This is a genomic window from Thiocapsa marina 5811, assembly GCF_000223985.1.
Taxonomy (GTDB): Bacteria; Pseudomonadota; Gammaproteobacteria; order Chromatiales; family Chromatiaceae; genus Thiocapsa; species Thiocapsa marina.
Window position 1 is genome coordinate 72,501 of record NZ_AFWV01000002.1, and the last position, 115,343, is coordinate 187,843.

The 115,343-nt window shown below is 64.4% G+C and carries 91 protein-coding genes, 1 tRNA gene, 2 rRNA genes and 1 pseudogene (2 of these 95 cut by a window edge); 41 read left to right on the forward strand and 54 right to left on the reverse strand.

Going from position 1 to position 115,343, the window contains the following annotated elements:
• Together THIMADRAFT_RS02785 and rrf are read left to right on the forward strand one after the other, a co-directional pair.
• A 23S ribosomal RNA gene (locus THIMADRAFT_RS02785) occupies positions 1–2,861 on the forward strand; it begins 27 nt to the left of the window's first position.
• Between the two features lie 98 nt (positions 2,862–2,959).
• Positions 2,960–3,075: ribosomal RNA gene (rrf, locus tag THIMADRAFT_RS02790) — 5S ribosomal RNA — on the forward strand.
• 316 nt (positions 3,076–3,391) lie between these two features.
• Here rrf and THIMADRAFT_RS27710 read toward each other — a convergent pair.
• The 10 genes from THIMADRAFT_RS27710 to THIMADRAFT_RS02835 all read right to left on the reverse strand — a co-directional run bounded on the left by THIMADRAFT_RS27710 (position 3,392) and on the right by THIMADRAFT_RS02835 (position 14,944).
• The gene (locus THIMADRAFT_RS27710) at positions 3,392–3,784 is read right to left on the reverse strand and encodes an FtsW/RodA/SpoVE family cell cycle protein (protein WP_407635140.1); all 393 of its coding nucleotides are present in this window, start codon (positions 3,782–3,784) and stop codon (positions 3,392–3,394) included.
• Positions 3,675–4,784 (reverse strand): FtsW/RodA/SpoVE family cell cycle protein, encoded by a 1,110-nt coding sequence (locus tag THIMADRAFT_RS27715; RefSeq protein WP_007191440.1) that lies wholly within the window; start codon positions 4,782–4,784, stop codon positions 3,675–3,677. Before THIMADRAFT_RS27715 ends, THIMADRAFT_RS27710 begins: the two co-directional genes overlap by 110 nt.
• Positions 4,781–6,361, reverse strand: coding sequence for a peptidoglycan D,D-transpeptidase FtsI family protein (locus THIMADRAFT_RS02800; RefSeq protein ID WP_007191441.1), 1,581 nt, complete (start codon positions 6,359–6,361; stop codon positions 4,781–4,783). Before THIMADRAFT_RS02800 ends, THIMADRAFT_RS27715 begins: the two co-directional genes overlap by 4 nt.
• 30 nt (positions 6,362–6,391) lie before the next feature.
• Complete coding sequence (menC, locus tag THIMADRAFT_RS02805) at positions 6,392–7,459, reverse strand: o-succinylbenzoate synthase (protein WP_007191442.1); 1,068 nt, start codon at positions 7,457–7,459, stop codon at positions 6,392–6,394.
• Entirely contained in the window at positions 7,459–8,349 is an 891-nt protein-coding gene (locus THIMADRAFT_RS02810) for a 1,4-dihydroxy-2-naphthoate polyprenyltransferase (protein WP_040729449.1), read from the reverse strand. Before THIMADRAFT_RS02810 ends, menC begins: the two co-directional genes overlap by 1 nt.
• A gap of 1 nt (position 8,350) precedes the next feature.
• On the reverse strand, positions 8,351–9,187 hold the full coding sequence (gene menB / locus THIMADRAFT_RS02815) for a 1,4-dihydroxy-2-naphthoyl-CoA synthase (protein ID WP_040729624.1): 837 nt from the start codon (positions 9,185–9,187) through the stop codon (positions 8,351–8,353).
• A 48-nt stretch (positions 9,188–9,235) separates the two neighbouring features.
• On the reverse strand, positions 9,236–11,038 hold the full coding sequence (gene menD / locus THIMADRAFT_RS02820; RefSeq protein ID WP_007191445.1) for a 2-succinyl-5-enolpyruvyl-6-hydroxy-3-cyclohexene-1-carboxylic-acid synthase: 1,803 nt from the start codon (positions 11,036–11,038) through the stop codon (positions 9,236–9,238).
• On the reverse strand, positions 11,035–12,423 hold the full coding sequence (locus THIMADRAFT_RS02825; protein ID WP_007191446.1) for an isochorismate synthase: 1,389 nt from the start codon (positions 12,421–12,423) through the stop codon (positions 11,035–11,037). Before THIMADRAFT_RS02825 ends, menD begins: the two co-directional genes overlap by 4 nt.
• Positions 12,424–12,514: 91 nt before the next feature.
• Entirely contained in the window at positions 12,515–13,447 is a 933-nt protein-coding gene (locus tag THIMADRAFT_RS02830; RefSeq protein WP_007191447.1) for an alpha/beta fold hydrolase, read from the reverse strand.
• A 15-nt stretch (positions 13,448–13,462) separates the two neighbouring features.
• Positions 13,463–14,944 carry an SDR family oxidoreductase gene (locus THIMADRAFT_RS02835; RefSeq protein WP_007191448.1) on the reverse strand — a complete coding sequence of 494 codons (1,482 nt, stop codon included), beginning with the start codon at positions 14,942–14,944 and terminating at the stop codon, positions 13,463–13,465.
• Between the two features lie 417 nt (positions 14,945–15,361).
• On the opposite strand from THIMADRAFT_RS02835, the gene THIMADRAFT_RS02840 reads away from it, so the two are divergent.
• Positions 15,362–16,216 carry an alpha/beta hydrolase gene (locus THIMADRAFT_RS02840; RefSeq protein ID WP_007191449.1) on the forward strand — a complete coding sequence of 285 codons (855 nt, stop codon included), beginning with the start codon at positions 15,362–15,364 and terminating at the stop codon, positions 16,214–16,216.
• A gap of 12 nt (positions 16,217–16,228) precedes the next feature.
• Here the strand turns inward: THIMADRAFT_RS02840 and THIMADRAFT_RS02845 are convergent, their stop codons facing one another.
• From THIMADRAFT_RS02845 to THIMADRAFT_RS02860, 4 genes are all read right to left on the reverse strand, one after another.
• Positions 16,229–16,660: a hypothetical protein gene (locus tag THIMADRAFT_RS02845; RefSeq protein WP_139052667.1), complete on the reverse strand. Its 432-nt coding sequence runs from the start codon at positions 16,658–16,660 to the stop codon at positions 16,229–16,231.
• A 67-nt stretch (positions 16,661–16,727) separates the two neighbouring features.
• Complete coding sequence (gene treZ, locus THIMADRAFT_RS02850) at positions 16,728–18,620, reverse strand: malto-oligosyltrehalose trehalohydrolase (RefSeq protein WP_007191451.1); 1,893 nt, start codon at positions 18,618–18,620, stop codon at positions 16,728–16,730.
• Between the two features lie 171 nt (positions 18,621–18,791).
• Positions 18,792–20,387, reverse strand: coding sequence for an ABC-F family ATPase (locus tag THIMADRAFT_RS02855; RefSeq protein ID WP_007191452.1), 1,596 nt, complete (start codon positions 20,385–20,387; stop codon positions 18,792–18,794).
• 126 nt (positions 20,388–20,513) lie between these two features.
• Entirely contained in the window at positions 20,514–20,717 is a 204-nt protein-coding gene (locus tag THIMADRAFT_RS02860; RefSeq protein ID WP_007191453.1) for a cold-shock protein, read from the reverse strand.
• Between the two features lie 260 nt (positions 20,718–20,977).
• On the opposite strand from THIMADRAFT_RS02860, the gene gloA reads away from it, so the two are divergent.
• Positions 20,978–21,361, forward strand: coding sequence for a lactoylglutathione lyase (gene gloA, locus THIMADRAFT_RS02865; protein WP_007191454.1), 384 nt, complete (start codon positions 20,978–20,980; stop codon positions 21,359–21,361).
• Between the two features lie 204 nt (positions 21,362–21,565).
• Here gloA and THIMADRAFT_RS02870 read toward each other — a convergent pair whose 3' ends face one another.
• Positions 21,566–21,967, reverse strand: coding sequence for an HIT family protein (locus THIMADRAFT_RS02870; RefSeq protein ID WP_040729633.1), 402 nt, complete (start codon positions 21,965–21,967; stop codon positions 21,566–21,568).
• A 61-nt stretch (positions 21,968–22,028) separates the two neighbouring features.
• Here THIMADRAFT_RS02870 and THIMADRAFT_RS02875 point away from each other — a divergent pair, with 61 nt between their 5' ends.
• From THIMADRAFT_RS02875 to THIMADRAFT_RS02885, 3 genes are all read left to right on the forward strand, one after another.
• On the forward strand, positions 22,029–22,739 hold the full coding sequence (locus THIMADRAFT_RS02875; RefSeq protein WP_007191456.1) for a class I SAM-dependent methyltransferase: 711 nt from the start codon (positions 22,029–22,031) through the stop codon (positions 22,737–22,739).
• A 65-nt stretch (positions 22,740–22,804) separates the two neighbouring features.
• Positions 22,805–23,512 (forward strand): ParA family protein, encoded by a 708-nt coding sequence (locus THIMADRAFT_RS02880; RefSeq protein ID WP_007191457.1) that lies wholly within the window; start codon positions 22,805–22,807, stop codon positions 23,510–23,512.
• Between the two features lie 196 nt (positions 23,513–23,708).
• A complete protein-coding gene (locus THIMADRAFT_RS02885) occupies positions 23,709–26,096 on the forward strand; it encodes a right-handed parallel beta-helix repeat-containing protein (protein WP_158308352.1) in 2,388 nt (795 codons plus the stop codon).
• A gap of 556 nt (positions 26,097–26,652) precedes the next feature.
• On the opposite strand, the gene THIMADRAFT_RS02890 is transcribed toward THIMADRAFT_RS02885, so the two are convergent.
• Positions 26,653–27,939 carry a Coenzyme F420 hydrogenase/dehydrogenase, beta subunit C-terminal domain gene (locus tag THIMADRAFT_RS02890; RefSeq protein ID WP_007191459.1) on the reverse strand — a complete coding sequence of 429 codons (1,287 nt, stop codon included), beginning with the start codon at positions 27,937–27,939 and terminating at the stop codon, positions 26,653–26,655.
• A gap of 87 nt (positions 27,940–28,026) precedes the next feature.
• Here THIMADRAFT_RS02890 and THIMADRAFT_RS02895 point away from each other — a divergent pair, with 87 nt between their 5' ends.
• The 6 genes from THIMADRAFT_RS02895 to THIMADRAFT_RS02920 all read left to right on the forward strand — a co-directional run bounded on the left by THIMADRAFT_RS02895 (position 28,027) and on the right by THIMADRAFT_RS02920 (position 35,914).
• Positions 28,027–29,037: an alpha/beta fold hydrolase gene (locus tag THIMADRAFT_RS02895; RefSeq protein ID WP_007191460.1), complete on the forward strand. Its 1,011-nt coding sequence runs from the start codon at positions 28,027–28,029 to the stop codon at positions 29,035–29,037.
• Positions 29,038–29,229: 192 nt separating this feature from the next.
• On the forward strand, positions 29,230–30,255 hold the full coding sequence (bchI, locus tag THIMADRAFT_RS02900; RefSeq protein ID WP_007191461.1) for a magnesium chelatase ATPase subunit I: 1,026 nt from the start codon (positions 29,230–29,232) through the stop codon (positions 30,253–30,255).
• The gene (locus THIMADRAFT_RS02905) at positions 30,252–32,051 is read left to right on the forward strand and encodes a magnesium chelatase subunit D (protein WP_007191462.1); all 1,800 of its coding nucleotides are present in this window, start codon (positions 30,252–30,254) and stop codon (positions 32,049–32,051) included. Before bchI ends, THIMADRAFT_RS02905 begins: the two co-directional genes overlap by 4 nt.
• A 144-nt stretch (positions 32,052–32,195) precedes the next feature.
• Entirely contained in the window at positions 32,196–33,098 is a 903-nt protein-coding gene (bchO, locus tag THIMADRAFT_RS02910; protein ID WP_007191463.1) for an alpha/beta fold hydrolase BchO, read from the forward strand.
• Between the two features lie 238 nt (positions 33,099–33,336).
• Positions 33,337–34,866, forward strand: a complete 1,530-nt coding sequence (locus tag THIMADRAFT_RS02915; RefSeq protein WP_007191464.1) for a phytoene desaturase — start codon at positions 33,337–33,339, stop codon at positions 34,864–34,866.
• A complete protein-coding gene (locus THIMADRAFT_RS02920; RefSeq protein WP_007191465.1) occupies positions 34,847–35,914 on the forward strand; it encodes a phytoene/squalene synthase family protein in 1,068 nt (355 codons plus the stop codon). The genes THIMADRAFT_RS02915 and THIMADRAFT_RS02920 overlap by 20 nt, the downstream gene beginning before the upstream one ends.
• A 219-nt stretch (positions 35,915–36,133) precedes the next feature.
• Here THIMADRAFT_RS02920 and THIMADRAFT_RS02925 read toward each other — a convergent pair whose 3' ends face one another.
• The 6 genes from THIMADRAFT_RS02925 to THIMADRAFT_RS02950 all read right to left on the reverse strand — a co-directional run bounded on the left by THIMADRAFT_RS02925 (position 36,134) and on the right by THIMADRAFT_RS02950 (position 43,057).
• Positions 36,134–36,934: a DUF4412 domain-containing protein gene (locus tag THIMADRAFT_RS02925; RefSeq protein ID WP_007191466.1), complete on the reverse strand. Its 801-nt coding sequence runs from the start codon at positions 36,932–36,934 to the stop codon at positions 36,134–36,136.
• A 106-nt stretch (positions 36,935–37,040) separates the two neighbouring features.
• The gene (locus THIMADRAFT_RS02930; protein WP_007191467.1) at positions 37,041–38,384 is read right to left on the reverse strand and encodes a phenylacetate--CoA ligase family protein; all 1,344 of its coding nucleotides are present in this window, start codon (positions 38,382–38,384) and stop codon (positions 37,041–37,043) included.
• A 291-nt stretch (positions 38,385–38,675) separates the two neighbouring features.
• Positions 38,676–39,116 (reverse strand): ACT domain-containing protein, encoded by a 441-nt coding sequence (locus THIMADRAFT_RS02935; RefSeq protein ID WP_007191468.1) that lies wholly within the window; start codon positions 39,114–39,116, stop codon positions 38,676–38,678.
• A gap of 243 nt (positions 39,117–39,359) precedes the next feature.
• Positions 39,360–40,700 carry a phenylacetate--CoA ligase family protein gene (locus tag THIMADRAFT_RS02940; RefSeq protein WP_007191469.1) on the reverse strand — a complete coding sequence of 447 codons (1,341 nt, stop codon included), beginning with the start codon at positions 40,698–40,700 and terminating at the stop codon, positions 39,360–39,362.
• Positions 40,701–40,903: 203 nt separating this feature from the next.
• Complete coding sequence (locus THIMADRAFT_RS02945; protein WP_007191470.1) at positions 40,904–41,404, reverse strand: indolepyruvate oxidoreductase subunit beta; 501 nt, start codon at positions 41,402–41,404, stop codon at positions 40,904–40,906.
• 21 nt (positions 41,405–41,425) lie between these two features.
• Entirely contained in the window at positions 41,426–43,057 is a 1,632-nt protein-coding gene (locus THIMADRAFT_RS02950; protein WP_007191471.1) for a thiamine pyrophosphate-dependent enzyme, read from the reverse strand.
• A gap of 292 nt (positions 43,058–43,349) precedes the next feature.
• On the opposite strand from THIMADRAFT_RS02950, the gene THIMADRAFT_RS02955 reads away from it, so the two are divergent.
• Positions 43,350–43,922, forward strand: coding sequence for a Tll0287-like domain-containing protein (locus THIMADRAFT_RS02955; RefSeq protein WP_007191472.1), 573 nt, complete (start codon positions 43,350–43,352; stop codon positions 43,920–43,922).
• 140 nt (positions 43,923–44,062) lie between these two features.
• Here the strand turns inward: THIMADRAFT_RS02955 and THIMADRAFT_RS24365 are convergent, their stop codons facing one another.
• The gene (locus THIMADRAFT_RS24365; RefSeq protein WP_007191473.1) at positions 44,063–45,361 is read right to left on the reverse strand and encodes an META domain-containing protein; all 1,299 of its coding nucleotides are present in this window, start codon (positions 45,359–45,361) and stop codon (positions 44,063–44,065) included.
• A 259-nt stretch (positions 45,362–45,620) separates the two neighbouring features.
• Between THIMADRAFT_RS24365 and THIMADRAFT_RS02965 the strand changes: the two genes are divergently transcribed.
• Positions 45,621–46,181 (forward strand): HugZ family pyridoxamine 5'-phosphate oxidase, encoded by a 561-nt coding sequence (locus THIMADRAFT_RS02965; protein ID WP_007191474.1) that lies wholly within the window; start codon positions 45,621–45,623, stop codon positions 46,179–46,181.
• Between the two features lie 143 nt (positions 46,182–46,324).
• Here THIMADRAFT_RS02965 and folP read toward each other — a convergent pair whose 3' ends face one another.
• A complete protein-coding gene (folP, locus tag THIMADRAFT_RS02970) occupies positions 46,325–47,161 on the reverse strand; it encodes a dihydropteroate synthase (protein ID WP_007191475.1) in 837 nt (278 codons plus the stop codon).
• A gap of 237 nt (positions 47,162–47,398) precedes the next feature.
• Between folP and THIMADRAFT_RS02975 the strand changes: the two genes are divergently transcribed.
• On the forward strand, positions 47,399–47,749 hold the full coding sequence (locus THIMADRAFT_RS02975) for a hypothetical protein (protein ID WP_007191476.1): 351 nt from the start codon (positions 47,399–47,401) through the stop codon (positions 47,747–47,749).
• Between the two features lie 519 nt (positions 47,750–48,268).
• Here THIMADRAFT_RS02975 and THIMADRAFT_RS27345 read toward each other — a convergent pair.
• On the reverse strand, positions 48,269–48,934 hold the full coding sequence (locus THIMADRAFT_RS27345; RefSeq protein ID WP_199484202.1) for a pilin: 666 nt from the start codon (positions 48,932–48,934) through the stop codon (positions 48,269–48,271).
• A gap of 792 nt (positions 48,935–49,726) precedes the next feature.
• The gene (locus tag THIMADRAFT_RS26975) at positions 49,727–49,900 is read right to left on the reverse strand and encodes a hypothetical protein (RefSeq protein WP_007191478.1); all 174 of its coding nucleotides are present in this window, start codon (positions 49,898–49,900) and stop codon (positions 49,727–49,729) included.
• Positions 49,901–50,062: 162 nt separating this feature from the next.
• Between THIMADRAFT_RS26975 and THIMADRAFT_RS02985 the strand changes: the two genes are divergently transcribed.
• Complete coding sequence (locus tag THIMADRAFT_RS02985; protein WP_007191479.1) at positions 50,063–53,812, forward strand: efflux RND transporter permease subunit; 3,750 nt, start codon at positions 50,063–50,065, stop codon at positions 53,810–53,812.
• Positions 53,813–53,872: 60 nt separating this feature from the next.
• On the forward strand, positions 53,873–54,310 hold the full coding sequence (locus tag THIMADRAFT_RS02990) for a DUF29 domain-containing protein (protein ID WP_233490181.1): 438 nt from the start codon (positions 53,873–53,875) through the stop codon (positions 54,308–54,310).
• Between the two features lie 262 nt (positions 54,311–54,572).
• Here THIMADRAFT_RS02990 and ruvB read toward each other — a convergent pair whose 3' ends face one another.
• Together ruvB and THIMADRAFT_RS03000 are read right to left on the reverse strand one after the other, a co-directional pair.
• Positions 54,573–55,628 carry a Holliday junction branch migration DNA helicase RuvB gene (gene ruvB / locus THIMADRAFT_RS02995; RefSeq protein WP_007191481.1) on the reverse strand — a complete coding sequence of 352 codons (1,056 nt, stop codon included), beginning with the start codon at positions 55,626–55,628 and terminating at the stop codon, positions 54,573–54,575.
• A complete protein-coding gene (locus THIMADRAFT_RS03000) occupies positions 55,628–57,115 on the reverse strand; it encodes an FAD-linked oxidase C-terminal domain-containing protein (protein ID WP_040729662.1) in 1,488 nt (495 codons plus the stop codon). The genes ruvB and THIMADRAFT_RS03000 overlap by 1 nt, the downstream gene beginning before the upstream one ends.
• A 254-nt stretch (positions 57,116–57,369) precedes the next feature.
• Between THIMADRAFT_RS03000 and THIMADRAFT_RS03005 the strand changes: the two genes are divergently transcribed.
• A tRNA-Thr gene (locus THIMADRAFT_RS03005) sits at positions 57,370–57,445 on the forward strand.
• 264 nt (positions 57,446–57,709) lie between these two features.
• Here THIMADRAFT_RS03005 and THIMADRAFT_RS03010 read toward each other — a convergent pair.
• The 3 genes from THIMADRAFT_RS03010 to THIMADRAFT_RS03020 form a co-directional block, all read right to left on the reverse strand.
• Positions 57,710–58,426: a hypothetical protein gene (locus THIMADRAFT_RS03010; RefSeq protein ID WP_139052669.1), complete on the reverse strand. Its 717-nt coding sequence runs from the start codon at positions 58,424–58,426 to the stop codon at positions 57,710–57,712.
• The gene (locus THIMADRAFT_RS03015) at positions 58,423–58,758 is read right to left on the reverse strand and encodes a hypothetical protein (RefSeq protein ID WP_139052670.1); all 336 of its coding nucleotides are present in this window, start codon (positions 58,756–58,758) and stop codon (positions 58,423–58,425) included. The genes THIMADRAFT_RS03010 and THIMADRAFT_RS03015 overlap by 4 nt, the downstream gene beginning before the upstream one ends.
• 526 nt (positions 58,759–59,284) lie before the next feature.
• The gene (locus tag THIMADRAFT_RS03020) at positions 59,285–60,247 is read right to left on the reverse strand and encodes a hypothetical protein (protein ID WP_007191485.1); all 963 of its coding nucleotides are present in this window, start codon (positions 60,245–60,247) and stop codon (positions 59,285–59,287) included.
• Positions 60,248–60,651: 404 nt separating this feature from the next.
• Between THIMADRAFT_RS03020 and THIMADRAFT_RS03025 the strand changes: the two genes are divergently transcribed.
• Positions 60,652–61,224 carry a hypothetical protein gene (locus tag THIMADRAFT_RS03025; RefSeq protein WP_007191486.1) on the forward strand — a complete coding sequence of 191 codons (573 nt, stop codon included), beginning with the start codon at positions 60,652–60,654 and terminating at the stop codon, positions 61,222–61,224.
• Positions 61,225–61,277: 53 nt separating this feature from the next.
• Positions 61,278–61,568, forward strand: a complete 291-nt coding sequence (locus THIMADRAFT_RS03030; RefSeq protein WP_007191487.1) for a glutaredoxin domain-containing protein — start codon at positions 61,278–61,280, stop codon at positions 61,566–61,568.
• A 590-nt stretch (positions 61,569–62,158) separates the two neighbouring features.
• Here THIMADRAFT_RS03030 and THIMADRAFT_RS03035 read toward each other — a convergent pair.
• From THIMADRAFT_RS03035 to THIMADRAFT_RS03045, 3 genes are all read right to left on the reverse strand, one after another.
• Positions 62,159–62,653: a DUF308 domain-containing protein gene (locus THIMADRAFT_RS03035; protein WP_007191489.1), complete on the reverse strand. Its 495-nt coding sequence runs from the start codon at positions 62,651–62,653 to the stop codon at positions 62,159–62,161.
• Positions 62,650–63,084 carry a cupin domain-containing protein gene (locus THIMADRAFT_RS03040; protein WP_007191490.1) on the reverse strand — a complete coding sequence of 145 codons (435 nt, stop codon included), beginning with the start codon at positions 63,082–63,084 and terminating at the stop codon, positions 62,650–62,652. The genes THIMADRAFT_RS03035 and THIMADRAFT_RS03040 overlap by 4 nt, the downstream gene beginning before the upstream one ends.
• A 196-nt stretch (positions 63,085–63,280) precedes the next feature.
• Positions 63,281–64,396 (reverse strand): L,D-transpeptidase family protein, encoded by a 1,116-nt coding sequence (locus THIMADRAFT_RS03045; protein ID WP_007191491.1) that lies wholly within the window; start codon positions 64,394–64,396, stop codon positions 63,281–63,283.
• Positions 64,397–64,680: 284 nt separating this feature from the next.
• Here THIMADRAFT_RS03045 and glpK point away from each other — a divergent pair, with 284 nt between their 5' ends.
• The 4 genes from glpK (at position 64,681) to THIMADRAFT_RS03065 (ending at position 70,678) form a co-directional block, all read left to right on the forward strand.
• Positions 64,681–66,192, forward strand: a complete 1,512-nt coding sequence (gene glpK, locus THIMADRAFT_RS03050; protein WP_007191492.1) for a glycerol kinase GlpK — start codon at positions 64,681–64,683, stop codon at positions 66,190–66,192.
• A gap of 137 nt (positions 66,193–66,329) precedes the next feature.
• Positions 66,330–67,991 carry a glycerol-3-phosphate dehydrogenase/oxidase gene (locus THIMADRAFT_RS03055; protein WP_007191493.1) on the forward strand — a complete coding sequence of 554 codons (1,662 nt, stop codon included), beginning with the start codon at positions 66,330–66,332 and terminating at the stop codon, positions 67,989–67,991.
• Between the two features lie 85 nt (positions 67,992–68,076).
• Positions 68,077–68,811, forward strand: coding sequence for an MIP/aquaporin family protein (locus THIMADRAFT_RS03060; protein WP_007191494.1), 735 nt, complete (start codon positions 68,077–68,079; stop codon positions 68,809–68,811).
• A gap of 40 nt (positions 68,812–68,851) precedes the next feature.
• The gene (locus THIMADRAFT_RS03065) at positions 68,852–70,678 is read left to right on the forward strand and encodes an ABC transporter substrate-binding protein (protein ID WP_007191495.1); all 1,827 of its coding nucleotides are present in this window, start codon (positions 68,852–68,854) and stop codon (positions 70,676–70,678) included.
• A 229-nt stretch (positions 70,679–70,907) separates the two neighbouring features.
• On the opposite strand, the gene THIMADRAFT_RS03070 is transcribed toward THIMADRAFT_RS03065, so the two are convergent.
• On the reverse strand, positions 70,908–71,762 hold the full coding sequence (locus THIMADRAFT_RS03070; protein WP_007191496.1) for a DMT family transporter: 855 nt from the start codon (positions 71,760–71,762) through the stop codon (positions 70,908–70,910).
• Positions 71,763–72,037: 275 nt separating this feature from the next.
• On the opposite strand from THIMADRAFT_RS03070, the gene THIMADRAFT_RS03075 reads away from it, so the two are divergent.
• From THIMADRAFT_RS03075 to THIMADRAFT_RS03090, 4 genes are all read left to right on the forward strand, one after another.
• Positions 72,038–72,934, forward strand: coding sequence for a hypothetical protein (locus THIMADRAFT_RS03075; protein ID WP_139052673.1), 897 nt, complete (start codon positions 72,038–72,040; stop codon positions 72,932–72,934).
• A 131-nt stretch (positions 72,935–73,065) separates the two neighbouring features.
• The gene (locus THIMADRAFT_RS03080) at positions 73,066–74,802 is read left to right on the forward strand and encodes an OPT family oligopeptide transporter (protein ID WP_007191498.1); all 1,737 of its coding nucleotides are present in this window, start codon (positions 73,066–73,068) and stop codon (positions 74,800–74,802) included.
• 51 nt (positions 74,803–74,853) lie between these two features.
• Positions 74,854–76,731, forward strand: coding sequence for a glycerophosphodiester phosphodiesterase (locus tag THIMADRAFT_RS03085; protein ID WP_007191499.1), 1,878 nt, complete (start codon positions 74,854–74,856; stop codon positions 76,729–76,731).
• Positions 76,718–77,338 (forward strand): hypothetical protein, encoded by a 621-nt coding sequence (locus tag THIMADRAFT_RS03090; RefSeq protein WP_007191500.1) that lies wholly within the window; start codon positions 76,718–76,720, stop codon positions 77,336–77,338. The genes THIMADRAFT_RS03085 and THIMADRAFT_RS03090 overlap by 14 nt, the downstream gene beginning before the upstream one ends.
• A 42-nt stretch (positions 77,339–77,380) precedes the next feature.
• On the opposite strand, the gene THIMADRAFT_RS28190 is transcribed toward THIMADRAFT_RS03090, so the two are convergent.
• The 5 genes from THIMADRAFT_RS28190 to THIMADRAFT_RS03115 all read right to left on the reverse strand — a co-directional run bounded on the left by THIMADRAFT_RS28190 (position 77,381) and on the right by THIMADRAFT_RS03115 (position 81,629).
• A complete protein-coding gene (locus THIMADRAFT_RS28190) occupies positions 77,381–77,515 on the reverse strand; it encodes a hypothetical protein (protein ID WP_267878394.1) in 135 nt (44 codons plus the stop codon).
• Positions 77,516–77,862: 347 nt separating this feature from the next.
• Entirely contained in the window at positions 77,863–78,276 is a 414-nt protein-coding gene (locus tag THIMADRAFT_RS03100) for a DUF1850 domain-containing protein (RefSeq protein WP_007191502.1), read from the reverse strand.
• Positions 78,277–78,283: 7 nt separating this feature from the next.
• Entirely contained in the window at positions 78,284–80,311 is a 2,028-nt protein-coding gene (locus THIMADRAFT_RS03105; RefSeq protein ID WP_007191503.1) for a TRAP transporter permease, read from the reverse strand.
• A gap of 125 nt (positions 80,312–80,436) precedes the next feature.
• Entirely contained in the window at positions 80,437–81,396 is a 960-nt protein-coding gene (locus THIMADRAFT_RS03110) for a TAXI family TRAP transporter solute-binding subunit (RefSeq protein ID WP_007191504.1), read from the reverse strand.
• Positions 81,393–81,629 carry a hypothetical protein gene (locus THIMADRAFT_RS03115; protein ID WP_007191505.1) on the reverse strand — a complete coding sequence of 79 codons (237 nt, stop codon included), beginning with the start codon at positions 81,627–81,629 and terminating at the stop codon, positions 81,393–81,395. Before THIMADRAFT_RS03115 ends, THIMADRAFT_RS03110 begins: the two co-directional genes overlap by 4 nt.
• A 243-nt stretch (positions 81,630–81,872) precedes the next feature.
• On the opposite strand from THIMADRAFT_RS03115, the gene THIMADRAFT_RS03120 reads away from it, so the two are divergent.
• Positions 81,873–85,118, forward strand: a complete 3,246-nt coding sequence (locus THIMADRAFT_RS03120; protein WP_040729465.1) for an AsmA family protein — start codon at positions 81,873–81,875, stop codon at positions 85,116–85,118.
• A 235-nt stretch (positions 85,119–85,353) separates the two neighbouring features.
• Entirely contained in the window at positions 85,354–85,809 is a 456-nt protein-coding gene (locus THIMADRAFT_RS03125) for a transposase (protein WP_007191507.1), read from the forward strand.
• Here the strand turns inward: THIMADRAFT_RS03125 and THIMADRAFT_RS03130 are convergent.
• Complete coding sequence (locus THIMADRAFT_RS03130) at positions 85,764–87,233, reverse strand: proline dehydrogenase family protein (RefSeq protein ID WP_007191508.1); 1,470 nt, start codon at positions 87,231–87,233, stop codon at positions 85,764–85,766. The two genes, THIMADRAFT_RS03125 and THIMADRAFT_RS03130, sit on opposite strands and share 46 nt — an antisense overlap.
• Positions 87,230–87,577 carry a HigA family addiction module antitoxin gene (locus THIMADRAFT_RS03135; RefSeq protein WP_007191509.1) on the reverse strand — a complete coding sequence of 116 codons (348 nt, stop codon included), beginning with the start codon at positions 87,575–87,577 and terminating at the stop codon, positions 87,230–87,232. The genes THIMADRAFT_RS03130 and THIMADRAFT_RS03135 overlap by 4 nt, the downstream gene beginning before the upstream one ends.
• A 407-nt stretch (positions 87,578–87,984) precedes the next feature.
• On the opposite strand from THIMADRAFT_RS03135, the gene THIMADRAFT_RS27725 reads away from it, so the two are divergent.
• Positions 87,985–88,152, forward strand: a complete 168-nt coding sequence (locus THIMADRAFT_RS27725) for a hypothetical protein (protein WP_233490166.1) — start codon at positions 87,985–87,987, stop codon at positions 88,150–88,152.
• Positions 88,153–88,201: 49 nt separating this feature from the next.
• Positions 88,202–88,795 (forward strand): ISAs1 family transposase, encoded by a 594-nt coding sequence (locus THIMADRAFT_RS03140; protein ID WP_233490182.1) that lies wholly within the window; start codon positions 88,202–88,204, stop codon positions 88,793–88,795.
• A 1,977-nt stretch (positions 88,796–90,772) separates the two neighbouring features.
• Here the strand turns inward: THIMADRAFT_RS03140 and THIMADRAFT_RS03145 are convergent.
• The 4 genes from THIMADRAFT_RS03145 to THIMADRAFT_RS03165 form a co-directional block, all read right to left on the reverse strand.
• The gene (locus tag THIMADRAFT_RS03145; RefSeq protein ID WP_007191511.1) at positions 90,773–91,945 is read right to left on the reverse strand and encodes an ABC transporter permease; all 1,173 of its coding nucleotides are present in this window, start codon (positions 91,943–91,945) and stop codon (positions 90,773–90,775) included.
• Positions 91,946–91,969: 24 nt separating this feature from the next.
• A complete protein-coding gene (locus THIMADRAFT_RS03150) occupies positions 91,970–92,680 on the reverse strand; it encodes an ABC transporter ATP-binding protein (protein WP_007191512.1) in 711 nt (236 codons plus the stop codon).
• A complete protein-coding gene (locus THIMADRAFT_RS24370) occupies positions 92,677–94,437 on the reverse strand; it encodes a PAS domain-containing protein (protein ID WP_007191513.1) in 1,761 nt (586 codons plus the stop codon). The genes THIMADRAFT_RS03150 and THIMADRAFT_RS24370 overlap by 4 nt, the downstream gene beginning before the upstream one ends.
• Positions 94,438–94,534: 97 nt before the next feature.
• Positions 94,535–95,911 carry a TolC family protein gene (locus tag THIMADRAFT_RS03165; protein ID WP_040729473.1) on the reverse strand — a complete coding sequence of 459 codons (1,377 nt, stop codon included), beginning with the start codon at positions 95,909–95,911 and terminating at the stop codon, positions 94,535–94,537.
• Between the two features lie 868 nt (positions 95,912–96,779).
• Here THIMADRAFT_RS03165 and THIMADRAFT_RS24375 point away from each other — a divergent pair.
• Entirely contained in the window at positions 96,780–103,496 is a 6,717-nt protein-coding gene (locus THIMADRAFT_RS24375) for a PAS domain S-box protein (RefSeq protein ID WP_007191517.1), read from the forward strand.
• Here THIMADRAFT_RS24375 and THIMADRAFT_RS03175 read toward each other — a convergent pair.
• Genes THIMADRAFT_RS03175 through THIMADRAFT_RS03190 form a run of 4 tightly spaced genes read right to left on the reverse strand, consistent with a single transcriptional unit; the run spans position 103,485 to position 106,839 of the window.
• Positions 103,485–104,312, reverse strand: a complete 828-nt coding sequence (locus THIMADRAFT_RS03175; protein WP_007191518.1) for an SDR family NAD(P)-dependent oxidoreductase — start codon at positions 104,310–104,312, stop codon at positions 103,485–103,487. The two genes, THIMADRAFT_RS24375 and THIMADRAFT_RS03175, sit on opposite strands and share 12 nt — an antisense overlap.
• 57 nt (positions 104,313–104,369) lie before the next feature.
• Entirely contained in the window at positions 104,370–105,341 is a 972-nt protein-coding gene (locus tag THIMADRAFT_RS03180; protein WP_007191519.1) for an LLM class oxidoreductase, read from the reverse strand.
• Between the two features lie 44 nt (positions 105,342–105,385).
• Positions 105,386–105,856, reverse strand: a complete 471-nt coding sequence (locus THIMADRAFT_RS03185) for a DUF4437 domain-containing protein (protein WP_324603124.1) — start codon at positions 105,854–105,856, stop codon at positions 105,386–105,388.
• Positions 105,853–106,839 carry a zinc-dependent alcohol dehydrogenase family protein gene (locus tag THIMADRAFT_RS03190; protein ID WP_007191521.1) on the reverse strand — a complete coding sequence of 329 codons (987 nt, stop codon included), beginning with the start codon at positions 106,837–106,839 and terminating at the stop codon, positions 105,853–105,855. Before THIMADRAFT_RS03190 ends, THIMADRAFT_RS03185 begins: the two co-directional genes overlap by 4 nt.
• A 111-nt stretch (positions 106,840–106,950) precedes the next feature.
• Here THIMADRAFT_RS03190 and THIMADRAFT_RS03195 point away from each other — a divergent pair, with 111 nt between their 5' ends.
• Both THIMADRAFT_RS03195 and THIMADRAFT_RS03200 read left to right on the forward strand, forming a co-directional pair.
• Positions 106,951–107,859, forward strand: a complete 909-nt coding sequence (locus THIMADRAFT_RS03195; RefSeq protein ID WP_007191522.1) for a LysR family transcriptional regulator — start codon at positions 106,951–106,953, stop codon at positions 107,857–107,859.
• Between the two features lie 198 nt (positions 107,860–108,057).
• The gene (locus tag THIMADRAFT_RS03200; RefSeq protein WP_007191523.1) at positions 108,058–108,357 is read left to right on the forward strand and encodes an addiction module antidote protein; all 300 of its coding nucleotides are present in this window, start codon (positions 108,058–108,060) and stop codon (positions 108,355–108,357) included.
• Between the two features lie 234 nt (positions 108,358–108,591).
• Here the strand turns inward: THIMADRAFT_RS03200 and THIMADRAFT_RS27730 are convergent.
• Positions 108,592–108,876: pseudogene (locus THIMADRAFT_RS27730) on the reverse strand (transposase); the annotation flags it as partial.
• A 142-nt stretch (positions 108,877–109,018) separates the two neighbouring features.
• Here THIMADRAFT_RS27730 and THIMADRAFT_RS03210 point away from each other — a divergent pair.
• Positions 109,019–109,966: a hypothetical protein gene (locus THIMADRAFT_RS03210; protein ID WP_007191525.1), complete on the forward strand. Its 948-nt coding sequence runs from the start codon at positions 109,019–109,021 to the stop codon at positions 109,964–109,966.
• Positions 109,967–110,011: 45 nt separating this feature from the next.
• Here THIMADRAFT_RS03210 and THIMADRAFT_RS26425 read toward each other — a convergent pair whose 3' ends face one another.
• Positions 110,012–110,956, reverse strand: coding sequence for a LysR family transcriptional regulator (locus THIMADRAFT_RS26425; RefSeq protein WP_007191526.1), 945 nt, complete (start codon positions 110,954–110,956; stop codon positions 110,012–110,014).
• A 105-nt stretch (positions 110,957–111,061) separates the two neighbouring features.
• Here THIMADRAFT_RS26425 and THIMADRAFT_RS03220 point away from each other — a divergent pair, with 105 nt between their 5' ends.
• The 4 genes from THIMADRAFT_RS03220 (at position 111,062) to THIMADRAFT_RS03235 (ending at position 113,995) form a co-directional block, all read left to right on the forward strand.
• Positions 111,062–111,655, forward strand: coding sequence for a ferric reductase-like transmembrane domain-containing protein (locus THIMADRAFT_RS03220; protein WP_007191527.1), 594 nt, complete (start codon positions 111,062–111,064; stop codon positions 111,653–111,655).
• Entirely contained in the window at positions 111,652–112,545 is an 894-nt protein-coding gene (locus THIMADRAFT_RS03225; RefSeq protein WP_007191528.1) for an NAD(P)H-binding protein, read from the forward strand. The genes THIMADRAFT_RS03220 and THIMADRAFT_RS03225 overlap by 4 nt, the downstream gene beginning before the upstream one ends.
• Positions 112,542–112,967: an OsmC family protein gene (locus THIMADRAFT_RS03230; protein WP_007191529.1), complete on the forward strand. Its 426-nt coding sequence runs from the start codon at positions 112,542–112,544 to the stop codon at positions 112,965–112,967. Before THIMADRAFT_RS03225 ends, THIMADRAFT_RS03230 begins: the two co-directional genes overlap by 4 nt.
• A gap of 149 nt (positions 112,968–113,116) precedes the next feature.
• Complete coding sequence (locus THIMADRAFT_RS03235) at positions 113,117–113,995, forward strand: OsmC family protein (protein WP_139052677.1); 879 nt, start codon at positions 113,117–113,119, stop codon at positions 113,993–113,995.
• Positions 113,996–114,153: 158 nt separating this feature from the next.
• Here THIMADRAFT_RS03235 and THIMADRAFT_RS03240 read toward each other — a convergent pair whose 3' ends face one another.
• On the reverse strand, positions 114,154–114,609 hold the full coding sequence (locus THIMADRAFT_RS03240; RefSeq protein WP_007191531.1) for a SulP family inorganic anion transporter: 456 nt from the start codon (positions 114,607–114,609) through the stop codon (positions 114,154–114,156).
• Positions 114,610–114,778: 169 nt separating this feature from the next.
• A protein-coding gene (locus THIMADRAFT_RS03245; RefSeq protein ID WP_007191532.1) for a transporter substrate-binding domain-containing protein crosses the window boundary here: on the reverse strand, positions 114,779–115,343 show its 3' portion. 536 nt of this gene lie beyond the right edge of the window; only the last 565 of its 1,101 coding nucleotides appear in the window; the start codon falls outside the window, past its right edge; it ends in the stop codon at positions 114,779–114,781.

The window sequence follows — 115,343 nt, forward strand, 5'->3', positions numbered from 1 at the left end:
ATGCCTAGGCGGTAGGAGGCGATGAAGGACGTGGTAGCCTGCGAAAAGCCTCGGGGAGTCGGCAAACAGACTTTGATCCGGGGATGTCCGAATGGGGAAACCCACCTGCCTTAAGGCAGGTATCGTGCACTGAATCCATAGGTGTACGAGGCGAACCCGGGGAACTGAAACATCTCAGTACCCGGAGGAACAGAAATCAACCGAGATTCCCTCAGTAGCGGCGAGCGAACGGGGATTAGCCCTTAAGCGCGGTCAAGCGTAGCGGAACGGTCTGGAAAGACCGGCGATACAGGGTGATAGCCCCGTACGCGAAACGCTTTTCCGGGTGAAATCGAGTAGGGCGGGACACGAGATATCCTGTCTGAACATGGGGGGACCATCCTCCAAGGCTAAATACTCCCTACCGACCGATAGTGAACCAGTACCGTGAGGGAAAGGCGAAAAGAACCCCGTTGAGGGGAGTGAAATAGAACCTGAAACCGTCTGCGTACAAGCAGTGGGAGCCCCTTCGGGGGTGACTGCGTACCTTTTGTATAATGGGTCAGCGACTTACTTCTCAGTGGCAAGCTTAACCGAAGAGGGGAGGCGTAGCGAAAGCGAGTCTGAACAGGGCGAATCAGTCGCTGGGAGTAGACCCGAAACCGGGCGATCTACCCATGGCCAGGGTGAAGGTGCGGTAACACGCGCTGGAGGCCCGAACCGGGATCTGTTGAAAAAGATTCGGATGAGCTGTGGGTCGGAGTGAAAGGCTAATCAAGCCCGGAGATAGCTGGTTCTCCCCGAAAGCTATTTAGGTAGCGCCTCGTGTATCACTGCCGGGGGTAGAGCACTGTTTCGGCTAGGGGGCCATCCCGGCTTACCAAACCGATGCAAACTCCGAATACCGGCAAGTGCAATCACGGGAGACAGACGGCGGGTGCTAACGTCCGTCGTCAAAAGGGAAACAACCCAGACCGCCAGCTAAGGTCCCTAAATCATGGCTCAGTGGGAAACGATGTGGGAAGGCCCAGACAGCCAGGAGGTTGGCTTAGAAGCAGCCATCCTTTAAAGAAAGCGTAATAGCTCACTGGTCGAGTCGGCCTGCGCGGAAGATGTAACGGGGCTTAAGCCATGTACCGAAGCTGCGGATGCGCGTTTACGCGCATGGTAGGGGAGCGTTCCGTAGGCCGTTGAAGGTGTGCTGTAAGGCATGCTGGAGGTATCGGAAGTGCGAATGCTGACATGAGTAACGACCAAGGGGGTGAAAATCCCCCTCGCCGAAAGCCCAAGGTTTCCTGCGCAACGTTCATCGGCGCAGGGTGAGTCGGTCCCTAAGGCGAGGCCGAGAGGCGTAGTCGATGGGAAGCAGGTTAATATTCCTGCACCAGACCGAACTGCGATGGGGGGACGGAGAAGGCTAGGCCAGCCGGCAGTTGGTGTCCGGTTTAAGCGTGTAGGCAGGGCCCTTAGGCAAATCCGGGGGTTCAATGTCGAGACGTGACGACGAGTTCCTACGGGGACGAAGTGGTTGATGCCATGCTTCCAGGAAAAGCCTCTAAGCTTCAGGTTCGGTGTGACCGTACCCCAAACCGACACAGGTGGGCAGGGTGAGAATCCCAAGGCGCTTGAGAGAACTCTGGTGAAGGAACTAGGCAAAATAGTACCGTAACTTCGGGAGAAGGTACGCCCCTGGTAGGTGAAGGTCCTCGCGACCGGAGCCCAGAGGGGTTGCAGTGACCAGGCCGCTGCGACTGTTTATTAAAAACACAGCACTCTGCAAACGCGTAAGCGGACGTATAGGGTGTGACGCCTGCCCGGTGCCGGAAGGTTAAGTGATGGGGTCATCTTCGGAGAAGCTCTTGATCGAAGCCCCGGTAAACGGCGGCCGTAACTATAACGGTCCTAAGGTAGCGAAATTCCTTGTCGGGTAAGTTCCGACCTGCACGAATGGCGTAACGATGGCGGCGCTGTCTCCACCAGAGACTCAGTGAAATTGAAATCTCGGTTAAGATGCCGAGTACCCGCGGCTAGACGGAAAGACCCCGTGAACCTTTACTACAGCTTTGCACTGGACGTTGAACCGACTTGTGTAGGATAGGTGGGAGGCTTTGAAGCGGTGACGCCAGTTGCCGTGGAGCCGACCTTGAAATACCACCCTGGTCTGTTTGACGTTCTAACCTCGACCCGTGATCCGGGTCAGGGACAGTGCATGGTGGGTAGTTTGACTGGGGCGGTCTCCTCCCAAAGCGTAACGGAGGAGCACGAAGGTACCCTAATCCCGGTCGGAAATCGGGAGTTTAGTGCAAAGGCATAAGGGTGCTTGACTGCGAGACTCACACGTCGAGCAGGTACGAAAGTAGGTCTTAGTGATCCGGTGGTTCTGTATGGAAGGGCCATCGCTCAACGGATAAAAGGTACTCCGGGGATAACAGGCTGATACCGCCCAAGAGTTCATATCGACGGCGGTGTTTGGCACCTCGATGTCGGCTCATCACATCCTGGGGCTGAAGTCGGTCCCAAGGGTATGGCTGTTCGCCATTTAAAGTGGTACGCGAGCTGGGTTTAGAACGTCGTGAGACAGTTCGGTCCCTATCTGCCGTGGGCGTTGGAGACTTGAGGGAAGCTGCTCCTAGTACGAGAGGACCGGAGTGGACGAACCCCTGGTGTTCCGGTTGTCACGCCAGTGGCACTGCCGGGTAGCTATGTTCGGACGGGATAACCGCTGAAAGCATCTAAGCGGGAAGCCCCTCCCGAGATGAGGTCTCCCTAGGCACTCGATGCCTCTGAAGGTCCGTCGAAGACTACGACGTTGATAGGCGGGATGTGGACGCGCGGCAACGCGTGAAGCTAACCCGTACTAATTGACCGTGCGGCTTGACCATATAACACCCAAGCGCGTTGCGCCGGGTGTCGACAGCTCCCGCAACTGCGATCTCGCCGAACAGGACGCGTCCCCGTGCGGGGCGCGACCGCCCGTTTTCCTGGCGGCCATAGAACACTGGAACCACCTGATCCCATCCCGAACTCAGACGTGAAACGGTGTCTCGCCGATGATAGTGTGGGGCCTCCCCATGCGAACGTAGGTCACCGCCAGGGCCTTACACCCAAACCCCCGCCTCAGCAGGCGGGGGTTTTTTTATGACCGGGAAAAAGACGACAACTGCGGTAAGAGTCGGGTCGACGACCGGATTTCCCTAAACCGCGCCCGGCGCGGTACGCGAGGTTCTTGGATGGGATCGGCTCCGGCACACGTAACGAGCGCCGGAGCCGGCGCGGTTTAAGGTTTTGACCTAGATCCGGCATTCAGAACCGCAAAGGCGCAATTGCACCGGGATGTCGAGCAAGGCATCTCCGGGGGCAAATCGGGAGATTTCCCTCAACTCATGCCGAAACTCCATGCGCATCGATAGCATCAATCGGTCGAAGTCCTTCGGTTTCTCTGCGCACCCTTCCTCGAAACCCCTTTGGCGGGCTTCGCGATCCGATTCCTCGGCGGTGCTGCGGGTTGACCGTCGGAGACAGCGAGGAGTATGCCGATACCGATAAATCCCGTGATCAGACTGCTCCCGCCGTGACTGATGAAGGGCAGGGGTAGGCCGGTGAGCGGTACGAACTTGGTGACGCCTCCGATATTGAGGAAGGTCTGGGTTGCCAGGACGGTGACCAGCCCGACCCCGACCAACCGGCCATCGTTGTCAGGTGCCCGGGAGGCCACCAGCAGGCTCCGGCCGAACAGGATCAGGAAGAAGAGGATCACGATCGCGCACCCCGCGAACCCCAATTCCTCTCCGATGACCGAATAGATGAAGTCCGATTGAGCGATTGGCGTGTATTCGGGGTTGCCGCGCCCGAATCCTTCTCCCCAGAGCCCCCCCGGAGAACATCCCGGACAACCCCTGCAGGATCTGCCAGCTCCCTCCCGTGGGATCCAGGAAAGGGTCGAGCCAAGCCGCCACGCGACGCGCCCCGTGTGGCAGAACCGACGAGACGACTGCGACCATTACGAACGCACCGATTCCGCCGAGGAGCAGATAGCCCGAGCGCCCGGTTCCGACAAAGAGCATCGTCAGCAAGGCGATGCTCAGAATAATGAAGAGCCCAAGGTCTCGTTGAACGACCAGAAGGCTTGCCAGAACCAGCCAGAAACCGGCAAGCGGCAGTAGCGCTCGCCATGGTGGCAGCGGCAATCCGTGCCCCCAAAAGCTGAGCGATTTTGCGTTGCGCGCGACAAAGCCCGCCACGAACAGAACGATCGTCACCTTCAGGATCTCGCTCGGGGTGGACAGGCCCGCGGCATAGACGCCGCCTCGAAAACGCTGTCCGAACATCAGCAACATCGCCAAGAGCCCGAGCGAGAGCATGGCCCAGACCCAAATCCAATGACCTTGCGTGACGGCTTGGTAACGTCCACGCATGAGGACGATGGCGGTTGCTCCCGTCAGGATGAGCCCGATCGGAAAGAGAATCAGATTGAGCGAGATCGTTCCGGTGGTTTCAAACGATCCCATGCGGTATTGGGCAAGCATCCCGAATCCCGAGAGAAAGGCGACGGCGACCAGGATGAGCTGATCGCCCCCGAATCGAGCCGTCACCAGCATCAGATGCAGCGTCAGCAGCGAAAGGGCATAGAGTACGAGCGGCAAGAGGTCGAGCCTGCCGATCGCCTCGCCGCCGACATGGGTCGAGCCCCACAGCATGAAAAATCCGAGCGCGATAGTGACAACACTCCAGGCCAAGAGCGCACGCTCCGGCGCGCGCAGATCCCAGGTGCCCGCGATATCGAGCGGTCCGTTCGCCCGACTCATTCGATCAACCCCAGATCGATCGCTCGCAACAAGAGATCCCTCGCCATGGGCGCTGCGGTTGCCGAGCCATAGCCGCCGTGCTCGACCAATACGGCCACCGCAAGCTGAGGCCGATCGGCCGGTGCAAACCCCACGAACCAGCTGTGCGCCGAGCCATGTGGGTTCTCGGCGGTTCCGGTCTTTCCCGCGATCGCGAGTCGAGGAGTCTCGATCCCGCGGCCGGTGCCGCCGAGGACGACTTGCCGCAGCATGGCCGAAAGGCGTTCAGCGACCGATGAGCTCATGAAATAGGCCAGGGGTGCAGGCTCGTCCGTCTCGATCAGCCGTGGTCTGACGGCGAGTCCCCGATTGGCCACGGCGCCGGCGATCAGGGCCATGTGTGCAGGCGTCACGAGTGCGGCACCCTGACCGATCGACATCTGAGCAAGCCCATAGCGGTCCGATGGGTCGAGCCGCGGGATCTCGCCCGTGCGCATCGACCATGCGCCGTAGGGTGTTTCATGCAGGATGATCCTGCGATTGAACTGCATCCGATCCGTCATGGCGTAAAAGACATCATGTCCGAACCGCACGCCGAGCTGTGCGAAGAAGACATTGGAGGATCGCGCGAAGGCCGTCGCGAGATCGAGCCTCCCCTGTCCACGCCAGACCGAGCCGCTCTTGCGGGCCGTGTAGTATTCGTGGTCCCGGATCTTCCGATAGCGCGGCGAGGTCGTGAATCCATCGGCGGGACACTCGAGGGTCCCGGAGAAACCCTGCTCCAGCGCCGAGGCGGCAAGCAGGATCTTGAAGGTCGAGCCCGGAGGATAGAGACCCTGAGTGGCGCGGTTCAGCAAGGCCGCGCCCGGGGCGGAATCTTGGAAGAGCGCCGGGGTGATCCTGTTCGGATCGTAAGAGGGTGCGCTCACGAGCGTGCGGATCGCCCCGTCGACGGGCCGCAGGATCACGATCGCTCCCTGCCGACCTTCCAGGAGACCGAAGGCCATCCGTTGAAGCTCGGCATCGAGCGTGAGTCTCAGGTCTTGTCCGCGCGGACGCTTGTCCTGCGTCACGATCTGGCGACCGAGCGTCCCCCAGTCGCCGAGTCCGTCCGGTGCGCCGCCGTTCAGGCGCACTGTCGCCACCGACTCCATCCCGGAAGCCCCGAACCAGGGGTGGCTATAACCGACCACATGCGTGAACGCGGGGCCATCGGGATAGAGCCGATAGACCTCCCCGAGGATCTCCTCGCTGTAGGCGAGCACCTCGCCGCGATGATCCAGGATCCGACCGCGCTGGATCCGATGGGCCGGGTTCAGCTCGCGTCTGTCGTGCAGCTGCATGAAGGCGATGAATTGCGGCCGAGAGGCGCCGATCAACTGCCAAGTGGCTTGATAGACCAGGATCCCGGTGAACAGAAGGGTCAAGAGGATGATCGGAACCCGCACGGACCATTTGGCGCGGGGTAGATGCCGCAGCTCCGTAGCGTGCAGGGCGTTGAAGATCGACCGGAGCAGATAGGCAGCAGCGAAGAAGAACCCGACATGTAGCGCCACGCGAATCAGCGACCAGGTCTCCGGATTCAGGTGAGTCGTCATGCGGCCATCTCGCTCGAAAGGTACGCGGTCTCACTCCGAAGCCGGATACGGCTTGAATCCCGAGCCGGGTCGATCGGGAAGCGACAGGAGTCCCCTGTGCGATCGTGGCGGAACCCCTAGATCCTCGGTCAACCAGTCCGCGGTCGCGAGTCCATGAGGGAGCATACTGCCGGTGGCGGCCGCGAGCTGAGCGGTCGGCCAGAGTCCGGCGGCGCTCTCGACGACGCTTGTCACGAGCGCTTCGATACCCGCTTTGGCGGCGCGTTGCGAGAGATCGAGCGCAGACCGAAGTCCGCCGGCGACAGCCGGCTTGATGACAATGCGCCTCACGCCTAGGTCGCCGAGATCCGCATCGGACGTCAGACCCGCCAGGCTTTCATCCCGCGCGAGCGGAAAGCCTGCACGCTCCTGAAGCGCTTGCAGCCGGTTCGGGTCCGGAATCCGCAGCGGCTCCTCGAGGGATTCGATCGGTAGTCCCGAGAGGCGATCGAGGATCCGGCATGCCTCGTCGTACCCCCAAGCGCCGTTGGCGTCGAGCCGAAGCTGCGTGTCGGCGGGCAAGACGGGCACGAGCGCCATGAGGCGGGCAACCTCAGATGCCGGCTCCTCGACGCCCACCTTAAGCTTCACCACTCTGAACCCCGCCTCCGCGGCCTGTTGGAGATCGGCCGCCGTCAGCGTCGCGAGTGCGCCGAGTATCCCGTTGACCGGAACAGCATCGGGTGCATCGCGTGTCAGTAGCCTTCGCAAGGGCACGCCGTCCGTTTGGCTCAGGAGGTCGAGCAGGGCACACTCGAGCGCGAAGCGCGCGGCCGGGGTCGAGGTGAATCGATCGTCCAGCATCCGAAGGAACGTGCCTACCGATCTGCCGGGCGCGTCGTCGCGAGCAAGCGACAATGCGGCTGCAGCCGCTCCGGAAGTCTCCGTTCCCGCAGCAGGCATCGGCGCACAATCGCCGAAACCGACCGCACCACCCGACTCGGCACAGACCAGCCAGCCGCGTCGTCGCTCAAATCCCCCCCGTGCACTGCGCCAGTCGCGACGCAGCGGAAGGTCGTATGGGCGTATCCGGAATCGATCGATCCGGAGTTGCTCCATCAGATATGGCTCAAAGCGAATCCGGCGAGCAGCAGCACCGTCACGGTCGCCTGGAAGAGACCCGTTTGGGCCAAGAGTGGATTGAGCTCCTTGCCTGTTGCGCCGCGAACGAGCTTGAGAGTCAGAAGACCGCCGAGCGGGACGGCCGCCAGCAGAGGCCATGCGACCGCTGGCCCGAAGGTCAGCAAGAGGGTCGCGATCGACGCGAGCAGCAGCATGCCGTAGAGAAGACGCGCTCGCGGCCGGCCCAGGTGATGGCACAGGGTGCGCCGTCCAGCGATGCGATCGGTGTCCAGATCCCGGTAGTTGTTCAGCAGCAAGACGGCGGCAGCCGGCAGACCCAGTGCAATGCCGACCGCAAGGGCCGGCCAATCGAACGTCAACGTCTGGAGATAAAAGGTTCCGCCCACGGCAGCGAGCCCGAAGAACAGCAGCACATAGAGCTCGCCGAAGGGGCCATAGGCGATGGGACGCGGGCCGCCCGTGTAGGCATAGCCTGCGACCAGCGAGGCGATCCCGATCGCGAGGATCGGCCAACCGCCGCGCACCACCAGGGCCAGCCCGATGACGAAGGCGAGCCCGAAGGCCAGGTGAGCCGCCCGTTTGACCTGCTCGGGACTGAACCAGCCCTCGGCCGTCGCCCTCGGCGGACCGAGACGATCGGCAGTGTCCGTTCCGCGCTCGTAATCCGAGGCATCGTTGTGCAGGTTGGTGCCGATCTGGATCGCCGTTGCCGCGATCAGGGTGAGCAGGGCCGTCACGGCGGCAAGCTGGCCGGTTTGAAAGACGGCCAGCCCGATGCCCGCCGCGACCGGGGCTACGGCCAGCACCAAGGTCTTGGGGCGCGCGGCCTCGATCCAGAGTGCGAGATTCGACCCGGAACCCGACACGCTAAGGACGCCGCGGGAACTTGCCGAAATCGGGGTCGCGTTTTTCGAGGAATGCATCGCGTCCTTCCTGTCCCTCGGCGGTCGTGTAGAAGAGTGCGGTGGCATTGCCCGCCAGCTCCTGGATACCGGCCAGTCCGTCCGTTTCTGCATTGAAGGAAGCCTTGAGCACGCGCAATGCGGTCGGGGACAGCCGGTTCATCTGCCGGCACCAATCGATCGTGACGGACTCGAGCTCGCGCAGCGGGACCACGGTGTTGACGAGCCCCATCGAGAGCGCCTCCTGCGCATCGTACTGACGGCACAGGAACCAGATCTCCTTGGCCTTTTTGAGACCTACGGTGCGTGCCATGAGTCCGGCCCCGAAACCGCCGTCGAAGCTGCCGACCCGCGGCCCGGTCTGGCCGAAGCGGGCGTTGTCGGCCGCGATCGTCAGGTCGCAGATCAGGTGCAGCACATGCCCGCCGCCGATCGCGTAGCCCGCGACCATGGCCACGACCGGCTTCGGCAGGGTGCGGATCTGACGTTGCAGCTCGAGCACGTTCAGGTGCTCGACCCCGGCCTCGTCACGGTAGCCCTCGTCGCCCCGGATGCGCTGATCGCCGCCCGAGCAAAAGGCCAGGTCGCCCGCGCCGGTCAGGATGATGACGCCGACGCGCGGATCCAGATGGGCGCGACGGAAGGCGTCGATCAGCTCGCGGACGGTCTGCGGCCGAAAGGCGTTGCGCACCTCGGGCCGGTTGATGGTGATCTTGGCGATCTGCTCCGCCTGTTGGTAGAGGATGTCCTGATAGAGCTCGCCGGGGGGCGTCTCCCATACCACGGGGCTCGGTCCCTCGATCTCGCGTTGACCGGCCTGCTGACTCAATGCTGAAGACACCTTGGAACCTCATTCACTCTCGATAATGGATAGCTCGCGAACGCCGTTCCAGAACGCGCGGTGCGTGGCCAGGCTCTGCTCCGCATCCAGACGGACCTCGATCAGTCCGGCCGGCTCTCCGCGCGTTTCGGCGTCCATCGCCTCGGCCCAAGCCTGCGCGAAGCCCGCGGCATCCTCGACCGAGCGATGCGCGAGCCCGAAGGCGCGGGCCAGGGCATCCGGCTGCACGCGCGGCGGCGTTCGCCAGAGCGGCTCGAATCCCTCCAGTCCGCGCTGCGGCAGAAGGTCGAAGATACGCCCGCCGCCATTATTCAAGACAATGCACGGGCGGTCGAGCTTCTCCATCAGCAACAGCCCGCCGAGGTCATGGATGAAGGACAGATCACCCAGGAGTCCGGTAACCCCGCGTGTCGGCTCGGACCTGTCTGCGTTCAGCCCCGCGAGTGTCGAGCTTTGTCCGTCGATCCCGCTCGCACCGCGATGACCGAAGACCCGTAGCGGCTTCTCAGACTGTCCTGACCAGGTGTCGAGCTGACGGATCGGCAGCGAGTTTGCGCAGAAGAGACCGTCCCCCTCGGGGAGGCGTTCCAGCAGGTCGGCGATGAGATGGCCCTCGCACCAGGGCGACTGCTCCAGGAACGCGCGGGCGAGATCGTCGAGCGACTGCTCCACGTCGGCCCAGCGACGAATCCAGGCTCCTTGCGCAGCGCGGCTATCGTCACGGTCGAGGCGCGTCTGCAACAGTCGGCAAAAGGCCATCGGGTCCGCGGTGATCCGGGCTATGACGTCATGGTTCGGATCCGTCCAGCGCTCGCCGGTGTCGACGAGGATGGACGGGATCCCCTGGATCCATCCTGAAAGGGTCTTGGAGACCGGAGTTGCGCCGAATCGGACGACCCAGTCGGGTCGCAGGGCCACCGCCGTTTCGCGATTGCGCAGGGCGCTGTCGTAGCGCGTGATTCGCGCGCCCTGCGCCGGTCGAAAGCGAAGGCCCGACAACGGGTCGGCCAGAACCGGGGCGTCGAGCAGATCGGCACAGGCAAAGATGGCCTCGGCCGATGCGTCCGAGGGCCTCATTGGACCGCAGCAGATGATCCCTCGTCCGCCGAGAAGGGGTGTGAGGTCTTGCGGCCAATGCGGTGTGTCGAAAACGTCGAGCCGATCCGTCGCCGACGAACGCGCGCCCGGTCGGTCGTGCGATCCTGCGTCCGGCGCCCCGAGAGCCCCGAGCGGCTCGGCCGTGCAGGCAGGTCCGGGTACGAGCGGCTCCCGGAACGGGAGATTCAGATGCACCGCACCGGGCCGTGGCCCCCGGCTGACGATTGCCGCGCGCAGTCCCAGTGCCCGCATCGCTTTGAGCGCAGCCGGACCCTCTTCGGCCGGACCCGGATCATGGAACTCGCGTGTGAAGCCGCCGAAGAGACGCGTCTGATCGATCGTCTGGTTCGCACCCCAGCCGCGTAGCTCGGGCGGGCGATCCGCCGAGAGCAGGATCAACGGGATACCGGACTCGGATGCCTCGATTACGGCCGGAAACCAATGGGCGAGGGCGCTGCCGGAGGTGCAGACGAGCGCCACCGGCCGATCCGATGCCTGTGCCAGTCCCAACGCGAAAAAGGCGGCACTGCGCTCGTCGAGGATGGGGGTGAGCTCCACCAGCGGTTGTCGTTGAGCCGCCATCACCAGCGGCGTCGAGCGCGAGCCGGGCGAGAGCACGACGCGACGCACGCCGCCGTGCACCAGGCCATCGAAGAGCGCCAGCGCCCAGCGTAGATTCCGACAGCCCTGATCGGGCGTCGCCGCGTCGCTCATGCGAATTGAAGTGCGGTCGACATGGCCGCGAGCTTGTGCTCGGTCTCCTGCCATTCCGAATCCGGATCGGAGCCCGCGACGATTCCCGCCCCGGCATAGAGGTCCGCCGTGTTTTCGTGGATCTCGGCGCAGCGCAGCAGCACCCAAAGCTCGCCGGTAAGATCCGGCTCGATGATTCCGGCCGCGCCGGTATACCACCCGCGTCGGATCGGCTCGCAGCGCCTTAGCCAGGCGCGCGCCGACTCGCAGGGATGACCGTTGGTGGCCGGCGTGGGATGCAGCAGCTCGGCGAGCTGGAAGACGTCCATGCCGGGGTCGAGATCGGCGCGCACCAGGCTCCAGAGATGTTGCGCGTTGTTGAGCTGCATCACCCTGGGTCCGTCCGGCGGCTCGACGTGACGGCTGCAATGGCCGAGCGCATCGGTGACGGCATCGACGACGACCATGTGCTCGTGCAGATTTTTGTGGCATGTCCGCAATGCGCTGGTGAGCTCGGCATCGCGATCGGCGCTAGCGGCACGGCAGACGGTCCCGGCGATCGCGTCTACCTCGATGCGGTCTCGCTGTTGCGTGAAGAGGCGCTCGGGTGTGGCCGCGACGAAGCTGGTCGCGTGCCGGCGGATCGTCACCACCTGACAGGATGGAAAGAGATAAGCCAGCGCGGCGTTCAACCGAGTCAGATCAAAGCGCCGATGGCCCTCCAGCCTGAGTCGCCGACAGACGACGACCTTCTCCAGATGCGCCTGCTCGATCTGCTCGAGGGCCGACAAGACGAGGTCCTGCCAACGTGCCGGATCGGGCTCGGTCGGCCCCTGGTCGAGGCGCGCCGGTGTGAGCGGATCCAGCGCAGGCTGATTCAGCCGCGGGATAACCTGCTCCAAGCGCGTCTTCCAGCGTGCGAAAACCTCCTCGCGCGCAATCGGCAGCGCGGTCGAGAGGATCACTGCCGCCTGACCGGCGCGCGAGGAGAGCGCAAGCTCCGGAAGCCAGAGCAACGCATTGGGCAAGGTGTCCGGCTCGCTCGGTGCGTCGGTGACGGGCGAGGATGCAAAGCCGAGCATCGCAAACCCCGAGAACCCTGTCTCGTCCGGGTCGAGATGCTCCCAGTGGGCCGACATCCGTTTGGCACCCGTGCGCAAGGTTTGAAGACGGGCCTCGCCCTGCGCGGTCCATTCGCCGGCGATGCCGTAGCCGGCGCGGACCTCGCCGCGATGATTATGTGTGAACTGAAACTGCGGCCCCGGGATCTCCGGCGCGATCGTCAGCGCTTGCGGCAGCTCCAGGACGAGAGAGACGAATCCCTCCGAGCGTGTGAGCGGCAGGCTGTCGATCGTCTCGGCGAGGCGCGCGAGGATCTGCTCGAGGGTCTTGAGCGGTGCAAGCATGAGTGAGTCTGAAGAACCGGCGGTCTGGTGTCTCGGCCCCGCGTGCGGCGTTACGCGCAACACAGGGGGGCGCGGGGCATCCTCGAAAAGCTCAGGCAGCCTGAGGGATCGACCAGAAGCGATCGATCGCAGCCGCCGTTTGCGCCGGCTGCTCCCATTGGAGCAGTCCGCGTGTCGGTGCGATGCGTTCGGCCCGCCAGTTCGAATGGTGACTCAGGAAGTCCGGAAGCTCGTGAAAATCGATGTTCGGATCGCGATCGTAGAGCACCAACACGGGTTGCGTCACGTTCGCGTAGACGTTTTCGCGTGCGTTCGGGGTAAACAACTGACCCGACAGGAAGTACAGCGGTGCGTACTTGGCGCCCGGTTGATGCGAGGTCGCGTAGGCGTAGTCGATCATCTCGGGCGGGATGGTGCCATGGAAGGCCTGATTGTAGAAAAACCGAATGCTCGGCCGCGAGGTCAGCAGGGCAAAGACCCCGTCGTTCATGACCGGCACGCTCAGGACCTTATAGGCGCGTTCGGCGGCCTGGCCGGTCGGCAGCCGGCGCGCGCTGAATCCGGTCGGGGAGATCAGCACCAATGACTCGACCAGCTCCGGCTTGATCAGCGCCGCCTGCGCGGCGAACTCGCAGCCGAGCGAGAAGGCGACCAGATCGCAGGGTTTGCCGACCACCTTCTCGAGAAAGTCGACGATGGCGTTGGCGAAGAGGCTGGGGGAATAACGCCGGTTGCTGCGGTCGGAGTGGCCGAAACCCGGCAGGTCGAGCGCGTAGACGGGCCGCTGCGAGCGATACTGCTGGAACAGCGGCTTCATCTCGAAGGCGCTGGGTGCTGCATTGATGCTGTGCACCAGGACCAGCGGCCGGCCCGTGGCCGAGGTGTCCGCATAATAGTGAATGCGTCCGCCGTGCTCGGTCGCGAGATCGTGCCTCGGTGCGTCGAGCGCGGCCGGAAGTGCGACCTTGCCGGTCTTGGCCGCTGCTCGCGGATGCGAGAGTGCCGAATCCTTACCTGTGTCCATCGCGATAAAACCTCGTTATGTACTGCTTTCGGTCGGGTGTGGTCTGCGTTGATCCCGCTCGGCGCGGCGACAGATCTCACGCGTGAGTCCTTTGAAGACGAAGCGGTGAATGGGTTCCAATGAATACCAGTAGAGCAGTCCCCAAACCCCGGCCGGGTGCCAATAGGCCGTCGCCGTGAGGCGTGTGCCCCCGTCCGGCAGCGGGGCGAGGTCGAATTCCATCACGCCCGCTCCGGGTGCGCGCATCCCGAAGGCCAGGCTGAGGCGTTTCTCGGGCTCGGCGCCGAGCACCTTCCAGTGATCGATGCGGTCGCCCGTACGCACCTGTTGTGGATGACGCCGGCCGCGCTTGAGTCCGGGGCCGCCGACGGCCCAGTCCATCCACTCGCGGATCGACCAGAGTGTGTCCAGGTAGTAATACCGGTTGTCCCCGCCGATTGCCGACACCAGTCGCCAGACCGCCGCCGGATCCGCGCGGGTCTCGGACGTGCCCGAGGCGCGCTTGGCATAGTAGGCGTAATCGATACGTTGATTGCGCACGGCAAAGGCACCCTCGGTCCAGCGCGTGATGGGCTCGCCGCTGCGCTCGAGCGCAAACGCGGCATCGACGGCCTCCCGAAACCCCAGGAGGCGTTGGGGGACCAGCCGGCGCGCCTCGGCATCGTCGGCGAAGAAATCATGGCGCAGGCCCTCGATGAGTGCGCGCGCCACGTTGGTCGGCACCGATGTAATGAAGCGCAGCCAGTGGGCCGAAAGCCCCGGCGTCAGCACGGGGACCGGGATGATCCAGGGGCGGCGTTTGCCCGCCGCATCGGCGAGGATGTACATCATCTGCGTGTAGGTCAGGGTCTCGGGGCCGGCGGTATCCAGGCTCAGCGAGGCGGCTTCGTCCACCCAGGGCAGACGGACAAGATAGACCAGCAGATTCTCCAGCGCGATGGGCGGCGACTTGGCGCGCACCCAGCGGGGCGTGACCATGACCGGGAGATGATAAACCAGGTCGCGCATCACCTCGAACGCCGCCGAGCCCGGGCCCACGATGATCCCTGCCCGGATCTCCGTGACCGGGACCGATCCGCGGCGCAGGACCTCGCCCGTGTCGCGGCGCGAGACGATGTGCTCGCTCACGGCATCGTCCGGGACCAGACCGCCGAGATAGACGATGCGTCGCACGCCGGCCTGTGCGGCGGCATCGGCAAAGTTGCGGGCCGCTTCCAGGTCGAGACGACCGAAATCGCGCCCTGCCGCCATGGAATGCACCAGGTAGTAGGCGACCTCGACGCCTTGCAGCGCCTCGGGCAGGGTCTCGGGTGCGAGTGCATCCGCCGGTACGATCTCCACCGCGGGCCAGCCGCGCGCTTCGAGCGCCTCTCGGCTGCGTGAGCTCGCCCGCACGCGCCGTCCTTCGTCGAGCAGGCGCGGAACCAAATGGCTGCCGATGTAGCCGCTGGCGCCGAAGACCAGACACAGCCCTCGCGCGCCCTCGGGTGCAGGCATCTCTTGCTCCTGCGCGGGCGTCCGGATCTCGCCTGCGCTTACAGCCGTCGTTTCTGCCATCGGGATCCTGCTGCGGCGGTTGTCGCCGGCATCGGAGGTTTTTTCGTCGCTGGTCAGCCACACTTCCCGTTATGGGGGCGAATGGGTGGACAAGCCCAGTCAGACGGACGAGCGCTGTAGGGTTGACAAGCGCTGTAGGGTGGACAAGCGCAGCGCAGTCCACCAGCCTCGGCGCAGGCCTCGGTGGACTGCGCTGCGCTTGTCCACCCTACCTGACGTTTCATCCAATCTGCCCTCCTTGATCAAGATAAGTCGGAACCGAGCCTCGGTTTCGGTGCCTATCCTCCGCCAGTCCGGGCGGACCCGCGTTGATGCGGCGCAACAAATGTCAATTCAGTATGACGGGCCAGGTGTCAAGTGAAGTTTACAGCTATTTTGTGTGTTTGTCTGGTCCTGGCGGGCTGTTTCGGCCTGGTCGCACGCGAAGAGTCGCACACGTCGCTATTGGACAAGGAGGTCGCCGAGGCGTTGCCCGACGCGTCTCTTTCCTCGGGCAGTGATCCTTCCAACCGGCACATCGAGGCCGGCGTCGTCGACTCGGCGACCGGCTGTGCGTTGCATTATCGCCTGTATCGACCGTCAACAGCGCGGACCGAGGGTTTGGTCGTCCTCGGGCATGGTTTCCTCCGCAGCCAAGAGCGCATGGCCGATCTGGCGCAAGCCCTTGCCGACGAGGGAATCCCGACCGCGACCCTGGACTTCTGCAATGCGCGGGTCTGGGACGGACGGCATGTCCGCAACGGACTGGATATGATCCGCGTGGCCGATGCGCTGGGTGCACAACAGGTCGTTTATGCCGGATTCTCGGCAGGCGGGTTGGCGGCCCTGGTCGCGGGTCGCAACGATCCGCGTGCGCTCGGCGTCGTTGGACTCGATCTCGTGGACGCCGGTCGGCTCGGCGAGGGGATGGCCGCCGGTCTCGATCGTCCGCTGATCGGTCTGGTGGGGGATCCCTCGCCCTGCAATGCCCAGAACAACGGTCTCGCCGTCTTCTCCGCCACCGATCAGGCCGCCGTGGAGCGGGTGACGGGTGCCGAGCACTGCGACTTCGAGTCCCCGACCGACTGGCTCTGCCGGCTGGTGTGCAGACGCGACGCGCCCGAGGAGACATCGCCGCGCAGGGATATCATTGCGGCAGCCACCGACGCGGTTGCCTCGCTGATCGAGCCACCGTCGGAGGCGCAACGCGCGGGTCGATGGGCCGGCGGATGACGTCTCGGTGGCTCAGCGTCCGAGTCTTGCCGAAAGACCTGAGTCGAAACGCCCGACCAGGATCAAACCCGCCAAACCGCCGTAGAAGCAAAGCGAGCCGAGTGGAATGCTCGCGAGCGTCCAGAGCCAGGCGAGCGCCGCCGCAGAGACACAGATCGCGGCGCCATAGCCGATCGCAACCGGTCGCGCGATCGGATGACCGAACCGCCAAGACACCAGAGCCGCGGCCGCCAAGGCGATGATCCCCTTGATTCCGACCATTGCGTGCAGGAGCCGCACCAGATCCGTATCCATCCCGCCCGCGGCCGAGAACGGCGCCGTGACGACGGCTGTCACCGCAGCGGTCGCGGCGATCGCGACGACGAGCGCAACCCTCCGCGCGAGTGGACGCTCGGCCGTTTCCGGGGGGCTCCGGTCGACGGCGCGATCAAGAACGGATGTCAAAGACCCATACATGCTCATGCGATCACCCCCGGCAGCTGTCGAGAACACCTGTAAAATCAAGAGCAGACTAGACGCCGACAGCTCGGACTTCAACCCCGCCCGATGCGTTTGTGTCCGCCTTCAGATGCCAGACGACCGACCAGGGCGGCAGACGGTTTGCCTCCAAGTCCGGGCCGGCCTCGGGGGGCTCTAGATGCAGAAGGGTGGCCCGGACGTGCGGTGAAGCCCCGGGGAGTCGAAGCTCGGTATCGCTCAGATTGGCGCCGAGAATGAGTCGGCTGCCGTCGTTCAGCCGCCAGCAAACCGAGATCCCTTGGTCGCCGAGCAGGGCGATCTCAGCCGCACCCGCGCGAATCTGCCCGATACGCGGGACGATCTCGCGTCGCCGAAGCTCGAGCAGCTTGCGATGGAAGGCGAGCCATTCTTGGTGTCGGGGCTCGCTCGCGCTGTTCCAGTCGATCTTGCAGCGGGTGAAGGTCTCCGGATCGTTGGGGTCGGGAATGGATCGGCGTACCGCCGGATCGGCGAAGGCGGTGAACTTCGCAAATTCCTGCCGGCGTCCTTCGGTGACGGACCGGGCGAGATCCTCGCCGAAATCGCAGAAAAACAGGAAGGGCGTCCGAGCCATCCACTCCTCGCCCATGAAGAGCAACGGCGGGGAGGGGGCCAGCAGCAGGATCGCCAGCATGGCTTTGAGCGCTTCGGGGCTCGTCAGCATGTGGAGACGTTCGCCGAAGGCACGATTACCGACCTGATCGTGCGTCTGCAGCCAGTTGACGAAGGCGTCGGGCGGCAGATCGGCACTCGGCTCGCCGCGCGGCTCGCCGTGACGAAACCCCGAAGGCTCGCCTTGAAAAGCGAAGCCCTCGGCGAGGCAGCGCGCCAGATCATAGAGCGGCCGACCGGCATAGTCGGCGTAATAGCCGTCGCGTTCGCCGGTCGCGATCAGGTGCGCGACATGATGGAAGTCGTCGTTCCACTGCGCGGTGTAACGGCGCGGCGTGCCCCCGACGTCTCGGGCGAGGTCGCTCGCCGCGTTGCTGTCGTTCTCGAGGATCAGATGGATGCGCCTGTCACGGCCGGGGCCGGCGCGCACGGTCTCGGCGAGCTCGGTGAGAACGTCGGGGTGCGAGTCGTCGAGGATCGCGTGGACGGCGTCCAGTCGCAGACCGTCGAACCCGTATTCGTTCAGCCAATAGAGCGCGTTGTGAATGAAGAAGGCGCGCACCTCGCGGCTCTCGGGGCCGTCGAAATCGATCGCGGCGCCCCAGGGCGTATGGCGACGCTCGGTGAAGAACTGTGGGGCGTAGAGATGCAGATAGTTGCCCTCGGGTCCGAAGTGGTTGTAGACGACGTCGAGGAAGACCATCAGCCCCCGTCGATGTGCCTCGAGCACCAGGCGCTTGAGGTCGTCCGGGCGGCCGTAGCTCGAGTCGGGGGCGAAGAGCAGGGCGCCGTCGTAGCCCCAATTGCGCTGACCGGGAAAATCCGCGACGGGCATCAGTTGGATCGCGGTGATGCCGAGCGCGACGAGATGATCCAGCCGCTCGATCGCGGCACTGAAAGTGCCTTCTCGGGTGAAGGTCCCGATGTGCAGCTCGTAGCAGACCGCTTCGTGCCACGGCCGTCCGTTCCATGGGTGCGTTCCCCAGTCGAAGGCGGCGGGATCGACGACCTCGCTCGGTCCGTGCACGTCGTGCGGTTGAAACCGCGAGGCGGGGTCCGGAACCTCGAGACCGCTATCGATGCGGTAGCTGTAGAGGGTGCCCGCGTGCGCCTCGGCGGTCCGGCATTCGAACCAGCCGGCACCTGTGGCGATCATCTCCAGACAACGCTCCCCCTCGGGATGTTTCAAACAGAGCTGGACCTGCCGTGCGGCGGGCGCCCACAGCCGAAACCGCACGGATCCGTCGCGCTCGACCGCGGCACCGAAGGGCATGTTCTGGCGCCGTGCTTTCATCGGCCCCCTTGATCGTGAGTGGTTCTCGGACGCACCTCGCGCGCCGGATCGACGCCTGCCGAGGGTCGTCCGGCTTCGCGTCGCTCTCCGTGTCTTGCGGCGACGAAGGCCGCGCGCCTGGGTTTATGGCGCGTTCATCGGGCGTCCGCTTCGCTGCGCGGACCGGCGCTATCAAGCCGCGGCGCCTTCGCGCTCCACATAGTCTTCGTAGTTGCCGCGGAAGTCGACGATGCCCCGGGGCGTCAGCTCGATGATCCGCGTCGCAAGCGAGGAGATTAGCTCCCGGTCGTGACTGACGAAGATCAGGGTCCCCGGGTAGTCTTCCAGTGCCGTGTTGAGCGACTCGATGGACTCCATGTCGAGATGGTTGGTCGGCTCGTCCATCAGCAGGATATTGGGCTTTTGAAGCATCAGCTTGCCGAACAGCATGCGGCCCTGCTCGCCGCCCGAGATGACGTTCACGGGCTTTTTGATCTCGTCTTGCGAAAACAGCAGGCGGCCCAGGGTGCCGCGGATGACCTGCTCGTCGTCGCCCGGCTGTTTCCACTGGTCCATCCAGTCGTACAGGGTGGTCTTGTCGGCGAAATCGGCCGCGTGGTCCTGGGCGAAGTAGCCCAGCGTGCTGTTCTCCGACCATTTGATCTCGCCGCCGTCGGGCGCGAGGTCGCCGGCGAGGCTACGCAGCAGGGTGGTCTTGCCGATGCCGTTGGGGCCGATGATGGCGACTCGCTCGCCGACCTCCACCGTCAGGTCCAGACCGCTGAAGAGCGGTTTGCCGTCGTAGCCCTTGGCGAGGCCTTCGACCTCCAGCGCAAGGCGATAGAGCTTCTTGTCTTGGCCGAAACGGATGAAGGGATTGACCCGGCTCGAGGGCTTGATGTCTTCGAGCTTGATCTTTTCGAGCTGACGCTGGCGCGAGGTGGCCTGTTTCGCCTTGGATGCGTTGGCCGAGAAGCGGCTGACGAAGGTCTGCAGCTCGGCGATCTGGGCCTTTTTCTTGGCGTTGTCCGAATAGAGCCGTGTGCGCGCCTGACTGGCGGCGGTCATGTACTCGTCGTAGTTGCCCGGGTAGACGCGCAGCTCGCCGTAGTCCAGGTCGGCCATGTGGGTGCAGACGCTGTTCAGGAAGTGGCGGTCGTGCGAGATGATGATCATGGTGCTGTTGCGGGCGTTCAGCACCTCTTCGAGCCAGCGGATGCTGTTGATGTCCAGGTTGTTGGTGGGCTCGTCCAGCAGCAGGATGTCCGGATCGGCGAACAACGCCTGGGCGAGCAGCACGCGCAGCTTCCAGCCCGGTGCGACGGCGCTCATGGGTCCGTCGTGCTGCTCCAGCGGGATATCCAGGCCGAGCAGCAGCTCGCCCGCGCGTGCCTCGGCGGTATAGCCGTCCAGCTCGGCGAAATGCACCTCCAGGTGCGCGACCTCCATGCCGTCTTCCTCGCTCATCTCCGGCAATGCATAGATGCGGTCGCGCTCCTTCTTGACCTGCCACAACTCCTCGTGGCCCATGATGACGGTGTCCAGCACCCCGTGGTTCTCGAAGGCGAACTGGTCCTGGCGCAGCTTGCCGAGCCGCTTGCCGGGCTCGACGGAGACGTTGCCCGCGCTCGGCTCGAGCTCTCCGCCGAGGATCTTCATCAGGGTGGATTTTCCACAGCCGTTGGCGCCGATCAGGCCGTAGCGATTGCCGCCCCCGAACTTCACGGAGACGTTTTCGAACAACGGCTTGCCGCCGAACTGCATGGTGATGTTGGCTGTGGAGATCAAAGCAGGGTTCCGCAAGAGAAAAAAAGAGAGGGGTGGACCGCCGATATTCGAGGGACCGAAAACGCAAAAAGCCCCGCAAGTGGCGGGGCTTTTTCAGCTCAGGTGACTGGCACCTGAAGGCTGTTTTTACTTCGGTACGACGTTGGTCGCGCTCGGGCCCTTCTGGCCTTGCTCGACGTCGTAAGAGACGCTTTGTCCCTCGGCCAGCGACTTGAAGCCACTGCCTTGGACGGCGCTGTGATGGACGAACACGTCCTTGGAGCCGTCGGAAGGAGCGATGAAGCCGAAGCCCTTCTCGTCACTGAACCACTTAACTGTGCCTGTAGCCATTTACGGTATTTCTCTGTATTGAACGAAACGTGTGTACATATGCAGGCGACTGTCGGGAGATTACGGAAGGATCTGCCACGTCACGCGGAGAGGAGGAACGACCGAAATACTACAAGGAAGCACTGCACGAGCCGCATCATGCCCAATACTGAATCGTTCTTCAAGATGTTTCTGCAAGTTTTTTTGTAGGTTTTTCTGCGGGCGCGGGTCGATGCGAGAATATCGGCTTCGGCTCCACGACAACCCAAGAGGTCACCCGGATGAGAATCCTCCATACCATGCTGCGTACCGGCAACCTGCAGCGCTCCATTGCCTTTTACACCGAGATCCTCGGGATGAAGCTGTTGCGCCAGAAGGAGTATCCCGCCGGCGAGTTCACGCTTGCCTTTCTCGGCTACGGCGACGAGTCCGAGCAGACCGTGATCGAGCTGACCTACAACTGGGGCGTCGAGCACTACGACCTGGGCAGCGGCTACGGCCATATCGCCATCGAGGTCGACGACGTCTACGCGGCGACGGACCGGATCAAGGCGAAGGGCGGCAAGATCATCCGCGATGCCGGGCCCATGAACGCCGGCACCACCATCATCGCCTTCGTCGGGGATCCGGACGGCTACCCGATCGAGCTGATCGGCGCGCGGTAGGGGGCGGACTCGCTCAAACAACGCGGCCAAGACGCTGAAGGATCCGTAGGGTGGACAAGCGCAGCGCAGTCCACCAGCGCCGGGGCGGGGCTCGGTGGACTTCGCTTTCGCTCGTCCACCCTACCCGGCCGGTGCGATGAACACGGCCGCGGTTTGCGAGCGCAAGCCGTTCACCTCGACCGCTGCGCCGACCCTCGCGGTCGTTCAGTCGTTTACAAGCGCTGCTCTGATCGCGTCGACCTCGGCCGGAGTGTATTCGCGCACCGCGCTTAGATGCCCCCAAACGGGCTTCGGCCAGCAGGGATCGGTCGGGCTTCGGCCGATGACATGGACATGCAGTTGCGGCACTAGATTGCCGATCCAGGCCACGTTGACCTTGGGGCATCCGAGAACGTCCGTCAAATAGTCCGAGACGCGCTTGCAGTCGGCGAGGACCGAATCGCGCTGCGCGTTCGGGAGATCCAACAGGTTGCCCAAGTCGCTCTCGGGCACCAGGATCAACCAGGGCACGGCCGCGTTGCGATGTAGCAGCAGGTGAGTCGCGGACAAGCGACCCAGCCGATGGCAATCGGCCAGCAGTAGGGGATGCAGGGTGAAGTCGGTCATGACCATCGGGCTTCGTTCATCAAAGGCGGCCATCGATCATTCGAAGGAGTTGCAGTACATCATGCAGATCAACGATCCGAATGCCTACCGCCGTTGCGAGGAGATCGATCTCATCGGCGACCTGATCGAGGTGCGCGACCGCCGCGTCCTGGAGCTGGGTTGTGGCGCCGCCTACATGACCCGTGCGCTGGCCACCCGCTTCGGCGCGGCCCGCATCACCGCGACCGAGGTCGATCGCATCCAGCACGCGCGCAACCTCGCGATCGAGGATCTGCCGCAGGTGTCCTTTCGCTACGGCGGCGCGGAGTCGATCGCGGATCCGGACGCCAGCTACGACCTCGTCGTCATGCTCAAGTCGCTCCACCATGTCCCGGTCGCGGCCATGGATCAAGCCCTGCGCGAGATCCATCGTGTGCTGGTCCCGAGCGGTCTGCTTTATGTCTGCGAGCCCGTCTACTGGGGCGACTTCAACGCCGTCATGCGCCTGATCGACGACGAGCGTCTGGTCCGCGAGGCCGCGTTCGAGGCCCTCCGCAAAGCCGTTGATGCAGGGTTGTTCAAGCTGGTGGAAGAGGTCTTCTTCGAGTCCGAAGGCATCTACCCCGACTGGGAGAGCTTCGCCGCGCGCTTTATCAACGTGACCCACAGCGAGCGAAATCTCGATGGCGCACGCCTGGCCGAGATCCGCGCGGCCTTCGAGCGCCATCTGACACCGCAAGGCGTGCGCTTGTGGAAGCCGCATCGGATCGATCTGTTGCGGCGGGTCGACTGAAGCGACGGGGGACCGACGATGATCCGACCGCACGATCCGTGGCGCTTCGGCCGAGCCGGAGAGCCATGAGCACAGTCCCCAAGGCTCCGCCACGCATCGCCTTCTGGCATCGCAAGGGCGGAACGGGCAAGACCAGCCTCGCCATCGGCTGCGCGGTTCGTCTGGCCGGCACATCCGCAGCGGACCTCGACGCGGACCGGCACTCGTCCGCGCATGGTGCGCGGGTGCTGCTCTTGGATACCGACCCCCAAGGCACCGCCGCGGCCTGGGGCGAGCGCTTCGCCGACCGCTTCGGAATCGCCGCACGGGCGGACAGCGGGTTAGCGCTCTGGCGCGACTGGGCCGAGCGCGCCAACCGCTTCGATGCCGTCCTGGTCGATTGCCCGCCGACCGTCAGCACCGAGGTGATGGAGATCCTCGCGGGCGTCGATCGGCTCCTGGTCCCCACCCGCCCGGCCTGGCCGGATGTGTGGGCGCTGGAGTCCGTCGCCGATCTCGTCGCGGATCTTCATCGGCAAGGGGCGCGACTCGCGGTCAGCGTCGTCTTCAACCAGGTCGGCGACGAAGCACTCGCGCCCTTCGCGGCCGCGATCGCCGACCTGAGTCTCGATCTTTTTCCCGATGCTATCCCGCGCGACGACGCCTGGCCGGCGCTCTTCAGCGGCGGGGAGCCGCCGAACAGCCTTGCGCCGCTTGTCGGGCAGTTGGTTCGATCAAGCGGGAATCCGACCGACCTGAACCGATCGGCTCGGTTGTGTCGGGAGGATCGATAACACCCGCACAGCCGAGGGCGCGTTGATCGTTCTGACCTTGTACGCCAACAGGCCCCGGCGCTCATGTTCGCTTCAGCGCTTGCCCTCGCCAGGGCCATAAGCCCGTTCGTAACGTCTTGACCGCTCTTCTTTCCTCCACTACCTTGACTTTAATAAGTTGGATTTAGGCGTGCAGGGCTGCTTGGATTTCCTACCCGTGAATTATGCCATCCGCCGGAACACATCCTGTTCGCTGACAGCCGCAGTGGGCCTCCTGAGTTTCTCGTTGGGGGTCTCGGGGGCGGATTTCTGCGTTGGCAACAGCCGCGACCTGCAAAATGCCCTAGTTGCGGCAACGACTAACGGTGAAGCGGACCGTATTGCGCTGGTCAAAAGCACTTACGCGGGCAACTTTCGCTACGAAAGCGCGGAAGGTCAGGCGCTTGAGTTGCTCGGCGGCTATGATCCAGGGTGCAGAAGCCGTACTGTCGACCCAACCAACACCAAGTTGATCGGTGCCGGAAACGGTGAGGTATTCACCTTCACCGGAGGCCCCGGTGCGGGGTTCACCCTCGAAGGTGTCACCGTGAGCGGCGGTAATCCAACCTCCGAGTATTTAGGCGCAGGCCTGAACGTCTTCACGAGCAGTGAGCCACTTGTCGAAGTGCTCCTCAATCAAAACCGTTTCGCGGACAATAGTGGAACAGGCGCCTATATCGATGCCGATGGAGTGATCGTTTCGAATAGCAGCTTCGAGGACAATGCCGGAGGAGGAGTCTCCGTTTCGGGTGGCATCGTAGGGGTAAACATCGCCAACAACAGCTTTAGCCGCAACCAAGGTGCTGGGATCGGTATCTATGCGTCTCACGGATACGCCATCCTGACCGGCAATCGTTTTTCGGACAACGGCGGCGGAGCTTCCGTCTCCGGGTTTGGCTGCGGCGCCACCTTTTCCGACAACAGCTTCACGGGTAACGGAACCGCCGAATCCTCGGGACACGCCATCTCCGTGGATTGTTATCGAGGCTCCGCCGTACTGAACAGGAACCGGCTCGTCGGCAACCAGGGTGGCGGGGCGTACGTGGATGCCGGCGGCGGAGGCACAGCCACCCTGATCGGCAACCGTTTTTTTAACAACGCGGCACCGGAGTACGGCGGCGGCGCCTATGTGACGACCTGGGCCGGCAGGTCCACGATCACCAACAATCGCTTCGTCGGCAATGTCGCCACCATGGGTGGCGGCGCGATTTACGTCGAATCCGCCTTTTTCACCACACTGACCAACAACCGTTTTGTCGACAACGAGACTGCGGGCTACGGCGGCGGGGCCTATTTTTCCGCCTACACCGACGAGAACATCCTGACCAACAACAGCTTCACCGGGAACCTCGCAGGTGACGGCGGGGGGCTCGGCCTTTACGTCCAGTCCAACAACACCGTTCTCTCCAACAACCTCTTTTGGAACAACGCGGCCACGGGAAATGGTGACGATCTCTGGATCGACAACGACCCCGACGGGGATTTGCTGCCGTCCCAGCCGGTGCTCATGCACAACGCGTTCGACCAAGCCATTCCGGCCGGTTTCTACGTGACTGATCCGATTCGCCTCGATCCCAGCAACATGGATGCCTTGGATCCGGTGTTCGGGGACGAGGACCAGCATCTGTCGGCCCGTTCGCCCATGATCAATGCCGGCGATCGGAGCGCACCGGCCCTGCCCATGGCCGATATAGACGGCGACCCGCGCATCGCCGGCAGGACTGTCGACATCGGCGCCGACGAGTACGTCGCCTTGACGGTGGATTTCGGTGCCGACGGTCTGTGGCACTACGACGAGACCTGGAGACAACTGACAAACTGGGATCCGGGAGCCGCCGGCATTACCGGCTGGACCAATGGTCTGGCCGCCGATTTCGATGACGCCGGCCTGTGGGGCTGTGAGGGCATGCTCACGAGCCGGGATCCCGGAGACGTCATCGAAGGCTGGTCCGGGGGGCTCGCCGTGGACTTCGACAGTGACGGACTTTGGAATTACAACGGCGCCCGCTGGATTCGACTCACCACTTGGGACGCCGAGGAAATGGCTTGGTGGTCCGATGGATTGGCGGTCGATTTCGGCGCCGATGGTCTGTGGATTTATGATGGATCGGATTGGACGCGCCTCACCACCTGGGACGCCGGCGACGGAGGCATGAGCGCATGGTCCGGTGGCCTCGCCGTTGACTTCGACGCAGAGGGCCTGTGGAGCTATGACGGAACGAAGTGGAGCAGGCTCAAAGCGTGGGATGTCGGGTCAGGCGGCATGAGCGCATGGTCCGGTGGCCTGGCCGTGGACTTCGATGCAGATGGCCTCTGGAGCCATGATGGCGCCCGCTGGACCCGGCTCACCACCTTCGATGCCCGCGATGCGCTGAACGGTTGGCAGGGTAGCCTGGCAGTCGATTTCGACGCGGCCGGTCTTTGGAGCTATGACGGCTTGGTCTGGAGGTGGCTCAGCGCCCGGGACGCCGATGCGATGAGTGATGCGGAGCTGAATCAAGCTTTAACCCCGCACGGCAGACCGGACGCCACGTGCACGTCATCGCAACGGGTAGAGCTGCCCTGAAAACGTCTGATGGCGGTTTGCCGACGAGTTGGGTCACGCCTGTGGACGAAAAAACGTTGGTCGGAAGTGGAAACCAGGGAGTCAAACCCATGCCTAGCCGGGATTACGCGCCTTCGCATTGCTCTTCATGACGTGCAGTGGACGATCCTGTCGATAGACTTGGATTTCGGTCTGGATCTCATCCGGGGCCGTCTCTGGCACGGGGTCTTGGGTCGGTGTTTGCCGAGCCTCTCGGACACGGCGTGGCATACGATCGAGAAATCATTTCCACCGATCGTAGTCCCGGCAGACTTGAATCGGGTGAATTGGGCTGCGTAGTGGTGGCGGAAGCTGCGGTCTGTCGGGTAGGAGACCGGGCCTTGCCGGGCGAGGCTCTCCATGCGCCGCAGGACCTCGGATTTCCGAGGACTGCGTTCGGTTCGGTTGTCTGAAGCGCGCATAGCGAAATCGTTCCGCGGGGTGGATTCGGAAGGGTGCCGCAGTGATTTCCTCGGTTTTTTGGACGGAGGGTTCCGCAGCCTCCTGCATCGACACCCTCGCGGGCCGAGCGCCCCGCTTATCCCTCCGACGAAGACTCCGCCGCCCTCGGCGCGAGCGGTCGCCCGAAGGTCTGCTCGTAAAGCTCGGCATAGGGTTCGAGCGTCTCGTAGACGTGGTAGGGCACGACGCGCGACTCGAATTTGGGGAACTTGCTGCGCACATAGTTGAGGTTGCGCAGTAGCTTCATCTCGATGACGGCGCGGGCGAACTCGAGTCCCTTGGGCCCGCGGGTGCGCTGGAGCATGGCGACCAGCTTGCGGATCGGCATCGGCGGGCGTTTCTGTCCCGGCGGATGGCTTAGGCGCTCCATGTAGCGCGGCATCCCGCGGTTGCGGTCGCCGGACTCGGTCAGCGCGCCGATCTCGAGCTCCGGGCGGAGCATCTCGAAGAGCTCCTCCCCGGTGGGCGTGCGCACCATGACCCATTGCCAGCCGAGCGGGGCGCCCATGTAGCCGATGGTGATGTCGCTGAGCGTGTTGGCGTAGTCGAAGCAGGAGAGGCAGGACGAGGGGAAGATGCCGTGCAGCTTGTCCATCGGGAAGTCGATGTAGTTCAGGCGCTCCACATGCCCGTCTTCATGGCGCATCCAGAGGCTGAAATCCTGCATGAACTCGTGATGCACGACGGTCTCGGGCGATTTGGAGACCTGGGTCAGAAAATATTCGAGATCCGGATAGCTGACGTTGTCGCTGCAGGGGATGCCGATGACGTAGAGGCGCTCCAGTCCCAGCTCGGCCTCGGCGGCGCGCAGCTGATGGACCTGGCAGCCGGTGCCCACGACGGCGAGACGCTTGATGCCCTGCTCGCGCACCGCATCGATCAGGCTCAGCGCCGGCGAGAGACACGGTTTGTTGCCGGCGGTGGCAAGAACCTCTTGCGGGGTGCGGGCCAGGATGGGCTGTGCCTTGAAGCGCGTGCCGGGTGCCGCGGCGGTGGTGATGACGGCGTCGACCTTGCCCTGCTCGAGCAGGCGTGCGCCCAAGGTCGTGACCATTCCGCTCCATTGGGCATGGGGGTTGGGCCGGGCCATCCGCGCGGCATACATGGCGCGATAGATCCCGAAGCGGCCTTCTTCGCCGCCTTGGCGGGAGCGCCCGTGCAGACGTTGCTCGATCCCGCGGGTCTGGTTGCGCACGAAGGTGCAGGTCTGCGACATTAGCAACTTGAGGCTGCTGTCGCAGAAGCCGCAGTCGCTACACAGACGCGGACGCCCCTTGAGCCGCTCGTCGCTGCTGAGCAACGAGATCTGGTCGAGTCCCTTCGAAGGACCCTCTTCCATCGGCGCAATGTCGGTGCTCGTCATTCGCTTGCCCCCGAGCGGTCGCGCCGGGGCGCATGCGCGGCGACGAGCGCCCCGCGCGTTGTCGGACTCGTCATTGAAGGAACGGACATGCTTCGAATTCTCCTCAAGGTGCTGGCTGGTCTTGTTGTACTTGTCGTCTTGGCGATCGTCGCCGGGCCTTTCCTGATCTCGGCGAAGCCGAGCGACGGGCTCGCCTCCAACGCCGAGGCGGCGTCGGCCGAAAGTCGTTTCGTCGGGATCCCGTTCGCGGGGACCGCGGGGCTCGCTGTCCACTATCTCAAGCCGCCGTCGCAGGCTCTGCCCGAGGCGTCGCCCGACGCGACGGCCTTCCTGCTGCTGCACGGCTTCACCTTCAACGCCTGGACCTGGCAGCCGGTGCTCGATGCCTTCGCCGCTCGGGGCCGGACGGTCGCCTACGATCAACTCCCCTATGGTCTCAGCGCGAAGCCGATGCGAGCCGACTGGGAGGGTCCGAATCCCTACTCGAAGGATGCCGCCATCACGCAGCTCTTCGCGGTGATGGATGCACTCGGGTTGGAGCGCGCTGTCCTGGTCGGTAATTCCTCGGGCGGGACGCTCGCTCTGGAGGCGGCGTTGGCACACCCCGAGCGGGTGTCGGCCCTGATCCTGGTGGCGCCTTGGGTCTACGCCACACGTCCGACCTTGCCCGAGTGGTTGGCCAGTCTGCCGCAAATGCGTCGTCTGAGTCTATTGATCGCGCGCAAGTTGGGCGAGAATGGCGCGTTGCTGGATTTGTCCTATGCGGATGCGTCCGGGATCTCGCAGGAGCGTCGCGCGCAGTTCAAGGTTCACACCCGGGTCGCGGGTTGGGATCTCGCCTGGGGCGAGCTGCTGGCCTTGTCGCTTTCGGCGCCGGTGACGGTGAGCGCGCATCTCGCGCAGGTGACGATGCCCGTGCTGCTGATCAGCGGAGATATGGACCGGCTGGTGCCGATCGAGGACAGTCGGCGGGTCGCGGAGGCGCTGCCGAACGCGACCTTCGCGGTCATCGAGGGCTGCGGTCATGTCCCCCAGGAAGAATGCCCGGATGCATTTGAAACGGTCGTGAGCGAGTGGCTGGATGCCGGAGGCTTGTGACGACCGTTCCGACGCGGGCGCGCTCGCGGCGACGCGAAAAGGGCGTCAATCGCGCTCGATTCGGGCCAAATCGCCTTTGCATTGACCGGCTCCGCTTGACCTGACTGAAGTCGGGGCGCTAGGGTCGCGCCCCGTATCCTTCGGTCCACAACACTCGGCAATTCAATCTCACTGCAACCAGGTTCGCTGCGTATGCCCATCCCGTTTCCGTTTTCCGCTGTCGTCGCCCAGGAGGAGATGAAGCGCTCCCTGTTGATTGCGGCCATCGATCCCTCGATCGGCGGCGTTCTCGTCTTCGGTGACCGCGGGACGGGTAAGTCCACGGCAATTCGTGGTCTCGCGGCACTTCTGCCGAAGATGCGCGCGGTCGACTGCGTCTATAACTGCGACCCGGAGGCGGGCGAGGACGCGCTCTGCGCCGAGTGTCGGACCAAACGCGCCAAAGGCCCGCTGAAGAGCCGGATGGTGCCGGTGCCGGTGGTCGATCTGCCGCTCGGTGCGACCGAGGATCGCGTGATCGGCGCCCTGGATCTGGAGCGTGCCCTGACCAAGGGCGAGAAGGCCTTCGAGCCCGGACTCCTGGCCCGTGCCCATCGCGGCTTCCTCTATATCGACGAGGTCAACCTGCTCGAGGACCATCTCGTCGACTCGCTCCTCGACGTGGCCGCCTCCGGCGAGAATCTGGTCGAGCGCGAAGGTCTAAGCATCCGTCATCCCGCCCGCTTCGTGCTGGTCGGCTCGGGTAACCCGGAGGAGGGCGAGCTGCGCCCGCAGCTCCAGGACCGCTTCGGTCTCTCGGTCGAGGTCAGGACCCCGCAGGATCTGCCGACCCGCATGAAGGTCGTGCGGCTGCGCGACGAGTTCGAGCGCGATCCGCCGGCCTTCGTGCAGAAGTGGAAGCGCCAGGACGGCAAGGTCCGCAGCCAGATCCAGAAGGCGCGTGACTTCCTGCCGACCGTCGAGGTCCCGGACGCGACCCTGGAGCAAGCGGGGCGGCTCTGCATCAAGCTCGGCACCGACGGTCTGCGCGGCGAGTTGACCCTGATCCGCGCGGCCCGCGCCTTTGCGGCACTCAAGGGCGACGCCGAGGTGCTGGATGCACATCTGGTTCAGGTCGCGGCCTCCGCGTTGCGGCACCGCCTGCGCCGCGATCCGCTCGATGAGTCCGGCTCGACCAGCCGGGTCGAGCGGGCGGTCGGGGAGCTGTTCGGGGAATGAGCAATCCTGCGGCGATGCCTGACTCGGAGCCTGAGCGTCCGCGCGGCGAGGCCGGGGTTTCGCGCTGGGAGGACGCCGTGCTCGCGGCGGCCCTCATGTCCGTGGACCCGGTCGGGACCGGCGGTGTGGCGCTGCGCTCGCTCGCCGGCCCGGTGCGCGATCAATGGCTGACGATCATGCGCGACCTGCAGCCGCCCGGCACGCCGATGCGGCGCATCCCGCTGCATGTCTCCGACGGGCGTCTGCTCGGCGGTTTGGATTTGGCCGCCACCCTGAGCGCCGGCCGACCGGTTGCCGAACGCGGTCTGCTGGTCGAGGCGAACGGCGGGATCGTGGAGCTGGCGATGGCCGAGCGGATCGCGGCCGGCACCGCGGCGCGTCTCACCATGGCCTTCGATTCGGGCGAGGTGGTGCTCGAGCGCGACGGTCTGGCGATGCGCTCGCCGGCGCGGTTCGCCGTGGTCGCCCTGGACGAGGGCGTCGGCGACGACGAGGGGCTACTCAACGCACTGCTCGACCGTCTGGCCTTCCACCAGGATCTGACATACATCCGCGTGCACGAGGCGGTCGCCTGCGATTACGACGCCGACGAGATCCTCGCCGCGCGCGCCCTGCTCCCCGGGATTCAGGTCAGCGAGGAGCAGATCGAGGCACTCTGCAGCACCGCCTTGGCCTTGGGCATCCCCTCGCTGCGTGCATCCATCTTTGCCGCCCGAGCGGCGTGCGCCGCCGCCGCGCTGGACGGTCGTTCCGAAGTCACCGACGAGGACCTGGCCGTCGCCGGACGACTGGTGCTCGCGCCGCGCGCGACCATGCTGCCGCCGTCTGAGCAGCCGCCCGACGAGCCGCCTCCGCCCGAGCCCGAAGAGCCGGATCAGGAGCAAGACAAGGGCGAGGATCAGCAGGAGCCGAAGGAGCTCGAGGATCAGGTGCTCGAAGCCGCCAAGGCGGCGATCCCGGCCGACCTGCTCGCGCAGCTCCAGCTCGGCAAGCTGCGCCGCTCGCGTGCCCGTGCCACGGGCAAGGCCGGTGCCGTCCAGAATGCGCCCCTGCGCGGGCGCCCGGCCGGCGTCCTGCGCGGCGAGCCGCGTGCCGGTCTGCGTCTGAACGTGGTCGAGACCCTGCGTGCCGCAGCACCTTGGCAGCGTCTGCGTCGCGAAGAGGTTGCACGGTTCGGAGGCCAATCAAACCGCATCGAGATCCGTCAGGACGACTTCCGCATCACCCGGTTCAAGCATCGCTCCGAGACCACGACCATCTTCGTCGTGGATGCCTCGGGCTCCTCGGCCCTGCATCGTCTGGCCGAGGCCAAGGGCGCGGTCGAGCTGCTCCTGGCGGACTGTTATGTGCGCCGCGACCGGGTCGCACTGGTCGCCTTCCGCGGTCAGTTCGCCGAGGTGCTGCTGCCGCCGACACGCTCGTTGGTCCGGGCCAAGCGTTCGCTGGCCAGCCTGCCGGGCGGCGGCGGGACACCGCTCGCCTCCGGGATCGATCTGGGGATGATGCTGGCGGATTCGGTCAAACGCCGCGGCGGCACACCGATCCTCATCATCATGACCGACGGTCGCGCCAACGTGGCGCGCGACGGCACCGGCGGGCGGGCGCGAGCCAACGAGGATGCGCTCTCCGCGGCACGCTTGGTGCGCTCGGTCGAGATTACCTCCTTGGTGATCGACACCTCTCCGCGTCCGCAGCAGCAGGGGCGCGATCTGGCCGTCGAGATGGGTGCGCGCTATCTGCCCTTGCCGCATGCCGACGCGACCTCGCTGTCCCATGCCGTGCGCGCAGCAGGATGACCCCGGGGACGCGCTGATGACCCCCGAAGGCGCACAGCCCGGGATCGTCGAGTTGCACTCGACTCTTCGGCAGCGCGGCCGGGGCACAGCGTCACGTGCCACTCCATCGTCGCGTGAGCGGCTTAGCCTTGCGGGCGGCGCATGATGGCCGATACACCACGCTGGGACATCGAGGGTCGCGACTGGCCGAATCGTACGGCCAGCCGCTTCGTGGAAGCCGGAGGTCTGCGCTGGCACGTCCAGCAGATGGGCGCGGGTCCGATACTCCTCATGCTCCACGGTACGGGTGCCGGGACCCACTCCTGGCGGGCCTTTGCTCCTGCGCTCGCCGATCGCTTTACCGTCGTCGCGCCTGATTTGCCCGGCCACGGGTTCACCGGTGCCTTGCCGTCGAAACGCATGTCCTTGCCCGGCATGGCCGCGGCGGTTCACGCCCTGCTTCGCGCGCTCGACTGCACGCCCGAGCTTGTTCTCGGGCACTCGGCGGGTGCGGCGATCCTGATCCGGATGACGCTCGACGGCTTCATCCGGCCGCGTGGCCTGGTGAGTCTGAACGGCGCACTGATGCCCTGGCGCGGACTCCCGGCACACCTCTTTTCACCCGCAGCGAAGCTGATGGCCGCGAATGTCCTGGTCGCGCGTCTCTTCGCACGGCGTGCGGCAGACCGGCGGGTGGTCGAGCGTCTGGTCGAGAGCACCGGCTCGGTCCTGGAGCCGGCCGGCGTCGACCTCTATCAGCGCCTCGTCCGTCATCCCTCGCATGTCGGCGCCAGTCTCGCCATGATGGCCAACTGGGATCTGGCCGCGCTCGCTCCCGAGCTGAGTCGTCTCGAGCCGCCGCTCTTTCTGGTCGTCGGGGAAGGCGACCTGACGGTCTCCCCATCCGAGGCGCGCCGCGTGCGCGAGCGCCTCCCGAGTGCAGAGGTCATCGCGCTGCCGGGTCTCGGGCACCTCGCCCACGAGGAGCGCCCCGAAGAGGTTGCGGATCTGGTCAAGGGTCTAGCTGATCGGCTGGGTCTCCCGGATGGAAGGGCCCGGACGGTTTAGAGAGCGATGAGCGGCGCGGCCCTGCTCTTACGCACGGCCACGTCGCTGCCGATCGGTAGGGTGGACAAGCGCAGCGCAGTCCACCAGCTGCGGCGCAGGCCTCGGTGAACTTCGCTATCGCTCGTGCACCCTACCGGGCTTTCTGAGTTTAGCGTCGACTTGATCCAACAGGGGCTGACAAACGCCCAATCCTGCTATAATGTCAACCAACATTGACATTACATAAGGTCATGCAGACTTGACACTCGCGACATCTCAGACCTCCGGACACACCCCGGCCGGCTCCAAACCACAAGCGGTCATCATCGGCAGTGGCTTCGGCGGACTCGCCGCCGCGATTCGCCTGGGCGCTCGGGGCTATCAGGTCACCGTGCTCGAGCGTCTCGACGCGCCCGGCGGTCGTGCCTACGTCCACAAGATCGACGGCTTCACCTTCGATGCCGGTCCGACCATCATCACCGCGCCCTTCCTGCTCGACGAGCTTTGGGGGCTGTGCGGTCGCACCTTCTCCGAGGAGATCGATATCCGCTTGATGGATCCCTTCTACCGGATCCGTTTCGACGACGGCAAGGTGTTCGATTACAACGGCGACGCGGATGCCGTGAAGGCGCAGATCGCCAAATTCTCGCCGCGCGATGTCGATGGCTACGATCGCTTCATGGAACATAGTCAGGCGATCTTCAAAGTCGGTTTCGAGCAGTTGGGCCATGTGCCCTTCAACTCCTGGACCGACATGCTCAAGATCGTGCCGGACATGATCACGCTCGGCAGCCATCGCAGCGTCTATGCGATGGTTTCCAAGTACATCAAAGACCCCTACATCCGCCAGGTCCTGTCCTTCCATCCGCTGCTGATCGGCGGCAATCCCTTCTCCGTCACCTCAATCTACACGCTCATCTCCTTCCTGGAGCGCAGGTGGGGCGTGCACTCGGCCATCGGCGGTACGGGTGCGCTCGTCAACGGGATGGTTAGCCTCATCGAAGGCCAAGGCGGAACGATTCGCTACCGCGAAGAGGTCGAGCAGATCCTTGTGAAGAACGGCACGGCGACCGGTGTCCGGCTCAAGTCCGGCGAGACGATCGACGCCCCGGTCGTAGTGTCCAACGCAGACGCTGCTTGGACCTATCGCTACCTCTTGCCGGCCGAGCATCGCAGTCATTGGACGGATCAGAAGATCGACCGCGCCCAATACTCCAACGGGCTCTTCGTTTGGTATTTCGGCACCAAGCGCCAGTATCCCGACGTCGCCCATCATACGATCCTGCTCGGCCCACGCTACAAAGGGCTGCTGGACGATATCTTCAAGAACAAGCGACTGGCGGACGACTTCAGTCTCTATCTGCATCGCCCGACGGCGACGGATCCGGGTTTGGCACCGGAGGGTTGCGACGCCTTCTACGTCTTGGCCCCGGTTCCGCACCTAAAGGGCGATGTCGACTGGGAGAAGGAAGCCGAGCCCTTCCGGGCACGGATCGCACGTTATCTGAGTGAAACCGTCCTGCCGGGCTTGGAAGACGAGATCGTCGCCTCGCTCGTCACGACGCCGCGGGATTTCCAGGACAGGCTTCTGTCCTACAACGGGGCCGGGTTCAGTCTTGAGCCCATCCTCTTGCAGAGTGCATGGTTCAGACCGCACAACGCGAGCGAAGAGGTGAAAGGCCTTTACTTGGTCGGTGCGGGGACGCATCCGGGTGCAGGTGTGCCCGGTGTCCTGTCGTCGGCCCGTGTTCTCGATACGGTGGTGCCCGATGCCTCAACCTATGCTTAAGACCTATTATGCGAGCGCGGCGGACCTCGCCGCGTGTCGCCAACTGCTGCGGACCGGCTCGCGTTCCTTCTACGCGGCCTCCTTCCTCTTGCCTCAGCGTATTCGCGATCCGGCCATCGCGCTCTACGCCTTTTGTCGCATCGCCGACGATGCGATCGATTGCGCGGGCGACGAGCCCGGGGCACAGACGCGCGCCTTGGCCGAGCTGCACCACCGTCTCGACCGCATCTACGACGGTGAGCCGATCGATGAATACACGGATCGCGCCCTGGCCGACGTTGTCAGATGCTTCGGGATCCCGAAGGCGCTGCTCGAGGCCCTGCTCGAAGGGTTCGAGTGGGATGCCGAAGGTCGGCGCTTCGAGGACATCTCGGGTGTCTACGACTATTCGGCGCGGGTCGCGGGTACCGTCGGCGCCATGATGGCGGCCCTCATGGGCGCTCGGAGCACCCAGTTGGTGGCGCGCGCCTGCGATCTCGGCGTGGCCATGCAGTTGACCAATATCGCACGCGATGTCGGGGAAGACGCCCGCAACGGCCGTCTCTATTTGCCGATGTCGTGGATGCGCGAGGTCGGGATCGACCCCGAGAAATGGCTCGAGAAACCCGTCTTCAACGAGGCTCTCGCCAGCGTGATCGAGCGTCTGCTACGTGCGGCCGAAACCTTGTACGTACGCTCCGATGCAGGGATCGCCGGGCTGCCGATGGGCTGTCGTGCCGGCATCAACGCCGCGCGCTATCTCTATGCCGAGATCGGTCGTCAGGTCGAGCGCCAAGGTCTGGACTCCATCTCTCGGCGTGCCGTAGTGCCCGGAAGCCGTAAGGTCCAGCTCCTGGCCCCGATCCTCGGCACCGCCGTGTTGTCGCCGCGCTACGTGTCCGCTCCGCCGCTGGACGAAACACGCTTCCTGGTGGATGCCGTGGTCTACTCCGCCCATCGCTCCAGTGAAGAGGAGACCGCAGCCCCCGCGGGTGTGGGCGGTCGCGTGATCTGGGTGCTGGAGCTCTTCGAGCAGCTCGAGGAGCGCGAGCGCGCGTTGACCAACTGACGCTCGTTTCGCGGGATCGGCGCGATATCCGCGGATGTCGCGCCTGAAGTTTTTAGATGTGTTCCGTGAATTGATGCGGGGGGTGAGCGAGGCCCCGGCCGAAGGCAACCCTCGAGAGGTTGCTCGGCCGGGTGCGGACGCCGGCTGAGTCCTGTGCCGGGGTGGTGGACTGCGCTGCGCTTGTCCACCCTACGGCGCTTGTCTAGCCTACCGCCCGGATCACGGATGCGCGCTGCCGGGCGGAGGCATCTGCATCGTCATGTCGCGCTCGCCGTAGCCTTCCGGGATCTCGAAGATGTCGGCCGGGATCGCCTCCTTGCGGATCACGGTGACCTCGGTCTCGGTCTCCATCGTGGTGCCCATCATCTCCATCTTGGTCTTGGTCAGGATGGGATACCCCTTGATCTTGCTCATCTCCTCACGCTGGGCCACACCGGCCGGCGAGTTCGCCAGCATGCCGCCGGGACCCGAGAGGCTCATCATGTCGGTGTACCGGGTCACGTCGAGGTCCACGTCCTCGGTTGCCCAGATCTCCTGATCCACGCCCATCATGCCGGTCTTGGTGACCCGATACTCTTTGGTGTCCCAGTCGCCGATCTTCTTGGTCTCGCCGGTCGCTTCGACCTTCACGGTCATCTCGCCCATCATGGCGCGCATCTGCTCGGCGGCCGGACCGGACATGCTCTCCATGACCGACTTGACGTCGATCGGGAGATATTCCTTCTCGGCATGATTGATGAAGACGATGGTCCCGGCCGTCGGATCCATGATCATGTCGGTCGCATCGGGCCCGTCGTTGACAACCTTCATCTTGTCGTAGGCCAGATAAGTCTTCGACAGGTCTTCGCTCGCCGCTTCTCCCATGACGCCAGAGCTGCGATTCATCGTTTCGATGTAATAACCCTCTTCGTCCGCGATCGCGGCGGACACCGGCAGCAGCGCCGCCAACGCGAGGGCCAGCCCGAGACGACGGGTCATGACCGGCTGACGCCCGATGCTCGAGCCTTGCTGATTCATCATGCTTATTCCTCTGCGGTGACTGGATTGTTTTCGATGCGCCGAATCGACGGCGCAGGCGCCCAAACGCGCGAACAGGGTAATCGATGCGGCGCGCGTCGGGATAGGGCTATTCGCCGAGATCGCGTCGGTCGAGCACCCGCTTGGCCTTCCCGACAAAGCGCTCGATGCTGCGCGGCTCGACCAGATCGACATGGGCGCGGATGCCGGCAACCGTATTGATCTCACGGCTGATCCGCTCGCAGAGCGTCTGCATGCGGTCCATCCGGTCGGAGAAGATCTCCGGGCGGATCTCGACCTTGACGTGGACCTCGTCGAGCGTGCCGGGCCGGGAGACCTCGATAAGATAGTGCGGCGTGGTGCCCTCCACGCGCAGCAGCGCCTCCTCGATCTGGGAGGGGAAGACGTTCAACCCGCGGATGATCAGCATGTCGTCGGTGCGGCCGGTCACGCGGCTCATGCGTGTCGTGCGTCGTCCGCAGGCGCAGGGCTCGCGGTAGAGTCGGGCGATGTCGCGGGTGCGATAACGGATCAGCGGCATGGCCTCGCGGGTGAGGGTCGTGATCACCAGCTCGCCGGGCTCGCCTTCCGGGACCGGCTCCAGGGTCTCGGGATCCAGACATTCCACCAGGAAATGATCCTCCTGGATGTGCATCCCGGTGCGCTCGGGACACTCCCCGCTGACGCCCGGACCGATGATCTCGGAGAGCCCGTAATTGTTGAAGGCGGCGATGTCGAGCTGATCCTCGATCTCGCGGCGCATGTCCTCGGTCCAGGGCTCGCCGCCGAAATGGCCGAAGCGGATCGGCAGAGAGCGCGGATCGATGCCCAGCTCGCGCGCCGAATCCGCGATGGTCAGGGCATAGCTGGGGGTGCAGATCAGCACCTCCGGGTCCAGGTCGCGCATGATCTCGATCTGGCGCCGCGTGTTGCCGGCCGCCGCCGGGATGATCGCCGCACCGACCCGCTCGATGCCGTAATGCAGTCCGAAACCACCGGTGAAGAGTCCGTAGCCGAAGGCGACCTGTGCGGTGTGCTCGGGCCTGAGCCCGCCGGCGACCAGGAAGCGTGCGCAGAGGTTCGACCAGGTCTCCAGATCGCGAGCCGTATAGGCGACGAAGGTGGGCCGCCCGGTCGTACCCGATGAGCCGTGGATGCGCGCCAACGCCTTGCGCGGAACGGCCAGAAAACCGAACGGATGCTGACGTCGCAGATCGTCCTTGGTGGTCAGCGGGAGGCGACGCACGTCGGCGAGCGAGCGGATGCTGTGCGGGCCGATCTCGCGATGGGCGAAGTGATCGCGGTAAAAGGGCACCCGCGCAACCCGCGTCACCAGCTCGCGCAGACGCTCCAGCTGCAACGCCTCGATGTCCTCGCGCGGCAGGGTCTCGGCATCCGGATCCCAGATGCGGTGCTCGGTCTGCCGATGGGCCTCATGAATCTGCGCGGCCATAGTCCTCGGTCCGTTGGTGGGTGTTGCAACGGCGCGAAACCCGCTGCGTCGATACTCGGTATGAGATTGCGAAGTGTGAACCCCGGGTCGGGTAGAGTGGACGAGCGAGAGCGAAGTCCACCGAGTCCTGCGCCGGCGCTGGTGGACTGCGCTACGCTTGTCCACCCTACCTGTCTTGTCCACCCTTTCCCGGAGTCGACCGAACATCCTGAACCGCGTCCACCACTGTGGCGGCAGACTCACGCAAGTGCGACCCCAACCGACAAGACAGCATATCCAAAGGGACGCGGTTCAGCCGGAGACCACGCTCAGCAGCTCATCACCATCCACCACATGGAGTCCCTTCTCGAGCAGCACGTCGATCGCGCGATCCGGATCCTCGAAGCGGAAGATCAGGATCGCCTTGTCGCCGCGCCGCAGCGAGAAGGCATACATGTACTCGATGTTCAGTCCGGCGCCCTCCAGCACGGCCAGCGCCTCGGCGAGGCCGCCCGGCCGATCGAGCACGTCGACCGCCACCACCTCGGTGAGGTTGACCACCCAGCCCGCGTCCTCCAGGACCTGTTTTGCCTTGTCCCATTCACGCACGATCAGACGCAGGATGCCGAACTGGGCGGTGTCCGCGAGCGAGAGCGTCAGGATATTGATGCCTTCCTTCGCGATCGCCTCCAGAGGCGCACCGAGGCGCCCGGGGCGGTTCTCCAGAAAAAGCGAGAGTTGTTGCAGTTTCATGGTTTCGAGTCCTCGTGGTGCTCGGATGGTCTCTTTCAGCCTCCAGCTATCAGCTATCAGCTATCAGCTATCAGCTATCAGCTATCAGCTATCAGCTATCAGCTATCAGCTATCAGCGCTGAGCTGGGTTTTTCTGCCGCTGCAGGAGTTGATCCAAGTGGGTTCGGATCGACACAATCGCTGGCGGCTGGCGGCTGGCGGCTGGCGGCTGGCGGCTGGCGGCTGGCGGCTGATAGCTGACCGCTATGCCCCCTCGTTGCGCCTGTCGATGACCCGCTTCGCCTTCCCCTCGCTGCGCGCAATGCTGCGCGGCTCGACCAGACGCAACCCGACGCGGATGCCGAGGATGTGCTCGATCGCCTTGGCCAGACGCGCGCGCACGTCCTCGAGTGCGCGGATCTTGTCGCTGAAGACCTCGGGCGTGACCTCGACCTCGACCGACATCTGGTCCAGACCCTGATCGCGGGTGAGGATGATCTGGTAGTGCGGGAGCGTGCCTTCGACCGCCAGAAGGGCCGCCTCGACCTGGGACGGGAAGACGTTCACGCCGCGGATGATGAACATGTCGTCGGAGCGCCGTCCGATGCGTCGCATGCGCCGGATGGTGCGCCCGCATTCGCAGGGCTCGCTGATCAGCGAGGTGATGTCGCGGGTGCGGTAGCGGATCATCGGCATCGCCTTCTTGCTCAGGGTGGTGAGCACCAGCTCGCCCTCCTCGCCGTCGGGCAGGGCCTCTCCGGTCTCCGGGTCGATGATCTCGGGATAGAAATGATCCTCGAAGATATGCAGACCCTGCTGGGCGGAGCATTCGCTCGCCACGCCGGGGCCGATGATCTCCGAAAGACCGTAGATGTCGTAGGCCTTGATCCCCGCAGCGGCCTCGATGTGATCGCGCATCCCGTCGGTCCAGGGCTCGGCCCCGAAGATGCCTGCGCGCAAGGGCAGCGCGCGAAGATCCACGCCGAGCTCGGCGGCACGCTCGATCAGATAGGTGAAATAGCTCGGCGTGCAGCAGAGTGCGGAGACGCCGAAGTCCCGGATCAGCATGATCTGCCGGTCGCTGTTGCCGCCCGAGATGGGCACCACGGTCGCCCCGAGGGCCTCCGCGCCATAGTGGGCGCCGAGTCCGCCGGTGAAGAGCCCGTAGCCGAAGGCGTTTTGCAGGACATCGCCGCGGTGCAAGCCGCAGCAGGCGAGGGTGCGCGCCATCACCTCCGACCAGACATCCACATCCTCGCGCGTGTAGGCGACGACGATCGGCTTGCCGGTGGTGCCGGAGGAGGCATGCAGCCGGACCACGTCGCTCATGGGCGTGGCGAAGAGGCCGAAGGGATAGGTGTCGCGCAGATCGGCCTTGACCGTGAAGGGGAGCTGCTGGATGTCTTCGAGCCGCTGAATCGAGTCCGGGGTCAGGCCGCGCTCCTCCATCCGGGTGCGAAAGAGGGCGACGTTCTCGTAGGCGAGCGACACGACCGCGCGGAGCCGGCGCAGCTGTACTTGCTTCAGCGCCGTCTCCGGCAGGAAATCGGGCGCGCTGGCCGGGTGGAAACCGCCCGCGGCGTCGTTCCAGAGCTCTGTCAGCATCTTGGTCCTCGCTTAAACCGCGCTCGGCGCGGTTTGTGATGGTTTTGGGTGGGATCGGCCCCGGCAGACCTGACGACCGCTGGAGTCGGCGCGGTTTAAGATATTAAAAAATATATCATTTTTAAACCGCGTCTCCACCGAGGTCGGTGAAACCCCAAGACCGAATTGAACGTGAAAACGACGCATGTCGCTCTGGACGCGGTTTAATGGTGTTGAGCAATCGAGCCCTGGAGCGCGGCCTCGCGACCCAGAGCGAAGGCCTGGTCGTTGACCTTGTGGAGCTTCTCGGCCAGGTTGGCGTAGATGGCCGCCATCCAGTGCTCTTGGGGGATGTCCAGCACCGTGGAGACGGCGCCGAGCAGGGCGACATTGAGGCTCTTCTTGTTCTTGAGCGCGCCATCGGGAAGCAGGCCCGGACCGATAAGGACGCCGCCGGCGCGCAGCATGGGCCGATTGATCTCGATCTGGGTCGCTTCCAGGACCAGGAGGACGTCCGCCTCGCCGGCCGGGACCATCGGGCTCAGGACCTGCTCGCCGTAGCGCACGTCGCTGCTCACCGAGCCGCCGCGCTGGCTCATGCCGTGCAGCTCGCTCTTCTTCACGTCGAAGCCGGCACGAAACGCCGCCTCGGCGAGCATGTCGGAGGCCGTCAGGACCCCCTGGCCGCCGAGTCCGGCGATGACGATGTTCTTCACCTTCTCCATCAGTGTCTCTCCGATCCGAGTTCAGTCCGCGACCGCCGCGGAGCAAGTGTGCCCGCGCGCCGATTCGGCCGCGGCCTTGTCGTAGAAGCGGATCTTGGGTGCGGCCAGGACGCAGGGCTGGCGCGTGATCAGGAGCGAGGTCTCGGGTTTGGCGAGCAGCTCGGCGATCACGTCCTTCAGCGAGAGGCCCTTGTCCGTGGTCTCGACGACCTGCACGTTCTGCACGCCCATGGCGCGCGCGATGCCCTCGAAGCTCAGCTTGTTGGTCGTGGAGTGATCGAGCAGGCGCCCGGTCCCGGGATGCTCCTGCAGCCCGGTCATCGCGGTCGTCCCGTTGTCGAGGATCATGACCAGATGACCTGTCGCCGGCGGGTTGTAGACCATCTCGGCGATCCCGGTGAGGCCGGAATGCACGAAGGTCGAATCCCCGATCACGCTGACCACGCGACGCGCTTGATCCTCGGGCAGCGCATGACGCAGGCCCAGCCCGACGCCGATGCTCGCGCCCATGCAGACGCAGGTGTCCATTGCCGAGAAGGGCGGCAGCACGCCGAGCGTGTAGCAGCCGATATCGCCCGCGACGATGCAGTCGAGGTCTCTGAGCGCCTGGAAGACCTCGCGGTGCGCGCAACCCTGACAGAGCTCGGGCGGCTTGCCCTTGGGCGGGACGGGCTCCGGGCTGGTGTCGCCGGCGAGGATGCGGCGAACGCGTGCCACGTCCAGCTCGCCGAAACGATACATCTCTGGTTTACCCTCGGCCGCGATGCCGGCGGCGTGAATCTCGTCGACCAAGACGGGATCGCCCTCTTCGACGACGACGAGACGCTCCACGCCGGCGGCGAAGGCGCGGATGCGCTCCATCGGCAGCGGATAGGTCATGCCGATGGTCAGGTGACTCGCGTCCGGCGCCGCCTCGCGCGCGTGCACGGCACTGATTCCGGTCGAGATCACCCCGAGGTTGGATGCGCCGGCGTCCATTCGGATCGGGCCCTCGGCCTCGTTCCAGGCGGTGATCTCGGCGAGCTTGTTGCGCAGGCGATGATGCGCCGGCTTGGCGTAGGCCGGGATCATGACGCGCGCCGGGATCTTGCGCTCGAAGGCGGGATCGGCGACGTCCGAGACCGGCGCACGCGGCACGACGATCGTCTTTGAATGACAGACTCGCGTGGTGATCCGCAGCATGACCGGGATCTTCCAACGCTCGGAGATCTCGAACGCCAGCAAGGTGAAATCGTAAGCCTGTTGAGAGTCGACAGGCTCGAGGGTCGGAATGGCTGCGGCGCGCGAGTAGTGCCGGTTGTCCTGCTCGTTTTGGCTGGAGGCCATCCCCGGATCGTCGGCGGAGACGATCACCAGGCCGCCCTCCACATCGGTGTAGGTCGCGGTGAACAGCGGATCGGCCGCGACGTTCAGTCCGACATGCTTCATGGTGACCAGCGTGCGCGCCCCGGCGAAGGCGACCCCGAGTGCGACCTCGAGCGCCACCTTCTCGTTCGGCGACCACTGGGCTCGTCCGCCGAGGCGGTCGAAGGTCTCCAGGATCTCGGTCGAGGGGGTGCCGGGATAGCCGGTCCCGAGGCACACCCCCGCATGCAGCGCGGCCAAGGCCACCGCGTCGTCACCGCTCAGTAGTTGCCGTTCCGCGCTTGTCATCGTCGACTTACTCTCTGTCAGGTCGTCACCAATCCCACATTATCCGCATCATTGTTGCTTTGCAGCAAGCCGATTGGATCAATTGCCGGCTCGTGCGCATGCGTGGGTTCTGTCGAGTCGGGCTTTTTGCCTCGCCGGTCATCGGGGCGGGGGAAGATGACGACTGCAACTCGTCGATCCCGGGGATGTTCGCGACCCGGTTGGCCGGGTCATCAGACGCGGGGCACAATAGGCTCGGCCGCTCCGTAACACCGTGGCGCAGGTCTTCTTTCAATCGATCGGGAGCTTCGCGATGCACAAGGGCCTATTCATGTCGTTTCCGTTGATTCTTGCGGCAACCGCCGGGTTTGCGCAGGAGGGCGGGCAGGATGCCGACCTCGCCGAGGCGATGGCGCTGACGGAGCGTTTTGCGACGACACTGCAAAAAGAGCTGAAGGCGGCGATGACCGAAGGCGGCCCCCAGAACGCGGTGAAGGTCTGCCGGGAGCGAGCGCCCGCGATTGCGGCCGAGATCTCGGAAGAGTCCGGCTGGGCGGTCGGCCGCACGAGTCTGAAGCTGCGCAACGCTGAATTGAATGCGCCCGACGACTGGGAGCGCGCGGTGCTGGTTCGGTTCGACGAGCGTCAGGTGGCCGGCGAGGATGTCGCGACCATGACGGTTGCCGAGGTTGTGGAATCCGACGACGGCAGTCGCTTCCGTTTCATGAAGGCGATCCCGACCGTCCAGCTCTGTCTGTCGTGCCACGGCAAGATCGTGAACGCGAGCGTTGGTACGGCCCTCGCGGAGGCCTATCCCGAGGATCAAGCGCGCGGCTACCAGGTGGGCGACGTGCGCGGTGCGTTCACGCTCTCGAAGCCCCGCTGACCGGGCGAATTCAGTCGCTCCCCCCCGACGCCGCGGCAGATCCTCCCCCGAAAATGCACTAAACCGCGCCGCGCGCGGTATGCGATGTTTCTGGATGGGATCGGTCCCGGCGGATTCGACGGCTGCTGGAGGCCCGCGGTTTAGCCGCGACGCGCCGACAGGGTCCGCCCGTCGTCGGTCTCGAGGATCAAGGCACCGGTGGGATCCACCTCGAAGGCTCTGATCCGGGCCAGCAGATCCAGGACCTTGCGCTCCTGATCCATCAAGGCGGGCGCGCAGGCCATCATCGTCGTCGCCGAGAGCGCGACGGTCAGGCTCTCGCCGGTCAGTCTGTATTCGCCCTGATAGGTGTTGCAGGAGGCCCGGCCCCAAAGACGGCCGTCGGCACCGAAGTTCAGCGTCACGCGGGACCGATCGATGATTCCGCCACCGCCGATGTCCTCGACCACCCATTCGGGTCCTTGAAGAAACGTGGCCGGATCCCCGCCGCAACCTTCGAGCCTGCGGTCGTCGAGTCGGATCTCGACCGTCGCGGGGTGCGGCATGCCGCTCATGGTGTCGACGCAGGGTCGATCGAAGATGCTGACGACGAGGTTGCCGTCTTCGATCAGATTCCGATAGCGACGCCCGTCCTCGAGCAGCTCCGGTTCGGTCAGCGCGACATTGATCCGGGTCTCACCCAGGTCCGTGTTCAGCTCGACCCGCTTGTCGGTGAGATCCAGGCTCCAAAAAGGCTCGTTGCCGGTGGCGCGAAACGGGGTCTTCGCAGTCTCCACCGGGATGCATTCCGGATAGGCCGTGCCCGCGATCTCGAGCATCCCGCGCTCGCCCTTGCTCCAGAAGGAGGTGGTCGGATCCGCGAGGGCGACATAGCGGGCGCCCGAGCCCGAGATCGCTTGTCTCAGATCGAAGGTGCGATCGCCGACCTGCATGCGCATGCGATCCTCCAGAAACCCGACGCGGATCGGCTGGTCCCCGCAAACGAGCTCGTTCGCGAAGGGGATCGGCTCGTAGGGGCGCATCATGATGGTGCCGAGATCGAGCGACTCGACCGCAGGATCGAGCGGCACCTCGTCCGTGACCCAGTTCGCCAAGCCGCCGGACAGAACCGCCCCGCGGATCGAATAGGTCTGGTCCGGGATCAGCGCCGTGCGTTCCAGGGCCAGCGCGAACGGGATCGGGACTTGGCGGCCGTCCAGGGTCATCCGCTGCTCCGCGACCAAGCGACCGCCCGGCACGCTCGGATCGATGAGCTCGACGATTGCGAGGGCGTCCGGCGGCAGGGCGATGCGCGTCTTGTAGCTCAGTGCACCGGTGATGTGCAGGCTCGATGTATCATCGGGGCCCTCGGGCGCCCCGGCGAAGACGGCCGGCGTGCCGACCATGAGCGCCAGGAACGACACCAAAAGCGCTGGCTTCGTGCGACGGATCAGCGACATCGGGCAGTCTCCAGGAGGATAAACTCCGAGCTCGGGCGGCCTACAGGCGCTTGACGCGAGTCTCGGTTCGGGTGGATCTTTCCGAACGATGCGGTTGTGCGGCGATGACGGCGCCTCCAGAGCGGCATTCTGCCCTTGATGAACCGGCTGTTCCAGCGGGAGAGATCGGGTCGGCGGTTGTCGTTCCCACGCCCTCCGAACGCACTGACGGCCTTCGGGCACGCCGATTCAGCCTCCACGCGCGAGATACACCCGACCCATGTCCAGCGAGCCGAGCACCGACGCGCAGCCCTCCACGCCCGATCTCGACGCGATCTACGAGGAGATCCAACTGTTCCGCGCCGGGTTTTCGACCCTCTCGATGGCGAGCATCAGTCCGGGCGGCGAACCCGAGGCGAGCTATGCGCCCTACTTGGAGGCGGACGGCGACCTCTACATCTTCGTGAGTGCACTGTCGGTCCACACCGCCAATCTGATCGAAACGGGCCGCGTCAGCGTGCTCTTTATCGAGGACGAGGCCACGGCGGCGCACCCGTTCGTGCGTCGACGGTTAACCCTCCAATGCCGGGTCGACGAGATCGCACGCGACAGCGATGGGTACGAGGCCATCCTGGATCGGTTCGAGACCCGTTTCGGCGGCCTGGTCGCGACCTTGCGCGCCTTGGCGGACTTTCATCTCCTGCGATTACGCCCGGAGCGCGGGCGCTATGTGAAGGGGTTCGGCAAGGCGTTCGCCATCGACGATGTCGGGCTTGCCCGCGTCCGGCATATCCGCGAGAACGGCAGTCGCGCCGTTCCGGGAGAGGACACCGCGGTCTAAACCGCGTCCAGAGCAGCATGCGTCGTTTTCGTCGTGCGATTGGCTTCGGAGGTATCCTCGATTCCAGTGCGACGCGGCTTGGAATTGACTCATTTTTTATACTTTAAAGGCCATCGCGCGGGCCCCGGTCGCCGCCACGCCTCTCAGCGCCGAGCGCAGCGGATCGCCCAGGCCATGTCTGCTGCCTGGCGGTTGCCGGCGACATCATGCACCCGAAAGACCTTCGCGCCGGCCAGGACGCCGATGGTCGTGGTCGCGCAGGTTGCGGGCATGAGTGCAGCGAGGTCCGACTCACGACAAATGGCGCTCAGAAAACGCTTGCGACTTGCCCCGAGCAGAACGGGTGGCCCGAGGCGGACGAGCTCGTCCAACCCGGCCATGAGCGCAAGGTTGTGCTCGAGCGTCTTGCCGAACCCGATGCCCGGGTCGGTCAGGATCTTCTCCTGCGCAATTCCCGCGGCCAACGCCGCTTCGATGCGCTCGGCGAGAAAGCCGCGAACCTCCGCAACGACGTCGGCATAGCGGGGATTCTTCTGCATCGCGTCCGGCATCCCTTGACGATGCATCAAGACGACCGGCACCTCTCGATCGGCCGCCAGGGCGAGCATGGCCGGATCGTCGCGTCCGGCGGAGGTGTCGTTGATCCAGTCGGCACCGGCATCGAGCGCGGACTCGGCGACCCGGGCGCAGGTGGTGTCGATACTGATCGCGGTGCTTCTCGGCACGCATTCGCGCAGACGCAGGATCACGGGGATCACCCGACGCTCTTGCTCCGGGGCGGGGACCGGCTGCGAGCCGGGCCGCGTGGACTCCCCGCCGATGTCGATCAGATCCGCGCCCTCGTCGATCATCTCGAGGGCGTGCTGCACCGCGGATGCGGTGTCCGAGTAGCACCCCCCGTCCGAAAAACTGTCCGGCGTCACGTTTAGGATGCCCATGATAAGGGGCGGGGCTTCTGACCCCGACGGCGTGCTGTTCATCTGCCGGACTCCGGTCGATTGGTTTTGACCTTGCGCGGGGGATGCGTGCATGATCCCGACGCGTTGCGCAGCCGTTGAATCTCCGCGGCGGGACTCGTCGGTTTGGCCACGCCCGCGGATCTACCCGGCGGATTTCTCGCGAAGGATAACGCGGACTCGGCATTGCGCATCTATCGGGATCTCGGGCCGGGATCGGAACGAAGCTCGCGTCGACGAGGCAACGGAAAGGGTACCGAAATGAGCAGTGTCAGGATTGGTTTGATCGGCGCCGTCGCGAGCGTCGCGTTGGTTGCGGGTTGTGCGACGGGTGGACGGTCGGGCACCTTGCCGACGGTGACCAACCCATCGGAAGCGGCGAACGTAACGCTCTATCGAGACGGCTCTTGGGCCGGCTGGTTCGCCACGATGCGGGTCGAGCTCGAGGGCCAGGAAATCTACCGTATCGGCCGCGACGAGGCGTTCTCCTTCACGCTGGACCCGGGGCAGTACCTGCTGATCTATACGCTCGGTTTCAACGAGTGCCGACGGATCATCTGGGCCGACCCGAGACAGAATCAGCGGATACGGTTGTCGCCCACATGTACTTAAACCGCGTCCCGTTGGCCACGGTCTTGGGTTGAGCGAGGTTCACCGTTGGTGGATTCCAGTAGGCCCGCGAGGGACGCGGTTTAAGGAAAATAATTGCGAATGATTCGGGCGGTATTCTTCGGAGCTGCGTGGGTCGGCTGCGTCCGCCCTAGGACCTGTATGTCCTCATTGGACCTTTCTTCGGCCGACCGAACGCGGACGCCGACCATCGCAGCGGAGCGGCGACACCCCGGGATCGACGACTTGCAGTCGTCTTCTTCAGCGGTCGTGGCGGGTTGAGAGTTCGTGCTTGGCTCATGAACCGGGGAACCGCGCCGAACGCCCTTCGGCCGGATTCGTGAGTGCATTTCGGTGCGGCCTCGATCGTATTTCGGTGATAGTTGCACGTGGCGCAGAGCGCCACGGGGCCATGCGTGACACCGCGGAGCGGATGTCACGAGACCGCACTTGCTGCTTCTCCCGGCCAGTGTGAAACGAGTCGAATCGATAACGATAGACGCGAGATTCCGTCTCGATCCATCATTCAAGAAAGCAATTTTTACCGTTTTTCTTTGGATATTTGGCCGGACAACCCATTTCCTTGTCATCGCGCTGACACGACTTTCCATTGGGTAACGGGCTGCAGTTAGCCTCTTTGTCTTCTTCAGTTGGCTCCGTTGGCTCCGTTGGCTCCGTTGGCTCCGTTGGCTCCGTTGGCTCCGTTGGCTCCGTTGGCTCCGTTGGCTCCGTTGGCTCCGTCCCTCCGCACCGCGCACTATCCCGACAAGACGCCGGCATGTACCGCGCTTCGATATTCGGGCTGTAACAACACCAATCGATCGCACCGCCGCGCTCCGTCGCGGCCAGCATGACGCTCTTATCCTCGAGTTGCGGGATGGTGGCGTTGAAGGTGACTCGGATATTCCCGCCTTCTTCGATCTCGATTGACTTGACGTATTGGCTTTCGATCTCTCCTGCCTCGGAGAGTCCCGCCTCGGCATTGCTGCCGGGCAAGCCGCCGTGGCTGTATGCGGAAACGACCGCGACCTTGGCTGCGGAGGCGAAGCCGAGTCCTTCGCTGACCTTGCTGCGGACCGTATAGTCCTGGTAGGCCGGCAGTGCGATGGCGGCGAGGATCCCGATCACGGCGACGACGATCATGACCTCGATCAGGGTGAAGCCGTGGATCGGTGTCTTGTTGCTCATCCCATTCATTCCGTGCATCTGTTGCAGTCTCCGCGTGAAAGCCGGGCGTCATTGATTCGTCCGCCCGAGGCACGTTGGCGCGGTGCGCAGGGTCGTCAAGTCCGACCTCGCTGGCCTTCGGGCCGGTGGAAGAGGGCGACTGCAAGTCGCCGATCCCGGGGTATCGCCGCTTCGCGACGACCGTGAATGCCGCCTTTGGCCGGTCATATGAGCAAGGACCGGACGTGGTATTGACCACGCAGACCGGATCTCCGGTCTTTCGAAGTCGTCTCGGCGGGTGGGTTAGGCCGCGACACCGCGTCAGCATTTCAGAAGTGCAGCAAGAATGCGACCAAGGTTATGGTCGTGTGCCGGATCTAGGTTCAATTGTCCGGTCTTCAGGGCGCACGAGCGAGAGCGAATTCCACCGAGCCGGCGCCGACGCCGGTGGACTGCGTTGCGCGTATCCACCCTCCCACACTGACGTGGTATAGGGGGAGAGCGATGCCCGGCGCGCAGGTCGGGGGGAATCGGCAGGGCGAGCGCGGGATGGACGGAGGACGACGGAAAAGGACGTTCTTCGGCCGCGAGTGTCTGGCGCCGGTCAGTGCTCCAGGCGGTCCGCTTGGTCGTCTTCGGGAGTGCCGCGTTGGACCCGATTCGGCGCGGTGCCGGGGCGCTCGAAGTGGACGACTCCAAGTCGTCTATTCCAGGGTTACTGCCGCTTCGGGATGACGGGGGGCTTCGGTCTCGGCCGTTCGGGTCTTCCGAGCGGATTCCCGGTCGGGATGTCCACTCCCGGAAATCGCCTGATCAAGTCTCCAGGCAAGGCCGAGGAGCGGCACCTTGCTCGTGTCCGTTGATCTTGGAACGCGACGGATCCGTATCCTGTTCGACGACGAGCATCTCGCGACGGAACAAGAACGGCATCAGCAGATAGGTCGAAGCAACGGCAATGCCGACGAGCGTAAGGTTGTCGATATACATGGCAATGAAAAACGATTCAGGCTCGAGTGATATTGCTTCAGTACTTTAGCAAACACTAACGCACTGTCAATGCTTCGCTTGTTGGCGCCGAGCTTGTGGGATAGATTCACTAAACCAATTCAGAAAATAGATAAATGTCATGGACGACGGGAGTCGTCACTGATGGCCGATCCGATCGCCCCGCCTCATCCCGAATCCGTGCACCCGCTTTCCGCGGACGCGTCGCCGCCGCTTGGTCTCGCCGGTCGGATTGCGCAGACCTTCATCAATACGCCGGTCACGCCGATGCTGTTGTTCGGCGCGCTCTTCCTCGGGATCCTGGGTCTGCTGTTCACGCCGCGACAGGAGGATCCGCAGATCTCGGTGCCGATGATCGACATCTTCGTGCAGTATCCGGGCGCCTCCGCGCAGCAGGTCGAGCGTCTGGTGACCGATCCGCTCGAGCGGATCATGAAGGAGATCAAGGGCGTTCGGCATGTTTACTCGGCCACCCAGCGCGGGGCGGCCATCGTGACCGTGCGCTTCGAGGTCGGCGAGGAGATGGGTGCCTCCATCGTCAAGGTCCACGACAAGCTCCAGTCGAACATGGACCGCATGCCCCCGGACGTGCAGATGCCGCTGGTCAAACCGGTCGGTGTCGACGATGTCCCGGTCGTGACGCTGACCCTTTGGTCCAAGGATGTCGAGGATCATCAGCTGCGCAAGCTGGGTCTCGACTTGCTCCAAGCGGTCGGCTCGCTGCCGGATGCCGGCAAGGGATTCGTGGTCGGGGGGCGGGAGGATCAGATCCGGGTCGAGGTCCTGATGGAGCGCCTCGCCGGGCACGGGATTACGCTCGATCGCATCGCCAACACCATTCGCACCGCCAACTCCGAGCAGACCGCCGGCGTCAGTGAATCCGGCGATACCGCCTTCAACGTCTATTCGGGCTCCTTTCTGCGCAATGCGGAGGATGCGGGGCGGCTGGTGATCGGCAATCGCGGCGACTATCCGCTGTATCTGCGCGATATCGCCACGGTCGAGCACGTCCCGCAGGACGCCAAGCAGATCGTGAACCATTTCACCGGTCCGGCCTACGAGGGCGAGCATCGCGCCGAAGGGGCCCAGGCCGTGACCGTGGCGATCGCCAAGAAACAGGGCACCAACGGCGTGACGGTCGCGCGCCAGATCCTCGGCAAGGTCGAGGAGCTGAAGACGACGCTCATCCCCTCGAACGTCCATATCGAGGTCACGCGCAACTACGGCAAGAGCGCCAACGACAAGGTCAACGAGCTGCTGCAGGCGATGTTCGAGGCGGCCGTGATCGTGGCCATCCTTTGTCTCATCGGCCTAGGTACGCGCGCGGCCTTCGTCGTCATTACGGTCATCCCGGTCGTGATCCTGCTGACCATCTGGTGGGCCTGGATGGTCGACTACACCATCGACCGGGTCAGTCTCTTCGCGCTCATCTTTGCGATCGGCATCCTGGTCGACGATGCCACCGTCGTCGTGGAGAACATCTTTCGCCATTGGCTCGAGAGCGGCAAGACGACCATCGAGACGGCGGTGCGGGCGGTCGACGAGGTGGGCAATCCGACCATCCTCGCCACCTTCACCATCATCGCGGCGCTCTTGCCGATGGGGTGGGTGAGCGGCCTGATGGGACCGTACATGCGGCCGATTCCGGTGCTCGGCTCCTCGGCCATGTTCTTCTCGCTGGTGGCCGCCTTCGTCTTCACGCCCTGGTTTGCGCTGCGGGTCCGTCCGCGGCTTGCCGCGCTCGAGAAGGCGGAGCGACGCGAGGAGAAGACGCGTCGATGGGTCAGCGCCGTCTATCGGCCCTTGGTCACGCCGATGATCCGCAATCGAAGCGTCGGCATCGCCTTCCTGGTCGGGACCATCCTCACCACGGCGGGCGTCTGCGTGCTCTTCTACACCCAGACTGTCCCGGTGAAGATGCTGCCGTTCGACAACAAGCCGGAGTTCAGCGTGGTCGTGAACATGCCCGAGGGCACGGCGCTCCCGGTGACCGCGAACGTCGTGCATCGACTCGCCGAAAAGGTCCGTACCATGCCCGAGGTGACCGCCGTCCAGACCTATGTCGGAACGGCGCAGCCCTTCAATTTCAACGGCATGGTGCGTCATTACTATCTGCGCGAGCGACCCTGGGAGGGTGATCTCCTGGTCATGCTCAAGGACAAGAACGAGCGCGCGCTCGGCAGCCACGCCCTGGCGGTCGCCGCGCGCGAGATGCTGACTCCGCTGGCGCACGAGCTGGGTGCGCGGATCGCGGTGGTGGAGATGCCGCCGGGCCCGCCGGTGCTCCAGACCGTCGTGGCCGAGGTCTACGGGCCCGATGCCCAGACCCGCCGCCGGGTCGCTGCCGATCTGACCGGGATCTTCGAAGAGGTCGAGGGTATTGTCGATGTGGACAGCTACGTGGCCGAGCCCTACAGCTACTGGCGCTTCGAGGTGGATGCCGAGAAGGCGGTGCGGATGGGGATTTCGGTCGACACCATCAATCGCAACCTCGCCATGGCGATGGGCGGCTACAAGCTCGGCGACGTCAAGCGCGGCGTCGTCCAGGAGCCGACCTATATCGTCCTGCAGATCCCGCTCGCGAACCGGGCCGAGATCGGCAGTCTGGCCAGCCTGCCGATCCAGTCCGAGATGGGTGGGCAGGTGCCGCTCGGGGAGCTGGGGCGCTTCGTCCAGGAGCAGGAGGACCCGGTCATCTACCACAAGGATCTGCGGCCGATGGAATACGTGGTCGGCGAGATGGAGGGCCGCCTCGGTGCCCCGATCTACGGGATGCTGGAGGTCGAAGACCGCCTCGGGGACTATCGTGCGCCCGACGGGGTGCAGATCAGCGGGATGCCGCGGGGTCTGATCGGGCCGCCCTTGACCGACCGCCAATCCGGATTCGAATGGTCCGGCGAGTGGACCGTGACCTACGAGACCTTCCGCGACATGGGGCTCGCCTTCATCGCGGCCCTGATCCTTATCTACGGGCTCATCGTCTGGGAGTTCCGCAACTTCAAGATTGCCGGGCTCATCATGTCGCCCATCCCGCTGACACTCATCGGGATCGTGCCCGGTCACCTCGTCATGGGGGCGGAGTTTACCGCGACCTCCATGATCGGACTGATCGCGCTCGGCGGCATCATCGTGCGCCAGTCGATCCTGATCGTGGAGTTCGTCAAGATCGAGGTCGCCAAGGGCAAGACCGTGAAGGAGGCCGCGGTCGCCGGCGCCGAGATCCGGATGCGGCCGATCCTCATCACCTCGCTGACCCTGATGGCAGGCGCCTGGGCCATCATCGACGACCCCATCTTTCAGGGCATGGCCGTCAGCCTGCTGTTCGGCGCCGGTGTCGCGACCCTGATGGCGGTCATCGTCATCCCGCTCGGCTGTATCAGCCTGTGTCGCGAGTTTTATCTCATCGAAACCGCGAGCGGCGAGCGGGCGCTGTCGGCGAGCTACGGCGAGATCGAGGGTGTCCCGATGCCCGAGACGCCTGCGCCCGTTGCGGCCCGGGCGCGCCCTGCGGGCGGGACACCCGTGTTGCTCCGACTTTGGAGCGCGTTGATCGGTCTGATTTTCGGCGTGATCGAAGGTGTCGGAAAACTCCTTGCTTGGTTGCAACAGCGCCGAGTCGGCAGTTCTGGGAAGGGATCGGCCTCGGCCTCGGACGCCGCGATCAGGCCAACGGACCCGGCCTCGGCCCGCGCGGTCGCCGATTCACGTGCCGAGCCGGCGCCGCAGGCTGCGGCCGTGAAGCGCTCCTCGGCCGCAGCCCGAAAACCGGCGCGAGCGCCGAGAAAGGCTGCGACCAAGGCGGTCCCGGACGGCGCGACGACCGCCAAGAAACCACGAGCCAGGCGCGCGACCAAAACGACCGCGGACAAGCCTGACGACCCGGGCGAGCGCTGATCAAAATCGCTAGGATATCAACATGCACCGGAGTTCTTCATCGAGGTATCCGTTTTGAACGTGACGTATGACCAGGATCTTGTGCGTTGGGCTCGCGAGACCGCCGAGCTGATTCGGGAAGGGTCTTGGCAGGCGGTGGATGTCGAGCATCTTGCAGAGGAGCTGGAGGATTTGAGCAAGAGCGAAAGAAGGGCCATTGCGAGCCAGCTCGTGCGCCTGCTGTTGCACCTTCTGAAATGGCAGCATCAACCCGAAAGGCGCTCCGATAGCTGGATCGATTCGATCACCGATGCCCGGCTCCAGATCGAGCTCGCCATCCAAGACAGTCCGAGTCTGCGACCCTACCCGGCCCAGGTGCTCGCCCAGAGTTATCAGCGCGCAAGACGCAGCGCAGCGATGCAGACCGGTCAGCCGCTCTCTATCTTTCCCGAGACCTGTCCCTATCGGCTGGAACAGGCGCTCGACGAGGCTTTTCTGCCCGAGTCCTCGATGTCTTGAAGATGCAAGGCCGGTAGGGTGGACGAGCGAGAGCGAAGTCCACCGAACCCGGTGCCGGCGCCGGTGGACTGCGCTGCGCTTGTCCACCCTACGCCACTCATTTTCGAGTGAGCTCGACGTTTGGTGTATCCACAGCCCTTAGCGGGGATGCGGTTCAAGATGATCTGTTTTTTAATCTCTTAAACCGCGCCGACTCCAACGCTCGTCAAGTCTGCCGGGGCCGATCCCATCCAAAAACATTGCATCCGGCTTTAGGCGCGGTTTAATCCGAGACGACACCGAACAGGTCCGGGATGCCGGCACGCTCGGCGACGCTCCGCGGAGGCTTCAGTCCGAGGTGCAGATAAGCCGCCTGCGTGGCGACCCGCCCGCGCGGGGTCCGCATCAGATAGCCTTGTTGAATCAGGAAGGGCTCGAGGACGTCCTCGATCGTGCCGCGCTCCTCGCCGATTGCCGCCGCGAGGCTTTCCACCCCCACCGGCCCGCCGTCGAACTTGTTGATCACGGCATCGAGCAGCCGCCGGTCCATGTGGTCGAAGCCCAGAGCGTCTACCTTGAGCATCCCGAGCGCATGATCGGCGACCTCGGCGGTGATGCGTCCGTCGGCCCGGACCTGGGCGAAGTCACGCACCCGGCGCAACAGCCGGTTGGCGATGCGCGGTGTCCCGCGCGAGCGTCGCGCGATCTCGGCGGCGCCCTCGGCCTCGGTCTCGATGGCGAGGATGCGAGCGGAGCGGCGAACGATCCAGGCCAGATCTTCCACGTTGTAAAACTCCAAACGCTGCACGATGCCGAAGCGGTCGCGCAGCGGCGAGGTCAGGAGCCCGGCCCGCGTGGTCGCGCCGACCAGGGTAAAGAACGGCAGATCCAGCTTGATCGAGCGCGCGGCCGGTCCATCGCCGATCATGATGTCGAGCTGATAGTCCTCCATCGCCGGATAGAGCACCTCCTCGACCACCGGGCTGAGGCGATGGATCTCGTCGACGAAGAGCACATCCCCGGCATCGAGATTGGTCAGGATGGCCGCGAGATCGCCCGGCTTCTCGAGCACGGGCCCGGAGGTCTGACGCAGGTTGACCTGCATCTCGTGCGCGATGATGTGCGCGAGTGTGGTCTTGCCGAGCCCCGGGGGGCCGAAGATGAGCACATGGTCCAACGCCTCGCCGCGTCCGCGCGCGGCGCCGATGAAGATCTCCATCTGTTCGCGCACGACCGCCTGCCCGACATAATCATCGAGCTTGCGCGGGCGGATGGCGCGGTCGAGCGCCAGCTCGTCGCTGGCCGGGTCGGCGTCGATCAGACGTTCGGGCTTTGCCATCAGTGCGGGTGCCGATGTTGGTGATCCGGAAGCTGACGATACTCGGAGCACCGTCTCGGCGTCGGCACACCCTTGCCCGGATTCAGTAACCCCTTCGGATCGAAGGCCGCCTTGACCGCGTGGAACTGTCGCAGCTCCTCGGGGCTGAACTGCACGCACATCTGATTGATCTTCTCGATTCCCACCCCGTGCTCGCCCGTGATGGTCCCGCCGACCTCGACGCACAGCTCCAGGATGCGCCCGCCCAGCTCTTCGGTGCGCTCCAGCTCGCCCGGCTTATTGGCATCGAACAGGATCAGCGGGTGCATGTTGCCGTCTCCGGCATGAAACACATTGGCGACCCGCAGCCCGTACTCGCGCGACATCTCCGCCGTGCGTCGCAGCACCTCCGGCAGGGCGCGGCGCGGGATAGTGCCGTCCATGCAGTAGTAGTCCGGCGAGATCCGGCCCACCGCCGGGAAGGCGGCCTTGCGCCCTTTCCAGAACATCAGACGCTCGGCATCGTCGCGCGAGGTCCGGACCTCGGTCGCGCCGCTGGCCAAGAGCAAATCGCGCACCCGCATGACCTCCTCGGAGACCTCCTGGCTGGTCCCGTCGATCTCGCAGATGAGGATGGCGGCCGCATCGGTCGGATACCCGGCATGCACGAAATCCTCCGCCGCCTGGATCGCCGGCCCGTCCATCATCTCGAGACCCGCCGGGATGATCCCGGCCGCGATGATGTCGCCGACCGCTTGGCCGGCCTTCTCCACGTCGTCGTAGGCCGCGAGGATGGCTTGGGCGCGCTCCGGCACGGGCAGCAGCTTGACCGTCACCTCGACCGTTACGCCGAGCATCCCCTCGGAGCCGATAAAGAGTGCCAAGAGGTCATAGCCGGGTGCGTCGAGTCCGTTCGATCCCAGCTCGATCAGATCGCCCTCGATCGTCACCAGTTTGACCGCGAGGACGTTGTGCACCGTCAGCCCGTACTTCAGGCAGTGCACCCCACCCGAATTCTCCGCGACATTGCCCCCGATGGTGCAGGCGATCTGGCTCGACGGATCCGGTGCGTAGTAGAGCCCATGAGGCGCTGCGGCCTCGCTGATCGCCAGATTGCGCACCCCCGGCTCCACCCGCGCGGTGCGCGCGACCGGGTCCAGATCGAGAATCCGGGTGAACCGCGCCAGGCTCAGCAGCACGCCGTCGCCGCGAGGCAAGGCGCCGCCCGAAAGCCCCGTGCCCGCCCCCCTCGCCACCACCGGCACGTCGCGCGCGTAACAAATTCGCAGGACCCTCTGCACCTCCTCGATCGTGCGCGGCAGCACCACCAGCAGGGGCAACTGCCGATAGGCCGAGAGCCCGTCGCACTCGTAGGGTTGCACCTCCTCCTGCCGCTCGAGCACCGCATCCGGCGGCAGGAAAGCCCGCAGCTCGGACACGAGCCCCGTACGAGTCGAGGTCAGTTCAGGGTTATCGAAGTCGATCCGGGTCGGTTGAATCAGGCTCATGATGTCGGCGCCGGGAGGTTTGAGCAGGCTCGGATGCCCCGAGCCTAGGGCCTGACGGCTCCCGAGTAAACACCCGCCGGACAGGGCGATCGGGTCCGCCGACGCGCCCCGGTCGACCGGCTCCGCGTTATGCGCTCCCGCCGCCATGACCAACCGGAACGCTTGGCTGTCCGACCGACATTGAGCGGTTGTCTCGCTTGGCTGTAGAATGCGCGCTTCGGTACGCTTTTCGCCCCGAACCTCTCAGCCTCCTTGCCGGCGTAGCTCAGTTGGTAGAGCAACTGATTTGTAATCAGTAGGTCCACGGTTCGAATCCGTGCGTCGGCTCCATAACAACAATGGCTTAGGCGTTATGCGTCTGAGCTGTTTGCTTTTAAGCCACCATAGAGTCGCTGGCAGGATGGATTTCGCGGCTTTTCGGGCTCCGGGCGAAGGGTTATCCGCGCTAGCCGGGTAATCCCGAAGGGTGCTCAGACCGTCCCTTCCCTCGGCTGAACCGAAAGATCGTCTGTTGTTTCCAACATTATATCCTGGGCCAGTGTCGAGGCCGTATTGGCCGACCGTCGCGTTGTGTTCTTCGCTGTCGCAAGCGCGTCAGTCACCCATGAGTGCGGCGTTCGGGATCTCGTAGTGCTCCTCACCCACCGTTACCCGCCAGAGGTGGCCCTCACGCTGCACCGAGACGCGGTCTCCGGAAGGATCGGTAAAGCTGCCCGTAGCATGGTTGAGGGTGCGCTCCTTCCCGAATGGGGTCTGGATCGTGAGCGAGGCCGAGCCGGCATCGCCGCGGTCGATCCCGAACGGACAGGCACGCGGGATCTCAGAGCCGGCGAGCTGGCAGTCCAGATAGCCGACGGCGTCGTACTCGTCGGTCGAGTACGGCATATCGGCGGCGGCGCCGGGCGTGCCCAGCGGCCCACAATAGTCGAGACGCCGTTTCGTGTCGCCGTTGATCAGCGCGAAGTAGGCGCTCTCGCCGGACCAGAGTTCGATACGCGGAGAACCGTCTGGCCCGGCGGCAATTGGGCTGGCCTCCGGATCGAAGAGCACGGCGACAAGGAAGTTGTTCGGTGTACGGTTCCCGAAGGAGGAGTACGAGGTCAACAATTCCATGAACGTGGTCTCGCCGAGCTGAACCTCGGCGGAGCCGTCGCCGCGAATGCTGATGCGGTACGTCTCGTCGGAGCTGGCACAGTCGAGCGCATAGACGCCGCTTCCCGGTTCGCTCGCCGTGACCAGGCTTGCGGGCAAGACCAAAGCGGCTGCGAGCAAGCGTGCCACTGCGGCCCGACGGATTGGCGAACGCATCACCACTGCTTGAACTCGGTCACTTTGCCCTTGCCGTCGACGTTGCAGTAGCCGCCGGCGTCTTTGCCGGCAACGCTCCAGTCGAACGAGGCGCCGTATTCTTTCAGTTCCTTGGCGCTCATCACGCCAGAGTCGAGATCGGCCTGAAGGGTTGCCCCGAGTCGAACGGTGATGTCGGAGCTTGGCACGTCGAACTGCTCGATCACCCGGTTCTTGCACCCGACGCCGAGTTGACCAATCAGGGTGCTGAGGTCGCTGGCAGCAGCTGGCGATGTAGCGATGGTTGGTCCAGCTGCGACTAGCGCGAAGAGCAATCGCGGGAGCTTACGTGTCATCGGAGTCACTCGCATCACTTGGGCGACGATTCTGAGCTGCGGCTGCAACATGCCAACCGCCGCGGTTGAGCTTGTTCATCACAATCATACCGGACGCGGTGTGCTTCGCACGAGTGCGAATTGGTGGCGCCGAGACCCGCTTATGCGCAACTAGCAACCCGTCCGGTTGCCCTGCCCGTGCGGCAGAGCATTCACCATTGGCCGCTTCTGGCCGGAACCGGCCACCGATCAATGCCAGGACGAGGGGCCATGGTTATAAAAGACAGACATTCGACCGATGGTGCCGATCGCGGCTACCGTGCCCCGGCGGTAGGATCGAGCCGGCTCGGCCCCGCGGGACCAGATCCGGCCAGGACAAGACATCGCGGGCGTTGGGCGGAGCGTATTCCGATGCGTTGGCTGAACCATGGGTGAACGCGATTGCATCGAGGCGGTGTGCACGGCGGGAGAATTGCGTTGTTTTTTGTCTTGAGCGCCTTACCCTAGGGTTCCTTGACGAACAACTTTCTGCGCGCGTGAGTCAGGTTTAAGCCGGCGCAAGTTTGGCCTGCTCGAACAGGTCCGCGAGGGCCTGTTGCAGGCGGTTCATGGCGGTGGCGATGGCGATGGGCTGGTTGGGTGCCTTCGGGCAGCCGTCGAACAATTGGGACAACCCCGGTCGCAGGATGCGGCTGTGGACCTTGGTGAAGAACAGGGCCACCCGCAGTCCCGCATCGGTGACCCGGTAGCGATGGCTCTGCGGGATCCGTTCGATGAGGCCATGCAGCCGGAGTCGGCGCAGATCATAGGTCACCCGGCCGGGTGAATAGGCCGCGAGCGGCAGCCCCAAGGCCTGAGCCATCCAGGTGCGCATCCCCGCGTGGCCGAACCCCTCGGGCAAGGTCAGGAGCAGGCACAGGGCGGCGAACAGCGCCAACACCCGCGGATCGTCGAGGTGCAGTCCGGGAGTGCGTTGCCCGCCGACCACCTGCGGTTGGGTGAACTGATCGAACACCTCCTCGGACAGCAGACAGTCCTGGCTGAGCGTCTCGACCACCAGCAGTCGGCGATTGGCGGCAAAGCCGATGGCCCGCAGGGCGGGCAGGTTGTTCAGATTCCGTCCGACGCCGAAGTCATGGGTGTTGTTGATCGTGGTCTCGGTGCGCAGGGCGCGGCCTTCCTTGAAGGTCTGCTTGATCTTGGAGGATTTGTAGCCGACATGCAGCGAAGGGATAACCCCTTGGGTGATGACGCGGGTATGAAAGCTCCCCGGCGTGCGTTTGGTGATCCTCCGATTGAAGATCAGGCTGACCTTCTCGGGCCGTCCCAGCCACTTGGCTACCAGCGCGGCGATCGTCTCCTCGTTCAGGTCATCGAGGATGCGTTGCGCGCGGGCCGGATCGGCGCAGGCGAGCAGCTCGTTGTCCAGGGCCTCGAAGGGGATTCCCGCCTTGGCCAACTGGCGTTTGACGTACTCATGACCGTTGAGACTCCTCGCAACAGGAGGCATTTTCCTTTGTACATAGAGATTCTGCGAATACGCGGCGAGCCAGACGCGACAGCCGGACGCTGACGCCGCAGAAGGGGAAAGCGGGCCGCATTAGCCAACACAACTCGTCGGCTGACAACGCAGTCCCTGTCTCGTGTGGGTATTGCCGAACTAACGTCTAAATATACCGGTTTATTCTGAGTTTTTTTCTCGGGAGTCTGGCGCAAGCTATTAAAGCTTTAATCTCATTGCTGCCATGCTCGAATACCGGCTCACATCGAACGAACTGACGCAGTTGCGGGCGGCGCACCGGCACACGCGCGACCAAGACGATGCCGATCGCATCAAGGCCGTCAAGGTCCATTTGGCCTTTTCCTTCAACCTGGCTCCATACCGAGCTGGTAAACCGGACACTCCTGTACCCCATGACTACAAGGCTTACCCAAACGCATGCGATCAAAGGTTCCCGCGAATTCGAGCTCGTCGATGACGAGGTTCAGTACGTCATCAAGTCGCCGCTCAGAATGGAGTCATTGAGCGTTGTCTTGAACGTCTTGGACCCTGAGCCCGTGATCACAGGGTCGACGCTTTCGTTTGTCAGTCGTGTCAATAGAGAACCGCTGGTCGAGTTGTTTCTCGATAAGCCGGATAGGGAGACCTTTCATCAGTTCATCAGTACTATGCAGCGACGGATTATCGAGGAGGATTTCGGCCGGCTTCGCGTCCGGGAAAAAGGCGTCGATGTGAATGTCGACGGAATCACCGAGTCGATTGATATGCTGCTGAAGTATGTGGACCCGCAAGAGATTGAGGGCTTGCTTGCAGCGTTGAGGGAGCTTAGGCTGAACCCTGATAACCCGCAATGCCTGAAACGCGTCGCTGAAGCATTCAATGAGCTTGGTTTTGCGCAAGGTCAGGTGCTGGTCTACGCGCCTTACATCAATTTCCTGTTCGCAGGAAGCGACGTAGAGAGCGACCTGGCAGACAAGAAGAAATAGCGGAATCGACATCTCCTTTCGCGACGCGATAGCTTTCTTATTTCGAGATCAGCATGACGGCAAAAGTAGAGATGTACGGCACAAGCAATTGTAGAAAATGCGTTGACGTTCGGGCGTTGTTCGATCGATATGGCATCGAATATGTCGACCACCTGATCGATTTGATGCCGCTTGAGAAAGACGAGATGTTCCGGCGTTGTGGGCTCAAGTACTACCCCCAAATATTCATTAACGACGAACATATCGGAGGAGAAGAAGAATTGATGATGCTGGAGGCCGACGGCCGGTTGAAGACGCTATGCTTGGCGAATGCGAGAGAAAGCATTGTTGGGGCTTGCTCATAAACTCGGCCACGTCGCTGGTCGTAGCCGTAGGGTGGACAAGCGCAGCGCAGTCCACCAGCGCCGGCGCGGGTTGGGTGGACTTCGCTCTCGCTCGTCCACCCTACGGTCGGGATCATGAACAACGCCCATTGTTGGGCCTTGCTCGTAACTTCGGCCATCGCGGCACGTGGCGCAGAGCGCCAGGGGCATGCGTGACACCGCAGAGCGGGTGTCACGAGCGAGTGATGTTTTGAGTGGTCGGTCTTACGAGCGAGGCCGCATTGTTGATCAACTGTGAAAGCGTAGCGAAAACCATCGGGAAAAACGTTGACGAGAGGCCGTCCTGCTTTGCTGGTCACGCGCCCGAACATAAAGGGATAGGCGAAACGCCCATGGCCAACATGGTCCCACCAGATATAGGAGCGTATTCGCACGCCAAGGCACTTGGCGGTGTTTCGGCGGCCTGGTTGTGAATCCGCCACGGCCACCCGAGCACCCTGCACCCGTATTGGCCGGGGTGCGCCAGCCGCTGGCCGCGACGCGGGCGATGCTGATCGGGCATTCAGACGGGCTTCAGCTCTGCAATCGGCCCGGCCCCTGTTGGCGATGGTTTAGAGCAGCAGCCGGGTTTCACGCCACTGCTGAAGCCCGGCGGCGATCAACGCGATACCCAGAATCACCCCGAGCAGAATCGCGGAACCGAACGCGCCCGTGCCGATGAGCACGACCCCGAACAGGATGCTTGCCCACAACCCGAACTTGCTCAGGGGTGACGGGTTGACGATCCCGGCGTCGCGCAGCGCGGTCAATCCGGTGATGCCGCTCAAGATGAGCCCTCCACCGAGAAACACGGCCGCCAGCCAGAGGGCCAGTTCCGGCCAAATCAGGACAACGACACCGGCGATGATCTGCGCCCAGGGGCCGAAGACGCTCACGGGTAAGCCTTGTTTGCGCACGTCGATGACGAACAGAAGAGAGACGACGCCGCTGGCCAGCATCACGCCGCCAAGCACCAACACCGCCAATGTGCCGAAGAAGTAGGGGAGTGCAATTGCCGCAACCCCAAGCAGAATCGAGCCGATCGCAAAGACCTTGGTTGAGCTCACGATGTTCCTCCTTGTTGCGTTGTCGGACACGTCGGATCGTTGTCCCGTGGCCGAGGGTAGAGCTGAACGGTTTCCTGCTCGTTGGCGTTGTTGCGCGCGACGATGGCGAGCGCGGGCTCGGTGTCGCTCAGATTTCTGGGTTGGTGGGGCACGCCCGGCGGAATGAAGATGAAGTCGCCTTCGTCGTTGATCACCGAGTGCCGGAGATTCTCGCCGTAGCGTGTCTCGACGCGGCCCTTGAGCAGATAGATGGCGGTTTCGAAGCCCATGTGCAGGTGGGGCTCCGCCTCGCCTGCGGGCGGGATCACCACTAGGTTCATGGAGATGCCCGCGGCGCCGGCCGTGGCCTCGGAGATGCCCACGAAGTTGGGTAGCCGTTGCAGCGTCTCGCTGGGAAGCTCGGGGCGGACCGTCACGATCTTGGCCTGCATGACTGGGTTGCCTCTGTTTCGCTGACGTTTCATCGATCATGGGGGCTGTGACCCGCGGCGAGAAGGCGCGCAACCCGCCTCGGGGCATCGAGCGCGGGGGCGCGTGCCATCCCCTGCGAGGGTCGTCGGTCAACGTCTGCGTGCCCGTCTCGCGCGCGTCTACGGGAACGCTCGCGCGGCAGGGGCAGGAGGCCGGTCAGGTCTCTTCGTCTTCCATGTCTGCCCACGGCGGAATGCGCGGCACGCGCCGTGCGCGGGCGACGACATCCTCGAGTCCGGGGCTGCCGGGCGAGATCGGCATCGGAAACCCGCGTGCCTCCACGGCCACTTCCCGCGCCTTCTCCCAATCGACAATCTCCGGGCCGTCGGCGATCTCGGCCTCGATCGCCTTCTCCATCGGTTTCAGACTGCCCTTCCAGCGCTTCTTGTCCTCGGCGAGGGGTGCGTGTGCCTCGAGGTAGACCTCGCCGCCGCGCGATCCGACGAGATAGGGCTGATTCACCACCGTCACCTTGGTCCCGATCGGAACCTCGGCGAACAGGCGCTCGATGTCCTCCGGGTACAGCTGGATGCAACCGTGGCTCACGCGCATGCCGATACCGAACGGCTTGTTCGTGCCGTGGAGCAGGTATTGGGGCCGGCTCAGACGCATCGCGTAGGCGCCGAGCGGATTGTCCGGTCCTGCGGCGACGACGGCCGGGAGCTGCTCGCCGCGCCGTGCGCGCTCCCGGCGGATGGATGCAGGCGGGGTCCAGGTCGGGTTTTCGGTCTTCTGGATGATCCGCATCTGCCCCAACGGCGTTCGCCAACCCTCTCGACCGATACCGATCGGGTGGGTGACGACCACCTGTGGCTCGCCTTCCTCGCGCTTCGGAAAATAGAACAGCCGCAGGGTGGCGAGGTTCACGACCACGCCTTCACGCGGGGCGTTCGGCAGGACGTATTGGGTCGGAAGGACCACGCGCGTTCCGTCTCCCGGGAGCCAGGGGTCGACGCCGGGGTTTGCCGCGACGATCTCGTCGTGCCCCAACCCGTAGCGGCGCGCGAAATCCGGGAGCGTGTCTTCGTATCGAGCAACCACGACCTGCACGTCCCCGACAACGTCGGTCCCCTCGTCCGGCAGAACGAAGCGATCGGCAGGCTCCGGTTCCTCGACGAAGAGATGCGCGTCGTGCAGTGTTGCACAGCCGCTCAGCGCGAGGGCGGCAAGAAGTGTCGAGCACCAGCTCAGCGCAGCGTTCGCTCCGCCGCGGCCCGCCATGTTTGCCTCGGTAAGATCCCGATCCTGCGTGTATTTGGCTTGTTTAAACACCGAATGACCTCGCTCAGGAAGAGACAGGCTATAGGTTGGCTGCTCATGGGCCCGCTGGCAAGCGACCTTCCTCTTCACGTACTACACTCAAACGATCGGAAATACCAGGCGGTACGGTAGGATGATCGGCCTCGACCCATCCGAGGCCGTTCGGGCAACCGCCGACCCGCAATCGGCCTGGATCCGGCCCGACGCGATCGAACGGCCGCGTCAACGGCGCCGAAGAAAAAGCGATCACAGGGATGTGCAGACGTCACACCACCACCGGAGGCGAGCGTCGAGAGATGAACAGTGGCTATATCCTCTCCATCGATGAGGGCACCACGGGTACCACGGCGTTGATCTTCGATCACGCCGGGTTGGTCCGCGCGCGTGCCTATTCGGAGTTCACCCAACACTATCCCAAGCCGGGATGGGTCGAGCACGACGCCGAAGAAATCGTGCTGATCACGATGAAGGTCATCGCGGAGGCGTTGCGTGCCGGCGGCGTTCCGCCCGACGAGATCCAGGCCATCGGCATCACCAACCAGCGCGAGACGACGGTCGTGTGGGAGCGCGCCTCGGGCCGTCCGATCGGGCGAGCCATCGTCTGGCAGGATCGGCGCACCGCTCGCTACTGCGACGAGCTCAAGTCACGCGGTCTCGAGGAGATGGTCCGGGCCAAGACCGGCTTGGTCATCGATCCCTACTTTTCCGGCACCAAACTGAAGTGGATCCTGGACAACCAACCTGGGCTGCGCGAGCGGGCCGAGCGCGGCGAGATTTGTTTCGGCACCATCGACTCCTGGCTGGTGTACCGGTTGACGGGCTGCCGCGTGCATATCACCGACTATTCCAACGCCTCCCGCACCATGCTCTTCAACATCCGCGATCTTCAGTGGGACGCGGAGCTGTTGGACCTGCTCGAGATCCCGGCCGCCATGCTGCCCGAGGTGCGCCCCTCCTCGCAGATCTACGGCGAGACCGATCCGCAGATGTTCTTCGGCACGCACGGCATCCCGGTCGCCGGCATCGCCGGGGACCAGCAGGCGGCCTTGTTCGGTCAAGCTTGCCATAGCCCGGGAATGGCGAAGAACACCTACGGGACCGGTTCCTTCGTGCTGATGCATACCGGCACCGAAGCGGTGACGAGCGACGAGCGACTGCTGACGACGATTGCCTGGGGCGTAGGGGACGAGCCGGTGGAGTACGCGCTCGAGGGCGCGATCTTCGTCACCGGATCGGCGGTGCAGTGGCTGCGCGACGGACTCGGGATGATCCGTCATGCCTCCGAGACCCGCGAGCTGGCGCGATCGGTGCCGGAGAACGAGGGGGTCTACTTCGTGCCGGCCCTGGTGGGTCTCGGTGCCCCGCACTGGGATCCCTATGCCCGCGGCCTGCTGATCGGGATCACGCGGGGCACGACACGCGGCCATGTCGCGCGTGCGGTGCTCGAGAGCATGGCCTATCAAACGCGCGACGTCATCGAGGCGATGGAGCGCGACTCCGGCATTCGGCTCAAGGACCTGCGCTGCGACGGCGGTGCGGCGGTCAACAGCGTCCTGATGCAGTTTCAGGCCGATATCCTGGGCGCCAATGTCGAGGTCCCGCGAATCACCGAAACCACGGCGCTCGGCGCGGCCTATCTCGCCGGGCTCGCCGTGGGTTTTTGGGGCAGTCGCGAGGAGATCGCCGAGAAGTGGGCGCTGGATGTGCGCTATCACCCGCGCTTCGACTCGGCCAAGCGTGAACGCCTGTTCAAGCGCTGGCACAAGGCCGTCGAGCTTTCCAAGGGGTGGGCGCTCGACGACGATTGACGCGGCTGCGGGCGCTAAACCGCCTCCAGAGCGATAGGCGTCGTCTTCATTGTGCGTTTGGCTTCGGAGATATCCTTGATCCCGGTGAGACGCGGTCTAAACCAGACCAGACGCGATTCATCCAACGGAGCAGTGACATGACTCTGCGCGAAAGCAACATTGCCAAGCTGCGGGAAGGTGTCGTCTATGACGCGCTGATCATCGGCGGCGGGATCAACGGGGCGGTTTCCGCTGCCGCGCTGTCGGGCAAGGGCGCCCAAGTGGCGCTGATCGACAAGCGCGATTTCGCGGGCTTCACCAGCCAGCAATCGTCGAACCTGGCCTGGGGCGGCATCAAGTATCTCGAAAGCGGCGATTACCTGCTCGTGCGCAAGCTGTGCCTGAGCCGCAACGAGCTGATCCGCAGCTACCCGAGCCGGGTGAAGGAGATCCGCTTCTTCGCGACGATCGACCGCGGGTTTCGATTCTCGCCCTTCTTTCTGTGGCTCGGCACCTGGGTCTACTGGCTGTTCGGCAACGGCTTCACGCGGATCCCGCGCTTCCTCACCAAAGACCGCATCCACCGCGAGGAGCCGGTGGTGAAGACCGACAAGGCGGCCGGCGGATTCGAATACTCGGACGCCTATCTGCATGACAACGACTCGCGATTCGTCTTCCAGTTCGTGCGCTCGGCGATGGATCGCGGCTGCATCGCGGCGAACTATGTCGAGTCGCTCGGTGCACGGCGCGACGGTGATCTCTGGATCACTCGGGCGCGCGATACCCAGACCGGCGAGACCTTCGAGATCCGCTCTAAGGTCCTGATCAACGCCGCCGGCCCCTTCGTCGACGACCACAATCAACTCTCCGGTGAGCGGACCGAGCATCAGCACCTGTTCTCCAAAGGCATCCATCTGATCGTGCCGCGGATCACGCCTCATCCGCGGATCCTGACCTTCTTCGCCGACGACGGACGGCTGTTCTTCGTCATCCCGATGGGCGTGCGCACCTGCATCGGCACGACCGACAACCGGGTCGACACACCCGAGACCGAGGTCACGGACGCGGATCGCGACTTCGTGCTGGAGAACATCAACACGCGGGTGGCGCTGGCTACACCGCTGACGCGCGAGGACATCATCGCCGAGCGCTGCGGGGTACGGCCGTTGGTGGTGAAGCGACAGGGCGACGACGGCAGCGGACGCGACTGGATGCACCTCTCGCGTAAGCACGAGATCGACGTCGATGGCGCGCATGCGCATCTGTCCATCTTCGGCGGCAAGCTGACCGACTGTGTCAATGTCGGCAACGAGGTCTCTCGGATCGTCGCGGGACTCGGCATCGACCTGCCGCATGCGGGTTATCGCTGGTACGGCGAGCCGCACCGCTCGGTCTACGAGGAGTACATGCACCAGGCGCGCCTGATGGATCTGGACAGCTACACGTCGCCCGAGTCCATCGAGCCGCTCTCCAGCCGGCTGTGGCGCCGCTATGACCAGCAGGCCTTCGAGCTGCTCGCCCAGATTCGCGAGGATCCGCGCCGAGCCGAGGTCTTGATCAAGGGGACGGATTATCTGCGCTGCGAAATCCAGCTTGCCAAGCGTCAGGAGATGATCGTCACGCTCGAGGACTTTCTGCGCCGTCGCTCCAAGATCGCCCTGGTGGTTCCACGCCGGCAGATCCAGGAGGCCGAGGGCCTGATGGAGGCGTGCGGGATCCTCTTCGGCGATTCCGCACGGGTGCGCTACGAGGAGTACTTCGGCGAGTCTCGAGGCGACACGCGCGCGCAGTCTCGGCCTCTGGAGTCGGATGCGGCGTGACCCCGCGCCCAAAGGCCGCGGCCCGACACCGGGTCGGCATTCCGAGCGGAATCCGCGACGACAACATCCACTGAGGAGAACGGCCATGACCCCATTCTTCGGAGAGCTTATCGGTACCGCTCTGCTGGTCCTTCTCGGCAACGGTGTCGTGGCCAACGTCCTTCTGAGCGAGACGAAGGGCCAAGGTGCGGGTTGGATCGTGATCACCTGGGGTTGGGGCATGGCGGTGTTCGTGGCGGTGTTTACGGTCGCCGCATTCAGCGGCGCACATCTGAACCCGGCGGTGTCGGTCGGTCTCGCGGTTGCCGGGAAATTCGAATGGGGTCAGGTTCCCGCCTACGTCTTGGCGCAGCTCGTCGGTGCCATGATCGGCGCGGTGCTGGTCTGGCTGACCTACTGGCCGCACTTCGCGCGCACCGAGGATCCCGACCTCAAGCTCGGCTGTTTCTGTACGGCTCCGGCCGTGCGCAACGCGCCGTCGAACCTCTTCTCCGAGGCCATCGGCTCCTTCGTGCTGGTGTTCGCGGTGCTCTTCCTCGCCGTGTCCGTCTTCGGTCTGGGTGCTCTGGATGCCTTGCCGGTCGGCCTGCTCGTCCTGGCCATCGGTCTGAGTCTCGGCGGCACGACCGGCTACGCGATCAACCCGGCGCGGGACCTCGGGCCTCGGATCGTCCATGCCCTGCTGCCCATGCCGGGCGGGAAGCGCGACAGCGATTGGGGCTATGCCTGGGTCCCGGTGGTCGGCCCGCTGGTCGGCGCCGGGTTGGCCGGTCTCCTGTACCTGGCGTTGCAGGACCCGACGAGCGTGCAATTTCGGTGATGCCCGCGCCCGAGCGATCGAAGCACAGTGGGGATATCCGATGAGTCGACGCACGCGAAAGCAACCCAACCTGACGAGCCGTCGCCGATTCCTCGGGACTGCCGCCGCGCTGCTCGGCGGCACGGCGCTGCCGGGTCTTCGCGCGGCCGAGCTGTCCGCACTGGAGTCAGCACACCGGTCAGGCGAGCTGCCGGCCGATATCGATCCGGCGCGCGCCGCGGCTGCGCGCCGTTGGCTGAGGAGCGAATTCACGCCCTCGACCCTGGATCCCGATGCGCAGATGGCCGAGATGCAGTTCTTCATCCGCGCGGCGGCACCCTTCCGGGGGCAGCGCATCCATGTCGTCTCCGAGACCATCCCGACCCATGTCTACGAGCAACGCATCCTGGCGCGGGCCTTCCACGAGATCACGGGCATCCGGGTCCAGCACGACCTGATCCACGAGGGCGAACTCGTCGAGCGTATCCAGCGTCAGACGCGGACCGGGCGCAACCTCTACGATGCCTATGTCAACGACTCGGACTTCATCGGCACGCATTTCCGCGGAGACGCCGTCGTGCCGCTGTCGGACTGGATGGCGGCCGAAGGCGCCGAGGTGACCCTTCCGACGCTCGATCTGGATGATTTCATCGGGCTCTCCTTCACCACCGGTCCCGACGGCGTCCTCTACCAACTGCCCGACCAGCAGTTCGCGAACCTCTATTGGTTCCGCGACGACTGGTTCCGGCGCGATGACCTCAGGCGCGGTTTCGAGACCCGCTACGGCTATCCGCTCGGCGTTCCGCTCAATTGGAAGGCCTACGAGGACATCGCCGATTACTTCACGAACCAGGTCCGCGAGATCGACGGGCGACGCGTCTACGGACACATGGACTACGGCAAGGCCGACCCGTCGCTCGGATGGCGTTTCACCGACGCCTGGCTCGCGATGGCCGGGGTCGGGGATCCGGGCCTGCCCAACGGCACGCCGGTGGACGAGTGGGGCATCCGGGTCGAGGAGTGCAGGCCGGTCGGGTCAACGGTCTCGCGCGGCGGTGCGACCAACAGCCCGGCTGCGGTCTACGCCCTGCGCAAGTATCTCGAGTGGCTGCGCGCCTTCGCGCCGCCCGAGGCCCTGGACATGACCTTCACGGACGCAGGCCCGGTGCCCGCACGCGGCGACATCGCCCAGCAGGTTTTCTGGTACAGCGCCTTCACGCCCGATCTGGTCAAGCCCGGCTCGGCCGTGATGGACAGCGACGGTCTGCCCAAATGGCGGGTCGCGCCTTCGCCCCACGGCAGCTATTGGGAGCCCGGCATGAAGCTCGGCTACCAGGATTGCGGCGCCTGGACCCTGCCCGCGACGACGCCGCTCGACCGCCGACGGGCCGCCTGGCTGTACGCCCAATTCTGTGTCTGCAAGACGGTGTCGCTCAAGAAGACCCTGGTCGGGCTGACCCCGATCCGCCGCAGCGACCTTGCCTCCGAGGCCATGACCGCCGCCGCACCCCGTCTCGGCGGCTTGGTGGAGTTCTACCGCAGCCCGTCACACCTGGCATGGACCCCGACCGGGCTCAATGTCCCGGACTATCCGAAGTTGGCACAGCTGTGGTGGACGCGCATCGCAGATGCGGTCAGGGGCAAGACCGACCCGCAACAGACCCTCGACAATCTGGCCGAGGCCCAAGACCAGACCCTGGCGCGCATCGCGGCCTTGGGCCTGTCCAAACGCTGCGCGCCGCAGGTGTCGGCACCCGAAGACCCGGCCGTCTGGCTCGGCAGACCGGGGGCCCCGAAACCGCGATTGCCGGACGAGGAGGGGATCGGCAAGACCATGGACTACGAGACCCTCAAGGAGGCTTGGCGCACGGGAAGGTTCGGCGTCTGATCCAGGGGCTGTCGAGATATGGCGGGTAGGGTGGACGAGCGACAGCGAAGTCCACCGAGCCTTGCGCCGGCGCTGGTGGACTGCGCTGCGCTTGTCCACCCTACGGCGCTTGTCCACCCTACGGCGCTTGTCCACCCTACGGCGTGTGTCCACCCGACATGCAAGTCGGGCGGGCGGGTCGCGCAATGTCGACCGACCGGCTGTTTCCGATTTCTCGAACGGCCGTGGACTACCGGCGACCACGGATCCGATCGCGCTCCAGGATGACCAACGCGATACCGCCCAGCACCGCTGCCGAGGCCAACACCAGACGTAGCGTGATGGGCTCGCCGAGCAGGGCGACACCGCCGATCGCGACGATCACGGGCACGCTGAGCTGGACCGTGGCCGCGCTCGTTGACCGCAGCATCGGCAGCACGCGGTACCAGAGGGCATAGCCGAGTGCCGAGGTCAGGGCGCCCGAGGCGACGGCATACCCTGCGCCGAGCGCATCGACCGAGACGTTTGCAAGCGTGAACAGGCTCAACAGCGCCGTGACGGGCACGGCCAGCAGAAAGTTGCCCGCCGTGACGCGGATCGGGTCGCCCGCGCCCTTGCCGCGAACCGAGTAGACACCCCAGGCCATGCCGGCGCCGATCATCATCAGCGCGCCCCCCAGCGGCGGTGCGGACAGCCCGGGCATCAGCAGGCCGACGAGTCCGCCGAAGGCCAACGCGACACCGCCGATCTGAACACTGTCGAGCCGTTCCCCGCCGCGCAGGCCGAGCCCGATCATGGTCACCTGCACGGCACCGAACAGGAGCAGTGCGCCGGTCGCCGCGGTCAAGCTCAGGTAGGCGAACGAGAAGAGTGCCGCGTAGCCGAACAGCGCAAACGCCGAGGGCCAATTGCCCGCACCGGCGCGTGCCTTGCCGGTCAACCACACGAGCAGCCAGAGCATCAGCGCGCCCGAGATCAACCGAATCGAGGTGAAGCTGGCCGCATCGATGGCCGTGTCGCGCAGTGCTGCCCGGCACAACCAGGAGTTCGCGGCGAGAGGGATCATCGCGAACGCGGTCAGGAGGATGAGGCGGGGCGGGGACATAACTGCCTCGGTTGGTTTGCTTGCATATTCAGGGGTGGGCGTTGAAGCGCCACCGCAAGAGGGCCAGTACTTCTCGAATGACCCGAAGAGCGCCCGGTATAGTATCGGCTGAACGTCTAGGGTACCCTCGGATCGGGCGGAATCGGAAGTGAGCTTGGAAAGTCATGGCAAGGTCGCGATTCCATGGCTCGAAAGCGGGGTTCATAGGGGGCGATTTCGTGCGTAAGATTTTTCTGATTATGGCCGGTGCCTTGGCGCTTAGCGGATGCTTGGCCGTGACGTCCGTCGATCAGCCATCCAATGGCTTTGTAGGACGGGCTTTCGTCGGAACCGTCGGGGCCGAAGTGACGGCCACCTGCACCGATTCATGCGTGCCGCTCTTCGGCATCCGTCTCCCGGCCGACTGGAGTATCGATGCCTGCGATTATGCGGGTGATTTCAGCGGAATCTGTACCCGAGCCGCGCAGTACGACTCGGCATTCGAGGGCGTCTATGCGACGACGCTGCCGGGATATTCCTGGCGCGCCTACGTTGGCGACGTGTTCAACTTCGATTTGGTCGGTGCGCAAACCCAGATAACCTGGCGAATTGTTCCGGATGCTCCCGGAGAGGCGGTGCTGGATTACGCGGCCGGCGGGGCGAATGGCTCGGGCAGCCCGAATGTCCCGACCGATCCTGAACAAGCGGCGGGTTTCGGCCATGCGATCGACGTCACAGTCGCCGGCGCGGCATCGGTGCCCACGACCTCGATCCCGGGTCTGTTGCTGTTGTCCGTAATGCTCGGAGCGCTTGCCCTGCGCTTTGGTCGAGTCGCCTCCCGAGACTCCATGCAAATCCTTGCCGGTAGCCTTGTTTTGTGCGGGTTTCTGACTACCGTCTGGATGGATGATGGGTTGACGGCGGGGCCGGAAAAGGATCGCTCGAGCCTCGATCGAGCAAACGTCGTGCGTCTGATCGAGCAGCTCCGGCAAGGCCCGATTGCCCCTGATCTGTCGGATCCCAAGGCCTTCGTGCGCGCTCATTTCGCATTGACGCAGGATTTGAGCGACGGACTCGATCGGCTCGATCCGGCAGTGCTCCGAACGGCCATCCAGGTTCTTCTGGACGCGGATGATCTTTCGGTCGTCTCCTGTCGTTTGGCGTCGAAAACGGAATTCGTCTGCACAGAATGACCTCGGAAGAGCAGACCCGATCCGGCCCACGCCGACGAGGCGGACCGTCACGGGCGGGAGGTCCTGCCCGGGTCGGCCGATGACCGGCCGTGGATGCGTCTTCTTCCAGGGTCGATTAAGGAGCCGCGTCCGTGTCCAGCCGCCATCTGACCGTCCGCGCACTCGTGACCGGCGTGCTGCTCGGGATCCTGCTGACGCCCTGCAATATCTACTCGGGGCTGAAGATCGGTTGGTCGTTCAACGTCTCGATCATCGCCCTCTTGATCGCTTCGGGATTCTGGGCCCTGCTGGCCCGATTCGGCCTCGCTCGGACGTTAGGTGTCGGTGAGGGCAACATCGCCCAGACGACGACCTCCTCCTCGGCGAACATCATCTCCGGCGGTCTGGTTGCGCCGATCCCCGCGCTGGCGATGCTCTCCGGGTCGAACCTTCCCCCCGTGCAGCTGGTCGCGTGGGTGTTTGCGGTCAGCTTCCTGGGGATCTGGGTCGCTTGGTATCTTCGCGCCTCGTTAATACTTCGCTCCGGCTTGGCCTTTCCGACCGGTCGAGCGACCGCGGAGACCCTGATGGAGATCTTCAATCAGGGGCGCGAGGCCGCGCTGAAACTGCGCCTGCTGCTCGCGACGACCTTCGTTGCTGGCACGGTGAAATGGCTCGACGGGGGCTGGTTCAGCCTGCCGCGCCCGAGTCTCGGGTTCACATTGCCGGCGGGCGGGGCGCTTTCCGGCTATGCCGGGATCAGTGCGAAGAACCTCACCTTTACCCTGGATCCTTCGCTCATGCTGGCCGGGTTCGGGGCGATCATCGGATTCCGCGCCGGGGTCTCGTTGCTGATCGGTGCGCTCATCTCTTGGGGCGTACTGGGCCCCTTGGGCTTGCACATGGGCTTCGTGACGCCGGGCGAGTTTGACCCGGACGCGAGTTGGTTCCCCACCATGGTCGAGTGGCTTCTGTGGCCGGGTGTCGCCCTGATGGTCGCCTCGGCGCTGACGCGTTTTCTCTTGGACGGCATCGCCTCGAGGCGCCGCGGGGCCGGGGCCGACGCCACGCGCGAGGGCGATGGCTGCCGCGCGGCGCGCCTCATCGGTCTGGCGGTGGCGAGCGCGCTGGTGGTGATCGCGCAAACGGCGATCTTCGATATCGGCTTGGGCATCGCCGTGCTGGCGGTGCCGATCGCCTTCCTGCTGGCGATGGTCGCCTCGCGGGTCGTCGGAGAGACCGGGATCCCGCCCATCGGCGCGATCGGAAAGGTCTCGCAGCTCGGCACCGGGATGATTGCACCGGGGGAGATGACGGCCAACCTGATCGGTGCCAACGTCGCGGGCGGCGCGGCGGGGCAGAGCGCCGATCTGCTCAATGACTTCAAGGCGGGGCACGCCATCGGCGCTCCGCCGCAGCTGCAGGTCGTGGCCCAGTTCTTCGGTATCCTGACCGGAAGCCTCGTCGGCAGTCTGGTCTATCTGCGGCTGGTCCCGGATCCGGCGGGGATGCTCATCACCGAGGAATGGCCGGCCCCGGCGGTCGCGACCTGGAAGGTCGTCGCCGAGACCCTGAGCCATGGCCTCGGCTCCATCCCCTCGAGCGCGCTCTGGGCGGTCGCAATCGCCGGTGCCGTCGGGGTCGCCGCGTCGGTGTTGGAGCATCGACGCGGTGCCGCGTGGCTGCCGAGCATGCCCGCGCTGGGGCTTGCGATGGTGATTCCGGCATCGTTGTCGATCACCATGTTCTTCGGCAGCCTGATCGCCTCGGCGGTGCAGCGCTGGAATCCGAACCTGGCGCAGCGCTTCTCGATCGCGGCCGCATCCGGGCTGATCGCGGGCGAGAGCCTGGCCGGCGTCGGGCGGGCGCTGCTCGGGGTCATCGGTTGAGGGCCATCCGCGCCGCGCGTGCGCCCCGTCGGGCACTGGAGGATTGTGATCATGCTGCATGAGGTCTTTGCCGTTTGGGCCGCGATGTTGCGGCATCTGAGATCGGCTTGGCGGACGATGCTCGCCGTGAATCTGCTCTACGTCGCCCTCGGCGTCGTCCTGCTCGCGCCTTTGCCCGGGATCCTGGCGCACCTGCTGATTCGCCTGTCCGGGGTCGAGGTGCTGGCGGATCAGGACATCGCCTTCTTTCTGCTCACCCCGTTCGGGATGGCCTCGCTGATCCTGGTGGCGGCCGTCCTCGTGGCGATCGGCGCACTCGCGCAGGCCTCGCTGATGTTCGTCGTCGCCGGGGTTGAATCCGGTGTCGTGCCCGAGAGACCGGCAATCGACGCGCTCCGGTTTGCGGCGGGTCGCGCGGTGCGGATTCTGGATTTCGCGCTGCGACTGGTCGTGCGCCTGCTCTTGCTGATGGCGCCTTTTCTGGCGATTGCGGCGGCGACGGCCTGGCTGTTGATCACGGATCACGATATCAATTACTACCTCTCGATGCGTCCCCCGACGTTCTGGATCGCAGGCGTGATGATCGGGATCCTCCTGCTGATGATGTCGGCGCTCATCGTGCGCCGTCTCCTCGCCTGGTCGCTTGCACTGCCGCTGGTGCTCTTCGCCGAGGTCTCGCCGGCGCGATCGTTCGCCGAGAGCGAGCGCCTGACGCGGAGCAGGCGCTCGCTGGTGCTCGGCGTGCTGGCCGTCTGGGGGTTGATCGTCGTGTTGCTCGGCGCCGCCGTGGTCGCCGTGATCCATTGGCTCGGCGTCTTGATCGTGCCCCGATTCTTCGATGCACTGACGCTTCTGGTCATCGTGCTCGGCGGTCTCGTCGCGCTCTGGGCGGTGCTGAGCGTGCTGGCCGGTGCATTCAACGGGGCGACTTTTGCGCTGGCCTTGGTCGAGCTCGCCAAGCATCTGAACGCACCGATCCGCTTGAGCGCCGTTTCGGCGGACCTGCCTGGCAAGACGCATTCACGGCGGGCGCTCGGTGTCGGGCAGGTCGCGGCCCTGTTGGTCGGGGTGGTGCTCGTCGCCGTGCTGAGCGGTGTCTGGCTGGTGCGCGGCATCGAGGTCCGCGACACGGTCACCATCGCCGCACATCGCGGTGCGGCCGGGAAGGCGCCCGAGAACACGCTGGCCGCGATGCGTCAGGCAATCGAGGACGGCACAGACTGGATCGAGATCGACGTGCAGGAGAGCGCCGACGGCGAAGTCGTCGTCTTCCACGACAGTGACTTCATGAAGCTGGCGGGGGTCCCGCTGAAGGTCTGGGACGGGACGCTCGAGCAGCTCCGCGCCATCGATATCGGCAGTTGGTTCGGCCCGCAGTTCGCCGGGGAGCGGGTCCCGACCCTGCGCGAGGTCCTGGAGCTGGCACGCGGCAAGGTGCGGGTGGTGATCGAACTCAAATACTACGGGCACGACCAGCGGCTCGAGGAGCGTGTCGCGGAGATCGTCGAGTCCACGGGGATGGTCTCGGACGTGGCGATCATGTCGCTCAGCTACGAGGCCGTCCAAAAGATGCGTGCCCTCCGGCCCGATTGGCGCATCGGCCTGCTGTCGGCGACGGCCATCGGCGATCTGACCCGGCTCGACGCCGACTTCCTCGCAGTGAACATGGAGATGGCGAGCGCGGGCTTCGTCCGTCACGCCCGTGCCGCCGGGAAGCAGGTCTTCGTCTGGACGCCCAACGAGCCGGTTGCCATGTCGCGGATGGTGTCGGTCGGCGTGGACGGTCTCATCACCGACGAACCGGAGATGGCTCGCGAGGTCGTCGAGGTGCGCGCGCTGATGAGTCCGGCCGAACGGCTGCTGGTGCATGCGGCGGAGTTGTTCGGTCAGCCCATACCCGAGCGGGTCTATCGCGATGATTCGCCGTGACCGAAGGCGCTGCGCCGGCGCACTCCGATGGCCTGTTGCCCTGGTGCTCGCCGGGCTCGTCGCCGGCCACTTGCTCGCGGAAGAGTCTGCGTCGTTGCATCCGGCCGGAGACGCCCCGGCCATCGAGGCGCTGGAGCGGCAGTTGGAGCTCGGTCGCCACGCGCGACTGGCACGAATCAAGTCCGCCCCGGACAGTCGTCTCGCCGACTTCACCACCGACGGGTGCAGCGGCGGTCTCTCGGCCGGCTGGGAATCGCTCGCGGAGTGGCTCGCCGAATTCCGCGCGGTCCATGGCGACCGTCCGCCCTGGGAAGCCTGCTGCATCGCCCACGATCGGCTCTACCACGCGGGCGGGCCGCCCGATGCGACACCCGAGGACAGCTTCGAGGCCCGCCGCTCCGCGGATCTGGCCCTGCGAGATTGCGTAATCGAGACCGGAGCACGACGGGCTCCGGCGCTGAGTACCCAGTATCATCTCACCGAGGGTCAGATCGCGGGAATCTATGCCGCGGTGGCGGATCTGATGTACCGCTCGGTCCGTTTGGGCGGCATCCCCTGCAGCGAGCTGCCTTGGCGCTGGGGATACGGCTGGCCGGCATGCGACTGACCGAGGGTCACGGGCGCGGCAGTCGTATTCCGGAGGTCGGCCCTAATCACCAGGCTCGCCGGAGGGTGGACAGGGATAGAGACGCGCCAGAATCTCCGGCACCGCCAGGTCGACGTCGACAGACCGGTCCGGGAGCCTGCGCAGCTCCGCAACCACACGGATAGCGATTCGCTCCACCGGCTCGCCCTCCGGGGTACACCAGCGAGCGCCCTCCGGCGGTCCGGCTTTGCAATCACAGGGGGCCGCGTACCATTCGCACATCGCCGAATCCACGCCGCGGCCGCCGAGAGCGGCGCCACGGTCACAGGCTGCCAACACTTGCCCAACCGACGGTCCGGCTGTTGCGGTCATACCGTGTCCGGCGCCCAAGAACAACAATGGCCAGACGAGACCCGCGAGGCGAGCACGCGATTCTACGTGCGATGAGCGGCGTATTGGGTCGATCATTCGAGAGGGTTTCTCCGATCTGCTGTAGCGTTTGGTTGCACCGACTTGCCCGCCAAGTTGCCGCCCGACGCTCGACCTTATCGGCTCTCGTTCGGTTCGGCGGGCGCCTGGCCAGGGCAGGCCCACAGCTCCAGCGCGGGCCGATCCGCGCGCGGCGGACCGATCCAATGACCGACGGGATGACAGACCCCGTCGACACAGAGATCGTAGTCCCCCGCCTCGGGTGTTCGGGCCAGGCGCAAAGCGGAGAGCGGCGGCAGATCCACCCGGTAGTGCCAAACGCCGTCGCGCAGCTCGGCGCCCTGCGGCGGCTCCATTCCGGCACCTGACCCTTGGATGCGCGCCTCGCCCGGCACCAGGCCATCCGCGGTGACGCGGTAGTCCTCTTCCCAACGCACATGCTCGATACTGTGCATCCACGCCAAGGTGAAGTCACGCACGGGTAGCGTGGTCCACGCGATCCCGGCCAGTCCGAGGCAGAGGCCCATCATCCTAGGATCATACCTGCACCGCGCCCCGGCGCCGCCTGCGCCAGAGGTGCTGGGCAACCAGCAGGGCTCCGAGTCCGAGACCCAGCTCGTCGGTCGCCGGCAGGGCCAGGATCAGTGCCACCCCGGCGGCCATGGCCAGCAGGCGCTCCCACCAGGCCAGGCGATACATGAACCAGCCGATGGAGGCTGCGCCCCAGAGCCCGATGGCGAAGGCGGCCTTGAAGACGATGTAGAGGACTGCGACCCAACCCCCGCCCTGCAGCATCAGGGCCGGATCGTAGACCGCCATGAAGGGCACCACGAAACCGGCCAGCGCGATGCGTACCGCCCAGAAGCTGATGTTGAGCCCGCGTGCCCCCGCGATGGGCGCGGCGGCGAAGCAGGCCAGTGCGACGGGCGGGGTCAGGTCGGCGAGGATGCCGAAATAGAAGACGAACATGTGGGAGACGATCAAGGGCACGCCCAAGTCCAACAGGGCCGGCGCGGCGATCGAGCTGGTAATGATGTAGTTGGGGATGGTCGGGATGCCCATGCCCAGCACCAGGCAGGTGATCATGGTCAGCACCAGGGACAGGAAGAGGTTGTCCCGCCCGATGGCCAGGATGAAGCCGGCGAAGGTGGAGGCCACCCCGGTCAGCGACACCACGCCGATGATGACCCCGACGAGGGCGCAGGCGATGCCCACGGGCAGGGCGTGGCGCGGCCCCTCCGCCAGGGCGTGGAGGCAGATGCGCAGCGTTTCCCGCCCCCCTTTCACGAACCAACAGGCCGCCACCAGCGCCCCGATGACGCCGAAGATCACCCCGATGCCGAGTTGAAAGAACCCGGCGCAGAGGATCCCCAGGGCGATCCAGAAGGCGATCCGCAGGCCCAGCGAGGACACGCGCAGGATGATGGCCGAGCCGAGGATGACGATGGCCGTCAGGGCGAGACCGACGGTGCCCGCAAAGAGCGGCGTGCGCCCGGAGAACAGCAGCCAGATCAGGATCGCCAAGGGGATGAGCAGGAACCAGCGTGCGCGCACCGCCGCCCAGGGGTCGGGGCACTCGTCCTTGGGCAGTCCCGCCAGATCGGCGCGCTTGGCCTCCAGGTGGACCATCCAGAACACCGAGCCGAAATACAGCAAGGCCGGCACCAAGGCGGCCTTGGCGATCTCGTGAAAGGGGACATCGATGGTCTCGGCCATGATGAAGGCGACCGCCCCCATCACCGGCGGCATCAACTGACTGCCCATGCTGGCCGTTGCCTCCACCCCGCCGGCGAAGGCAGGGCGGTAGCCGAAGCGCTTCATGAGCGGGATGGTGAATTGACCTGTGGTGACCACGTTGGCGACCCCGGAGCCGGTGATGGTTCCCATCAGGGCGGAGGACACCACCGAGACCTTGGCCGGTCCGCCCGTCTTGTGGCCGAAGTAACCCATGGCGAAGTCGGTGAAGAGGCGGATCATCCCCGCCTGCTCGAGGAAGGCCCCGAACAGGATGAACAGAAAGATGTAGGTGGCCGAGACGTAGGTCGGGATCCCGTAAAGGCCTTCGGTGCCGAAGGAGAGTTGGTTGACCACCTGATCCAGACCGTAGCCGCGGTGCGCCAAATCCCCCGGAAGGTTCTGGCCGAAGAGGGCGTAGCCCAGAAAGAGGCCGCAGATCAGCGGCAGGCCGATGCCCATGACCCGCCGCGCCCCCTCGAAGACCAGCACCAGGACCAGCAGACCCATCACCATGTCGGCGTCGGTCAACTCCCCGGAGCGCTGGATCAGGTCCGACTCGAAGTACCACTGATAGGCTGCGGTGGCCATGCCCGCCAACCCCAACAGCCAGGCCAGCGGTTGCCACGGCCGTTGGCGCCCGCGGGCCGGGTAGGCCAGGAACACCATGAGTAGCAGGAAACCCACGTGCACCGCCCGCAGCACTTGGGTCGAGAACGGGTGGAAGGCGGCGGTGACGATCTGGAAGGCGGAAAACGCAATGGCGACGTAGAAGATCGCACGCGGCCATTCGGCGGGGTTCACGGCCAGGGCCGGTTGATGTTCACTCATGAGCGGTCTCCTCGAATCTTGGCCCCGGTCCGACCCCCTCATCCCGTGGTAGGCTGGGGTGAGCAGAGCGAACCCCAGCGTGCCCGGCGTCGGCGTCTCGCCGAGGTTCGCAAGCTCACCCCGGCCTACAGAGCCCCGACCTCCGTGTAATAGCGCTCGGCCCCCGGGTGCAGCGGAATCGGCAGATTCTTGGCGGCCGTCTCCGGTTTGATTCCTTTGGCCGCCGCATGAGCCGAGATCAGGCGGTCGAGGTTGGTGAACATCAGCTTCGTCATCTCGTAGGCGAACTCGTCCGAGACCCCGCTTTGGGTCACGAAGATGTTCGCGATCGCCGCGGTGGGAATGGCCTGCGTCTGGCCCTCATAGGTGTTCGCCGGGATCTCCCCGGCCTGGTAGGCGGCACTGCCGATCTTCTCGACCACCTCGGCGGGCACCGGAATGAAGCGCACCGGCATGGTGGCGGCCAGATCCCGAAAGGCGGCCATGCCGAGCCCGGACGACTGCAGGGTGGCGTCGAGCTGGCGGTTCTTGATCAGCTCCACCGAATCCCCGTAAGGCAGAAACTCCACCTTGCCCATGTCGTCGTAGGTTAAACCCGCGGCCTTGAAGATGGCCCTTGCGTTCAGCTCGGTGCCGGACTTGGGTGCGCCCACGGAGATGCGCTTGCCTTTGAGGTCCTCGAGGGTCTGGATCCCGGAATCCGCGCTGGCCACGATCTGGATGTAATTCGAGTAGCCCGCACCGATGGCCCGCAGGTTCTTCAAGGGCGTCTTGAAGCCCGCTTCCGCCTCGCCCGCCCAGGCGTCCGCGACCGCGTCGCCCAGGGCCAGCGCCAGCTCGCCGCGACCGGCCTGGAGCAGGTTGAGGTTCTCCACCGACGCCTTGGTGGCCTGCACCGAGGGCTTCGAGCCCTCGATCCCTTCGCCGTAGATCTGTGACAGCGCGACGCCGATCGGGTAATAGATCCCGCTGGTCCCGCCGGTGAGGATGTTGATGAAGGTCGGTGCGGCCAGGGCCGTGGCGCTGGCGAGAAGCGCCGCGGAGGCCGCGGCCGCGATCAGGCCCGGACGTGCGAGTATGGTCATCGGGATCTCCTGTGGTGGTCGGGAAGAAGGCGTCGATCCTCGCTGCCGCCGAGATCGCGGAGGTCGATCTCGGCGGCGTCGAAGTGCGATCTGCGGGCCTTGTCCGGTTTCATGGCTTGCGGGTACTCGGCCGAGAAGAGGATCCGGTCGCTGCCGTGGTCGAGCCCGAAGGCAATCCGGGTATGCTCTTCGGGGCGGCGATACAATCGCCGCGAACGCTGGAGCATCAGCATCGGCCGGTGTGCCTGCAACGGACGCTATCATCGCGAAAGTGTCCGAGCAAATTCGTTTGCTTAGGCAAGAAACCGGCGGCACGGAAAAACGCGCCGATCGCGCGGCGATCGCCGAGCTTGCGTAGGCGTCACGACACTGTCTCGAAACCCCGGATTCTTTTGGCCCGAGATGCCGGCCCACGTCCGTGAGTGCAACAACAGCACCGGATCCGATCGTCGTTCCCTGAATTGGTATCCCACTGGATGAAAACCCTCCGCGTTCTTGCCTGGATTCTGCTACCGATGCTTTTGCTCTCGGCCGGCGCCATCGCCTATCTGCCCTTTTATCTCCAGGCGCATCAGGCGGATCTGGAGGCCGCCGCGGGTCGGGCGCTCGGACGATCGGTCGCGACCGACGGCGTGACGCTGGGTTGGTTGGTTCAGCCAAGGCCAGCCCTGTCGATCGTGCTGAAGGGGTTGCGGGTATCGAATCCGGACGGGGCCGCCGACTGGGCCCTGGGGCCCCACTTGCTCGAGAGCGAGCGGGTGGACGTGACCTTGGACCTGCGTGCGCTCTTGCAGCGGCAGATCCGCATCGACCAGCTGGTGATCCGCGGTGCGCGATTGATGCTGCAGACGACCTCCGATGGCCGCGCCAACTGGCAGCTCGAGGCCGCCAAGGGCAAGGATGCAGGCGACATCAGCCTGCTGGTGCCGACGGTGCAGGTGATCGACTCGGAGATCGCCTTTGCGGCGGCAAAGGGATTGGTGCGCCGCGCCGATGTGACGCGGCTTCAGCTCGTCGGTCTTGGAGCCGAACCCTTGGTCCTCGAGGCTGAGCTGCTGATCAATGAGACGCCGCTGACGTTGAGCGCCAGCGCAGGCGCCACGGATGCTCCGACCGGCGCTCAGGACGCCGCCCGCTGGCCCTTTCAGGTGCAGGCGCGCAGCGCGGACACCCGCGTCGAGCTCAACGGCAGCGCCCCGGCACCGTTCGATTCCACGGGACTGGATGCCAGGCTCCAGGTGCAGGGACCGACGGCGAGTCCGCTCGGGCAGATCGTGGGCATCCGCGGGCTGCCGGCGGGACCCTTTCGGCTCGACACGGGCCTGACCTGGGACGGCCGGACCCTGCAGGCCAATGCGATCAACGGATCCTCGGAGGCCGATGTCCTGCCCGCGCCGCTGAGCATCAGCGACGGCGAGATCAGCGTTTCGACGGACGGCCCCTGGTCCGTTCGGATTGCGGGGACGCTCGGCGATCGGCTCGGGACGCTCCACCTGACGCCGGTCGCCACGTCCGAAGCCGATGCCCGGACGTCCAATGCCCGGACGTCCGATGCTCGGACAACCGGCGCCGTGGCGATCGAGGCAACGCTCGCCGACGGGCGCTTCGACGGCGAGCTGCGGCCGGCATCGGGCGCGGCGCGGGCCCTGCTCAGCGGCACGCTCGACGTCGGAACGCTCAACTTGGAGGAGATCGCGCAGGGCAAAGCGGCTCGACGCGATGCCCAGGTCATCTCGGGGTCCGCGGTGACCAAAACCAACTCGGCGACGGGCCCGACTTGGACGGACAGGCCGCTGCCGTTCGCCGCGCTGACCCGGCTCGATGCCGACCTGGATCTCGCGGCCGAGACGCTGACCTGGCAGCGGATGACCATGCGCGGGCTCAAGGCGCGGGCCAAGCTTCGCGACGGCCGGCTCCAGCTCGACGGGGTCAGGCTTGCGCTTCCCGGGCTGACGCTCACCGGCCAGGGGGTCGTCGAGGCCGGCCGCCGATCGCCTGCGCTCACACTCAAGCTGAACACGGACCGCATCGACGTGCCGCAGGCCCTGTCGATGTTGCCCCGGGGGCCTGCGTTGGGCGGCGACATTGTCGGCTTGAGTCTGGATGCCACGGCCGGCGGCGAGACCCCGGCGGCGTTGATCCGTGCCCTGAGCGGCACCTTGAAAGCCCGATCGGTCCGGCTGCTCCCGCCCGCCGAGCGGGGCCGAAAGGCCACGCCGATCGAGCTGACCGGACCCAACCTTCGGGTCGCCGCCGGCAAGGCCGTGAGCCTCGAGACCGGCTTGGCGGTGGTCGGGCAGACCCTGGACCTGACGCTGACCGGCGGGACGTTGGCCGACCTGCTGCCCGCGGGGCGGTCTTGGCCGCTGATCGACGTCGCCGCGCAGACCCGCATCGATCGACACCGAGTCGCCATCCGCGGCCATCTTGGGCCGCTCGCGGCCATCCGCGCGGGCCGTGACCTGCGGCTCGACCTGACCCTGGCCGACGACACCGGTCTGACCGGCGCCCTGACCGGCGAGCTCGCCCGACTCGACGGCCTGGCGGGAAACCAACTGCAGGCGCGGTTCGCGGCGAAGAGCCTCGCGGCATTGCATCCCGGGCTGCCCGCGCAGCCGTTCTCGGCGACGGCACGCGTCCGGGGTCAGACCGGGCAGCTCGAGCTGCTGGATCTGAAGGCAGGCAGCGCGGGCAGCGACATCGCCGGGGAGGTGCGCATCGGTCTCGGCGCGCGTGCGCGGATCGACGCCGATCTGAACGCCGAGGTGCTGGATCTCACCCCGTTCTTGGTGTCGAAGCAGAGCGGCGCGGACGGCGGCGGTGCGCCCCGAGCCGGGCGCGACGGCCGCGGCGAGCAGCCGCTGCCGTTGGACGGACTGAAGGCCTTCGACGGCTCGATCAAGCTGCATGCCGCTCAGGTTCAGCTCGACGATTTCGATATGAACGACGGCGCGCTCGAGGCCAGCCTCGACGCGGGACATCTGGTGCTGTCGGCCGATGCCGCTCAGGGCGGCCTGTCGGTCGACCTCGAGCTGCGGCCCCGCCAGACGGACTGGCGGTTGGACCTGCACCACAAGGGCAAGGTCGATCTGGGTCGGCTGATCAAGGCGAAGAATCAACAGGCACTCTCCAACGTGCCCGTCGCCGTCGAGATCCGTCTAAGCGGTGTCGGTGCCTCGATGCCCGCACTGCTGCGCTCCGCCGACGGGCGCGTGGAGCTGATCCTGGGTGCCGGACAGCTGGACCGAAAGGTCTCGCGGCTGCCCTTCGGAGGAGTCGTCTTCAGTCTGCTCGACACGCTCAATCCGGTTGACCTGGCCGACGTCGACATCCGGCGGGACCTCTTTAGCCTCCGGTGCGCCGTCTTGCAGTTCGATGTCGCCGACGGCATCGCCACCAGCACGCGCGGATTGGCGGTGCAAACCGATACTCTCAATGTGCTGGGCGGCGGCGCCATCAAGCTGGAGACGGGCGAGATTGCCCTTCGCTTCAAGACCGTCAAACGCACGGGGATCGGGCTGAGCCTGCTCGGCCTCGCCGACCGTTTCATCGTCGTCACCGGCACGCTGAAGGCCCCGCGCGCGACGATCGACCGCCGCGACCTCATTGTCGAAGGAGCCGCCGCCTGGGCCACCAGCGGGCTAAGCCTGGTGGCCGATCAAATCATCGGCCGACTGACCGCTTTCGGCAGCCCGTGCGAGACGGTCCTGCGGCGGCAGTGAAGGCCGCGCGGGAGTATCGTCGCCGAGGTGATTTCACCGGACACTCCCGGTGGCATCCGCGCCGAGCGTGCGACGCGATTCCTCCGTCGCCGATTCGCCGAGCGGTCCCTCGCGCCTGGTTCGATCCCTCCGGGTAGGTGGAGCAGGCGACTGACCCGTCGCGACAAGCCGCGGAACGGGCTGGAACTCAAGCCGTGCGCATCCCCGTGGGCCAGCCGTCCCACCAGCGGCGCAGGTGCTGCAACCAGAGGGGGCGCTTCAACCCTCGATTGTCTCTGTTCTGAAGCCCTTTGCCTGCCTGTTCACCACGCCGACCCTGGCGCATCTGCATGTCTTGCTCACGGGAGCGCTGCTGGCGCAAGGGCCGCGCACGGTGACGGCGGCGCTGCGGGCGATGGGGCTGAGCGCGGAGCAGCGCTGCGAGCGTGACCACCGGGTGCTGAATCGGGCGCGTTGGTCGTCGCGCCAATGGACGCGGATTCTGCTGGGGCTGTTGCTCGGGATGTTGCCGACGCAGGTGCCGATCGTGGTGGCGGTCGACGAGACGCCGGAGCGGCGCAAGGGCGCGCGCATTCGGGCGAAGGGGATGTATCGCGATGCGGTGCGCTCCTCGCGCAGCAAGAGAGCCAATGAGAACGAGCTGCATCATTGGGCACCGGTCGATGCCATCAGCGCGGCGCGTGCCGCCTGACCATCGAGGCGATCTTGCTCGCCGACGAATTCCGGCGTCTCCGCCAGCGCCGAGTAGTCACCTTGCAGCGTCCGTGCGAGTGCGTTGTCCGGGTTGGTCAGTTCCGCAAAGCGGCGGCCCGCGTAGCCCAGCCCGCGCGCGAGGGAGCCGGCGGGGACGTATTCGCGCACCGGGTGTCCGAGCGTCACCAGGGCCTTCTTGATCGGTTCACCCATGCCGTAGAGCATCTGGAATTCGATCTCCTGCGGACGGTATCCGCGTGCCGCCGTAAGCGCCATGACCCGCGCCTGCGTCGTCATGTTGTGGGTGGCAAAGCGCGGGTCGAAGCGTTCGGGATGCTGTAGCAGATAGTCCGCGAGCAGGTCATAGCTGGCGTCGGTGGACGCCTTGAAGTTCCACACCGGCGATGGCCGACCCTCTGACTGGGCCAGGGCCTTTTCGTAGTCGTCATAGGCACCCTTTACCAGGCGTACTGGAACGCGGACATCATGGGCTTCACCCCAGGCTTTCAGGTCGGCCAGGTCGCGTGCCGAGTCGCGCAAATAGGCCTGGATCACAACGCCTATGCGCGCTTGGCCAGTGTCGTCGAGGGCCAGCTCCGGCGAGGTCTCGATGAGCTCGCGAAACAACGCCAGAGTGAGATTCTTGTACGCGTATTCCTCCATGTCGACGCGTATGAAGACCGAAGCCGCGGCCCTGTTGGTCGACAGACTCAGCAGTTCCCGCAGGGAGGCGAGAATGCGGGCTCGTTTACCCTGACCTTCCGGACTCAGTGCAAGCGGCAGGTCGTCGACCAGTGCCGAAAGCTTGAGCGAGAGATACAGCGGCCCGTCTCTCTCGTCGGGCGTGGGTGCCTGGATCAGACGACGGTAGAACGCCAGATAGGCTGCGGCCTCGGCCGGCGAGCTTGATGCATCGCCAACGTTGTCCAGCGTGATGTCGATGCCCAGCCGAGCCCGAGCGTCCATGAGACGCTGCAACTGCGAGCTCGGGTCCGCGTCGGTCGGGAGCGGAAACAAGAAGGGCTCGCTCATCCAGCCAACCAGCGGCATCGCCCAGAAGAGCGTAACGCGCAGTGATTCATGGCGGCTCAGTGCGATGAGGCTGCGCTGGGTTAGCGGCGCGAGTGGCCCCGACATCGACAGACGGATGGCCGCGGTCCGCAAGTCCTCCGCGAACGCACCGCTCTGTTGCTGCCCAGCCCGACGCTGCGCATCAACCGCTGCCTCCAAGCGCGCCAGCTGCTGGCCGAAGTCGCCGGTCGGCATCCCGCGATCAGGTCTCGCGAGCTCCTCGCCTAGGGAGCTCGCCGCTGGTGCCACCTCAGGGTGGCTTGGCCAATGAACGGCAAGGGCGATCGCAAGCAAAACTGTCAGCACCAGCGACAGCAGGACTAAGACACAGGTGATTCGGAAGATCTTCATGGTTGATCGGGGTTGTTGTCGCTCATACTGTCTCTCGCCAGTCTAGGCTCGCTGCAAGGGCCTTTTCCTCGTTCAAGCGCGCAGGCCTCCTGGTAGTTGGTCTCCAAATTCAGCCAATAATCCGCCGGCATACCGAGGGCGCGCTCCAGTTTGATCGCCGTCTCCGGCGTGATGCAAGACTTGCCTTTGGACTTGACGATGGTATTGATGTGCTTTTCGGTCAGTCCGGTGCGGCGGGCAAGCTCGGACTTCGGCATGTGGCGTAGCTCCAGCTCATACTCCAGCACCTCACCGGGTGGAACTGCATAGTCTGGGACGTATTCGTTGCGTTGTTCGTTAACCATGGGTGTTCTCGATGCCGAGTATCTCGACGACGGTGACAGCTGACCAGTTCAACCCACCCTCCGGCCGCAGTGGTAGCGGATCATGTGCTGGCTTCAGAATCACCCTGAATGGACCATCCAGGTCGAGGCTCAAGGTGCCCTTGCGATCGCCGTTTAGTTCGTGACAACGGTGCGGAGGGCTATAAGGCGGTGCCAGAACACCGAGATGCGTTGCTGCCCGCAATCTTGTCAACACCACCTGGAGCAGGGCAATCGCATAATATATTAGAGGGTACTGTTAGACTCTCCATCCTCCATCCCCGATGATCCCCGCCCTTTATTTGGACGGTTGCGGGGATGTCGGCCATGGGTGACCTGAGTGCAGAGCGCTGCCCCATGGCGTCCCGTCGCACGATTGTTTCGGGCGCGTGTTTGCGCTGATCGACCCTGAGCAGTTCGCCGCCTGCTTCCGCCAGTTGAGTGCCTCGGTCGCCGAGCTGCTCCCCGATGAGATCGTGGCCGTGGATGGCAAGCGCGTGGGCAACGGCGAACCGCGTGGTGCTTGGCCAGGTCGCGACCTAGGCGAAATCCAATGAGATCACGGCGATCCCGCAGCTGCCGCAGTGGCTCAAGCTCGCAGGCTGCATTGTCACCATCGATGCGATGGGCTGTCAGACGGCGATTGCCGAGCAGATCATTGAGCAGGGCGGGGACGACGTGCTGTCGCTCAAGGGCAATCAGGAAACGCTGGCCAGCGAGGTCGAGGAGGCGTTCATCCATGCCGATGCCAGGGAGTATGAAGGCGTTGACAAGGAGGTTCTGGAGACCGTCGAGCGTGGACATAGCCGTCTCGAGACCCGTCGCTACCGCACCCTGGGCGATCTCTCCGGGGTGCCCCGCAGCACGCTGTGGGAGGGGATGAACATGATCGGCCTAGTCGACACGCGCCGCGAGATCGACGGCCAGGTCTCGATCGACATCCGTTGCTTCATCGGCAGCACCGGCATCAGCGCGACCCGGTTTGCCGACGCCGTGCTGCGTCACCTCGCGCTCTCACGGCTGAAGAATGATGACACCAAGGTGGGGCTGAAGAACAAACGCTTGAGGGCGGCTTGCAACGAGGATTACCTGGCAAAACTGCTCTTTGAGTGGCCCGAGAATAAGGAGAAAACAGGAGTATCAGGTAAGCCTAATATTCGCAAAGCTATATGCGATTGCCCTGATTCGCTCATCCCCTGAAGGTAATCGAGCAAGATGGTTAAAGGTTGGTCTTGTCGACATGACTCCATCGGTAAAACACCACGAAAGCCATCATCTAACCTAGAAAGCGCTTCTAGAAGTAGATCTACCTTTCAACCTGCCGGTGCCGGATCAGGCTAATCATCGGCGTTGCCCAGAAAATCTTCCACCGCCGCCGACACTCCACCGAAAGGTTCCATGTACCACCGTCCCGAAAAATGTCGCTTGACCGTTCGTGTCACCACAAAGACCTTTGTCGCCACGCAGGTCGGGCGCCTGCCCACTCGAAGGATCGATTGAACCGTCCAAAAATCTCAACCCTCGAGCCTCCGCACGAAAATAGCACTGATCATCCACCGTCCCACTCCATGGTATGGCGTCGTCAGACTGCCCGTAACACGCGTAACCGAAAGTACCGTGCCAGTTTCCAGTCCACCGGCAAGAAGTTGGTTCATTCAGATCCTCCTCCTCCGCCACCACGGGATCCGCTAGCCGCCACTGCACCAGCAAACAAGAAACCAAGGGCGAGAACTCCGAACAGAGCGTATACTTTCATTGAAAATACATCCAATAATCACGAATGAAAATTGCGCCGATTTCTATTTCCGCAAGTCAATGGGCGCACCTGATACGAGGGCCGCCTATTCTAACCCCAACGAATACGTCTCCGAGCGGAATTATTGATTTAACTATATCTATTCTGTTCTCACGATAACAGACTCCTTCTATTACGCCATCGCCTTGCCTCATAACGTGTATGGAAAAGCAACTTTTCGATGCGTCTTTGCCATAAACCAGTTTGCCGTTGTTGGCAACCCCAAGACATTGATCGACATTTATCGAAACAGTGTCCATTTTATTCATAAACTTTGACTTGCATTCTAATGTTACACCACCACTCCCAGCCCCGTGCGTCTGGCAATCATAGCAACTGTGCATGAGGCCGGCGTGTTGATTCCAGGTACAACGGCTAGGAACAGTCGGCTCCCCTGGATCATCAGCGCTTGCCCAATCAACAACCAAGAAACCGAGGGCGAGGACCCCGAGCAGACCGTATGTTTTCATCGAAAATAACTCCTATAGCAATTCGTTGGAGAGCTGCCGGTTGGCGACCCTTGGTGACCAGGCGTCAAGCCTGATGGCGGCGGGTCCGGTTTCATGGTGCGTCTGCTGAGATGCGGTTCCGGCGCGTTGCGCGTTGACTACCCGCTGGATCTTTGTGTTGTAAGGGGGCAAAGGTTCGACAGTATTTTAATATGATCATAAAAACACCGTGCAGCTTGCAGTGTTTTCCCGGAAATGGAGTCAATATGTGAAATGCAGAACACTATCAGGGCTGGAGAAGGATCTCCAACCCTGCTATTTTATGCACCTCCTGAACTCGTTCATAGCGTTTCCTCTGCACTTCGGAGGCCATTGATGATGGTCTTGGTCACATTTGCGAAAACTGACTTTTAACTCGAAACAACAATGGGGTACATCCCCTTTATGCTTTTTCCATTCTTCTTTATTGTAACAGATATCAGGCAACTCGGTGGTCAACTCGCCCTCGGCAGGTGGAATTAACAAGCTCCAGCCATCATCGGCTGAACAGTATGTGCTCGGCAAAAGCAGCATCGCGAGGGTGAGAAGAGGTGCATACAGGAGGTGCGTTCTTGTTCTCATGATCTTCTCCTTGTGAGATTTGGAAGGCCGGAGCATAAGTCAAATATCGACTCCATGTCCATGACATTTTTCTTCAAAGTTTATACTGCGTTGATTGCCTAAGCCTTAGTTGGAGCGCTCGCCATTACGACTGTTCGATTGCAGTGGCTCACTTAAGAAAAAGTCGACCACGCAATGATCATCGTCAATGGCGACCCGCCCCAAAAGAAAAAATCTATTGGTAAGCAGAACACACAAAAACCAATTCTCCTGAGGCCCGATCAAGGCATCCAGCGACCTCAATCGGCATGAACTGGCGATCGATCATTTCTCCTATGAACGCAGCGCAATGATGGGATCAACCTTCGAGGCTTGGATGGCGGGATAGAAGCCAAAGAAGACGCCAATGGCGGCGGAGACCCCAAAACCGAGCAGCAGCACGGGCAGGGTGACAAAGAACCCCCAGCCGGCGAAGTAGGCGACGACCCAAGCGGCCAAGGCCCCTAGCACCAGCCCGAGCAGACCGCCGATCAGGGCCAAGATGACGGCCTCGATCAGGAACTGCCGACGCACATCGCGCCGGCGCGCGCCGATGGCCAGGCGCACGCCGATTTCGCGCCGGCGTTCGGTCACGGACACCAGCATGATATTCATCACGCCGACACCGCCGACCACCAGCGAGATACTCCCGATGGCGCCCAGCATCAGCGTGAGCAGTCGCAACTGCTGCTGCATTTGCGCGATCATCTGCTCGGGGCTGCTGAATTCCGCGTCGAGGCCTGGGAAGTGTTGCGCGAACCATTGCCCGGCTTGCTCGATACTGGCTTGATGCGCCAGCCCGGGCTTGATGCGCGCGGCAAGGGAATCGATTTCGCCGCCGTCTAGGCGACTGAGGGCGCCGATGGGGATGATCAAGGAGTGATTGACATCGGTCCCGCCGAACAGATCCTCCGGTGCACGCTCGAGGAGACCAATCACGCTGTAGATCCGGCCATCGATCGCCAAGGTGCTGCCGGGCGCCAACAACTGCCCGGCGTCAGCATAGGCATTAGCCACCTGCTGTCCGACCACGGCAAAGCGCTGGTAATGATCGAAAGGCGAGATGAAGCGCCCAGCGGCCAGCTCCAGACGGTACAGCGCCTGCATATTGGCGGTGCTGCCGAGCTGAGTGAAAAACTGTTCCTGACCGCCTAGTTCAAACCACACACCCGCCTCGATGCTGGGAGTGACGACTGCGAACCAGGGGGCCAGGCCTTGCTCGACCTGTGCCAGGTCGCTCACCCCCAGGCCCTGATCCGGCTCGGGGGCGCGCAGTCGGATGCTGATCAGGTCGGTGCCCATGTCCTCGAAGCGCTTGAGGGTTTCGTGACGCACCATGCCGCCGATGCTGAGCATGGCCACCACCGAGCCGGTGCCGATGATGATGCCAATGAGCGCCAATATCGAGCGTTGTTTGGTGGCCAGCAGGTTACGCATGGCTTCGAGAATATTGGCCCAGATGCTCATCAGAATCGGATCGCGGTGCGTCACTCAAGCGGCGAGCGCGTCATGCTCGACCAGCAGACCGTCGCGCATGCGCAGCAGCCGCGCGCATTGGGCGGCGATGCCGGGGTCATGGGTGATGATGATGACGGTGGTGCCCTGCTCGCGGTGAAGGCGCAGAAACATCTCCATGATCTCCTGCCCCACCCGGCTATCGAGCGCGCCTGTGGGCTCGTCGGCCAGGATCAGGCTCGGCTCCCCGACCAGTGCTCGGGCCACGGCCACCCGCTGTTGTTGTCCACCGGACAGCTCATTCGGCCGATGATGGTCGCGATCGCCCATGCCGACGGCATCGAGCATCGCGCGGGCTCGCGCCAAGGCCTCGCGCCTTGGCAGACCGCGATATTGCAATGGCAGGGCGACATTGTCGCGTGCATTCAAGCGCGGCAGCAGATTGAACTGCTGAAAGACGAAGCCGATGCGCTCGTTGCGCAAGCGCGCCAGGCTGGGCTCATCGAGCTGGCCGATGTCCTCACCGGCGATGCGATAGCGGCCCGCGCTCGGGCGGTCAAGCAAGCCTAGGATATTCATTAGCGTGGATTTGCCAGAGCCCGAGGTCCCCATGACCGCGAGCAACTCCCCGGCGGCCACCTCAAAGCTGATCCCTTTGAGAATCTCGAGTCGAGCCGGACCGATCTGAAACTCCTTGCGGATACCTTCCAGCTCCAGCAGCCTGTTCTGCGATAAGGACGTATTCATGGCGAGAGCAGAATCTCCATGCCAGGCTCAAGGCCTTCGAGCACGCGCACGCTGTCGATGTCGGTCAGCCCCAGGGTCACGGGCGCCCAGGATGCCACGCCATCTCGGCGAACCCGCACGCGCGGCCCATCCGGGCCCTGGTCGACGGCGCCGATGGGTATCATCAGGGCCTCGGGCTCGTCTTCAACGATGATGTCCGTCTGCGCGGTCATGCCGACGCGCACCTCTGCGCGTGCCTCGACGGAAAGGTCGCGGACTTCCACCAAGAGGTCGAAGGTGGGAGCGGCCCGGCCTTGCTCGGGATTGGCCTGCGCCGAGACCCACGCCACCTGACCCTCGAGACGCCGACCGGGGAAGGCCTCGCCAGTCACCACCGCCGCCAACCCTGGTTGCAGGTGGGTGATCTCGAGCTCATCAACCGCCGCGCGTACCGCGAGCCCCGTCATGTCGCCGATCGCCAGAACCGCGACGCCCTCCTTGACCTGGGCGCCGACGTTGAAACCGCCCTCGCTGCTCGACTCCTTGCTGTCGTTCGGCGCCATCACCACGCCATCCACAGGCGCCACCACCTGGGTTAGAGCCAGTTTGCGCTCCCATTCGCGCATCTGAAACTCGGCGTTCTCGAGCTTCAGCCGCGCCACCGTGACCTTGTCCGCACTGCCCTTCTCCTGGGTGCTGGCCAGTTCCTCCTGCGACTGCGTGACTTCCATGCGCGCCGCGGCGATCTGCTCTTCCAACGCCTCCAGCTCGGAGGCCGCGACGATGCCCAGTTCCAGCAAACGCCGAGTCTCTTTGGCCTTGTGCTCGAGGGTAAGCAGGCTGGATTCAGCGCGCGTCACGCCGCGACGGGCACGATGCATCTCGGTGCTTTGCTCCCAGTTCTCCAGGTGCTCGAGTTCCTCGATCAAGCCTAGATAATTGGACCTCGCATCGCGGTATTGCACCCGCGCGGGCTCTGCGGCAATCGTGAACAGCAGATCCCCAGCGGCAACGGATTGACCAAATTCAACAAAACGCTCGGCGATGGTGCCATCGAGCGCCGCCATCAGGTTGAGCATTTCGATCGGCTCGAGCTGGCCGACGAGTTTCAGGCTCACCTGCTGCCGGGTTGGCTCGAGCCGCAACACCCGATCCTCGCTTCGTGCCAGTCCTGCCGCATCCGCGACCGACGCGCCTGGCGCGACATGGTGATGGCCGAGGTTCCAGGTATAAAGACCAATGCCAACGAACACCAGCATCACGAAGCCCGTCGCCAGCGAGCGCACCAGGGTGATCTGACGCGTGAGTGCCATCAGTTCCTGGTTGCGGCTCTCAAGCGTGCTGTAGGACTCACTGAGCGCGCGATTGCTCTCGGTCAGCTCGGCATTGAGCGCCCGATCCTGTTCACGCAGCGCTTCAAGCTCGGTGATGTCGTTAAGCAGCGCGACCACGCCCAGGCGTCGACCTTGGCGATCGCGCAGGAGCGAAGTGGTCAGCGCGATGGCCCGATCCGCGGTCTTTTCTCGTCGCAACCAGAACACCCGATTCTGCACAGTATTGGCTTGATAGGCGGCATCCAGCACCGCCTGAACCAATTCATCGAGCGACTCATCGGCTACGAAAACAGCCGCGAAGGGCTGCCCGATCACCACATCGGAACGAACCTCGAGCAGGCGCTCGAGCGCTGGATTGACTGCCATCACCGTGCCGTTGTCATCCAGCACGATGACGCCATCGCGAAGAGAATGGAGAATCCATTCGGGTACAACCGCGTCCATGATTAGGATGACTCGCCTGCTCGCATCGTGCTAAAACTGTTTCGTTTAAGTTGATTGGTTCAACACACCGCGCCCATCAGGCGTCTCTCAGCAACCTTCAGGGGCCGGCAGGAATGGGAAGATCGGCGATTTCGATGCGCCAGGTCTCGAGCGTGGTCCCCAAGGTTTCGTCAAGCGAAGTCAAGGCATTGAGATAGCTGACAATCGAATTCAGCTCGGCATTTTGCGCATTGACCAGATCGTTCTGAAACTGCACAACCTGGAAGTTGGTTGAACGGCCCAGGTTCAGTTTCTCGCGCTCAACGGCGAGCTGCTGCTCTTGGAGTTCGCGTGAGCGCCGGGACAAATCCACCTGCCGGCGTTGGATCTCTATGTCGCGCATGGCATTGAGAATCTCGCGCCCGATGCGCTCGCGCAACTCAGTCAAGGAATTCTCCGCCTGACGTCGCTGAACTTCCGCACTCACCCGTCGTTCCCGCTGCGATCGATCAAACAGGGGCACGATCAGATCGATGCCGACCGACCAGCCTTCGCCGATTGGCTGTCTCGGCAGCGGATCGATCCAGCGCTCTGAGCGACTGGTGATGCCTCGACTGGCGGTGAGATTCAGCGTCCATTCACTATCGTTCTCGGCCAGTCGCAGCTCGAGTTTGCTGTTGTCCAGCGCTAGCCGTGCCTGAAGATAGTCTGGCCGTTGCTCGAGAGCGATAGCAAGGAGCCGGCCGTAATCCAGCTCGACATCGACAACCTCAATGGGCTCGGTTGGGTGAATACGGATGTTGCTGTCTAGATTCAGCAGGCCAATCAGAGTCAGGCGGGTCTGATCAAGACTGTTTTCACTGCTGGCCAGCGCCACCTCGCGACTGGCCACGTCGGCTTCGGCCTGGATTAGGTCCTGTCTGGCCATGCGCCCAGCAGCGATCTGCTCGCGGTTGGTCTGGACCAGTTGGCGGGCGCGCTCGAGCGCACGACGCTCGATCTCGAGCTGCCCCCGGGCTAGCATCAGACTCCGATAGGTGCGGATCACTTCCCCGATGGTACTTGACAATGTGCTGCGCAGACCCTGCCGTGAGGATTCATAGCGACTGCGCGCCAGCTCAACGGAAATGCGATTGATTGAGACACCACCGCCCTTGAGCAACGGTTGCGTCACCGACACGCCAAGATCCGCACTGCCGCTTTCGTCAAGCATATTGCCCCGAGAGCCCTGCGCATTCCAGGTGAAGCGGAAGTCAGCACCCGTTGGCGCCTTCCAAATCAGTTGCGGCTGCAAGGTAAAGGAATCCTGCATGCTCGCGTCCTTGTTTGGGGCCCGCGTTCGGGAACGGTTCACTCCCATGTTGATCTCGCCTTTGGGCACGAACTTCCCTTCACTCACCCATAGCTCATATTTATCGAGCACCCCGCCGAGATAAGCATTGCGCAGGCCGATATTATTGCGCACTGCCAGCAGCACTGCCTCCGGCAGCGTCATGGGAATCGCTCCGGTCACGGGGCCGGATGTCTCGAGTGTAACAGCTCCCTGATCGCTCTCTGCGCAAAAACCAACCATTGTCAAAATCATCAGGATTACACCAATCACCAGCCACATTGAGTTCCGTGCCAGTCGCGCGCGATCCATTTTGCAATGATCCATAACGCAGATTATGCTTATTAAATTTTTCTAACTCATGCGCGGTGTTCAGGAGCATTTGCAGGTGATCATTACTCTTTTCCAAGATTTCCAAAAAAATCCCGAAAAAGAATCCGCTCTCGGTTCGGATGCCTCATCATGTCCTCCTTACAAAAACTTTCCTATAAATTTACTAGCAAAGCCGGTAATCAAACCAGCCTGCTCATTTTCATTTTGTTCATTTTATATCGTGGCGGGCTAGTGTTAAATTAAAAACGATAAGCGAGCTTGAACTGCTATACAGTACTAGCGGCCGGGAGACCGAGGACATGGCGGACCCCAAGCGCCAGCAGGCGTTCGATCAGGTCGTCTCCGACGCCTTTCGGTGCGCTCATCACTCAGCCCTCGCTTTGCAGCCAACGTTTCTAAGTCTAACCCCTCGGTGCGGTCGAGGACTTGCGCAATCTCTCCTTTTTCGCAGATCGCGCCCGCGTCTCGAGTCAGCCCATGCGCCAAAGGTTTCCAGGCAGCCGCCGCGTCGAAACGCGCTGGCCAGCTGACCGACCCGCGCCGTGCTCGTAGCCGTTGTCGCTTTGGCCAAGACTGCGTTCTGGCCAGCAATCATCGTTGCAGGCAGGTGCAAGGCTCCCTTAGGTTATAGGCACCGGGTCATCGGTGGTCCTTCCGACGGCCAGCCGAGGTTTGGCGATCAACAGTTGAGACGAGCCCGATGAACCATTCCCGCGATCCAAGTGCGCCGCTCGAACACCCCACACTCGGCCAACTCGCTCGGCTCGAGCCGGCGTGTGTCACCGAGTCGACGTCGCTGCGGGAAGTGCTCGAGCTGATGGCTGAGCAGCGGCTGAGCTCTGTGGTCGTGGTGCGCGACCGTTTGCCGGTCGGCATCTTTACCGAACGCGACGCGCTCGAGGTCGTTCTCGCTGGAAAGGATGCAGCGCACGAGTCGGTCACTAAGCGCATGACGCTCGATCCCGTGACCTGCTCTGCGGATCAGCCCTACATCGAGGGCTACCGATTGATGGAACAGCAGGGCATTCGGCATCTGGTGCTGGTTGACGGCAAAGGCGACCTGGCCGTGATGGTGACTGAAACGGACTTCGTTGCAGCGATGGATGAGGTCGACTTCCTGCGCCCGAGGCGCGTGGACGAGGTCATGGTGCGGACACCGGTCACAGTCGCCCCGGACGAGCCGGTCGCGAGCGCGCTCGCGCAGATGCTCGAACGGGGGATCAGCTCGGTCGTCGTTGTCCTCGACGGAAAGCCGCTTGGCTTGTTGACCGAGCGTGATGCTTGCGCGCTGTACGACCGGTATCCGGACCTCGGCCAAGTGGCCGTCGAGGCGGTCATGAGCGCACCGGCCATCGGCATTCAGCCCGACGCCTTGCTGCACGACGCGAGCACGAAAATGCGCGCTGCCACGGTCAGGCGTCTGGTGGTTGTCGATGCCGAGGGGCGTCTGGTCGGGTTTCTCAGTCGGCGCGATCTGGTCAAGGATCTGCGCAGTCTCTACGAAGACTTGCTCCGTGACCTGGCGCATCACCAGGCTCGAGAACTCAGCCGATTGCGCCGTGAGCTCCACCGCGATTTCGTGCTCGATGCCCTGCTCCAACAGGAGAATGCGCTCGGCGTCGTGGCAGCGGACGCCAAGGCCCAAATACGTTTCATCAACCGTGCGGCTCGCCGTTTCGCGGGTTTGGCGGAGCAAGCACCGATCGCGGCGCCGATCGACACCCTCGCGGGGGTTCTCCGGATGCTGGGCGGCGACGGAACGGCTATGGCGCGTCGGGTGGCCGCCCTTGTCCCCGGCGAGACCTGGCGGTGCGAGCACCTGCGCAACCGCGAGGGCCATCTCGCCCTACAGTGCGAGATCTTTGCGGTGGCCACTGCCACCAACCGCATTGCCGGCTACCTGCTCATCATCCACGACATCACCGAGCGTGACGAGAGCGAGCGGCGCTTTGCCAAGATCTTTGCGAGCACGCCCTCGGCAGTCGTCATCACGCGACTCTCTGACGGCGTGATCCTCGAGGCCAACACGAGCTTCTTTCGGCTCTCGGGTTACCCGGTCGAAGAGGTCCTCGGGCGATCGAGCGCGACGTTGAATGGCTGGGTGAGCCGTGAGGATCGGGGACGTTATCTCGGCGAGATCCAAGCAGGGCGCACCGTGCAGGGCTTGCGCACCCGCTTCCGTTGCAAGGACGGCACGATCCTCAATGCAGCCGTCAACGGCGAGCCGATCGAGCTGCACGGCGAGCCCTGTGCGCTCTCCGTGATGACCGACGTCACGGCGGAGTACCGGTATCTGCGTCAGATCGAGCGGCAGCACGAGCTCTTCGCGCACGTCTTCGAGTCGGTTCCCGATGCCTTTGTAATCAGTAATCCCGAAGGCCGCGTTCTTATGGCCAATCGCGCGGTCGAGCGCGTCTTCGGCATCGCGCAGGCGGACCTGATCGGGCGTGACGACGGCGTTCTCTACGCCGTGCAGGAGGATCGCGAACGTCTCGCGCGCGAACGCCTCGATCCCGACACCAGGGTCTTTCGCGCCCCCTACAGGTTGCGCTACCGACGTGCCGATGGCGAAACCTTCGAGGGCGAGAGCGTTGGCACGGTGATGCGTGATCCGCGCGGACAGCCGATCGGCTCCCTGGCCATCATTCGGGATGTCTCCGAGCGTGAGGCTGCGCGCCAAGCGCTGGCACGCAGTGAACAGCGCCTGCAAGATCTGGTCGATCTGCTGGCGGATTGGTTCTGGGAGATCGATTGCGAAGCCAACTTCACTGAGGTCTCCAATCGCGTACTGAACGTTCTCGGCTACGATCCCGGGTGGCTCATCGGCAAGACCCCGTTTGACATCATGCCGGTCGAGGAGGCTCGACGGGCGCGCACCATTTTCGAGACGACTGCAGCGCAAGGTCAGGACGTTCAGTGCCTCGAGTTGGTGCACCTCAATCGGTCCGGTCAGCCTCGGATCATGCAGACCAGTGCCACCCCTGTGCGCGACGACGATGGGCGCTTGCTCGGTTACCGCGGTACCAGCCGAGATGTGACCGAAGCGCGCCGGGCAACCGAGGCGCTCGCGGCGAGCCAGGCGCAGCTGCAGGCCATCTTCGACAATGCCAACGTCGGCATCATGCTGCTGACCGGCTATCGGATCCTGAGCCGCTGCAATCAGCGTCTGGCCGATATTCTCGGCTACCCCGATCCGGCCGCGATGGCCGGGTTGAGCATGCGCACCCTGCATCTGAGCGAAGAGTGCTTCATCAACTTCGGCCGCGAGCACTATGCACGTCTGCGCGACAACGAGCAGTTGCATATCGAGGTTCAGCTGCGCCGCCAAGATGGCTCGTCCGTCTGGTGCTTGCTCTCTGGCAAGGCGCTGGATACCGCGCACCCGGCGGACCTGAACCGGGGTGTTACTTGGACCGTTGACGATATCAGCGACCTCAAACGCAAGGAGCAAGAGCTCGAGCGGCTCAACGCGCATTTGGAGCAGGATCAAGCGCTGTTCACCCAAGGGCCAGCGCTGGTGTTCCGCTGGCGCGCCGAGCCGGGTTGGCCGGTGGAGTACTGCTCGCCCACGGTCGAATCGGTGCTTGGGATACCGGCGCAAGCGCTTCTTGCCGGCGACCCTCCGTTCGCTGAGCTGATCCATCCCGACGACCGCAAGCGTGTGGCCGCGGAGATCGAGGCACATGTGCAGGCCGGGCGGGACGGCTACGAGCAAACCTATCGATTACAGACCAGCGACGGACAACAGCGGCACTTCTATGACTACACCCGCGTTCTGCGGAATGCCGAAGGTACCCTGATCGGCTATCACGGTTATCTGGTCGATATTACCGAGCAACGCCGCCATGCGCTCGAGCTGCGGGCGCTGCTTGACGCGCTGCCTGATCCCATCTTCTTTAAAGACCCTGACGGCCGCTATCTGGAGTGCAACGAGGCCACTGTGCGGATCATCGGGCGTCCGCGCGAGCGCATCCTCGGTGCCACCGACAAGCAGCTATTTGCTGATCCGTTGGCAGAGAGGCTCCGCCGTTGTGATCAGCTCGCGCTCGAGCAAGGTGAATGCCGTCGCGAGGAGTGGTTCAGTTTGCCCGACGGCACCCGCCGGCTGCTCGATATCCGCAAGCAGCCCTTCACGCGCGCTGGCGATCAGGCAGCGGGCGTGCTAGCGATCAGCCATGACATCACGACCCAGCATCTGCAGGCACGGATGCTCGAGCGCGCTCAACGGCTCGCCCGAATCGGCAGTAGCCGCCTCGATCTGCAGACCGGGACTTCGGTCTGGTCGGCAGAGCTCTACGCCATCCTTGGCTTGGACCCGCATCATTGTGTCCCGGGCATGGAGACCTTGTTGGCGCATGTCGAACCCCGGGACCGCGAGCGAGTTACGCGGGTGCTCGTCGATCTCGAGTCGGTGCGCAGCGGACAGGCGGAGCTGGAGTTCTGCATCCGGCGCGCAGACGACGGGTCGCGACGTTGGCTGCACAGCCGCCGCGAGCTTGTGGACGATGATCAGGGTGCTCCGGTATTCGTCGAGAGCGTCGTGCAGGACATCACCGACCGCCGCGAGGGACTCGAGCGTCTCGAGAAGAGCGAGTGGTTGCTTAAAGAGTCCCAGCAGGTCGCCCACTTGGGCAGTTGGTCACTGGATATCGCAACCGGTGCAGTGACCTGGTCCGAGGAGGTCTATCGCATCTTCGAGCGCGACCCGCAGACCTTCGACACGACCTTCGAGAGCTACTTGGCCGCTGTCCATCCGGATGACCGCGCGGAGGTGCAACGCCTCTATCGGCAGTCTGTCGAGCGGCGCGAGACGCTCGATATTCTGCATCGCATCGCCCTGCCCGGCGGCGGGCTCAAATGGGCGGAAGTGCGCGGTCGCACGGAGTACGCCGCCGATGGCCAACCGCAGCGCTCCATCGGCACGGTGATCGACATCACCGAACAGCAACAAGCCCGTTTGGCGCTGAACGCGAGCGAAGCGCGCTATCGTGATCTGTTTGAATCGGCCGGGCAGCCGATGCTCTTGATCGGGGCCGACGGTGCGATCCTGCAGGTCAATCGCACCGCTGCTGAGTTGCTCGGCTATGCGGACCCGCAGGCCCTCGTCGGCGCGCTGATCCAATCGCTCTCGCCGATTCGACAGCCGGATGGTCAGTCATCAACCGCCAAAGCGGGGCCGCTGTTGCGCGAGGCGCTGGAGCAAGGGCTTGTGCGCTTCGAGTGGGATCACAGCGATGTCCACGGGCAAACCATTGCTGTGGATGTCTCCATCGCGCGTGTTTCCATCCAGGACCAAACCTGTCTGTTGGCGAGCTGGTACGACCTGCGTGACCGACGCAGGGCCGCTGAGCTCGAGCAGCGGGCCACGATGGTGTTCGCGAATACCGTCGAGGGCATCATGATCACTGATGCGGACAATCGCATCGTCGCCGTCAATCCGGCATTCAGCACGATTACGGGCTATGCGGAAGAAGAGGTGATCGGACGGTTGCCGAGCTTGCTGCAATCAGGACGTCACGATGCAGCCTTCTATCGGGATATGTGGAAGCGCTTGAGCGAGACCGGTCACTGGCAGGGCGAGATCTGGAATCGGCACAAGAACGGCGACGTCTACCCTGAATGGTTGGCCTTGAGTCTGATCCGCGACGAGACAGGCAAGGTACAAAAATATTTTGCGGTGTTCAGCGAGATCAGTGAACACTACCGCAATCAGGAACGGATCGAAGCGCTGACCTATTATGATCAGCTCACCGGGCTGCCGAATCAGAAAATGCTGCGCCTACGACTCGAACAGGCTCTGCTGTCGGCGATGGCCGCCGGTGAATCGCTGATGGTCCTGAGCTTGAAGCTGCACGAGTTCAAGCACGTGATCGCGAGCTTCGGACACACGGCCGCCGATGCGGCCCTCGTCGCTTGCGCCGAGCGTCTGCGTAAGGTCTTGCCGACGGATGCGATCCTCGCCCGTCCAGGCGGTGACAACTTCATTGTGGCGCAGCAATGCGGTGAGGATATGGACGCGGCGAGCAAGCAAGCGACAGCCCTCCAAAATGCCCTGCGCGAGGAAGCCCGGGTGGCCGGCATCGGTGCGTTCGGGATGTCGAGCTGTGTTGGCATCAGCCTCGCCCCGACCGATGCCGAGGACGCCGACGTCCTGGTGCGCTATGCCGGCGTTGCGCTGGAGATGGCGAGGCAGACGGGGCCGGGGTCGGTCACTTTCTACCAACCCGAGATGGCTGCGGCGGCCAAGCGGCGTGTCGAGCTGGAGCATGCACTGCGCAAGGCCCTCGCCGAGGACGCCTTCGAGCTTTACTACCAGCCGAAGCTCGACCTGCGCTCGGGGCAGATGTGCGGTGCCGAAGCGCTCATCCGGTGGCGTCAAGCGGACGGCACGGTGGTCTTGCCGGCCGAATTCATGCCTGTGGTCGAAACGACTGACCTCGTGCATCAGGTCGGGCGTTGGGTGATCGAGAGTGCCGCGAAGGCCATCGCCGATTGGCGCGGGCAAGGACTGTCGCCCGGGTCGGTGAGTGTCAATATCTCGAGTGCCACACTGAGCGCGGGCCTGCTGGCGTCGGCCTTGGAGGATGCCATCGATGCGAACGGGATCGACCCAAGGCGACTGGAAGTCGAGGTGTTGGAGAACATCATGCTGCAGGACCCCACGCAAGCCAAGGCCGAGCTGCTGCGAGCTCGCCAGCTTGGCGTGCGCATCGCGCTCGACGATTTTGGGACCGGATACTCGAGTCTCAGATACCTGAAGCAATTTCCATTCGACACGATCAAGATCGATCGCTGCTTCATCATGGATCTGAAGCCGAGCTCGGACGACACGGCCATTGTTCGCTCGACCCTATCCATGGCCCAACAGCTGGGGCTCGAAGTGGTTGCGGAGGGCGTCAGCAGCGACGATCAGCTCCGGCTATTGCAGTCGCTAGGTTGTGAGAAGGCGCAAGGCTACCTGATCGCGCGGCCAATGCCGGCGACCGCCTTCACGGACCTGCTGCGCGATCCACAGTCGCTGTTGGATCCAAATCTGGCAACCCTGATCGGTCGGGCCGTGCTGTTGGTCGGCGCTGACACCGAGCCGAGCCGGCGGCTCGCCTCCGATCTGGCGTCCGGGCCTTATCGCGTACTCCGAACGCCGGATGCCGATGAGGCGTCGCGCCTGCTTGCCGGCAACGCGGTTGCGATGATCATTGTCGATGGCGTCGGCCTCGGCGATGCTGCTCTGGATCTGCTTGAGCGGCTCCGCCAAACGACGCCGCAGATACCACGTGTCCTGTTTTATGAGCGTGCGAAATCCGAGATGCTGCTCGCGGCGATCAACCGCGGACAAGTGACCTACTGTCTCGATACTGCCTACCAGCAAGACGACCTCAGGGCGCTGTTTCGGCTTGGCGGCGCGTCAATGGCTTGAAGTCGAATCCAGAACTGCGTCGATCTGGCGCACCAACTCCGCGCACTTGTGTGCGTCCAACGCATCGGCATGCGGCGCAGCGAAGCGACCCTTGTCGTTATCGAAATAGAGGCCGGAGGCGCCCGCGAACTCTTCCGAGAGCGCGGCGCGGACCAGGATCTCGGCACCAATCCGGATATCCGCGCCGGCAACGCCGAAACCGTCCTTCACCATCTTGGTTCCGAGCATGGAGCCCGGATTGACGGCGATGACGGCCGGGCCTGCGCCACCGAGCGACGGGTCGAGCGAGAGCGCCAGGGCACGCGACCACATGGTCAGCGCCAGCTTGCTCTGCGCGTAGGCGGCGAAGTCGTCCGCCAGCGCGACGCGCCCGGCCAGCGCCTCGGGGTCGACCGGCGACTGGGCCGCGGAGGACAGGTTCACGACGCGCCCGTCGGGGCCGAGCACCGGCAGCAGTCGTTGCGTGAGCAGGTAGGGGGCGAGGGTATTGACCGCGAAGCGCACGTCGAGGCCGTCGCGCGTTCTGGTCTTGGGGGTCTTGAAGATTCCGGCGTTGTTGATCAGCACGTCGAGCCTCGGGTGCTCCGCCGCCAGGGTTTCCGCGAGTGCGGCCACCTCCGCCAGGTTGGAGAGGTCGGCGATGTAGCCGTCGATTCGAGTGTCGTCGGCGTGCGCTGCGACGCTGGCTTGGGCCTGCTCGAGCTTCTGCGGATTGCGCCCGTGCAGCAGGACGCGATGACCCTCGGCGGCGAGTCGCTGGGCCGCCGCGAGGCCGATGCCGTCGGTAGAGCCGGTGATGAAGATGGTCTTGGGCATGGGGGGGTGCTCCGTCGGTCGGCGGTGTCTGGTTCGCTGAGATGGGCTTGGAACGACTTAGGCGCTGGTGAAGTCGGGCAGGACATCCTCGGCCAGCCGGCGCATGGTCTCTTCGGTGTCGGCCCGATTGAAGCGCAGGTTCAGCGCCACGTGGTTGATGCCAATCTCCCGCAGCGCCTCCAGATAGGCGCGCAGCGGGTTCACCCCGAGCCGGAAGCCGAGGTGGATCGGCCGCGGTGGCGCCTGCGGGTCCTTGTCCAGGTCGATGTAGAGCGATTGCACCGCGGGCTTGAGTGGCCCGCCCGCGGCCGCGACGCGGGACCGCCAGTCGTCGAGGATGCTGGCCTGGGCCGCGATGCCGCGCGGGTAGGTGATCCAGCCGTGCCCGTGGCGGCTGATCCAGTCCGGGTCCTGCTGGCTGCCGCCGGTGATGAGCAGCGGCAGCCTGCCCGCCGTCGGCTTCGGCAGCAGATCCATGCCGCCATGCGGGCTGCCGAAGGCGTTCTCGAAGGCCGGGGCGTCCGCCCATAGCCGCTCGATGCTGTCGAAGGCATCGCGAAAGCGCTTGCCGCGCGCATCGAAGGCGACACCGAAGGCGGGATATTCCTCAGGCCGGTCACCCGAGGCGACGCCCAGCAACACCCGCCCGCCCGAGAGCACATCGGCGCTCGCCGCCGCCTTGGCGACGTGCACCGGATGGCGCAGCGGCAGCACGACGCTGGCGACGCCCAGCGCGATGCGGGTCGTCTGCCCCGCCAAGAGGCCGAGGTAGACGAAGGGGTCGAACGGCTGTCCGGCATCACCGAAGGAGGGCACGTTGAAGGGCACATCGCGCAGCCAGAGGGCCGAGAACCCCAGCGCCTCGGCCAGCCGGGCGCGCTCCAGATGCCGCTCCATCGAGGGCACCGGCCCCTCGGGATAGGCCTCGAGCGGCACCACGAGCCCGAGGCTCAGGCGGTTCACCTGGAAGGTGGTATCGAAGCCCCGGTTGATGTGCTCGAATCCTGCCGTGGTGACCTGCTCTTGCATCGGTTGGGCTCCTGTTTGGTGGGGATCATCGGCTTCGAACATGCCTAGTCGCCGGGCGTCGCGCGCGACACCTCGACGCCCCCATCGGTGCGGACATAGAGGATGGTGGCCGCGTCAGCCGCTGATGTCATCGGGTGCGTCGATGCGCCCTCGGTGCCCCAATAGCTGCCCGGCGCCAGGGTCCGGGTGTCCGTGTCGGTGATCTGGAGATCCAGTCGGCCCGCGATGACGACGCCGCGGAAGCTTGAGCCTTCGCTGCTGAGGGTGCCGGTGAATCCCGCCGGTAGCTTGATCAGGGCGCTGCGCAATGCAGTGCCGCGCGGGCTGCCCCAGAGCCAGGCCACCTGGGCGCTATCGCCGTTGGGCGGCGCCGCTGCCGCATCGCGCGGCCTGGCTTCGGATGCGTCGAGCCAGACCAGATTCGACGCGTCGACGTTGATGGGCCGTTCGCTGCTGTCGTAGGCCTCCTCCGGCAGCATCACCAGATAGGGGCCGCTGTCGATCTCGATACTCAGAGTTCCACGACCACCTTGCCGATGGCCTGCCCGCTGGTGAGGCGGTCGTAGGCCTGCCCGACCTCGGCCAGACCGAAGCGCTGCTCATCGAGCAACGGCCGCAGCGCCCCCGCGTCGGCGATCTCGCCCAGCTTCGCCAGGATGGCGCCGTGGGCGGCGCGGTCGTGGTCATAGAGCATCGGGATCAGCATGAAGACCACGTGCAGCGACAGGCCTTTGAAGTGCGCCGGCGTCAGGTCCAGCTCGACCAGGGCGACCGTGGTGGCGATCTGGCCATTCAACGCCGCGGCCTCGAAGGACTTGGTCATGTTGGCCCCGCCGACGGAGTCGAAGACGACATCGAAGCCGGCGCCGCCGGTGTAGCGCTCGACGTAGTCGGCCACCTGCTCGGTGCGATAGTCGATGGCCGCGGCGCCGTAGCCCCCGATGACGCCCAGCGCCTTGTCGCCGCTGCCCGTGGCATGGACCTCGGCGCCTAAGTGCTTGGCCAGTTGCACCGCCACATGGCCCACGCCGCCCGCGCCGCCGTGCACCAGGATCTTCTGGCCGGCCGCCGCACCGGCGCGCGTCAGCCCTTCGTAGGCGGTGATGCCGACCAACGGCAACGCCGCGGCCTCGCGCATCGAGAGGGTCTTGGGCTTGTGTGCGATCAGGCGCGCATCGGCTGGCATGAGTTCCGCCAGCGCGCCCTGCAGGTCCGCGAGCCCGCCGGCGCAGCCGAAGATCTCGTCGCCCGGCGCGAACCCCGTCACGCCCTCGCCGACGGCCTCGATGGTGCCGGCGAAGTCCATGCCGAGCACCGCGGGCAGCTCGGGGGCCAACGGCAGTTCCTTGCCCAGGTCACGGATCATGGTGTCCACCGTATTCACGCTGGTGGCGGCGACGCGCACCAGTACATGCCCGGGCTCAAGGGCGGGGCGGGGCAGCTCGACGGCTTCGAAAGCGGCATCGCTACCGTAGGCGTTGAGGATCATGGCTTTCATGGTGCTTCTCCGGGCTGGGTGATCGAGTGATGGGCCATAGGCTATAGCTTCGTGATACGGATAAAAATGGGCTATTCTTGATTCCAGAATTCGCGTTTTGGATAAAATGCAGTGGACACCGACAGCCTGCGGCTCTTTGTCCTCGCGGCCGAGAAGCTCAACATCAGCGCCGCCGGTCGTGCGCTCGGCATGGCGCCGGCCGTGGCCAGCGCCCGGCTGGCGAAGCTGGAGAAGGGATTGGGGGCGGACCTGCTGCGCCGATCGACGCGCAAGGTGAGCCTGTCGCTGGAGGGGGCCGAGTTCCTGCCCTTCGCCCGCGAGATCCTGGCGCAAGAGGCCGCCGCTCATGCCGCCCTTGGGCATGGTCAAGTCACGGCGACGGGGACCCTGCGCTTCACGGCGCCGAGCACCTTCGCCCAGCTCTACATCGCGCCCCTGCTGCCGGCCTTCCTGGAACGGCATCCGGGCATCGACCTCGACCTGCGGCTCACCGATCTGGAGATGGATCTGATCCAGGGCAGCTTCGATCTGGCGCTACGCAATGCCGTGCTCGCGGACAGCAGCCTGAAGGCGCGCAAGCTGGCCGACGACAGCCGCGTGCTCTGCGCCTCGCCTGCCTATCTGGCGCGGCACGGCACGCCCGAGCGCCCGGAGGCACTGGCCAGGCACCAGCTGATCGCCTTCAAGGAGGCGTCGCCGATCCGTCTGGTTGGGCGCGATGGGGCAACCGCTCAGGTCGATCCACGCCTGGCAGGCTGCCGGCTCAGCGTCGACGACGGCCTGAGCCAGAAGCTGGCCACGGTCGCCGGCGCGGGCATCTCCATCAACGCGCTCTGGAGCGTCCACCGCGAACTCGCCGACGGCAGCCTGGTGCGGGTGCTGCCCGATTACCGGATCGACGACCAGACCGCCCTCTGGCTGGTCTACCCCAAGGCGAACGTGCTGACCGCGAAGGTCCGGGTGTTTATCGATTTCCTGGTGGAGCAGCTCGGGGATACCACCGCCTGGGCCGGTGATTGAGTGTTCTGCTTCATGTCCGAGGAGGGCGGCGGCGGCATGGCTTCGCGCAATGCGCGCTCTCGTCTTGCGATGACTGTAGTCGGTCGATTACAGTTGCGGGATGTTTACGATCAATTCTGGGAGGCGGGGACAAATCGACCCAGCAAGACGATATCGCCAAGGCCATCGCACTGGCGTCCAGGTTGGAGGACTGATTCGATGAGCGAAACGACCCGCATTGCCGATTTGCCCGAGTTCGACATCACCGAGCACCTGGAAGACGACCAGGCCATCGCCGAGTATCTGACCGTCGTCTTGGAGGATGATGATCCCGCGCTGCTGGCGGCGGCCCTGGGCGACATCGCCCGCGCCCGCGGCATGACCGAGATCGCCCGGTTGAGCGGTATCACGCGCGAGGCCCTCTACAAGGCGCTACGCGCCGATGCAGCGCCGCGCTTCGATACCATCAACCGCGTCTGTCACGCGCTGGGCGTCAAACTGGTGGCGCAGACGAGGTGAACGCGAGATCAGTCCTCCGACGGCACGACCGCATCACGCCTTGCCGTTGGAATCGATTTGGGACTGCCCGGCAGAGAGCGCCTCGCGCCGTCTCGGCAACGTATCCTCGGCAAGAAATGCCTGCGGGTGCTTGTCCAGATCGATGTACAGCGACTGCACCGCCGGTTTGAGCCACCCGCCCGCCGCGGCGATGCGCGTCTGCCAGTCTTCGACGATGCGGTGTTGTCGCTCACCCCCGAGGAAGCCGCGGAACGCTTGGCTGTCGTACATGGCATCCTCCAATGCCTCGTCGGCTAGCCCGAACCACTGCTGGAGAAAATGCATCCGCAGCATCCGCTCCAGGCCGATCGGCGGGCGACCGCGGCCCCGATCCGTCTGTGCATAGCTGACGGGCCTCAGCTCATCGAGCAGTCGATCCCAAGGCACGATCGGCTCCATCTCGGCCAGAAAGCGCTCGCGCCGCGTCGTCTTGCGCTTGGCGTCGTACTCGGCTTGGGCGAAGCCGATCTGATGGGGCATGGCACTGACCTCCGCGGGAGCCGCTGTGACGGTGCTATGATGCCCGCCTAGCCCTTTTGATCTGGGGCGAATTTTTCAGCGTCTCCTGAGTGGCAACGGACACAGCACTGGATCGTTGTCGCGATCATTGTTTGGATTCACGATGAAACTGCTTCTCCGCACCATCGCTTTATTCGTCGCTGCTACGGCCACTGCTGTTGCTCAGGACGCCGCTTTTACCACTGGTCTCGCGGTCACCACGAACCCCGGTCTTGTGGATTGTAGTGGCGGCTCCCGCGTCAGTGCCGTTGGCGAGATTGCCGACGACGGCGGGGCGCTCTGGGTCGTTCCGGCCGCGACACACTTCGGCAGCGCGCCTGCGGCAGCCGACCTTTTTAACCCATGCGGTGGCGTCCAGCTCTCGGGATTTTCGGCGTTCGATGCCGCCTCGGTGCCGGTCATGGACGCCGGCGGAACGGAAGCATTCACCGCCTTTATTTTCGCGGACAACTATTTCGAGTTGAACGTCAACGGCGTCCTGATTGCCGTCGACCCGGTGCCATTTACCCCGTTCAACTCCAACGTGGTCCGGTTCCGAGCCGACCGCCCGGTCACCCTGGCAGTCATGGGTGTCGATTGGGAGGAGCACCTCGGGCTCGGTTCTGAACACAATCGCGGCAAGGCGTACCACCCGGGCGATGCGGGGTTTGTGATGCAGGTGCGTGATGCCTCTGGCGCAATTGTGGCAATCACCGATCACACCTGGAAGGCGCAGACCTTCTACACCGCGCCGCTTAATGCCCGCGAATGTCTTGTCATCGACGGCGCCGTGCGCGACAGCTCCGCCTGCGCGATGCAGGGCGTTGACGACGGCACGTCCTTCTCCGCCGCTCACTGGCCTCTGCCCGAAGGCTGGACGGCGCCCGACTTCGACGATTCAGCATGGCCGGACGCCGTGACCTTCAGCAATGAAACCGTCGGCGTGTACAACAAGCCGGCCTATACCAACTTCAGCGAACTGTTCGACGACCCGGCAGCGGATGCCGTCTTCATCTGGTCATCGAACCTCGTGCTCGACAACCTCGTTCTCTCGCGGAAGACCTTCGAATAGGCTGCTCGAGCATTGCATCAACGCCGCTGACGACCGTCAGGCGGGTCATGGAGCGCGATGACGTCGAGTCGTCGGCGTTTCCGGCACGGAGAGGACATCCCGACGTCTCGGTAACGCATCCTCGGCAAGAAACGCGACAAATCTCCGGCTTAGCGCGCTTGGGGTCGCGTTGGCGGGCCAGAGCGCGTAGACACTCGGGCTTGGTAGTTCCCAGTCGGGGAGCACATGCACCAGGTGGTTCTCCGCAAGTGCTTGCGCGACGTCCAGTTCCAACAGCGGTGTCAGCCCCATCCCCGCCAGCGCGAGTCCTTTCGCGGCAGTGGCGCTATCGACACTGATTCGGCTCCGGCAATCGATCCTGCGCTGCTGGTTGTTCGGGCCGATGAAGTCGAGATGCTTCTCCAGCATGGTCATCGCGATCCAGTCCATGTCGGTCAGGTCGTCGGGCGTGGTGATGCGCTTGCGCTCGGCAACGTAGTCAGGGCTGGCGCAGAGGCGCACCGCCAGGGTCATCAGCTTGCGGGCCTTTAACCCGGAATCCTCGAGCCACCCAATCCGGATGGCGAGATCGAAGCCATCGGCGACCAGGTTGGTCGGCCGATCATCAAAGCTGATGTTCAGCGCCACCTTCGGAAAGGCGCGGGCGAAGTCCGCCAGATCTTCGACGAACGGGGTGCCCGCGAGCATCGCCGGCGCCGTGATCCTGAGCGTACCGGACGGTGTTTCACTGACCGCGCTGACCGCGTCCAACCCGCGCCGCGCCGCACTGAGCATCTCGCGACAGGCCGCGACGAGCCGATGGCCGTCTGGACTCAGGGCCAGGCGCCGGGTGGTGCGGTAGAGCAGGGTCACGCCGAGCTGGCGCTCGAGCTCGGCCACATGGTGGCTGACCACCGACGGGGAGAGGCCGAGGGAGGCAGCCGCACCGCGGAACGACCCCTTGTCAACGACCTCCGTGAAGACCGCCATGCTGCGCAGATGCTCGATCATTGTTCGATCTGGTCGAATGAAGAAAACGAACCCTGGTAGCTTATCGCACAAAGGTCGGTCCGTTAGGCTTTTCGCATGTTCAACCTGCCTCCCATCGGAGCGACCATGCCGAAGCATCTCACCAGCCTGCTGGGCTCCCCGTTGTTTCTCTGGACCCTGCTTGCCCTGCCATCGGTCGGCATGGTCGCCAGCGGCATGGACTATGGACAAGTGATGCATGCCAGCGGCGAATTCTCGGCTCGCCTGCTGATCCTGTCGCTGGCCGTGTCGCCGCTACTGAGCTTGTTCCCCGGTCGCGCTTGGGGGCGTTGGCTGCTGCGCAGACGCCGTTGGATCGGCGTTGCTGCCTTCGGTTACGGGGTGCTGCACACGCTTTTCTATCTGATGGAGGCAGGGACCTGGTCCGCCGTCGCCGGCGACCTGATGGAGGCAGGGATCTGGACCGGCTGGCTCGCCTTTCTGCTGTTCGTGCCGCCGGCCCTGACCAGCAATGACGCATCGGTGCGCCGGCTCGGCCGGCGCTGGAAGCCGCTGCAACGCTTGGTCTACGGGGCGGCCGTATTGACCCTGCTCCACTGGGCCCTGGTTGATGGTCATTGGCTGCCGGCCTTGGTCAACTTTGCCCCGTTGGTGCTGCTGCAGCTGGCTCGCCTGCTGAGGAATCGTCCGACACTGACGCCACGGGAGAGCTCCCGATGATCGGGGTGATGTCGGCGAGCGGACAGCTCGGCGTTGGTGTGGTCGGGCATCTGTTGCGCAATGGGGTTGCTCCGACGGGGCTCGCGGCGCTGACGCGTGACCCCGCCAAGCTCGGGCACTTCGCGGATCTCGGCGTTCAGGTCCGGCCAGCGGACTACACGGACTGCGCAAGCCTGTCCCAGGCCTTCCGAGACGTGGACAGCCTCGTGCTGATCCCGACCAAGAGTCCGGTCGTCAGGCGCATCCAGGAGCACGCCAATGCCTTGGAGGCCGCACGGCAGGCGGGTGTTCGGCGGATCATTCTCCTGTCCATCAGCGCGGCTCGGCCGGATTCCCGATCCATCGTCGCCCCATTCTATCTGTATGCCGAATCCGCGACGCGCCTGTCCGGCATGGATTGGCTCATCCTGCGCATGGGGCTCTATCTGGACCCGCTGGTGGACTGGGCGCCCGAGTTGGCAGCCACCGGGCAACTGCCCTATCCAGTCGAGCGGGGTCGCGTCGCCTATGTTGTGCGCGATGACGTGGCTCGGGCCGCGGCCGCCGCGGCGCTCTCGCCGGGGACCCGTGGCGAGGTGCTGGAGCTGACCGGCCCCGCGGCGATCTCCATGACCGAGCTCGCGGCCGACCTCAGCACGGCAACCGGTCGCGAGATCCGCTTTCAGGCGGTCGGCGAGGAGGCGTTCCTGAACATCTGCCTGCAAGGCGGCGAACCGCCGCTGATCAGCCAGATATTGATCTCGCTCTATCGCGCCGTCGACGCGGGCGAGTTCGCTCGCGCCACGGACCACATCGAGCGCCTCACGGGCACGCCGGCACGTGGCGCCCTCGACTATCTGACGGACGTTCTGTCCAACATCTCCCACACAACCCGGAGCACATCAGCATGAGCGACATTCCCCTCCATTACCGTACCGCCTACCAATGGACCGGCGAGTCCGCGGCCGGCGACATTCACATCGATGGTCCGGCCGTCCTACCGGTCGGAACACCCCACGATGCCGAGCGCTATAGCCCGGAACACCTACTGGTGGTCGCCGCCGAGACCTGCCTTGCCAATTACGTCCTGCTCATCGCCGAGATGTCGAAACTGGACGTCAAAGACTATCGGTCCACGGCGGAAGGTGAGCTCATCAAAGAAGACAAGGTTGGCTACCGCTTCAAGCGCATCCTGCTCCGCCCGGAGCTGACCGTTGAGGCGAGCAACGAATCACAGGCGCAGCGCATCCTCAAGAAGGCGCACGATCTCTGTCTGATCGCCCGCTCCCTAAATTGCCCCGTCGACATGGAGCCTGTCGTCAAGACCGGCTAGGAGATCAGCAATTCAGCGCGTGGGAGCTTGTCAGTGACGAGGGTGGCGCCGCACACGCACAAACCGCGCCGAACCCTTTGACCTACTATGCGGCAGGCGTCGCATCGAGCTTGTTGACACAGGTTGAGCGGGCGATCCGGATATTGGGCTTGGACGTCGAGGATGCGACAGTCGAGTCGGAAATCGTCTTTCGATGGTCTGATCCAATGAGCAGCAACTGGGCGGGCTTCACGGACAAGGTGATCTCGAACATCCTCATTCGCAGCAATGAGTCTCCGGAAAAGATCGAGGCGGTGAAACAGCTAGCGCTGAACGGATGGGCCGTCGGCGAGGGCTTGGCCAACGCAACGGACATCGATGTAGGCATACTGATCAATGCCGATGAGTGGAGCGGGCTCCATGCACGTCCTGGACGGGTGGAATCCCCGGTGTCGATGGATGGTGGCCGCACAATCACCAATGTCACGCCCGATTTGACGCTGCAAACAGTGGAGATTGAAGACGATCTGGCCGTGGACATGCAGGATTTTCCGAACCCGATGATCTTTAGCGAGATCGCGATAGCAGAATCGGCACATGATGCGCAAAGACCCTATCTGCATCGGGTGCGCGCGAAATCCTTGACCCAGAACTACCAGACCTGGGAGCTCTATGCGGATGATAGTCGTGGATACGAGGGGCCTGATAGGGCCCCGACATCGCGGGATTATTTCACCGTAGGCACCTCACTCTGCCTGATGAGTCAGCTGACGGCGAACCAGATGTTTTTGCAGAAGCAGGGTATCGAGATCAAGGACTTCAGGGTCGAGCATCAGTTCGACTACCAACAGGACGGTTTCATGACGCCCGCCACCACAGGCCATCTCGACGGTGTCACCACCCGGGTCATCGTGAAGGGCGACGTGGAGAAAGACGCCGTGATGGATTTTGCCAAGCAGGCGCTACGTATGTGCTTTGCGGGCGAGGGCATTCAGCAGGCAACGGACATGGAAACCAGCGTCTACTTGAACGGAGACATGCTGAGATAGCGCTCGATGGGCATGGCGGAGTGTCGGCCCTGGTGTATCGACAAGGCCGATGTCTATCCCGATGGCGCTCGGGGAATCGAGACCTGGTGCTGCGCGGCCGACAGCGACCCCACTACCACGGCCACCTGGTGCGCGGGCAGGCGCTTGTCGATGCGAGGTCAGAGGATCAGCACCGCCAGTGTGACGCAGCCGAGCGGGGCCTCCTGCCAGTGCAGCGTCGGCAGCGCCTCCAGGATCGCCAGCAGCTTAGCCGTGAAGTGGCCGTCCAGGGTGATCAGATCGAGCCCGTGCAGGCCTTTGATCTGTAAGGTCGCGATAACCGCCGCGATGCCGGCAGTGAAGCCGACGGTGACCGGATAGGGCACCACCTCGATCGGCGCGCCCGGGCGCCCCGGGCCCATGCCCACGAGCAGCAAACCGGCCAGCATCCCGGCGATGAGCAGGCCACCGAGCCCGTGCGCGTGCACGATGGGCAGCAGTGCCACGACGAAGGCCGCGGTCGGCCCGGAGATATTGACCGCCGAACCGCCGGTCAGCGCGATGGGCGCGCCGGCGATGATGGTCGTGTAGAGCCCGTGCCGGGGCGGCACGCCGATGGCGATGGCCAATGCCATGTGGTCCTCATTGGGCGCCAGCCCGGTCATTGGGCGCGCGTTGAGGTGCCGTGCCGGGGCAACGAAGGGACATCAAGATCGGTCGGTGCCGCGGTGCGGAAAGATCGGCGGACGTCAGGTGAGCGAAGCTCGAAAGTCCGTGACGAGAACATGAAGGTTCGTCCCGAGGTCATTGGTCGGACCCGATATAGCGCTCCAGCACGGTTTGCCACGCCTCGCCGCGGGTGATGTCCAGCAGGGCACGATTGATGGGCTCGCGCAGCGGGCTGGGCTGAGGCAAGGCGATGCCGTAGTCCTGCCGTTGCAGAACCCGGGGCAGCACGCGCAGGGACTCCTCGTGATCCCTGGCGATCAGGAAGCGTAGGATCGGCGCGTCGTACAGCACCGCGTCCGCATCGCCGCCGGCGAGGCGGCTCAGCGCCTGCTCCAAGGACGGGGCGCTCTTGTGCCGAACCCGGTAGCGTGTCAGGAAATCCGCGCTGGTGCTGTCGGCAACCGTGACCACGCGGGTGCCGTAGAGGTCGTTCAGGCCGTGGATCGGGTGCCGCAGTTCGCCGACCGTCAGCGCGGTGGCGATGGCGGCGGTGAAGCCGGAGACCATGATCACGCTGGCGAACATCCAGACGAGCGCGATCCCGCGACCGAGGGCCGTGATCGGCGTCTTGTCGCCGTAGCCGACGGTTGTCATCGTGACCGCGGACCACCAGAGACCGGAGCCGATACCTCGCGCCAAG

Bases quoted from the DNA above. Each gene is read 5' to 3' on its own strand.
- THIMADRAFT_RS26425 (WP_007191526.1), bottom strand. From the start codon at position 110,956: ATGATCGAGCATCTGCGCAGCATGGCGGTCTTCACGGAGGTCGTTGAC.
- THIMADRAFT_RS02875 (WP_007191456.1), top strand. From the start codon at position 22,029: ATGCAGATCAACGATCCGAATGCCTACCGCCGTTGCGAGGAGATCGAT.
- THIMADRAFT_RS24365 (WP_007191473.1), bottom strand. From the start codon at position 45,361: ATGTCGCTGATCCGTCGCACGAAGCCAGCGCTTTTGGTGTCGTTCCTG.
- THIMADRAFT_RS03015 (WP_139052670.1), bottom strand. From the start codon at position 58,758: ATGACACGTAAGCTCCCGCGATTGCTCTTCGCGCTAGTCGCAGCTGGA.
- THIMADRAFT_RS27715 (WP_007191440.1), bottom strand. From the start codon at position 4,784: ATGAGTCGGGCGAACGGACCGCTCGATATCGCGGGCACCTGGGATCTG.
- THIMADRAFT_RS02905 (WP_007191462.1), top strand. From the start codon at position 30,252: ATGAGCAATCCTGCGGCGATGCCTGACTCGGAGCCTGAGCGTCCGCGC.
- THIMADRAFT_RS03180 (WP_007191519.1), bottom strand. From the start codon at position 105,341: ATGCAAGAGCAGGTCACCACGGCAGGATTCGAGCACATCAACCGGGGC.
- THIMADRAFT_RS02935 (WP_007191468.1), bottom strand. From the start codon at position 39,116: ATGAAACTGCAACAACTCTCGCTTTTTCTGGAGAACCGCCCCGGGCGC.
- THIMADRAFT_RS02825 (WP_007191446.1), bottom strand. From the start codon at position 12,423: ATGCTTGCACCGCTCAAGACCCTCGAGCAGATCCTCGCGCGCCTCGCC.
- THIMADRAFT_RS02830 (WP_007191447.1), bottom strand. From the start codon at position 13,447: ATGGACACAGGTAAGGATTCGGCACTCTCGCATCCGCGAGCAGCGGCC.
- THIMADRAFT_RS02880 (WP_007191457.1), top strand. From the start codon at position 22,805: ATGAGCACAGTCCCCAAGGCTCCGCCACGCATCGCCTTCTGGCATCGC.
- THIMADRAFT_RS03105 (WP_007191503.1), bottom strand. From the start codon at position 80,311: ATGAGTGAACATCAACCGGCCCTGGCCGTGAACCCCGCCGAATGGCCG.
- THIMADRAFT_RS03020 (WP_007191485.1), bottom strand. From the start codon at position 60,247: ATGCCTCCTGTTGCGAGGAGTCTCAACGGTCATGAGTACGTCAAACGC.
- THIMADRAFT_RS02835 (WP_007191448.1), bottom strand. From the start codon at position 14,944: ATGCCTGCACCCGAGGGCGCGCGAGGGCTGTGTCTGGTCTTCGGCGCC.
- THIMADRAFT_RS03110 (WP_007191504.1), bottom strand. From the start codon at position 81,396: ATGACCATACTCGCACGTCCGGGCCTGATCGCGGCCGCGGCCTCCGCG.
- THIMADRAFT_RS03220 (WP_007191527.1), top strand. From the start codon at position 111,062: ATGCCGAAGCATCTCACCAGCCTGCTGGGCTCCCCGTTGTTTCTCTGG.
- THIMADRAFT_RS03145 (WP_007191511.1), bottom strand. From the start codon at position 91,945: ATGAGCATCTGGGCCAATATTCTCGAAGCCATGCGTAACCTGCTGGCC.
- menD (WP_007191445.1), bottom strand. From the start codon at position 11,038: ATGAGCGACGCGGCGACGCCCGATCAGGGCTGTCGGAATCTACGCTGG.
- THIMADRAFT_RS02965 (WP_007191474.1), top strand. From the start codon at position 45,621: ATGTCCAGCGAGCCGAGCACCGACGCGCAGCCCTCCACGCCCGATCTC.
- THIMADRAFT_RS02945 (WP_007191470.1), bottom strand. From the start codon at position 41,404: ATGGAGAAGGTGAAGAACATCGTCATCGCCGGACTCGGCGGCCAGGGG.
- THIMADRAFT_RS03130 (WP_007191508.1), bottom strand. From the start codon at position 87,233: ATGAAGATCTTCCGAATCACCTGTGTCTTAGTCCTGCTGTCGCTGGTG.
- THIMADRAFT_RS03240 (WP_007191531.1), bottom strand. From the start codon at position 114,609: ATGGCATTGGCCATCGCCATCGGCGTGCCGCCCCGGCACGGGCTCTAC.
- THIMADRAFT_RS03090 (WP_007191500.1), top strand. From the start codon at position 76,718: ATGATTCGCCGTGACCGAAGGCGCTGCGCCGGCGCACTCCGATGGCCT.
- THIMADRAFT_RS02930 (WP_007191467.1), bottom strand. From the start codon at position 38,384: ATGGCCGCGCAGATTCATGAGGCCCATCGGCAGACCGAGCACCGCATC.
- THIMADRAFT_RS02940 (WP_007191469.1), bottom strand. From the start codon at position 40,700: ATGCTGACAGAGCTCTGGAACGACGCCGCGGGCGGTTTCCACCCGGCC.
- THIMADRAFT_RS27345 (WP_199484202.1), bottom strand. From the start codon at position 48,934: ATGAGCAACAAGACACCGATCCACGGCTTCACCCTGATCGAGGTCATG.
- THIMADRAFT_RS03210 (WP_007191525.1), top strand. From the start codon at position 109,019: ATGAAACTGCTTCTCCGCACCATCGCTTTATTCGTCGCTGCTACGGCC.
- THIMADRAFT_RS03200 (WP_007191523.1), top strand. From the start codon at position 108,058: ATGAGCGAAACGACCCGCATTGCCGATTTGCCCGAGTTCGACATCACC.
- THIMADRAFT_RS02870 (WP_040729633.1), bottom strand. From the start codon at position 21,967: ATGACCGACTTCACCCTGCATCCCCTACTGCTGGCCGATTGCCATCGG.
- ruvB (WP_007191481.1), bottom strand. From the start codon at position 55,628: ATGGCAAAGCCCGAACGTCTGATCGACGCCGACCCGGCCAGCGACGAG.
- THIMADRAFT_RS03165 (WP_040729473.1), bottom strand. From the start codon at position 95,911: ATGACGCTGCCGGAGGCAGTGCTGCTGGCAGTGCGCAATAATATCGGC.
- THIMADRAFT_RS02925 (WP_007191466.1), bottom strand. From the start codon at position 36,934: ATGATGAATCAGCAAGGCTCGAGCATCGGGCGTCAGCCGGTCATGACC.
- THIMADRAFT_RS02975 (WP_007191476.1), top strand. From the start codon at position 47,399: ATGAGCAGTGTCAGGATTGGTTTGATCGGCGCCGTCGCGAGCGTCGCG.
- THIMADRAFT_RS03115 (WP_007191505.1), bottom strand. From the start codon at position 81,629: ATGCTGATGCTCCAGCGTTCGCGGCGATTGTATCGCCGCCCCGAAGAG.
- THIMADRAFT_RS02890 (WP_007191459.1), bottom strand. From the start codon at position 27,939: ATGACGAGCACCGACATTGCGCCGATGGAAGAGGGTCCTTCGAAGGGA.
- THIMADRAFT_RS02860 (WP_007191453.1), bottom strand. From the start codon at position 20,717: ATGGCTACAGGCACAGTTAAGTGGTTCAGTGACGAGAAGGGCTTCGGC.
- THIMADRAFT_RS26975 (WP_007191478.1), bottom strand. From the start codon at position 49,900: ATGTATATCGACAACCTTACGCTCGTCGGCATTGCCGTTGCTTCGACC.
- THIMADRAFT_RS03230 (WP_007191529.1), top strand. From the start codon at position 112,542: ATGAGCGACATTCCCCTCCATTACCGTACCGCCTACCAATGGACCGGC.
- bchI (WP_007191461.1), top strand. From the start codon at position 29,230: ATGCCCATCCCGTTTCCGTTTTCCGCTGTCGTCGCCCAGGAGGAGATG.
- THIMADRAFT_RS03030 (WP_007191487.1), top strand. From the start codon at position 61,278: ATGACGGCAAAAGTAGAGATGTACGGCACAAGCAATTGTAGAAAATGC.
- THIMADRAFT_RS03040 (WP_007191490.1), bottom strand. From the start codon at position 63,084: ATGCAGGCCAAGATCGTGACGGTCCGCCCCGAGCTTCCCAGCGAGACG.
- treZ (WP_007191451.1), bottom strand. From the start codon at position 18,620: ATGAAAGCACGGCGCCAGAACATGCCCTTCGGTGCCGCGGTCGAGCGC.
- THIMADRAFT_RS03120 (WP_040729465.1), top strand. From the start codon at position 81,873: ATGAAAACCCTCCGCGTTCTTGCCTGGATTCTGCTACCGATGCTTTTG.
- THIMADRAFT_RS03135 (WP_007191509.1), bottom strand. From the start codon at position 87,577: ATGGTTAACGAACAACGCAACGAATACGTCCCAGACTATGCAGTTCCA.
- THIMADRAFT_RS02985 (WP_007191479.1), top strand. From the start codon at position 50,063: ATGGCCGATCCGATCGCCCCGCCTCATCCCGAATCCGTGCACCCGCTT.
- menC (WP_007191442.1), bottom strand. From the start codon at position 7,459: ATGGAGCAACTCCGGATCGATCGATTCCGGATACGCCCATACGACCTT.
- THIMADRAFT_RS02800 (WP_007191441.1), bottom strand. From the start codon at position 6,361: ATGACGACTCACCTGAATCCGGAGACCTGGTCGCTGATTCGCGTGGCG.
- THIMADRAFT_RS03175 (WP_007191518.1), bottom strand. From the start codon at position 104,312: ATGCCCAAGACCATCTTCATCACCGGCTCTACCGACGGCATCGGCCTC.
- gloA (WP_007191454.1), top strand. From the start codon at position 20,978: ATGAGAATCCTCCATACCATGCTGCGTACCGGCAACCTGCAGCGCTCC.
- THIMADRAFT_RS02950 (WP_007191471.1), bottom strand. From the start codon at position 43,057: ATGACAAGCGCGGAACGGCAACTACTGAGCGGTGACGACGCGGTGGCC.
- THIMADRAFT_RS03055 (WP_007191493.1), top strand. From the start codon at position 66,330: ATGACTCTGCGCGAAAGCAACATTGCCAAGCTGCGGGAAGGTGTCGTC.
- bchO (WP_007191463.1), top strand. From the start codon at position 32,196: ATGGCCGATACACCACGCTGGGACATCGAGGGTCGCGACTGGCCGAAT.
- THIMADRAFT_RS03070 (WP_007191496.1), bottom strand. From the start codon at position 71,762: ATGTCCCCGCCCCGCCTCATCCTCCTGACCGCGTTCGCGATGATCCCT.
- folP (WP_007191475.1), bottom strand. From the start codon at position 47,161: ATGAACAGCACGCCGTCGGGGTCAGAAGCCCCGCCCCTTATCATGGGC.
- THIMADRAFT_RS02955 (WP_007191472.1), top strand. From the start codon at position 43,350: ATGCACAAGGGCCTATTCATGTCGTTTCCGTTGATTCTTGCGGCAACC.
- THIMADRAFT_RS24375 (WP_007191517.1), top strand. From the start codon at position 96,780: ATGAACCATTCCCGCGATCCAAGTGCGCCGCTCGAACACCCCACACTC.
- THIMADRAFT_RS03085 (WP_007191499.1), top strand. From the start codon at position 74,854: ATGCTGCATGAGGTCTTTGCCGTTTGGGCCGCGATGTTGCGGCATCTG.
- THIMADRAFT_RS24370 (WP_007191513.1), bottom strand. From the start codon at position 94,437: ATGGACGCGGTTGTACCCGAATGGATTCTCCATTCTCTTCGCGATGGC.
- THIMADRAFT_RS03100 (WP_007191502.1), bottom strand. From the start codon at position 78,276: ATGATGGGCCTCTGCCTCGGACTGGCCGGGATCGCGTGGACCACGCTA.
- glpK (WP_007191492.1), top strand. From the start codon at position 64,681: ATGAACAGTGGCTATATCCTCTCCATCGATGAGGGCACCACGGGTACC.
- THIMADRAFT_RS02920 (WP_007191465.1), top strand. From the start codon at position 34,847: ATGCCTCAACCTATGCTTAAGACCTATTATGCGAGCGCGGCGGACCTC.
- THIMADRAFT_RS03065 (WP_007191495.1), top strand. From the start codon at position 68,852: ATGAGTCGACGCACGCGAAAGCAACCCAACCTGACGAGCCGTCGCCGA.
- THIMADRAFT_RS03190 (WP_007191521.1), bottom strand. From the start codon at position 106,839: ATGAAAGCCATGATCCTCAACGCCTACGGTAGCGATGCCGCTTTCGAA.
- THIMADRAFT_RS02895 (WP_007191460.1), top strand. From the start codon at position 28,027: ATGCTTCGAATTCTCCTCAAGGTGCTGGCTGGTCTTGTTGTACTTGTC.
- THIMADRAFT_RS03025 (WP_007191486.1), top strand. From the start codon at position 60,652: ATGACTACAAGGCTTACCCAAACGCATGCGATCAAAGGTTCCCGCGAA.
- THIMADRAFT_RS03060 (WP_007191494.1), top strand. From the start codon at position 68,077: ATGACCCCATTCTTCGGAGAGCTTATCGGTACCGCTCTGCTGGTCCTT.
- THIMADRAFT_RS03225 (WP_007191528.1), top strand. From the start codon at position 111,652: ATGATCGGGGTGATGTCGGCGAGCGGACAGCTCGGCGTTGGTGTGGTC.
- THIMADRAFT_RS03000 (WP_040729662.1), bottom strand. From the start codon at position 57,115: ATGAGCCTGATTCAACCGACCCGGATCGACTTCGATAACCCTGAACTG.
- THIMADRAFT_RS03150 (WP_007191512.1), bottom strand. From the start codon at position 92,680: ATGAATACGTCCTTATCGCAGAACAGGCTGCTGGAGCTGGAAGGTATC.